We start from the raw sequence: 115343 nt of genomic DNA, 5'->3' as shown, positions 1-115343 counted from the left end.
CCCGATCATCAGCGAGATGCCGCACGGCGGTTACGGGGCGTCCGGCTTCGGCAAGGACATGTCCGCCTACTCCTTCGAGGAGTACACGCAGGTCAAGCACGTCATGTTCGACAACACGGCGGTGGTCCGCAAGGACTGGCACCGCACGGTCTTCGGGGACCGATAGCCGTCACGACAGGCCGCCGATCCCGGCCGCCGCCTCCCGGAAGGGCAACACGCGCATGGAGCAGTTCCAGCCAGACCGCCTCTCCCCGGCCCAAGTGGCCGCCATGCGGCGCAGTATCCGCGGCGGCCGGGCCGCCCTGACCCGCCGCTCCCTGCTGCGCTCCGGCGCGGGCGGCCTGCTCGCGGTCGGCGGACTCGGGGCGCTGGCCGCCTGCGGCATCCCGCCGGCCGGCATCGAGCAGGGCGGCGTGCCGGCCGAGGACCGCTCGGAAGAGGACCGCACGGTCAGCTTCTCCAACTGGACCGAGTACATGGACGTCGACGACGGCGGCGGCCGGCGCCATCCGACGCTGGAGGAGTTCACCCGGCGCACCGGCATCCGGGTCACCTACACCGAGGACATCAACGACAACAGCGAGTTCTTCGGCAAGATCCAGGCCCAGCTCGCCGCCGGCCAGGAGACCGGCCGGGACGTGATGGTCCTCACCGACTGGCTCGCCGCCCGGCTGATCCGGCTCGGCTGGGTGCAGAAGCTCGACCCGGCCAACCTGCCGCACGCCTTCACCAACCTGTCGCCGCAGTTCCGCGACCCCGACTGGGACCCGGGCCGCGCCTACTCCTACCCCTGGCAGGGCATCTCCACCGTCGTCGCCTACAACAAGAAGGCGCTCGACGGCATCGAGGTCCGTTCCGTCTCCGACCTGCTCGACAACAAGAGGCTCAAGGGCCGCGTCGGCTTCCTCACCGAGATGCGCGACACCATGGGCATGATGCTGCTCGACATGGGCAAGGACCCCGCCCGTTTCACCGACGACGACTACGACGCGGCCGTGGCCCGGCTCCAGAGGGGCGTCGACACCGGGCAGATACGCCGCTTCCACGGCAACGACTACACCTCCGACCTCACCAAGGGCGACCTCGCCGCCTGCCTCGCGTGGGCCGGGGACATCGTGCAGCTCAAGGCGGACAGCCCGGACGTCGGCTTCGTCATCCCGGAGAGCGGCTACATCACCTCCAGCGACAACCTGCTGATCCCCAACCGGGCCCGGCACAAGACCAACGCCGAACGGCTCATCGACTACTACTACGAGCCCGTGGCCGCCGCCCGGCTCGCCGCCTACATCAACTTCGTCTGCCCCGTCGAGGGCGTGAAGCGGGAACTGGCGAAGATCGACCGGTCCGCGGCGGAGAACCCGCTGATCATCCCGGACGGGGAGATGCGCGCCAAGTCCCACGCCTTCCGCTCGCTGAGCGCGACGGAAGAGACGGTCTACGAAGAGAAGTTCGCAAAGCTCACTGGGGCGTGACGATGAAGACGACCACGAACGCGACCGGCTCCGGCGGGGACGTCCGCCTCGCCGGGATCAGCAAGACCTACGGCTCCTTCACCGCCGTGCACCCGCTCGACCTCACCGTGCCCCAGGGCTCCTTCTTCGCCCTGCTCGGCGCCTCCGGCTGCGGCAAGACCACCACCCTGCGCATGATCGCCGGGCTGGAGGAGCCGAGCGCCGGCACCGTCCACCTCGGCGACCAGGACGTCACCGCGCTGCCCCCGTACAAACGGCCGGTCAACACGGTCTTCCAGTCCTACGCCCTCTTCCCGCACCTGGACATCTTCGAGAACGTCGCCTTCGGACTGCGCCGGCGCGGCATCAAGGGCGTGCGGAGACAGGTCGAGGAGATGCTCGACCTCGTCCAGCTCGGCGAACAGGCCCGCAAGAAGCCGCACCAGCTCTCCGGCGGCCAGCAGCAGCGCGTCGCCGTCGCCCGCGCCCTGATCAACCACCCCAGGGTGCTGCTCCTGGACGAACCCCTCGGCGCCCTCGACCTCAAGCTCCGCCGCCAGATGCAACTGGAGCTCAAACGCATCCAGACCGAGGTCGGCATCACCTTCGTGCACGTCACCCACGACCAGGAGGAGGCCATGACCATGGCCGACACGGTCGCCGTGATGAACGGGGGCCGGGTCGAGCAACTGGGCGCCCCCGCCGACCTGTACGAGAACCCGCGGACCACCTTCGTCGCCAACTTCCTCGGCACCTCCAACCTCATCGAGGCCGAGGTCGGCGCCCGCGACGGCGACGACCTCCTGGTGAAGGCGGCCGGCGACAAACTGCTGCTGCCCGCCGGACGCTGCTCGGCCCCGGCCCGCACCGGGGGCAAGGTCCTGGTCGGCGTCCGCCCGGAGAAGATCGGCATCGCCCACGCCGACGAGGCCGGCGCCGTCCCCGAGGGCCGCAACCGGCTCACCGGGACCATCGCCGCCACCAGCTTCATCGGCGTCTCCACGCAGTACGTGGTGGACTGCGCGGCCTGTCCCGGCGTCGAGGTGTACGTGCAGAACATCGACCGCGACCCGCGGCTGGTGCCGGGCGCCGACGTCGTCCTGCACTGGAACCCGGCCCACACCTTCGGCCTCGACGCCGCCCAGGACATCGACGCCGGACTCGCCGAGGAGGAGGCGGCCCGATGACGCTCACCGAGGCGCCGGCGCCGCCCGCCCCGGCGGCCCCGCCCCCCGCCGCGCGCCCGCGCCGGCGCGGGCGGCTCACCCCGTACTGGCTGCTGCTGCCCGGCATCCTGTGGCTGGTCGTCTTCTTCGCGCTGCCGATGGTCTACCAGGCGTCGACGTCCGTGCAGACCGGCTCGCTGGAGGAGGGCTACGAGGTCACCTGGCACGTTGGCGCCTACTGGGACGCGCTCTCCGGCTACTGGCCGCAGTTCCTGCGCTCGGTCGCCTACGCCGCCGCCGCGACCGCGCTCTGCCTGCTGCTGGGCTATCCGCTGGCCTACCTGATCGCCTTCCGCGCGGGCCGCTGGCGCAACCTGATCATGATCCTGGTGATCGCGCCGTTCTTCACCAGCTTCCTCATCCGCACCCTGGCCTGGAAGACGATCCTCGCCGACGGCGGACCGGTGGTAGGCGCGCTCCACGCGCTGCACGTCCTGGACGTCACCGGCTGGCTGGGCTGGACCGCCGGCGACCGTGTGCTGGCCACCCCGCTCGCGGTGGTCTGCGGTCTGACGTACAACTTCCTGCCGTTCATGATCCTGCCGCTCTACACCTCCCTGGAGCGGATCGACGGGCGGCTGCACGAGGCCGCCGGGGACCTGTACGCCCGGCCGGCCACCACCTTCCGCAAGGTGACCTTCCCGTTGTCGATGCCCGGGGTGGTCTCGGGCACGCTGCTGACCTTCATCCCGGCCACCGGCGACTACGTCAACGCCGACCTGCTCGGCTCGGCCGACACCCGCATGGTCGGCAACGTCATCCAGACGCAGTTCCTGCGGGTCCTCGACTATCCGACCGCCGCGGCGCTCTCCTTCATCCTGATGGCCGCGATCCTCGTCATGGTCACCTTCTACATCCGCAAGTCCGGCACGGAGGATCTGGTGTAAATGGCCTTCGTCAACTGGCTCAAGCGCAATCTGGTCGTCATCGCCGGGCTGCTGACGCTCGGGTACCTGCTGCTGCCGAACGTCGTCGTCACGGTCTTCTCCTTCAACAAGCCCAACGGCCGCTTCAACTACGCCTGGCAGCGGTTCTCCACCGACGCCTGGAAGGACCCGTGCGGGGTCGCCGGGATGTGCGACTCGCTCGGGCTCAGCCTCCAGATCGCCCTGTGGGCGACGCTGGGCGCCACCGCCCTCGGCACGATGATCGCCTTCGCGCTGGTCCGCTACCGCTTCCGGGCGCGCGGCGCGGTCAACTCGCTGATCTTCCTGCCGATGGCGATGCCCGAGGTCGTGATGGCCGCCTCGCTGCTCACCCTGTTCCTCAACATGGGCGCCCGGCTGGGCTTCTGGACGATCCTCATCGCCCACATCATGTTCTGCCTCAGCTTCGTGGTGATCGCGGTCAAGGCGCGGGTGATGTCCATGGACCCGCGGCTGGAACAGGCCGCGCAGGACCTGTACGCGGGGCCCTTCCAGACCTTCGTGCGGGTCACCCTGCCCATCGCCGCCCCCGGGATCGCGGCCGGCGCGCTGCTCGCCTTCGCGCTCTCCTTCGACGACTTCATCATCACCAACTTCAACGCGGGCTCGACCGTCACCTTCCCCATGTTCGTGTGGGGCTCGGCCCAGCGCGGAACGCCCGTCCAGATCAACGTCATCGGCACGGCGATGTTCGTCGTCGCCGTCCTGTTCGTGCTGGTCTCCATGGCCGTCGGCAACCGTCGCAAGCGCCGTACCGCCTGACCGGCACGCGTCCCGCAGGCATCCGTACGCGTGCCGTACACAGAGGGAGTTGAGACCATGGCCCGCACTTCCGCGCACCGCGGCGACGACGGGGCGAGGGCCCTGCGCGAGGCCCTGCCCGTCCCGTACTGGCTGGACGACCCCGCCCGGCCCCGGCCCGAGCCCGCCCTGACCGGCACCGAGAGCTGCGATCTGCTGGTCGTCGGCGGCGGCTACAGCGGGCTGTGGACCGCGCTGCTCGCCAAGGAGCGCGACCCCGGCCGGGACGTGGTGCTGCTGGAGGGACGCGAGACGGGCTGGGCGGCCTCCGGCCGCAACGGCGGCTTCTGCGCGGCCTCCCTCACCCACGGACTGCCCAACGGCCTCACCCGCTGGCCCGGGGAGATCGCCCGGCTGGAGGAACTGGGCCTGCGCAATCTCGACGAGATCGAGGAGTCCCTCGGGCGCCACGGCATCGACTGCGACTTCGAGCGCACCGGCGAGATCGACGTCGCCACCACGCCCCACCAGGCGCGGGAAATGGCTGACTGGTACGGGGAGATCCGGCGCCGGGGGCTGGCCGGGGGGATGGAGTGGCTGGACGCCGACGCGGTCCGCGCGGAGGTCGACTCGCCCACCTTCCTCGGCGGACTGTACGACCGGCGCGGGGTGGCGATGCTGAACCCGGCCCGGCTGGCCTGGGGACTCAAGCGGGCCTGCCTCGGCCTCGGCGTCCGCGTCCACGAGCACACCCCGGCGCTCGCCCTGCGCCCGCACGGCGCGGGCATGGCCGTGCGCACCCCGTACGGCGTCGTCCGGGCGCGTTCCGTCGCGCTCGGCACCAACGTCTTCCCGAGCCTGGTGCGCCGGGTGCGGCCGTACACGGTGCCCGTCTACGACTACGCGCTGATGACCGAGCCGCTCGACGAGGACCGGATGGCCGCCCTCGGCTGGCGGGGGCGCCAGGGGCTCGCGGACAGCGCCAACCGCTTCCACTACTTCCGGCTGACCCGGGACCGGCGTGTCCTGTGGGGAGGTTTCGACGCGGTCTACCCCTTCGGCGGCCGGGTGCGCGCCGAGTACGACCACCGGCCGGAGACCTACGCGCGGCTGGCCCGGCACTTCTTCAGCTGCTTCCCGCAACTGGAGGGCGTGCGCTTCACCCACGCCTGGGGCGGCGCCATCGACACCTGCACCCGTTTCTCGCCCTTCTTCGGCACCGCCCACCGCGGCCGGGTCGCCTACGCGGCCGGCTACACCGGGCTCGGGGTGGGGGCGACCCGGTTCGGCGCGCAGGTGATGCTCGACCTGCTGGCGGGGGAGCGGACCGAGCGCACGGAACTGGAGATGGTGCGCACCAAGCCGCTGCCCTTCCCACCCGAGCCGTTCGCCTGGGCCGGCATCGCGCTCACCCAGTGGTCGCTGGCGCGCGCCGACACCCACGGCGGGCGGCGCAACCTGTGGCTGCGGACGCTGGACCGGTGCGGACTCGGATTCGACAGCTGAGCCGCGCGGCGGGGGCCGGCGTGTGAGCCGGTTCACCCCAACGAGTGGGCCCAACCCGCGTAATGCCCGCTGGGTGACCTCCCTCTCCCCCGTGACGCACCGCGCGTCACGAGTGAAAGGGAGGTCACCTCATGCCTGGTGTCAAGACGGCGGTCGCATGGCTGGCATCCGTCGCACCGGACCCCGAGTCCTGCCGTGAGGAGTGGGAGCGCAACCCGCGGGGGGTCGCGCTGCTGCCCGCCGGCAGGGCCTGGGACGTGCTCATCCTGCCGAGCCGGCTCGGCTATCCGACCCTCGACGTCCTCAGCCGGGTGCTGGACCAGCCCGGCCCGGTCCTGGCCGACTTCGGCGACGCCCGCACGGGTTTCTTCGTCCCGGCCGGCACCGCCGCCCGCTGGCTGGGCACCGGCATCCGCACGGCCGGGCTCGGCACCTGGATCGTGGTGCCGTACCCCGGGCGGCCGCTCTCCGGCGGAATCCGCTGGCTGATCCCGCCGGACGGCACCGGAACCCTCACCGATCCGGCCCTGCTCGAACTGGCGATGCACGAGGCGGCGGCGTCCCTCGCGACGGGGGAGGAGGGGCGGTGAGCCGTCCGAGGGGTTGACAAGCGAATTGGTCTGGACCAAATTGAGCGCGCTCCACCCTCCCCATCTCCCCCATGTCCGGAGGCACTTGTGGAACGCACCAGACCATTCGTCCGTCGGCCCCTGATCGCCCTGCTGACCGCCGCGGCACTCGCCGTGCCCGGTCAGGCCGCGCTCTCGTCGGCCGCCCGTGCGGCCGACGCGGACCTCGTGGTCAACGGCGGCTTCGAATCCGGCCTCGACGGCTGGACCTGTACGGCGGGCACCACCACGTCCTCGCCGGTGCGCAGCGGTACCTCGGCGCTGACGGCCACCCCGTCCGGCGCGGACAACGCGCGCTGCCGCCAGACGGTGACCGTGCGGCCCGACTCCAGCTACACCCTGTCGGGTCACGTCCGCGGCGAGTACGTCCACCTCGGCGCGAGCGGCACCGGCACCACCGACGTCTCCACGTGGACCCAGTCCGCCCCCGACTGGCAGCGGCTGACGACCACCTTCCGCACCGGCCCCTCCACCACCCAGGTCACCCTCTACACCCACGGCTGGTACGGCACCGGCCCCTACCACGCCGACGACATCTCCCTGACCGGCCCGGCCGGCGAGCAGGGCGGTGTCCCGGCCGCCCCCTCGGGGCTGAAGGCCGGCACCGTCACCTCCTCCAGCGTCGCCCTGTCCTGGTCCGCCGTGGACGGCGCGACCGGCTACGGCGTCTACCGCGACGGCACCCGCGTCGCCACCGCCACCGGCACCTCCACCACCGTGACCGGCCTCGACCCGCAGACGGCGTACGCCTTCCAGGTGAGCGCCGTCGGCGCCGGCGGCGAGTCCGCGCGGTCCGCCGCCGTCACCGCCACCACCGCCGCCGCGCCCGGCGACGGCGGCGGGAACGAGGGCGGCTCCGGCGCCCTGCCCGAGCACGCCCTCGTCGGCTACCTGCACGCCTCCTTCGCCAACGGCTCCGGCTACACCCGGCTCGCCGACGTCCCCGAGAGCTGGGACGTGATCGACCTGGCCTTCGGCGAACCCACCTCGGTCACCTCCGGCGACATCCGCTTCGAACGCTGCCCGGTCACCGAGTGCCCGAACGTCGAGAGCGACGCCGAGTTCAAGGCGGCGATCAAGGCCAAGCAGGCGGCCGGCAAGAAGATCCTGATCTCCATCGGCGGGCAGAACGGGCAGGTGCGGCTCACCACGACCGCCGCCCGCGACGCCTTCGTCACCTCCGTCTCGAAGATCATCGACGAGTACGGACTCGACGGCCTGGACATCGACTTCGAGGGCCACTCCCTCTCGCTGGACGCCGACGACACCGACTTCAAGAACCCGAAGACCCCGGTCGTCGTCAACCTGATCTCGGCCCTGAAGACCCTCAAGGCCCGCTACGGCGACGACTTCGTGCTGACCATGGCGCCGGAGACCTTCTTCGTCCAGCTCGGCTACCAGTTCTACGGCACCGGCCCCTGGGGCGGGCAGGACCCGAGGGCGGGCGCCTACCTGCCGGTGATCCACGCCCTGCGCGACGACCTGACGCTGCTGCACGTCCAGGACTACAACTCGGGCCCCATCCTGGGCCTGGACGACCAGTACCACTCCATGGGCGGCGCCGACTTCCACATCGCCATGACCGACATGCTCCTCACCGGCTTCCCCGTCGCGGGCGACAAGGGCAACGTCTTCCCGCCGCTGCGCCCCGAGCAGGTCGCCATCGGCATGCCGGCGTCCACCAACGCGGGCAACGGCCACGTCTCCCCGGCCGAGGTCACCAAGGCGCTCGACTGCCTGACCAAGAAGGCCGGCTGCGGCTCGTACACCACGCACGGCACCTGGCCGGGGCTGCGCGGGCTGATGACCTGGTCGATCAACTGGGACCGGTACGCGAACTGGGAGTTCCAGCGGAACTTCGACTCCTACTTCCGCTGAGCACCGCAGAGACACCCCCGAGGAGCACCGCCCCCAGACACCAGGAGGCCGCCACGTCCAGCGGCCAGTGGTAGCCCCGGCGCACCAGACCGAAGGAGACGCCGAGGACCAGGGCGGCACAGAGCAGCACGAGGACGCGGCGGGCGGCCGGCGCGCGCAGCAGCGGAAGCAGCAGCAGCGTCGCCGTCCCGTACGCGACCAGGGCCGTGGCCGTGTGGCCGGAGGGGTAGTAGCCCACCGCCGGCGGCACGGCCGGGGTGCCGGGGCGGCTCGTCCACGCCTTGAGCGGCACGACCAGCACCGCCACCAGCGCCAGGGCCGCCGGCCCGACGGCGGGCGGCAGCCACCACCGGTCCAGACCACTGGCGCGTCCGCGCAGCGCGGCGTACGCGGCGACGCTCAGCAGGACGGGGACGGCGACCTGCACGTTGCCGAGGTCGGAGAGGAGTTCCGAGATCCGGTCCGGGTGGACGAGCACCCGGCTCAGCCACTCGTCCGCCCGCACCAGCGGGCCGTCGGCGACGACCTGCCAGGTGAGCAGCGCGAAGACGGCGGCCGACAGCACGGGAACGAGGACGCGGCGGGCGGGGGCGGCGGGCGCGGGCATGGCGCCCAGCTTGGCAAAGCACACCGAAGGGCCGGCGCAAGGGGGGGGGAGTGCGTCGGCCCTTCGGTGAACCGCCGTCCCGGATGCCCGGAACCGGCCGTCCTGACCGGAGCCGCGCGCCCCGGGGGGTTTGGGGCGGGCGACCGTCCGATCGGTGAGGAGACCCGGAGCCCGAGGGCCCCGGTGTGTGCGCGAGGCACGACCAGGTCGAAGCTGGGGAGGCCCCGGCCTGGGGTTCCGCCCGCAGTCCCCTGCGAGCGGGGTGTTCCTCTCATCTGCCCAAGAACCTACGACAGGGAAAGAGCGCTGGACAGGGCCCTCCGCGACCTGCCATCCACCTCGCACACCTTCTTCACACCCCCTGCGGTTCCGGGCACCGGACGCATCCGCTCCGGTGCCCGTGACCGGCGGCTCAGATCCGGGCGAGGCCCTGCTCGATGATGTCGAGGCCCTCGTTCAGCAGGTCCTCCCCGATCACCAGCGGGGGCAGGAAGCGGAGCACGTTGCCGTAGGTGCCACAGGTCAGGACCAGCAGGCCCTCGGCGTGGCACGCCTTGGCCAGCGCGGCGGTCGCCTCGGGGGCGGGCTCCTTGGTGGCGCGGTCCTTGACCAGCTCGACGGCGATCATGGCGCCGCGCCCCCGGACGTCGCCGATCACGTCGAACTTCTCCGCCATCGCGGTCAGCCGGGCCGTCATGATCTCGCCGATCCGCAGCGCCCTGGCGTTGAGGTCCTGCTCGCGCATCGTCTCGATCGCGCCCAGAGCGCCGGCGCAGGCCACCGGGTTGCCGCCGTAGGTGCCGCCGAGGCCGCCCGCGTGCGCGGCGTCCATGATCTCGGCGCGGCCGGTGACGGCGGCGAGCGGCAGACCGCCCGCGATGCCCTTGGCGGTGGTGATCAGGTCCGGGACGATGCCCTCGTCCTCGCAGGCGAACCACTGACCGGTGCGGCAGAAGCCGGACTGGATCTCGTCGGCGACGAAGACGATGCCGTGGTCGGCGGCGAACCGGCGGATCGCGGGCAGGAAGCCCTTGGCCGGCTCGATGAAACCGCCCTCGCCGAGCACCGGCTCGATGATGATCGCGGCCACGTTCTCCGCGCCGACCTGCTTGGTGATCTGGTCGACGGCCTGGGCGGCGGCCTCCGGCCCGGCGTTCTCGGGGCCGGTCGGCCAGCGGTAGCCGTAGGCGACCGGTACCCGGTACACCTCCGGCGCGAAGGGGCCGAAGCCCTGCTTGTACGGCATGTTCTTCGAGGTCAGCGCCATCGTCAGGTTGGTCCGGCCGTGGTAGCCGTGGTCGAAGACGACGACCGCCTGCCGCTTGGTGTACGCGCGGGCGATCTTGACGGCGTTCTCCACCGCCTCGGCGCCGCTGTTGAACAGGGCGGACTTCTTGGCGTGGTCGCCCGGGGTCAGCTCGGCCAGCGCCTCGGCGACGGCGACGTACCCCTCGTAGGGGGTGACCATGAAGCAGGTGTGGGTGAAGTCGGCGAGCTGGGCCGAGGCCCGGCGCACCACGGCCTCGGCGGAGGCGCCCACCGAGGTCACGGCGATGCCGGAGCCGAAGTCGATGAAGCGGTTCCCGTCGACGTCCTCGATGATGCCGCCACCCGCGCGGGTGGCGAAGACGGGCAGCGTCGAGCCCACGCCCTGGGCGACCACGGCGGTCCGGCGGGCCTGCAACTCCTGCGACTTGGGGCCGGGGACGGCGGTGACGACGCGGCGCTCCTGCGGCAGTGCGGTCATGTGGGGGCTCCTGGGTCTTTTCGGACGCGTGGCTTCTTTTCTCGCAGGCTAGGACCGGCGGCGCGGCCTCGGCATGCTCCATGTGGGCGTTGTCCGCGTCGCCGGTTGTCCGCCGTGGCCATGGCGCCGGGCGGACACGACGGCGCGGGCCCGGCCCGGTAAGCGGTGAACTCCCCGCCCGAGGGCGTTAGATTGGCTCGTTGACGGTGATCGGACCGGCTGGTCAGGGGGCGCGGCGATGGACAGCGACGGGAACCGGGACGCACGGGGCACGCACGCCGGTCCGGTGCCGCGCCCGGCGGGACCGCCGGAGCCGCCCTCCGTGCCGCCCCGCCCCGCGCGGGCCCCCGCGCCCGGCGACGCCCCCGTACCCGCCCCCGCCGAGGCGCTGCCGCCCGGGGCGCCGCCGCTGCCGGACGGATCGGCGTTCCTGGCCTGGCTGCGCACCCCCCGGCCCCCCGCGCCGCCCGGCGTGTGGCGGTTCGGGCACCGGCCCCGCCCGCAGGAGGAGCCTGAGCGGACGCCCGGCAGGCAGTTGCTGAGCGGAGCGCTCATCGCCTTCCTGGTGGGCTGGCTCGTCTGGTCCCTGCTGTGGAACGGGTACCTGGGCGGCTGGTGGCTGCTGCCGCTCTACGCGATGGTCCCCGATTCCTGGGCCGAGTCCTACAGCCTCGGCGCGGTCGTGGCCAGCTACGCCTACTACCTGCTGATCGGCGGGGCCCTGCTGGCCGGGGTCGCCAAGCTCGGCCGCTGGGGCGAGCTGTGGCACCGCTGGGGCCCGCCCGCCTGGGTGCGGTCCGCCGCCCCGCGCCCCACGCGCCCGCCCGTACCGGAGGAGGACCCCGCCGCCTGGCCCGCGCTGCGCGCCGCCGGGGCCGCCGACGCCGCCGACCGGCTCGCCGCGGACGCCCACGCGGGCCTCATGCGAGACGTCGACCACGCCCGCATCGCCCGCGCCTGGCAGGGCGTCGCCGGCGGCCGGCACAGCCTCGCCGCCTTCACCGGCGCCGTCCTCCGGCACGGTGCCGGCGCCTGCCCGCACCCCTCCGGCGTCCGCGACCTGGCCGCCCGCGCCGCCCGCCACGACCTGGTCACCGGGCAGGTGCGGCTCGGCGCCACCGCCGAGGACGAGCGCAACCCCTACGCCTACCGGGGCACCGGTCTCGCCCTCGGCCCCGAGTCGCTCGGCACCTCCCTGGTCGTCGTCGGACCGGCCGGTTCCGGCAAGACGGGCCGCGTCGTGCGGCCGCTGACCGAATCGCTGTGCCTGCACGCGCTCGCCGGGCGGGCCGCCGTCGTCGTGGTCGGCGCGGCGGGCTCCGGGGCGGGCCCGGCCGACGCCTTCGACGTCGTCGTCCGCGTCGGCAACCCCGACTCCGTGTACGACCTCGACCTCTACGGCGGCACCACCGACCCCGACGAGGCCGCCGCCGTCCTCGCCGAGGCCCTGGTCGGGGACCTCGCCGACCCGCACCCGGGCGGCGACAGCCGGCGCTCCACCACCGTCCTCGCCCAGCTCCTCGGCCCCTTCCAGGCCGTGCACGGCCGCTTCCCCGGCGTGCCGGAGCTGCGCCGGCTCCTCGACGGCGCCGCCGAGCCGCTGGCCGCGCTGCGCCGGGGCCTGCAGGAGACCGGCCAGGAGTCGCTGCTGCGCGAACTGGACGCCCGGGAACGGCAGATGACCCAGCCCGGGGACCTCGGCGGCACGCTCGCCGACCGGGTCGCGCTGCTCGACCGGCCCGCCTTCGCCTCCTTCTTCGACACCCGGGGACAGTCGCGCCCGTTCTCGCTCAAGGCGCTCGACCATCCGGTGCGGGTCCGTATCGACCTGCCCGCCCGCGGCCACGCGGACGCCTCCCGCATCCTGGCCCGGCTGGTCCTCGCCCAGTTCACGGCGAGCGTCGGCGCCCGCGAGGACCGCTCCCTCTTCGCCTGCCTCGTACTGGACGAGGCGAGCGGCGTGGTGACGCCGGAGGCCGTGCGGGGCGTGCAGCGGCTGCGCTCCGCGGGCGCCGGGGTGGTGCTCACCCTGCGCACCCTGGACGACGTGCCCCGGCCGCTGCGCGGGCCGCTCCTCGGCGCGATCGGCTGCCGGATGGCGCTCTCGGGGGTCACCCCCTGGGACGGGCAGGACTTCGCCGAGGTGTGGGGCAAGGAGTGGACCGAGGCCCGTGACGTCACCGACCGGCAGATCATCGCCGAGACCCCGGCGGGCAAGGCGGTGCACATGCTGCGCCGGGTGATCACCGGGAAGGCGCCCACGGCGCGGGCGGTCACCGTGCGGCAGGTCGAGCGGGAGCGCTGGTCGGCCTCCGAGCTGGCCCACGCGGTGCCGCCGGGCCACGCCGTGCTCTCCCTGACCACCGTCGCGGGCGAGCACGCGCCGCCGCTCCTGGTGGACCTGCGGGGGTGAGCGCCCCCGGCCCGGGGCGGTGGGACGTCCGGCGGTGGGAGACGCGGCGCCGGGCGGGCCGCTCTCCGGACCGGCCGGACCTGGGTGCGCGGGCGCGCGGACCGTACAGTGAGGCAGAATCGACACAGGTCGTTCATACAGCGCGGCCAAATGATCAGAGATGTCTCACCGAACTGACACAGACCTGAAGGCCCCATGCCCCCGACGCTCGCCTCGCTCGTCCACCACTCGGCGCTCAAACTCACCGTGCGCGCGGGTGCGGACCGCCTCCACGCGCCCGTGCGCTGGGCGCACGCCAGCGAGCTGGCCGACCCCGTGCCCTACATGGAGGGCGGGGAACTGCTCCTGATCACCGCGCTCACCCTGGACGCGGAGGACCCGGAGGCGATGCGCCGCTACGTCCGGCGGCTGGCCGGGGCCGGGGTGGTCGGGCTCGGCTTCGCCGTCGGCGTCCACTACGAGGAGATCCCCGAGGCCCTCCTCGACGCGGCCCGGCAGGAGGACCTGCCCCTGCTGGAGGTGCCCCGCCGCACCCCCTTCCTCGCCATCACCAAGGCCGTCTCCGCCGCCATCGCCGCCGACCAGTACCGGGCCGTCACCGCCGGCTTCGCCGCCCAGCGCGAACTGACCCGGCGGGCGCTGGCCGACGGACCGGAAGGGCTGCTGGCCGCGCTGGCCTCCCAGGTCGACGGCTGGGCCGCGCTCTACGACGCCTCCGGGGCCGTCGTCGCCGCCGCGCCGGAGTGGGCCGGCCGCCGCGCCGCCCGGCTCACCCCCGACGTGGAACGGCTGCGCGAACGCCCCGCCCCCGCCTCCGCCGTCGTCGCCGGCCCCCCGCACCCCGAGCACCCCGAGGGCCCGCCGGACGGCAGGAAGGCCGACGGTCCCGAGCACGCCGGCACCGGCGACCGCGTCGAACTGCACTCCCTGGGCACCTCCCGCCGGGCCCGCGGCGCACTCGCCGTCGGCACGGCCGCCCCCCTCGGCACCGCCGAGCGCTACGCCCTGCACTCCGCCATCGCCCTGCTCACGCTCACCACGGAGCGCTCCCGCTCGCTGCACGCCGCCGAACAGCGGCTCGGCGCGGCCGTCCTGCGCATGCTGCTGGCCGGGGAACCGGACCACGCCCGCGCCGTCGCAGGGGACCTCTACGGGGACCTCCTCGACGCGCCGTTCCGGGTGATCGTCGCCGAGCCCGCCCCGGCACCGGCCGCCCGCGCGCACACCGGGGCACGGACCCCGGCCGCCACCGGGCAGGCCGCCGGCTCCGAGGGCGACCCGCGCGACGCCCTCGCCGAGGTCGTGGAGGCCGCGGCGGCGCGGGCCGGGGAGGCGGTGCTCGTCGTGCCCGAGGGGGAGCGGCTGGTGGTGCTCGCCGCCGACGGGGGCGCCGCGGTCGCCGCCTGCGCCGCCCACGCGGCGGCGCTGGAGGCCGCCCGCCCCGCCCGGGAGCCCGGGAGCGCCGCCGACGCCGAGGGTCTGGTCGCCGGCCTGTCCGCGCCGGCCGGGCCCATCGCCGCCTCCGCCGCCTACAAGCAGGCCGAGCAGGCGCTGTCCGTGGCCCGCCGCCGGGGCCGGGTCTGCGTCGAGCACGAACAGCTCGCGGCCGGCTCCGTCCTGCCGCTGCTCGCCGACGACGCCGTGCGCGCCTTCGCCGACGGGCTGCTGCGGGCGCTGCGCGACCACGACGCCACCGGACGCGGCGACCTCGTCGCCTCCCTGCGCGCCTGGCTCTCCCGGCACGGCCAGTGGGACGCCGCGGCGGCCGACCTCGGCGTGCACCGGCACACCCTGCGCTACCGGATGCGGCGCGTGGAGGAGATCCTCGGCCGCTCCCTGGACGACCCGGACGTCCGCATGGAGCTGTGGATCGCCCTCAAGGCCACCTCCCCCGAGGGCTGACCGCCCCGGCCGTCCGGCGCGAGGCCCCCCGTAGGCCAATCCGTCGTACTGCCCGTGCCGACTGCTACGCGGCGGACAAGCGACCGGCCGCCGCGGCGCCCCTACCGTGGATCGCGCAAGCCATGCACACCCCCTACGCGGAAGGGCCCGGGACTCCACGATGACTTCCACCCACGCCTTCTGGCTCGCCGGCCGCCAGGCCACCGGCGAGACCACCTTCGACGTCACGTCCCCGTGGGACGGCGCCCTCGTCGGCACCGTGAGCGTGCCCACCGAGGCCCAGGTCGAGGAAGCCGTGGCCGCCGCGCACGCCGTGCGGGACGCGTTCGCCGCCACCCCCGCCCACGTGCGGGCCGCCGCGCTGGACCACGTGGCCCGGCGGCTCGCCGAGCGCACCGAGGAGATCGCCCGGCTGATCTCCGCCGAGAACGGCAAGCCGGTCAAGTGGGCCCGGGGCGAGGTCGGCCGCGCGGTCTCCGTCTTCCGGTTCGCCGCCGAGGAGGCCCGCCGCTTCAACGGCGGCGAGGCCCAGCGACTGGACACCGACGCCGGCGGCCAGGGCCGGCTCGCCCTCACCCGCCGCTTCCCCAAGGGCGCCGTCCTCGGTATCGCGCCGTTCAACTTCCCGCTCAACCTGTGCGCCCACAAGGTCGCCCCGGCCATCGCCGCCGGCGTGCCGATCCTGCTGAAGCCGGCCCCCGCGACCCCGCTGTCCGCCCTGCTCCTCGGCGAGCTGCTGGCCGAGACCGAGCTGCCGGCCGGCTCCTGGAGCGTCCTGCCGGTGCCCAACGACCGCATGCCCGCGCTGGTGCGCGACGAGCGGCTGCCGGTCGTCTCCTTCACCGGCTCCGAGAAGGTCGGCTACGCGATCATGGACTCCGTGCCGCGCAAGCACTGCACCCTCGAACTGGGCGGCAACGGCGCGGCCGTGGTCCTCGCCGACTGGGCGAGCGACGAGGACCTGGACCGGGCGGCGAGCCGCATCGCCACCTTCTCCAACTACCAGGGCGGCCAGTCCTGCATCTCCGTGCAGCGCGTCATCGTCGACGCCGCCGTGTACGACCGGCTGCTGCCGCGTATCGTCGCCGCCGTCGAGGCCCAGGTCACCGGCGACCCGAACGACGACAAGACGGACGTCGGCCCCCTCGTCGACGAGGCCGCCGCCCGCCGCGTCGAGTCCTGGGTCGACGAGGCCGTACGGGCCGGGGCCACGCTGCACACCGGCGGCGAGCGGGACGGCGCCACCTACGCGCCGACCGTCCTCACCGGCCTCCCCGCCGACACCACCCTCGCCCGCGAGGAGGTCTTCGGGCCCGTCCTCAGCGTACGGAAGGTGCACGGCGAGGCCGAGGCGTTCGCCGCCGTCAACGACTCCAAGTACGGCCTCCAGGCAGGCGTGTTCACCCACGACGTGCAGGCCGCCTTCCGCGCCCACCGCGCCCTGGAGGTCGGCGGCGTGGTCATCGGCGACGTCCCCTCCTACCGCGCCGACCAGATGCCGTACGGCGGCGCCAAGCAGTCCGGCGTGGGCCGCGAGGGCGTCCGGTTCGCCATGGACGACTACACCTACGAGCGCGTCCTGGTCCTCACCGACCTGGCCCTCTGACCCCTCCCCACCACCGGCCGGAGCCCCCACGCGGGGGCTCCGGCCTCCCCGTCCCCGCCGACAGAACCCGGTTGTACGCGCCCCTTCCGTGTCGCCGGCGCCCCGAGAGACGTTGGTCTCACAGGTGGTCACCGGACGGTTCGAGGTGGGGCGGACACGATGAACGAGACGGAACGGCAGCCGGACGAGGCACCGGAACCGGCCGCGGGCTCCGAGCCGACGGCGGGCATCCTGCGCGTCTTCGGACGACAGGTGAAGCGATTCCGGCTGCGCGCGGGCCTGGAACGGCCCGAGTTCGCCGCCCGCACCGGCTACGCCGTGTCGACCATCGCCGCGTACGAGCAGGGCAGGCGCGTACCGCCACCCCGCTTCATCGAGGTGGCGGACGACCTGCTGGACGCGGGCGGCGTCCTGCGGGAGATGAAGGAGGAGGTCGCGCGGGCCCAGTACCCGCCGTTCTTCCGCGACGCCGCGCGGCTGGAGGCCGAGGCCATCGAACTGCACGCCTACGACACCCATGTGGTCAAAGGGTTGTTGCAGACGGAGGACTACGCGCGAGCCGTCTTCGCGATGAGACGGCCCCTCCTGGACGAGGCGACCATCGAACAACGGGTGGCGGGCCGGATGCTCCGGCAGGAGATCTTCACCCGGTGGCCCGCTCCGCTCATGAGCTTCGTCATCGAGGAGGCCGTGCTGCGCCGCCCCATCGGCGGCGCCGCCGTCCAGCGCGGGCAACTGGAACAGCTCCTGCTCACCGGCCAGCACCGCAACGTCGAGATCCAGATCATGCCGCTCCAGCGGGGGGAACACGCGGGACTCGCGGGCTCGTTCACCCTGATCGAGACCACATCAGGGCGGCGGATCGCCTACGCGGAGGTCCAGAAGAGCAGCTCTCTCTCTACCGAGCGGCCACCAGTCCGGGAGCTCGAGGCGCAGTATGGGATCATCCGGGCCCAGGCTCTCACGCCACGGGAGTCGGTGGCTTCCATCGAGGAATTGCTGGGAGAGCTATGACGAGTGCAACGCGTGTGACGTGGGTCAAGAGCACGTACAGCAGTGGTGAAGGCGGGGATTGCGTGGAGGTGGCCCGTTCCGCTGCCATCGTCCGTGTCAGGGATTCGAAGGATGTGGCTCGTCCCGGGCTGGCGCTCGGCCGGGACGCCTGGGCGATATTCGTGGCGCACGCGGGCAACGGCCGGGTGGATTGAGCCATGTTCGGACGACCGTGCCCCGTCATGTGTGTGGAGCACGGGAGTTCACTGGGCCGCCCACCGCCAAGGATTTGCTGGGAGAGCTATGACGAGTGCAACGCGTGTGACGTGGGTCAAGAGCACGTACAGCAGTGGTGAGGGTGGCCAGTGCGTGGAGGTGGCCCGTTCCGCTGCCATCGTCCGTGTCAGGGATTCGAAGGATGTGGCTCGTCCCGGGCTGGCGCTCGGCCGGGACGCCTGGGCGATATTCGTGGCGCACGCGGGCAACGGCCGGGTGGGCTGAGCCGCGTGGGGACGACCGTGCCCTGCCGACCGGGCGGGGCACGGGAGTTCGCCGCTACGCCTCCTCGGAGCGTGCCTGCCGTACGCGGGCCGGCGCGGGCCCCGTGCTGGCCCGTACCGTCAGTTCGGGCGGGAGCAGGACGACCTCGTCCGCGCCGGTGCCGTCGATCAGGGCGACCACGTGCTCCACCGCCCGGCGGCCCAGCTCCCGCGCCGGGACCGCGACCGAGGTGAGCCGTACGGACGCCTGGACGGCGACCTGTTCCGGGCAGACGGCGACCACCGAGACGTCCTCCGGCACGGCCCGGCCCCCTCGGCGCAGCAGGGCGAGCAGCGGTTCGACCGCGGCCTCGTTCTGGACGACGAACCCCGTGGTGTCCGGGCGCTCGTCCAGGACGCGGGCCAGGGTGGCGGCGAGCGCGTCGTGGCCGCCCTCACAGGGCCGGTGCAGCAGCCGCACGTCCCGTTCGGCGGCCCGGGAGCGCAGCCCGGCGAGGGTGCGTGCGGCGAAGCCGGTGCCCCGCTCGTAGACCCCGGGGGCCTCGCCGATGAGGGCGATCTCCCGGTGGCCCAGTTCGGCCAGGTGATCGACGCACAGCGCCCCGGTCGCCGTGAAGTCGAGGTCCACGCAGGTCAGGCCGGCGGGGTCGGCGGGCAGCCCGATCAGCACCGACGGCCGGCCGCTCGCGCGCAGCGGGGGCAGCCGTTCGTCGTCGAGTTCCACGTCCATGAGGATCAGGGCGTCGGCGAGCCCGCTGCCGGTGACCCGGCGGACCGCGTCGGGGCCCTCCTCGCCGGTGAGCAGCAGGACGTCGTAGCCGTGGGCGCGCGCGGTGCCGGCGACCGCGACGGCGATCTCCATCATCACCGGCAGGTACAGGTCCGTCCGCAGCGGGACCATCAGGGCGATGATGTCCGACCGGCCGCCGGCGAGGGCGCGGGCTCCCGCGTTCGGGTGGTAACCGAGGACACGGACGCTCTCCTCGACGCGCCGCCGGGTGGCGTCGGAGAGGGACCGCTTGCCGCTGAGGACGTAACTCACCGTGCTCGCCGAGACTCCGGCGTGCCGGGCGACCTCGGCGAGGGTGACCATGCGGCCCTCCGGAGGGACGAGGCGCTTCGACTGCGGGGCCCGGCCGACGGACCGGCCGGCCCCGGCGGGGTGAGGCGACAGTAGCCGGGCGCGCAGGGGGTGTCCAGGCAGGGCGTCGAAGCGCTTCGACCCGCCCCGGCGGCGCCCCGGTGGGGGTGTTGGCCTACGGCCGTGGGGGGAGGGCGTGCCGGGCGGGCCGGCGGTCCCGCGGGTGCGGCTGCGGGACCGCCGGGGCATCCGCCGGGCCTCCGCCGAACGGCCGCACCAGGGGTGGTGGGCCCCCGGCCCGTCCGGTACACACGGACGCGTGGACCGACCCGTACCGTACGTCCGCGGCGCCGCCCGCGCCGGTCTCCGCGGCCGTACGTCCCCCCGACGCCGCCCGGCGAGGTGAGCCGTATGTCCGCGCCAGCCGCACCCTCCTCCCGACCCGCCGTCACCGAACGCGAGGCCCGGCGGGTGGCCGAGGCCGCCCGCGAACAGGACTGGCGCAAGCCCAGCTTCGCCAAGGAACTGTTCCTCGGCCGCCTCCGCCTCGACCTCCTCCACCCGCACCCCCTCCCCGACCCGGAGGACGTCCGGCGCGGGGAGGAGTTCCTCGCCCGCCTCCGCGAATTCTGCGAACGCCGCGTCGACGGCGCCGCCGTCGAACGTGACGCGCGCATCCCCGACGAGGTGATCACCGGTCTGCAGGAGATCGGCGCCTTCGGCATGAAGATCGACCGCGAGTACGGCGGCCTCGGGCTGACGCAGGTCTACTACAACAAGGCCCTCGCCCTGGTCGGCTCCGCCAGCCCCGCCGTCGGCGCGCTGCTCTCCGCCCATCAGTCCATCGGCGTGCCGCAGCCGCTGAAGCTGTTCGGCACCGAGGCGCAGAAGGACGCCTTCCTGCCGCGCTGCGCCCGCACCGACATCTCGGCGTTCCTGCTGACCGAGCCGGACGTCGGCTCCGACCCCGCCCGCCTGGCCACCACCGCCGTCCCGGACGGGGACGACTACGTCCTCGACGGAGTGAAGCTCTGGACGACCAACGGCGTCATCGCCGACCTGCTCGTCGTCATGGCCCGCGTGCCCGCCTCCGAGGGGCACGCGGGCGGCATCACGGCCTTCGTCGTCGAGGCGTCCTCGGCGGGCATCACGGTCGAGCACCGCAACGCCTTCATGGGGCTGCGCGGGCTGGAGAACGGCGTCACCCGCTTCCACCGGGTCCGCGTCCCGGCCACGCACCGCATCGGCCCCGAGGGCGCCGGTCTCAAGATCGCCCTCACCACCCTCAACACCGGCCGCCTCTCGCTGCCCGCGATGTGCGTGGGCGCCGGCAAGTGGTGCCTGAAGATCGCCCGCGAGTGGTCGGCGGCCCGGGAGCAGTGGGGCAAGCCGGTCGCGCTGCACGAGGCCGTCGGCTCCAAGATCGCGTTCATCGCGGCGACGACCTTCGCCCTGGAGGCCGTCCTCGACCTGTCGTCCCAGATGGCAGACGAGGAACGCAACGACATCCGTATCGAGGCCGCCCTCGCCAAGCTCTACGGCTCCGAGATGGCCTGCCTGATGGCCGACCACCTGGTGCAGATCCGCGGCGGCCGGGGCTTCGAGACGGCCGACTCCCTCGCCGCCCGGGGCGAACGCGCCGTGCCCGCCGAACAGGTGCTGCGTGACCTGCGCATCAACCGGATCTTCGAGGGCTCCACCGAGATCATGCACCTGCTGATCGCGCGTGAGGCCGTCGACGCCCATCTCGCCGTCGCGGGCGACCTCATCGACCCCGACGCCTCCCTCGGCGACAAGGCGAGGGCGGGCGCGCAGGCCGGTGCCTTCTACGCCAGGTGGCTCCCCAAGCTCGTCGCGGGACCCGGCCAACTCCCTGGTTCCTACGCCGAGTTCCATCCGGCCGGGTACCCCGACCTGTCGACGCACCTGCGCTACGCCGAACGCGCCGCCCGCAAACTGGCCCGCTCCACCTTCTACGCCATGTCCCGCTGGCAGGGCCGGATGGAGACCAAGCAGGGCTTCCTCGGGCGCATCGTCGACATCGGCGCCGAGCTGTTCGCGGTCAGCGCCGCCTGCGTCCGCGCCGAGCACCTGCGTGCCCGGGGCGAGAACGGCCGCGAGGCGTACCAGCTCGCCGACGCCTTCTGCCGCCAGGCCCGGCTGCGCGCCGACGAACTCTTCGCCCGCCTGTGGCACAACACCGACGACCTCGACCGCAAGGTCGTCAAGGGCGTCCTCGGCGGCGCGTACACCTGGCTCGAGGCCGGTGTCGTCGACCCGTCCCGCCCCGGTCCGTGGATCGCCGACACCACGCCGGGTCCCTCCACCCGTCCGGACACCCACCGCACCGTCGGCTGACCGCGGGGCGGACGGCTCGGCGGCGGGCCGGGGGAGTGGTGGTGACCGCAGCCGCCCGCCCCGCGGCCCCGGGGCGCGTGACGCACGCCACCGCGCCCCGGGACACCCCGCCACACCCGGCCCCGCCATCCCGTGCCCGACGGCGGAGGACACGCCGTACGTGGCGCGTCGGGCGCGGCGAGTGCGGGGGACGCGCCACGCCCGGCCGGCCGCGCCCCCGCACCCCGGCCGGCCGACACGCCGTACCGGCGTCCCCGTACCGGCGTCCCCGTACCGGCGTCCCCGTACCGGCGTTCCGCAACGGCGTCACCGGCGTCCGCCCGGCGCCCGGCTCCGCCGGAAGCCCGCGGTGGCCCCGGCGGATGTGGGGCGGCTCACCCCGCCCAGCCACCGCGCTCACGACGCGGAATCCGCGTGTCCCGGCACCCCGGCGGCCCCCGGCGGCCCCACGGGAGGCGGGATGTGACACCCGGGTAACCGACGCCCTGTCCTGCCGGACGGCGGATGCGGCAACAATGGGGGAATGAGCGACAGTCCAGCCCCCCTCGCCGACCCGCACCTCGTCCACGACCCCGTCGCCGGAGACGGCCCGAAGGACGTGGTGATCCTCGGCTCCACCGGCTCGATCGGCACCCAGGCCATCGACCTCGTGCTGCGCCACCCCGACCGCTTCCGGGTCACCGCCCTGTCCGCCAACGGCGGCCGGGTCGCCCTCCTCGCCGAGCAGGCGTACCGGCTGAAGGCCCGCACCGTCGCCGTGGCCCGCGAGGACGTCGCCCCCGCCCTGCGCGAGGCGCTCACCGCGCAGTACGGGGCGGGGGAGCCGATCCCGGAGATCCTGGCCGGGCCGGACGCCGCCACCCAGGTCGCCGCCTCCGACTGCCACACCGTGCTCAACGGCATCACCGGTTCCATCGGCCTCGCGCCGACCCTGGCCGCCCTGGAGGCGGGCCGCACCCTCGCGCTCGCCAACAAGGAGTCGCTCATCGTCGGCGGCCCCCTCGTCAAGGGCCTCGCCAAGCCCGGCCAGATCATCCCGGTCGACTCCGAGCACGCCGCCCTCTTCCAGGCGCTGGCCGCCGGTACCCGCGCCGATGTGCGCAGGCTCGTCGTCACCGCCTCCGGCGGTCCCTTCCGCGGGCGGACCCGGGAGCAACTGGCCGGGGTCACCGTCGAGGACGCCCTCGCCCACCCCACCTGGGCCATGGGACCGGTCATCACGATCAACTCCGCCACCCTCGTCAACAAGGGCCTGGAAGTGATCGAGGCGCACCTGCTCTACGACATTCCCTTCGACCGCATCGAGGTGGTCGTGCATCCGCAGTCGTATGTCCACTCGATGGTGGAGTTCACGGACGGATCGACGCTGGCCCAGGCGACGCCCCCCGACATGCGGGGGCCGATCGCCATCGGTCTCGGCTGGCCCGAGCGCGTCCCCGACGCGGCCCCGGCCTTCGACTGGGGCACGGCGTCCACGTGGGAATTCTTCCCGCTGGACGACGAGGCGTTCCCGTCGGTGGGCCTGGCCCGGCACGTCGGGCAGCTCGGCGGCACGGCCCCGGCGGTCTTCAACGCCGCCAACGAGGAGTGCGTGGAGGCGTTCCGCGCCGGCGCGCTGCCCTTCCTCGGGATCATGGAGACCGTGACCCGGGTGGTCGAGGAGCACGGCACCCCGGACACGGGAACCCCGCTCACCGTCGCGGACGTCCTCGAAGCGGAGACCTGGGCGCGCGACCGGGCCCGGGAGCTGGCGGCACAGACGGCGGAGGCCCGTGCATGACGACCCTGATGTTCATCCTCGGCATAGTCCTCTTCGCGTTCGGGCTGCTCTTCTCCATCGCCTGGCACGAACTGGGACACCTGTCGACGGCGAAGCTCTTCGGCATCCGCGTGCCGCAGTACATGGTCGGCTTCGGGCCGACCCTCTTCTCGCGGCGCCGGGGCGAGACCGAGTACGGCGTCAAGGCCATCCCGTTCGGCGGCTACATCCGCATGATCGGCATGTTCCCGCCCGGCGCCGACGGCCGGCTGGAGGCCCGCTCCACCTCGCCCTGGCGCGGCATGATCGAGGACGCCCGCTCGGCCGCCTTCGAGGAACTGCAGCCGGGTGACGAAAAGCGCCTGTTCTACACGCGCAAGCCGTGGAAACGGGTCATCGTCATGTTCGCCGGCCCGTTCATGAACCTCATCCTCGCGGTGGCGCTCTTCCTCACCGTCCTGATGGGCTTCGGCATCTCCCAGCAGACGACCACCGTCAGCACCGTCTCCCAGTGCGTCATCGCGCAGAGCGAGAAGCGCGACGACTGCACCGCCGCCGACGCCCCCTCCCCGGCCGCGGCGGCCGGACTGAAGGCCGGGGACAAGATCGTCTCCTTCGACGGCGTCCGCACCACCGACTGGGACCGGCTCTCCGACCTGATCCGCTCCCACCCCGGCGAGAGCGTGCCGCTCGTCGTCGAGCGCGACGGCCGCACCCTCACCCTGCACGCCGACATCGCCGTCAACCAGGTCGCCAAGAAGGACGCGCACGGCCGGATCGTCGAGGGCCAGTACGTCAGCGCCGGCTTCCTCGGCTTCAGCGCCGCCACCGGTGTGGTCAAGCAGGACTTCGGCGAGTCCGTGACCTGGATGGGCGACCGCATCGGCGACGCCGTCGACTCCCTCGCCGCCCTGCCCGGCAAGGTCCCCGCCCTGTGGGACGCGGCCTTCGGCGACGGGCCCCGCGAGGCCGACTCCCCGATGGGCGTGGTCGGCGCCGCCCGGGTCGGCGGCGAGATCGCCACCCTCGACATACCGCCCACCCAGCAGCTCGCCATGTTCGTCATGCTGGTCGCCGGCTTCAACCTCTCCCTGTTCCTGTTCAACATGCTCCCGCTGCTGCCGCTCGACGGCGGTCACATCGCGGGCGCCCTCTGGGAGTCGCTGCGCCGCAACACCGCCCGCCTGCTGCGCCGCCCCGACCCGGGCCCCTTCGACGTGGCCAAGCTCATGCCCGTCGCCTACGTGGTCGCTGGCGTCTTCATCTGCTTCACCCTGCTCGTCCTGGTGGCGGACGTCGTCAACCCGGTACGCATCACCTGACCGGTGCCGGACGCCAGGGCGTGTCACCCGATCCGGGGAGCATCTCCCCCGGAAGGGGTGTTCACGCCCGGCGCCCGGCAGGTCGACGCCATCGGGTGGACCGGCCGCGCACCATGTGCCCGGCGTTCACGTCCGTGCCGTAATCTCAAAGCCGGAGCCCGCCGCTGAACGGGACCGCACCTTGATCCACGACTTGGGGTTGCACAGCAGATGACTGCGATTTCTCTCGGCATGCCGTCCGTTCCGACCAAGCTCGCCGAGCGCCGCAAGAGCCGCCAGATCCAGGTCGGCTCCGTGGCAGTGGGCGGTGACGCCCCGGTGTCGGTGCAGTCGATGACGACGACGCGGACGTCGGACATCGGTGCGACGTTGCAGCAGATCGCGGAGTTGACGGCGTCGGGGTGCCAGATCGTGCGGGTGGCGTGCCCGACGCAGGACGACGCGGACGCGTTGTCGGTGATCGCGCGGAAGTCGCAGATCCCGGTGATCGCGGACATCCACTTCCAGCCGAAGTACGTGTTCGCCGCGATCGAGGCGGGCTGCGCGGCGGTGCGGGTGAACCCGGGGAACATCAAGAAGTTCGACGACCAGGTGCGGGAGATCTCCAAGGCGGCGCGGGACCACGGCACGCCGATCCGGATCGGCGTGAACGCGGGCTCGCTGGACCGGCGGCTGATGCGGAAGTACGGGAAGGCGACGCCGGAGGCGCTGGTGGAGTCGGCGCTGTGGGAGGCGTCGCTGTTCGAGGAGCACGACTTCCGCGACATCAAGATCTCGGTGAAGCACAACGACCCGGTCGTGATGGTCGAGGCGTACCGGCAGCTCGCCGGGCAGTGCGACTACCCGCTGCACCTGGGGGTCACGGAGGCGGGTCCGGCGTTCCAGGGCACGATCAAGTCCGCGGTGGCCTTCGGCGCGCTGCTCTCGCGCGGCATCGGGGACACGATCCGGGTGTCGCTGTCGGCGCCGCCGGTGGAGGAGATCAAGGTCGGTATCCAGATCCTGGAGTCGCTGAACCTGCGGCAGCGGGGGCTGGAGATCGTGTCGTGTCCGTCGTGCGGGCGGGCGCAGGTGGACGTGTACAAGCTGGCGGAGGAGGTCACCGCCGGTCTGACGGGGATGGACGTGCCGCTGCGGGTCGCGGTGATGGGCTGTGTCGTCAACGGTCCGGGCGAGGCCCGCGAGGCCGACCTGGGGGTGGCCTCGGGCAACGGCAAGGGGCAGATCTTCGTGAAGGGCGAGGTCATCAAGACCGTCCCCGAATCGAAGATCGTGGAGACCCTGATCGAAGAGGCCCTGAAGATCGCCGAGAAGATGGAGCAGGACGGCGTCGCCTCCGGCGAGCCCTCCGTCTCCGTGGCAGGCTGACGCCCGCGTCCGCACCGGTGCCCGCCGTCGGCCGGCGTCCGCGTACGCCGCCGCGCCGGGCACCGTCCGCCGCCGGCCGGGCACCTGTCCGGCACCGGCCGGCACAGCCGTGAATGCCGCGTCGTCCCCGGGGGCGGCGCGGCACAAATTCGGCAGGTACAGTGCGGGAACCAGCAGATCTCAGGTGAGGCCCCGCACGTGTTGACGCAGACCACCTCCCGCGTGCTCGAACCGGGCGATCTGGACGCCGCGCTGGCCGTCCTCGACCGCGAACCGGTCGCCAACGCCTTCGTCACGGCCCGCGTGCGGATCGCCGGCCTCGACCCCTGGCGCCTCGGCGGCGAGATGTGGGGCTGGTACGAGGACGGCATGCTGACCTCGCTCTGCTACGCGGGCGCCAACCTCGTCCCCATCTGCGCCGGCCCCCGCGCCGTCCGCGCCTTCGCCGACCGCGCCCGGCGGGCCGGCCGGCGCTGCTCCTCGATCGTCGGCCCCGCCGAACCGACCGCCCTGCTCTGGCGGCTCCTCGAACCGGGCTGGGGCCCCGCCCGCGACGTCCGCGCCCACCAGCCCCTCATGGTCACCGACCACCTCTCCCTCGACGTCACCCCCGACCCGTACGTCCGCCGCGTCCGCAAGGACGAGATGGAGCGGATCATGCCCGCCTGCGTGGCGATGTTCACCGAAGAGGTCGGGATCTCCCCGCTGGCCGGCGACGGCGGCCTCCTCTACCAGGCCCGCGTCGCCGAGCTCGTCGGCTCCGGCCGTGCCTTCGCCCGCTTCGACGCCGACGGCAAGGTCGTCTTCAAGGCCGAGATCGGCGCCGCCACCGACCGCGCCTGCCAGATCCAGGGCGTCTGGGTCGCCCCCGAGTACCGCGGGCAGGGCCTCGCCGCCCCCGGCATGGCCGCCGTCCTGCGGTACGCCCTCGCCGACGTCGCCCCCGTCGCCAGCCTCTACGTCAACGACTTCAACACCGCGGCCCGGCGGACCTACCTCCGGGTGGGCTTCCGCGAGGTCGGCGAGTTCATGAGCGTGCTGTTCTGAGACGCCCTCCGACGGCGGCGGGACTCCCGCGGGGCGGGCAGGCCCGCGGCGGACCCCGCGGGGCGGGTGCCCTGCGGTGGCGGACGCCTGCGGGGCGGACGCGCGGGTAGGCTCCCCGCCATGGACGTCGTCATCGGCCCGCTGGACCTCCCCGCCCACGTCGACGAGGCCCTGGCCGTGCAGGCGGCGGCCTTCGGGCTCGGCCCCGACGAGATCGCCGTCCGCCGCCAGATCGTCCTGCGGCACATGACCCACCCCGGGGCCAGGGCGCTCGGGGCCACCCTCGGCGGCACCCTCGTCGGCTTCGTCTACGGCATGCCCAACGACCGCGCCCACTGGTGGTCCACCGTCGTCGAGCCCTACCTCCGCGCCGAGGGCAACGACGGCTGGCTCGACGACTCCTTCGTCATCACCGAACTGCACGTCCACCCCGACCACCAGAACCGGGGCACCGGCCGCGCCCTCATCACCACCCTCACCGCCGGCGCCACCGAGCCCCGCTCGATCCTCTCCGCCATCGACACCGACAGCCCCGCCCGCGGCCTCTACCGCTCCCTCGGCTACCGCGACCTCGCCCGCCGGGTCCACTTCCCCAGCGCCCCCATGCCCTACGCCGTGATGGGCGCCCCGCTGCCCCTGCGCGGGCATTAACCGATTTCCGCCGGGATGGGCCGCCCGGCTAACCTCCTAGCCACCACCTCCCCCACCCTCGGCGTCCCCGAGCGGGGGCCCTCATCAGCAGGAGATACGAGAACCATGGCCAACGCACCGGTCCAGCGCATGTCCCAGTTGATGGCGAAGACGTTGCGCGACGACCCGGCGGACGCCGAGGTCCTCAGCCACAAGCTGCTGGTCCGCGCCGGATACGTGCGCCGCACCGCCGCGGGCATCTGGAGCTGGCTGCCCCTCGGCAAGAAGGTCCTCGCCAACGTCGAGCGGATCGTTCGCGAGGAGATGGACGCCATCGGCGCCCAGGAAGTGCTCCTCCCCGCCCTGCTGCCGCGCGAGCCCTACGACGCCACCGGCCGCTGGGTCGAGTACGGCCCCGAACTGTTCCGCCTCCAGGACCGCAAGGGCGGCGACTACCTGCTCGGCCCCACCCACGAGGAGATCTTCACCCTCCTCGTGAAGGACCAGGCGTCCTCCTACAAGGACCTGCCGGTCATCCTCTACCAGATCCAGTCCAAGTACCGGGACGAGGCCCGCCCCCGCGCCGGCATCCTGCGCGGACGCGAGTTCCTCATGAAGGACTCCTACTCCTTCGACGTCAGCGACGAGGGCCTCGGCGAGTCCTACGCCCTGCACCGCCGCGCCTACCAGCGGATCTTCGAGCGCCTCGGCCTCGACTACCGCATCTGCGCGGCGACGGCCGGTGCCATGGGCGGCTCCAGGTCCGAGGAGTTCCTCGCCCCCGCCGAGGCCGGCGAGGACACCTTCGCCGACTGCCCGAACTGCGACTTCGCCGCCAACACCGAGGCCGTCGGCTTCGCCCTGCGCCCCGTGGCGGCCGACGGCGTGCCGGCCGCCGAGGAGATCCCCACCCCGGACACCCCGACCATCGAGACCCTCGCCGCCTCCCTCGGCGTCCCGGCCTCCGCCACGCTGAAGAACCTGCTGGTCAAGGTGGACGGCGAGATCGTCGCCGTCGGCGTGCCCGGTGACCGCGAGGTCGACCTCGGCAAGGTCGAGGCCCACTTCGCCCCGGCCGCCGTCGACCTGGTCACCGCCGAGGACTTCACCGGCCGCCCCGACCTGGTCCGCGGCTACGTCGGCCCGCAGGGCCTGGAGAAGGTCCGCTACGTCGCCGACCCCCGCGTGGCCCCGGGCACCGCCTGGATCACGGGTGCCAACAAGGAGCACACGCACGCCAGGAACGTCGTGGCCGGCCGCGACTTCGAGGTCGACGAGTACGTCGACGTCGTCGTCGTCCAGGAAGGCGACCCGTGCCCCCGCTGCGGCACCGGCCTCGTCCTGGACCGCGCGATCGAGATCGGCCACATCTTCCAGCTCGGCCGCAAGTACACCGACGCGCTCAAGCTGGACGTGCTCGGCCAGAACGGCAAGCCGGTCCGGGTGACCATGGGCTCCTACGGCATCGGCGTCTCCCGCGCCGTCGCCGCCCTCGCCGAGCAGCACGCCGACGACAAGGGCCTCGTCTGGTCCAAGGAGGTCGCCCCCGCCGACGTCCACGTCGTCGCCGCCGGCAAGGCCCTCCAGACCGAGCTGGCCCTCGACGTCTCCGGCAAGCTGGCCGCCGCCGGGGTCCGCGTCCTCGTCGACGACCGCGCCGGCGTCTCCCCCGGCGTCAAGTTCACCGACGCCGAGCTGATCGGCGTGCCCCAGATCCTCGTCGCCGGCCGCCGCTCCGCCGAGGGCGTCGTCGAACTCAAGGACCGCCGCACCGGCGAGCGTGAGGAAGTCACCGTCGACGAGGCCATCGCCCGACTCACCGCCTGACCCCACGGGACACAGGCCCACCCACCCCGCCCGACACGCCCACCGCCGTAGCGGGGAGCGGCCGGGCGGGGTGTCTGCTGCCGCTCGGGCGAGTCGGGGGACACACCCGGGGGTGGCGGCGCCGGCCGTCGGGTGGGCGACACACCCGTGCGCGCGTGTCGCCCACCCGGTGGCCGTCCGCCGCGACGGCGGGGCGTGTCGGCACGAGGACGTGTCGGCTTTTCGTCGTGCGACACGCCGACCGGGTGTGTCGTCGGCAGGAGGGGGCGGTTCCCTCGGAGCGCCGGGCGTGTCGCGGCAGGTGGGTGTGCCGGTCCTTCGGCGTGTGACACACCGGCCGGGCGTGTCATCCGCACGCGGGCAACTCCTCCGCCCTCCCGGGCGTGTCGGTGCGCGCGCCTGTCGGCGCCCGTGCGCGCGGCGCACCGATTCGGCGTGTCGCACGCACGGTTGCGGCTCAGCAGGTGGCCGGGCGTGCCGGGGACATGCCCGTGTCGGCGCCCGTGCGCGCGACACGCCGACCGGGCGCGTCGCACGCGCTCCGGCCGCCCGCCCCTACAGCCACCCCGCGAACTCCAGCAACAGTTCCGCGTCCCGTCCGCGCCCGACGCGGTGGGCCCGCACGCCCGATTCGACGGCGCGGAAGAGCGTCCAGCCGCGCAGCCGGTCCTGGTCGACGTCCAAGGACTCCGCGAGCCGCTTCACCCGGCGGCGGGTCGTCGAGGCGCCCGACGGCTGGGCGATGAGGTCCTCGACCCGGTCCCGTACGAGCCGTGCCAGGTCGAAGGCGTGCTCGCCCACCACCGGGTCCGGCCCCACGGCGAGCCAGGGCATGCGGTCCCCGGCGAGGACCTTGCTCTGCCGGAACGTACCGTGCAGCAGGCGTCGTTCGGGCGGCGAGGCCAGCAGGTCCTCGCGGGCGGCGAGGGCCGCCTCGACGAGGGGCGCCGCCTCCGGGAGGTCCGCCGCGCCCGCGCGCATGGCCTCCGCCTGCCGGCCGGTGCGCCCCGCGACGCTCTCGAAACGATGGCCGTCCGGCGGCTCCACCCACAGCCGCCGCAGCGTGCCCGCGGCCTCCAGCAGCGCCTTCGCCTCCGCCAGCGACCGTACCGACACGTCGGGACGCAGCCGCTCCAGCAGCAGCACGCCCTCCTCGGGGGCGGGACCGGGGCCCTCCAGGAGCCTGACCGCGCCGAGCCCCTTCCAGTGGGCGAGCGCGGCCCGCTCGCTCTCCGGGCGCGCCCGGGGCGGGGCCAGCTTGAGCACGGCGGGCGTCCCGTCCGCCGTCCGCACCAGGACGACGAGGCTGCCGCGCCCGCCGGGCACCTGCACGCGTTCGACGGCCAGCCCGTGCCGCTCCACGGCCCGCCGCGCCGCGGCGGCCAGGCCGGCCAGCCAGTCGTCGCCCTGCGGAGCCGTCTCACCGAGCGCCCTCACCAGACGCCGCGGCGGTTCGAAAGCCATGCGCGAGCCGTTCCCTTCCCGTACGGGTCGCCCGTACGTGTCACTGCGTCGGAGTCGCCGACGGCGACGCCGGGGCGGACGGCGTACCGGCCCGTTCGGCGAGGCCAGGGAAGGCTACGCTGCCGCCGCGCCAGCGCACCGCCCGGACCGCCGCCTCGCGCAGCGCCCCGGCCGCCGCGGCCCGCCGCGCGCCGTCCGCGGCCCGCACCAGGTCCGAGTAGACCCCGGCCACCCGGTCCTCCAGCTCGGCCGCCAGCCGTACCGCGCTCGCCGCGTCCCGCACCGGGAAGGGCAGCGCGTACCCGGCCGCCGCGGCGACCGGCCGGCCGCCCAGGTCGCGGACCTCGCGGGCCAGCGCGTCCCGGCGCGCCCGGTGGGCGTCGTACGCCGCACGGGCCTCCGTGCGCCGGCCCTCCCCGATCCGGCCGCCGACGACCCCGTAGCCGTACACGGCCGCGTGCTCGGCGGCCAGTGCCGCCTGGAGGGCCTCCAGGCGCCCGTCCTCCGACTCGCTCACCGGACACCCTCCGTCAGCAGGTACACGTGGGCCGCCCCGGCGGCGGCCACCGAGGACAGCAACCGGGCCAGTTCACCCGGCACGTCCAGGAGCGCCGCGGTCCGCCGCTCGGCGAGCTGCCGTTCGGCGGTGACCAGCGTGGTGAGGGCACCCTCCTCGTCCGCGGGGACGGCCGGGGAGGCGTCCTCCGGCGGACCGGCGGCCCGCGCCGACACCGACGGGGAGGCCGGCGCGGAGGCGGCCGGCCGCGAGGCCGTGGGCGACGCCGTCCCGGGGCCCGCGAACGCCGCCGCGTGCCGCACCGTCTCCTCCCGCAGCGGCCCCAGCCGCCCGGCGAGCCCCGGGTGCGCGGCGATCACCGCGTCGTACCGGGCGGCCAGCGCCTCGCTGTCGGCCGCCGCCCGCGCACGCGCCCGCGCGGCGGCCGACGGGCCCGCGGAGGCGGAGTCCGGGGAGCCGGAGCAGCCGGCGAGCAGCGCGACCCCGGCCGCCGAGGCGAGCAGGCTCCTTCTGCGCGGCCCCGAGGGCACGCGCGGCGATGAGGGGAACGGCACGGCAGACGTCCTCGGCAGGCTCGTACGGAAGCGGCGGATGAGCGACGGGCGGGCGACGGGAAGCGACCGGTGACGGGACGCGCGGCCCACTCGTGATCACGGTACCCGGGCCCGTGCCCGGTGCCCCTCATCGGCACCGCCGCTCCCGGGTGGACGGCAACACCCTCCGGGACCGGATACCCTTTGACCAGACACGCGACCCGCCCCACAACAGCAGACGCTGCCGAGGAGTCACCCGGATGAGCACCACCCAGAGCGAGAGGCTGCGAGCACTTCTGGAGCCGCTCGTCGGCTCCCAGGGACTGGACCTCGAAGAGATCGCGGTGGACTCCGTCGGACGCAAGCGTGTGCTGCGTGTCGTCGTCGACTCCGACACCGGAGCGGACCTGGACCGGATCGCCGATGTGAGCCGCGCGCTCTCGGCGAAGCTCGACGAGACCAACGCGATGGGCGAGGGCGAGTACACCCTGGAGGTCGGCACCCCCGGCGCGGAGCGTGCCCTGACCGAGCACCGCCACTACGTCCGGGCCACCGGCCGGCTGGTGCGCTTCCGCACGCAGGACGACGGCGAACTGGTCGCCCGCGTCCTCGCCGTGGACGAGGACGGGCTCGACCTGGAGGTCCCCGGGGTGAAGGGCCGCAAGGCCACCACGCGCAGACTCGCCTTCGGCGACATCGCCACGGCACGCGTCCAGGTCGAGTTCAACCGCAGGACCACCGAGAACGACACCGCCGGCGACGGCGACGACATGACGGAAGAGGAGGCGTAGCCGTGGACATCGACATGAGTGCCCTGCGGGGCCTGGTGCGGGAGAAGGAGATCTCCTTCGACCTGCTGGTCGAGGCGATCGAGTCGGCCCTCCTCATCGCCTACCACCGTACCGAGGGAAGCCGGCGGCAGGCGCGCGTGCGGCTCGACCGCGAGAGCGGACACGTGACCGTGTGGGCGAAGGAGGACCCCGAGGACCTCGAAGAGGGCCAGGAGGCACGGGAGTTCGACGACACGCCGTCCGACTTCGGGCGGATCGCCGCCACCACCGCCAAGCAGGTCATCCTGCAGAGGCTGCGCGACGCCGAGGACGACGCGACGCTCGGCGAGTACGCCGGCCGCGAGGGCGACATCGTCACGGGCGTGGTCCAGCAGGGCCGCGACCCGAAGAACGTGCTCGTCGACATCGGCAGGCTGGAGGCCATCCTGCCGGTGCAGGAGCAGGTGCCCGGCGAGACCTACCCTCACGGCATGCGGCTGCGCAGCTACGTGGTCCGCGTCGCCAAGGGCGTGCGCGGCCCCTCGGTGACCCTCTCGCGCACCCACCCGAACCTCGTGAAGAAGCTCTTCGCGCTGGAGGTGCCGGAGATCGCCGACGGGTCCGTCGAGATCGCCGCGATCGCCCGCGAGGCGGGTCACCGCACGAAGATCGCCGTACGGTCCACCCGCTCCGGGCTGAACGCCAAGGGCGCCTGCATCGGCCCCATGGGCGGCCGGGTGCGGAACGTGATGGGCGAGCTGAACGGCGAGAAGATCGACATCGTCGACTGGTCCGACGACCCGGCCGAGATGGTGGCCAACGCCCTCTCCCCGGCGCGGGTCTCCCGGGTCGACGTGGTGGACCTGGCGGCCCGTTCCGCCCGGGTCACCGTGCCCGACTACCAGCTCTCGCTGGCGATCGGCAAGGAGGGGCAGAACGCCCGCCTGGCGGCCCGGCTGACCGGCTGGCGCATCGACATCCGGCCGGACACGGAGCAGTCCGCCGAGTAGCGCGCACCGGACATTCCGGGCGCACGGGAATAGTTCCAAGCCGCGTGTGGCTGAGATCACGACAGGTTCGCACGCGGCAACTGTTCGATTCTTGCCCCATAAGGGTGAGGTCGGTTCGGGGAGGTAGACTGAACTGTGTCTGGCCGGACACGCGCCCGAGCCTGCCCTGAGCGCACCTGTGTGGGATGCCGGGAGCGAGCGGCCAAGAACGAGTTGCTGCGCACCGTGGCGGTCGAGGGCGCCTGCGTCCCCGATCCACGCGGTACGCTGCCCGGTCGGGGTGCGTACGTGCATCCCGTCCCGTTCTGCCTCGACCAGGCACTGCGCCGCAGGGCGTTTCCGAGGGCGCTGCGCGCCCCGGGCCCGCTCGACGTAAAGGCGTTGCGTCACTACGTCGAGCAGGCGCAAGGTTGCTGAGAGCGACATGGTAAGGAAGACGTGCCGCGCGGAAGCCTCCGCACGGCTCTGGTACCTCGCGAGTCGAAAGCAGGTCGAGATTGCGATGAGCACTCGATGAGTACGCGATGAGTACGCCCATGAACTAGCGACGGTCCGGACGCAACCCGGACCTCAGAGGAGCGAAGTGGCTAAGGTCCGGGTCTACGAACTCGCCAAGGAGTTCGGCGTGGAGAGCAAGGTCGTCATGGCCAAGCTCCAGGAACTCGGTGAATTCGTCCGTTCGGCGTCTTCGACGATCGAAGCGCCCGTAGTACGCAAGCTGACAGACGCCTTCCAGGGCGGCGGCAACGGCAGGTCCGCCAAGCCCGCCCCGCGCAAGGCAGCCCCCAAGCCCGGTGCGCCCGCCCCGGCGCCCGCGCGCCCGGCGAAGGCCGCCGCGCCGCGTCCGGCCGCGCCCAAGCCGCCGGCCGCCCAGCAGCCCGCGGCCCCGTCCGCGCCGGCCCCCGGCCCGCGTCCGACGCCGGGTCCGCGTCCGGCACCCCGTCCGGCTCCGGCCGCGCCGGAGTTCACCGCGCCGCCGGCGGCTCCGTCCGCCCCGGCCGCGTCCGGCCCCAAGCCCGGCGCGCGTCCCGGCGCCCCCAAGCCCGGTGCCCGTCCCTCCGCGCCCGGTCAGGGACAGCAGGGCGGCCAGGGCCGTCCCGGCGGCGGGCAGCGCCCCGGCGCCACGGCGCCGCGTCCCGGCGGCCGTTCCTCCGGCCCCCGTCCGGGCAACAACCCCTTCACCTCCGGCGGCAACGCCGGCATGGCCCGTCCGCAGGCCCCGCGCCCGCAGGGCGGTCCGCGTCCCGGCCCCGGTGCCCCCGGCGCCGGTCCGCGTCCGCAGGCCCCCGGCGGTCAGGGCGGTCCTCGTCCCCAGGCTCCGGGCGGCTCCCGTCCGACGCCGGGCTCGATGCCGCGTCCGCAGGCCGGTCCGGGCGGTCCCCGTCCCGGCGGCCCGCGCCCGAACCCGGGCATGATGCCGCAGCGTCCCGCTGCCGGCCCGCGTCCCGGCCCCGGCGGCCGCGGTCCGGCCGGTGCCGGTCGCCCCGGCGGCGGTCGTCCCGGTGGCGGCGGCGGTTTCGCCGGCCGTCCCGGTGGCGGTGGCGGTGCCGGTCGTCCCGGTGGCGGCGGCGGTTTCGCCGGCCGTCCCGGCGGCGGTGGCTTCGCCGGCGGCGGTGGCCGTCCCGGCTTCGGCGGCCGTCCCGGTGGTCCCGGTGGCCGCGGTGGCACGCAGGGCGCCTTCGGCCGTCCCGGCGGTCCCGCGCGTCGCGGTCGCAAGTCGAAGCGGCAGAGGCGCCAGGAGTACGAGGCCATGCAGGCCCCGTCGGTCGGCGGCGTGATGCTGCCTCGCGGCAACGGCGAAGCCATTCGCCTGTCGCGCGGTGCGTCGCTCACCGACTTCGCGGAGAAGATCAACGCCAACCCGGCGTCGCTCGTCGCGGTCATGATGAACCTGGGCGAGATGGTCACGGCCACCCAGTCCGTCTCCGACGAGACGCTGGAGCTGCTGGCCGGCGAGATGAACTACACGGTTCAGATCGTCAGCCCGGAGGAGGAGGACCGCGAGCTCCTGGAGTCCTTCGACCTCGAATTCGGCGAGGACGAGGGCTCCGAGGAGGACCTGGTCGTCCGTCCGCCGGTGGTCACCGTCATGGGCCACGTCGACCACGGAAAGACCCGGCTGCTCGACGCGATCCGCAAGACCAACGTCGCGTCCGGCGAGGCCGGTGGCATCACCCAGCACATCGGTGCCTACCAGGTCACGACCGAGGTCAACGACGAGGACCGCAAGATCACCTTCATCGACACCCCGGGTCACGAGGCGTTCACCGCCATGCGTGCCCGCGGTGCGAAGTCGACGGACATCGCGATCCTGGTCGTCGCGGCCAACGACGGCGTCATGCCGCAGACGGTCGAGGCGCTCAACCACGCCAAGGCGGCCGACGTCCCGATCGTCGTCGCGGTCAACAAGATCGACGTCGAGGGCGCCGACCCGACCAAGGTGCGCGGCCAGCTCACCGAGTACGGGCTGGTGGCCGAGGAGTACGGCGGCGAGACCATGTTCGTCGACATCTCCGCCAAGCAGGGCCTGCACATCGACTCCCTGCTGGAGGCCGTGGTCCTCACCGCGGACGCCTCGCTCGACCTGCGGGCCAACCCGGCCCAGGACGCGCAGGGCATCTCGATCGAGTCCCGTCTCGACCGCGGCCGCGGTGCCGTGGCGACGGTCCTCGTCCAGCGGGGCACCCTGCGGGTCGGCGACACGATGGTGGTGGGCGACGCCTACGGCCGCGTGCGCGCCATGCTCGACGACAACGGCAACAACGTCGCCGAGGCGGGTCCGTCCACGCCGGTCCAGGTGCTGGGTCTGACCAACGTCCCGGGTGCCGGTGACAACTTCATCGTGGTCGACGAGGACCGTACGGCCCGTCAGATCGCGGAGAAGCGCGCCGCCCGTGAGCGCAACGCCGCGTTCGCCAAGCGCACGCGCCGCGTGTCGCTGGAGGACCTGGACAAGGTGCTCAAGGCCGGCGAGGTCCAGCAGCTCAACCTCATCATCAAGGGCGACGCGTCCGGATCGGTCGAGGCCCTGGAGTCCTCGCTGCTCCAGCTCGACGTCGGCGAAGAGGTCGACATCCGCGTCCTGCACCGCGGCGTCGGTGCGGTCACGGAGTCCGACATCGACCTGGCGATGGGCTCCGACGCCATCGTGATCGGCTTCAACGTGCGCGCCGCCGGGCGGGCACAGCAGATGGCCGAGCGCGAGGGTGTGGACGTCCGGTACTACTCGGTCATCTACCAGGCGATCGAGGAGATCGAGGCGGCCCTCAAGGGCATGCTCAAGCCCGAGTACGAAGAGGTCGAGCTGGGCACCGCGGAGATCCGCGAGGTCTTCCGCTCCTCCAAGCTGGGCAACATCGCGGGTGTCCTCATCCGCTCCGGCGAGGTGCGGCGGAACACCAAGGCCCGCCTGCTGCGCGACGGCAAGGTCATCGCGGAGAACCTCTCCATCGACGGGCTGCGCCGCTTCAAGGACGACGTCACCGAGATCCGCGAAGGCTTCGAGGGCGGTATCAACCTCGGCAACTTCAACGACATCAAGGTCGACGACGTCATCGCGACGTACGAGATGCGCGAGAAGCCGCGGGTGTGACACACCCCGGCTCCGGCCGGCCGACGGGCCCCGTCCCGTCGGCCGGCCGGCCGCTGTCCGGGACCGGTCCGCCGGTGCCCGCACGGCACGGAAACCCCGTCGAGCGGGCGCCCCGTTCGGGGTACCGTTCGTGATGTCCCTGCCCGCACCGACGGCAGGGCCGTCGATCCCGTACCGGCGGGTCATCCGGCACACACATGTACGTGGGGACGCTGTCCTTCGACCTGCTCCTCGGCGACGTGCGGTCGCTGAAGGAGAAGCGCTCCGTCGTCCGCCCGATCGTCGCCGAGCTCCAGCGGAAGTACGCCGTGAGCGCGGCCGAGGTCGACAACATGGACCTGTACCGGCGGGCCGGCATCGGACTGGCCGTGGTCTCGGCGGACGCGCGGCACCTGACCGACGTGCTCGACCGGTGCGAACGGCTGGTCGCCGGCCGCCCCGAGGTGGAACTGCTGTCGGTACGACGGCGTTTCCACGGCGACGACGACTGAACAAGACCGACAGGAAAGAACGGGAGACGGACCAGTGGCCGACAACGCGCGGGCGAAAAGGCTGGCGGACCTCATCCGGGAGGTGGTGGCCCAGAAGCTGCAGCGCGGGATCAAGGACCCGCGGCTCGGCACGCACATCACCATCACGGACACCCGGGTCACGGGCGACCTGCGGGAGGCGACCGTCTTCTACACGGTGTACGGCGACGACGAGGAGCGGACGGCCGCCGCGGCCGGGCTGGAGAGCGCCAAGGGCATCCTGCGCTCCGAGGTCGGCAAGGCGGCGGGCGTGAAGTTCACGCCGACTCTCACCTTCGTGATGGACGCCCTGCCGGACAACGCGCGCACCATCGAGGACCTCCTCGACCGGGCGCGGGAGTCCGACGCCAAGGTGCGCGAGGCGTCCGCGGGCGCCACGTACGCCGGCGGCGCGGACCCGTACCGCAAGCCGGGCACCGAGGACGACGAGACGGACGACACCGCCGAATGAGCGAGAAGCACACCACGCCCGACGGCCTCGTCATCGTCGACAAGCCGTCGGGCTTCACCTCGCACGACGTCGTCGCCAAGATGCGGGGCATCGCCCGCACGCGGCGCGTCGGGCACGCCGGCACGCTCGACCCGATGGCGACGGGCGTCCTGGTCCTCGGCGTGGAGCGGGCGACCAAGCTCCTCGGTCACCTCGCCCTCACCGAGAAGGAGTACGTGGGCACCGTCCGGCTCGGACAGAACACGCTCACCGACGACGCCGAGGGCGAGATCACCTCGTCCACGGACGCCTCGCGGGTGGACCGGGGCGCCCTGGACACGGCCGTCGCCAAGCTGACCGGCGACATCATGCAGGTGCCCTCCAAGGTCAGCGCCATCAAGATCAACGGTGTGCGGTCCTACAAGCGGGCCCGTGAGGGCGAGGAGTTCGAGATCCCCGCCCGTCCGGTGACGGTCTCCTCCTTCGCCGTGCACGACGTCCGCGAGGCCACCGCCGACGACGGCACGCCGGTGCTCGACCTCGTGGTGTCGGTGGTCTGCTCCTCCGGCACGTACATCAGGGCCCTCGCCCGCGACCTCGGCGCCGACCTCGGCGTCGGCGGCCACCTCACCGCGCTGCGCCGTACCCGGGTCGGCCCGTACAAGCTGGACGCGGCCCGGACCCTCGACCAGCTCCAGCAGGAGCTGACCGTCATGCCGGTCGCGGAGGCCGCGGCAGCCGCCTTCCCCCGCTGGGACATCGACGCCAGGCGGGCCCGGCTGCTCGCCAACGGCGTCCGCCTGGAGATGCCCGAGACGTACGCCGGGGCCGGCGCCGTCGGCGTCTACGCGCCCGACGGCCACTTCCTCGCGCTCGTCGAGGAGCACAAGGGCAAGGCGAAGAGCCTGGCCGTCTTCGGCTGAACGGGCGCCGCACCACGGGCCCACGGGGTGGCACGGGCCGCCCCGTGGAGCGGCGGTCACGGGGACCGCTCGCCGCCGCTCCACGGGTCCCCCTCGGTTCCCCCACCTCATAGGTGTATCCATCCGCCCCCTCCGGTTCACCCGACCGGGCAGGCGCTCGGAGTGAACAGGGGAGCGGAAGGGGGCGCGTTCGCCGCGGGACCTTTTGCCGCTGATCATCACCGTCCTACCGTCGGACCCGGAGCACGGGTGCATGGCGGGGAGGGCCGACGATGGCGTCGCGGAACGGATCACGGGAGGCGGACGACGACGCGGGGCGGGGCTCCCGGGAGACGGGCCGGCGCGCCGGGCCGCGAGCCTGCGGACCGGACCATGGGGTGGAGCCGGACCGGGGCGCCGCGCGGGAGGCTTGCGGGCCGGACCCCGGCGACCGCCCGGGGCGGCGGGAGGCCGCTGCGGCGGTCCCGGAGGCGCGACGCCCGCCCGAGGACCGCCTGGTCCGCCTCCACGACCTCGCCGGGCGCCCGCGCGGCACCGGGTTCGCCGCCGACCACCACGGCACCGTCGTCACCAGCCACGAGGCCGTCGACGGCCTGACCCGGCTCGTGCTGCGCACCGCCGACGACCGCCGGCGGGTCGTGACGGCCGCCGAGGTGACCCCGCTGCCCGCCCTCGGCCTCGCCCTGGTCCGCGCCGACGGCCTCAGCCTCACCCCATTGCCCATCACCGTCCGGGACCGCGCCGAACCCGGCGCCTACGTGCGCATCGCCGCCGGCGGCTGGCGCGAGGCCCGCCTCCTCGGCACCGCCGACGTCACCTACACCGCCACCGACCGCTTCCACCAGCTCGGCGCCCTCGAACTGGCGGTCGGCACCTCCGGACTGGACGCCCTGCGCCTGGGCGGCGGCGCCGCGGGCGGCCCCGTGCTCGACGCCGCCACCGGTGCCGTCCTCGGCGTCCTCGGCACCGCCCTCAGCTCCGGCCACCGCGACGCCGGTTTCGCCGTGCCGCTGCGCCCCGCCCGCGGCCCCCTCACCGGCCTCCTCGCCACCAACGCGGCCACCGTCCCCGCCTACGGCCCCGACCTCAACCTGGCCGGCGTCCTCCAGCTCACCGCCACCTCCGTCGGCCAGGACGGCCCGGCGACCGGCGCCCACGCTCACCCCGGCCCGGTGGAGCCGGTCGAACGGAGCGCGCATGCCCGCGAGTTCGCCGCCTTCACCGACGGCACGGCGCCGGTACTCGGCCTCGTCGGCGCCCCCGGCACCGGGCGCACCACGGAACTGGCCGCCCTCGCCGCCCGCCGCTCACGAGGCGCGGAACCGGCGCCCACCCTCTGGCTGCGCGGCGCCGACCTGCGCGACGACGACACCTCCGTGGCCGACGCCGCCGCCCGCGCGCTGGCACGGGCCGCCCGTATCGTCGCCGCCTCGGACCGAGCCCGCCCCGGCGGCCTCGGCGACGTGAGCCCCGACCGGCTCGCCCGCCTGGCCCGGGACGGCGGGCGCCCCCTGCTGCTTCTGCTCGACAGCCCCGAGGAGATGCCGTCGCTGCTGGCCCACCGCCTGCCCGAGTGGACCGAGGGCACGGCCGCGTGGCTCCGCGCGACGGGCGCCCGGCTGGTAGTGGCGTGCCGCGCCGAGTACTGGGAGCACGCGGGCGCCGAGTTCCCCCGCGAGCTGCTGCACGCGCCGGCGACGGGCGGACCGGCGCCGCTGCCGGAGGCCGGGGCGGACCCGGCCGACGGGCACGCCTGGCCGGAGGAACAGGCGGGGGAGGCCCCGGGGCCGGTCGACGGAGAGGACCGGCCGGCCTGCGCCGAGGGCCGCGAGGGAACGGAGGGGCAGGGAGAGCGGACGCCGGCCCGGGAGGGGGGCCCGTGTGGTGGCGCGACCGGGTCCGACGGACCGGAGGCGCCGGGGGCCCCGGACACGGCGGCGGAGGAGCCGGCCGACGGGCTCGTTCCCGGCCTGGTCCGCCGCGATCCCTGGGCGGAGGAGGACCTGGGCGGCCACGCCCACGGAACACCGTGCGCCCTCGCGGCCGGGCAGGGAGCGGGCGACGCCCGCCCCTGGGCGGCGGCGGTACGGGACCCGTGGGCAGAGGAGGAGCCGGACCGCGCCCACCCGGGGGACGGCGATGCCCACCCTGAGGACGGCGACGCTTCCCTCGCGGCCGAGAACGGCTCCCGTGCGGCCGGTGCGGAGAGGGGCGACACCGCGGGCACGCCGCGGGACCGTATCGGCGGGACGTGCGCCGTCCCCCCGCCACCGGCCGACGCCGGACCCGACCGGGGCCGGACGCCGGAGCGGGACCGCAGCCAGGACCGGGCCGGTACGTCCGGCCGGGGCGGGACCCGGGAGGGGCTCTCGGACCGTGCCGGTGACCGGGCTGGTGCGTCTGGCTGGGGTGGGGCTCGGGACGGGTTTTCGGACGGCGCCGGTGGCCGGGCTGGTGCGTCTGGCTGGGCGGGTGTGGAGGATGTGCCGTGGCGGGGGCGTACGGCTGCTGCCCCGGGGCCGTCCGCCGGGCCTTCCGCTCCCGCCTGGTCCGGTGCCGGGCCTTCCGCTCCCGCTCCCGCCTGGTCCGGTGCCGGGCCTTCCGCTCCCGCTCCCGCCTGGTCCGGTGCCGGGCCTTCCGCTCCCGCTCCCGCCTGGTCCGGTGCCGGGCCTTCCGCTCCCGCTCCCGCCTGGTCCGGTGCTGGGCCTTCCGCTCCCGCTCCCGCCTGGTCCGGTGCCGAGCCCGGCTCCGGCGCGCTGCCGCCCTGCGTCCGGATCGGTGACCTCGGCGAGGACGAGGCCCGGCAGGCGCGCGCACGCCACCGCGTCCCGGACGGCGCCCTCTCCGACGCCGACGGCCGCCACCCGCTCACCCTGCGCCTGCTCTCCGAGGTCCTGGCGGCGCTCCCCGGCCCCGCCCCGACCGCTCCCGTCGACCGGGACACCGTCTTCGCCGCCTGGCTCGACCTGGCCTGCCTGCGCGTCGCCACCCGCATCGCCGCGCAGAACGGGCAGCGCGGCACCGCCGTACGCCGGCTCGCCGCCAGGGTCGCCGGACAGGTGCACGAGGCCGCCCGGCGCAGCCTCGGCCCCGGGCAGGGCGAGCTGGACCGGGAGGCGTTCGAGGCGGTGTTCCCCTGGGGCCCGGCCCCGGCACGGCTCGGCGGCGGCACGGGCTGGGCCTCCGCCGTCCTCGCCGAGGGCGTCCTCGTCCCCGCCGGCGGCGGCTACCGCTTCGCCCACGAGGAACTGGCCGACTGGCTCCAGGGCACGCACCTCGACCTGGACGAGGCCCTGCGCGTCCTCGTCCACGACCGCCGCACCCCGCCCGACGCCCGCACCCTGCCCGTCCCGCACCACCGCATCGGCCCCGTCGCGGAGGCCCTGCTGCTCCGGGGGCGCCAGCACGGCGTCCCCCAGCTCGCCCTGACACTGGAAGAGCTGGTGCACGCGCTGGACGCCGAACCGCACTCCTGGTGGGCCGCCCGGCTGCTCGCCCGGACGCTGGTCCGGCTGCCCGACGCCACCCCGTACACGGAGGTGCTGCGGCTGCTCGCGGACGGCATCGCGGAGCGCGGCGGCGCGGGGCGCGCGGTGCCGGGACCCTTCGGGCCGGGGTTCTGGACCGCCCTGCGCCTGCCCCAGAGCACCCGCCTCGACCTGCTGCGCCGCCTCGTCCTCGCCGACGGCCCCCCGCACGCCCCCGGACCCCGGCACCTGGACACCGTCGCCCGGCTGCTCGCCCACGCCCCGGCCGTCGTGCAGCCCCTGCTCGTGCGCTGGTTCGACGACACCCGGCCGCTGCCCGCCACGCCCCACGCCACCGTGGCCACCGCCGCGCAGGCCCTCCTGCACACCCACCGTCACCGTCGCCTGGACGGCCTCGTCGAGGTGCTGGCCGACAGCCCGCACCCGCGCGCCGACGAACTGCTCGCCGTCCTCGCCGAGGAGGAGCCCGCCGCACTCTGCCGGGCCGTCGACCGCTGGGCGCGCGGCACCCGCCCCGACCGGCACGCGGCGGCCCTCGTCCACGGCCTGCGCGCCGCCCCGCACGCCCGCACCGCCGGGGACCGCGCCCTGTTGCGCCACGCCGCCCTGCTCCTGCTCGCCCACCCCGCCGGCGGCCCCCTGCACGGTGGCGCCCTCGCCCTGCTGATCCAGGACCCCGGCAGCCGCGACCGCCATCTGCCGCGGGCCCTCGGCCGCTTCGCCACCGGCGACCCGCACCTGCCGCCGCGTGCGGTGGCCGCCGCCCTGGCGACCCACCCCGAGCCCGTCCTCGACGCCTTCCGCAGCCGGCTGCGCGGCCCCGGCGCCGCGGAGGCCCTGTGCCACCTGCTCGACGCCACCACACCCGCCCTGGCCCGCCGGGTCGCCAGGACCGTCGCCGAGGCGGCGGCGGAGTGGCCCGGGACCGCGCTGACCGTCGCCGGACACGTCGACCGCGGCCTCGGCCGGGGACCGGCCGCCCGCGCCGTGCTCCTCCCGCTGGTCACCGGCCTGCTGGACGGCGGCCCCGGGCCCGTGCGGTCCGCCCTCGCCGCCGTCCTCGCCGCGGACGGCGGGGCCGCGCCGGGCTTCCTCCGCCGCGAGCTGCGCGAGCACCTCCTCGCCCACGAGAACGACCCCGCCGTCCTGGAGGCACTGCTGCACGCCGCCGTCCGGGGCGACGGACCGGACCTGCGCGCCCTCGTCCACCGCACCGGCATGCTGCTGGTCCGCACCCCCGAGGGCGCCGCCCGCTTCGACCGCGCCCTGGTCGACCTGGCCCGCCGCCGGCCCGCCTTCGGCACCCGGCTGACCGGCTGGCTCGGCGAGGCCCCCGAGGACTGGGCGGTCCTCGTCGGGCCCAGCACCCGCCGCACCCTGGAGCACCTCGAAGGCTCCCGCGTCCCCGTCTGACCGGCCGGAGGCGTCCGGCCCGCGCGTGCACCCCGTCACAGCATCCATGCCGATGCGGGCGGGAGCCGGTGGGCATGGCACCCTTAGTCCTGCGAAAAAGGCAACCTGGGCAACCGCGGACATGGTTCGACTCGACGAGTTTGCGACAAGGAGCAGACACTGTGCAGCGCTGGCGTGGCTTGGAGGACATCCCAGAGGACTGGGGGCGCAGCGTCGTCACCATCGGGTCGTACGACGGGGTCCACCGCGGGCACCAGCTCATCATCCAGCACACCGTGGACCGCGCCCGCGAGCTGGGCGTCCCCGCCGTCGTGGTCACCTTCGACCCGCACCCCAGCGAGGTCGTCCGCCCCGGCAGCCACCCGCCGCTGCTCGCCCCGCACCACCGCCGTGCCGAACTGATGGCCGGCCTGGGCGTGGACGCGGTGCTGATCCTGCCCTTCACGACCGAGTTCTCGAAGCTGTCGGCGTCCGACTTCGTGGTCAAGGTCCTCGTCGACCGGCTGCACGCCAAGGCGGTCGTCGAGGGCCCCAACTTCCGCTTCGGGCACAAGGCCGCCGGGAACGTGGAGTTCCTCGCCGAGCAGGGCCGGGTCTACGACTTCGACGTCGAGATCGTCGACCTGTACGTCAGCGGCGAGGCGGGCGGCGGCGAACCGTTCTCCTCGACCCTGACCCGCCGTCTGGTCGCCGAGGGCGACGTCGGGGGCGCCGCGGAGATCCTGGGCCGCCCGCACCGCGTGGAGGGCGTCGTCGTCCGCGGCGCGCAGCGCGGCCGGGAGATGGGCTTCCCCACGGCCAACCTCGAAACCCTGCCGCACACCGCGATCCCTTCCGACGGCGTCTACGCCGGCTGGCTGCACGCCCAGGGCGAGGTGATGCCGGCCGCGATCTCCGTCGGGACGAACCCGCAGTTCGAGGGCACCGAGCGCACGGTCGAGGCGTACGCCATCGACCGCGTCGGCCTCGACCTGTACGGGCTGCACGTGGCCGTGGACTTCCTCGCCTTCGTCCGGGGGCAGGCGACGTTCGACACGCTCGACGCGCTCCTGGAGCAGATGGCGCGGGACGTCCAGCGCTGCCGCGAGCTGATCGGCGCGGCGCGGGCGCCGTCGGCGTAGCCCCGCCGGGTTCCGTCCGGGACCCCCTGCGACGCCGAAGGGCGGCCGGTGCCGAGGAGCACCGGCCGCCCTTCGGCGTTCGGGGAACGCCGGGTCACTGCCGCGGCGGGGGAGGGGGCTGCCCCTCCGGCCGGTCGCCCGGCCCCGCCTGGGGGTAACCGTAGCCGGGCGGGTACGCCTGCGGATGGGGCTGACCGGGCTGCGGCGCGGCCGGTGCGCCGGGGTGCCCCGGCTGGTGGGGCGTCTGCGGCTGGTGCGCGGGCGAAGGAGCCTGGGGTGCCTGAGGCGCCTGCGCTGCCTGGGGGTGCGAGGGGGGCTGGGGCGTTTGGTGCTGAGGTGGGTTGTGGGGTGCCTGGGGGGCGTACGGACCCGGCGCCCCGCCGTACGGACCCGGCGCCCCGCCGTACGGTCCCGGCTGACCCGGTCCGTACGGGCCGGGGGCGCCCGGCACGGGCTGTCCCGGAACCGGCTGTCCCGGAACCGGCCGTCCGGGAATCTGCTGCCCGGGGACGGGCCGGCCCGGGAGGGGCGGGGCGGCGACCGGCGGCGGGTTGCCGTCGGACGTCCACAGGCCGTGCGACTGCTGGTGGCGGACGAAGTCCTCGGCGACCAGGGACGCGAGCTGGAAGTACGCCTCCCGCACCTTCGGCCGCATCATGTCGAGGTTGACCTCGGCACCCGCGGCCAGGTGCTCGTCGAACGGCACCACCACGACGCCCCGGCAGCGGGTGCGGAAGTGACCGACGATGTCGTCGACCTTGATCATCTTGCCGGTCTCGCGGACCCCGGAGATCACCGTGAGGGACCGGGCGACGAGGTCGGAGTACCCGTGCGCCGACAGCCAGTCCAGCGTCGTACTGGCGCTGCTCGCCCCGTCCACCGACGGCGTCGAGATGATGATGAGCTGGTCGGCGAGGTCGAGCACCCCGCGCATGGCGCTGTAGAGCAGACCCGTGCCCGAGTCGGTCAGGATGATCGGGTACTGCTTGCCCAGCACGTCGATCGCGCGCCGGTAGTCCTCGTCGTTGAAGGTCGTGGAGACCGCCGGGTCCACGTCGTTGGCGATGATCTCCAGCCCGGACGGCGCCTGCGAGGTGAACCGCCGGATGTCCATGTACGAGTTGAGGTACGGGATCGCCTGGACGAGGTCGCGGATGGTGGCCCCGGTCTCGCGGCGCACGCGGCGGCCGAGCGTACCGGCGTCCGGGTTGGCGTCGATGGCGAGGATCTTGTCCTGGCGTTCGGTGGCCAGCGTGGAGCCGAGCGCGGTGGTCGTGGTCGTCTTGCCGACACCGCCCTTGAGGCTGATCACGGCGATGCGGTAGCAGGAGAGGACCGGGGTGCGGATCAGCTCCAGCTTCCGCTGACGCTCGGCCTCCTCCTTCTTGCCGCCCAGCTTGAACCGCGAACCGCCCGGCGCCGGGCGGCTGCTCTTCGCCTTCTGCCGCTTGGTGTTGAGCAGCCGGTCCGAGGACAGTTCGACGGCGGCCGTGTAACCGAGCGGGGCCGCCGCGGGGTTGGTCGGCTGGCGCTGGTCGTGCTGCACGGACTGCGGCCAGGCCCCACCGAGCCGCGGGTCCACGGGCGGTTGCTGGTGGGGGTGTTGGGGGGCCTGAGGAGGCTGAGGAACGTGCTGCTGGGGGAACGGACCGGGGTGGGGGCCGGGCTGCGGGTGGCTCTGGGGCGTCTGGCCGGCCGGGGACGCCTGCGGGGCGGTCGGGCCCGGCTGTGCCTCGTGACCCGGCTGACCGCCCTGGGCGGGCGGTCCCGTCTGCGCGGGGTGGCCGGGCTGTTCCGGCTGGTGCTGCTGGGGGACCTGGGGTGCCTGCGGGACCTGTGGCGGGAAGCCGTATCCGGTCGGCTGGGCGGGGGGCTGCGGCTGGGCGGCGGGAACGCCGGGCTGGGGAAAGCCGTACCCGGTCGGCTGCGCGGGGGCCTGGGGCTGCGGGGCCGGGACCCCGGGGTGCGGGAAGCCGTACCCGGCGGCCTCGGGCACCGGCACGCCCGGCTGCGGGGGCGCGGGAGGCGTCGGACCGGCGGGCGGGAAGCCGTACCCGGCCTGCGCCGGCGGCTGGTGCGGCGGCACGGGCGCGGCGGGCTGCGGATGCCACGCGGCGGGGGCCGGCTGCGGGGCCTGCGGCTGGAACGGAGGCTGCTGTACGGGCGCGGCCTGCTGTTCCGGGGCCGTCGGCGGCGCGGGCTGCGGAGCCGTGGGGGGCCACTGTCCGGCGGCCGGGGGCGCCGTGGCCGGGAACGACGGCGGCAGCGGCGGCACGGCGTCCGGGGCGGCGGGCCCCTCGTCCCCCGCGGGGGCGGCCTCCCGCTCCGGCGTACCGGCGTCGGCGTGGGTGCCTGTACCTGTGTCTGTGTCTGAGTCTGGGTCTGTGTCTGTGTTTGTGTTTGTGCCGTCGGAGGTGGCCTCCGGCGGGTCGGTGGACTCCGCGAGGTCCGCGGGGACATCGGACCGGGCGTCGGCGCCGGCGCTCTCGGTCGCGTCCGTGTCGGCGCCGTGGTCCGGGTCCGGCGTGTCGTCGTCGGCGGGAGGGGCCCCGGCGTCGCCGTCGGCCGGATCGGTTCCGTCGGCCCCGTCGTCCTCGGCGCCGGTGGGGCCCTTCGCCTCTCCGTCACCCGAGCCGGACCCGTCGGCCGCCTCCGGCGCCTCGTCGTCCGCGTCGGCGCGGCCGGCCACGTCCCAGGGGTCCGTCCGGTCCGCCGCGTCAAGCGGTTCCGACCCGTGGGCCGGTTCCGTCCCGTCCGCCTCGTCGGCCCCGGGGGCCGAACCCGTGGCGACCGCCTCCGCTTCCTTCGCCGCGTCGAGGCGTGCGAACTCCTGCTTCAGCGCGCGGGCGGAGAACCGCATCGTCGCGCCACTCTCCAGGTCGCCGTTCCCCGTCTCGGCCACTGGCCCCTCATCGGAGCCGGAGCCAGAGCCAGAACCGGAGTCGGAGCCGAAACCGGAGCCGGTCCCGGCCCCCGGGGCGGAATCGGCGGCGGGCACGGGGGGAGTGAGGGGAGTCAGGGGCGCCGGCGGCTGGAGAGGGAAGCCCCCCGCGGTCTGGCCCGCCGCCGTGTCGTCACCCTCCGGCACCCGCGGGTCGGCCTGTGCCGCCTGCTGGGGTTCGAAGCCGCTGCCCACCGGGAGCCGGGGCACGCCGACCGGCGGCGGGGGCGGCGTGAAGGGCGCCCCGACCGGCGGCGCGGGCGCGGCGTACGGCGTACCGGGCCCGGAGGCGGAGGACGCACCCCCCGCCCCGGTCGCGTGCGGCGGCGTCGGCCCCGGCGGCGACGGCACCGGACCCCCGGCAGTGGACGCGGCGGAGGAGGAACCGCCCCCGGACCCCGAGAAGCCCGTGCCCTGCCCGGAGTCGGCGGACGCGTTCTGCGTGTACCAGGCGGGCGGCGCGTAGTCGATGGTGAACTCGCCCGTCGTCTCGATGGACTCCGCGTCGGGCTGGTCATCGCCGGGCGTCGCCCAGCCCCCGCGGTCCCCGTCCCGATCGCTGCTCACAGTTCCTCCTGGTGTGGTCGAGCACCCTCAAGCCGTGCTGGGGCGACCGTTTCCGTACGACGATGTTCGAGATTGACGAAGGTGAACGAGGTCGTCCGGTGCCCGGCCCTCCCCGCGGGACGCCGACGCCCGGTCCACGGGTTCTCGCGTCGCGTCCGACACCAGCCTAATCACGAGTGACCCGGCCCCGTCAGGCCCCGTCCCCCCGCCCACCCCCGCGCGCGACGGTACAAAACACGCAAGTACGAAGGACTTTCACGCCATACCGGTCACCTTTCGGGTAATCCGGTCGGCGGGAGGCGTCAATCCATGCGCCGCGGCATACCCAGAAGGCCGACCTCCGCGTCGGTCGGCTGCGTCATCACGTACTGCCGGTCGCGGTCGGCGCACCACAGCGTGAGCCCGTCCGGAAGGGTCGGCAGCGCCTCCACCTCACCGGCGGGCAGTGCCATCACCCGGCCCAGTTCCCCGGCCTCGTCCGGCGAGATCCGCTGCACCCCGACCAGCCGCGCCTGCCGGATCAGCCGGGGCGCGACCGGACTGAGGTACGGCAGCAGCGTCAGCACCGACCTCCAGGGGCCGGAGACGACCCGCCCCCGGGGCGGGCGCATCCCGCAGTCCCGCACCACCAGGACCGGCGTGCCGGCCGAGGCGCCCAACGGCGGTACCCGGCCCACCTCGTAGACCGCGAGCCCGTTCTGGCCGCCGCCCATCGCGTGCACCATCTGCGTCCACGCCTGGGGCCGCCCGGTCTCCACCGCCACCCGCGCGCCGGTCGCCGCGGCGCGCAGCGCGCACACCTGGGCGGTCCACAGCCCGCCGATGAGCACGATCTCGTACGGCGTGGGCCGGTTGAGCCCCAGCACCGCCGACTGTCCCTCGGCGTCCACGCCGATGACGACGCCGTCGTCCCCGATGGGCAGCGACAGCGTGTCCAGATCGGCCGCGGACAGGGTGTGGCGGCCGTGGCGCGGGCCGAGCAGGCCGAAGCCGACCCGTGGACGGCCGCGTCCGGGGCCCGGCGCGGGGCCGTCGGCGCCGGACGGGTCCGGAACGTCGGCGGCGTGCGTGGTCACGGCGGTCACCGGACACCTCCGAGGGGCAGAGTGGTGAGGACACCGGGCAGTTGCTCGCGGTCCAGGCGGGTCAGCGCCGCCCCCGCCTCCCGGGCGGCGGCCTCCAACGCCCGCCGCGCCTCCGTCAGTTCGTCGGCGCTGCGCCCGGTGACCCGCAGGTGGCCGCGGAGCGACATCTCCTGCCGGTCGGCGTGCGCGAGGGTGAGGCTGACGGTGGTGGCGAGCGCCGGCACCGCCGTGACCCGGGCGACGAACTGAGGCAGCGTCAGCCCGTCGGACCCGCCGAGCGGGGGCCACCGGCGGACCCAGTACGTGGTGTGCCGGCGGTTGTCGCAGCGCCAGCTCCGGCCGGACTCCTCGGTGCGCCGCTCGTGCCGGCCGGCCCGGCCCGCCTCGGCGGTCACCAGCGGGTTCGCGCAGGCCGAGGTGGCGAGGGCCGAGGTCAGCTCCTCCTCGTCCAGGACCGTGGCCCGGAACCCGGCACCGGTGAGCCGGCTGGCGAGGTGGTCGGCGGCGCGCACCACGCACCTCTGCGCGCCGGTCAGGCCGCCGCCCCGGGCCGCCACCGCCTCCGGGCACAGCTCCGGGTCGACCTTGAGCGCGATCCAGGTGATCCGCACCGCCGGGGCGCCGGTCTGCTCCTGGAGCGGCGCGTAGTTGCTGACGGCGACCGACTGGCGCGGCAGGTGCATCGCGGGCGCCGGCTGCGTGTGCAGCACGACCTGAGCCGACTCCAGCCGGATGCCGTCCACGTCGAGCGCGTCCCGCACCAGGGCCAGCGGCAGCGGTCGCCGTCCCCGCTCGGCGCGCAGGGCCGTCGCGTCGGCCTCCACCCGCACCACGGCGGTGACGAAGGTCCCGTCGCCGACGATGCCCACCGGCCGCCGCTCCCGGCCGCCGTACGCGTAGGTGCGCAGGCTCGGGTCGCACTCCACGGCCGGGGCGAGCCCCGGCTCGGTGCCCGGCGGGACCACCAGCGAGGCGGCCCGCCTGCGCCGGGCGCGCAGCGAACGCGCCGTGGCCACCCACTCCGGCAGGGAGCGGCCCCGGCGGCGCACGAAGGCGACCAGGACCAGGGCGACGGCGACGACCGCCGCGGGCACCAGCGCCAGCGGGCCCAGGGCCCAGCCGACCAGGAGGACGGCGGCGGCCAGTTCCACCAGGACGATCCGTTGCAGCCGGAAGGAGCCCGGCCGGCCCGAGCGCACCGTCAGGTGCGGACCGCCCCGCGGGGCCGCCTGCCCGCCGCCGGCCCGCGACCCGGCGGCGGCACCCCGCGCCCGGCCCCGGCCCGCGTTCCGGTCCCGGCCCGACGTCCGGTCGTGACCCCGCGTCCGCGTCCCGGAAGCCATCACTCCATCCCCCCAATTCGCTCACGACTCACGGCGATCGGCGCACCGCACCGGCCCTCGGAGAGCCCACGCACCCTACCCGTTCACCGCACCAGGCATAGTAGGGGCCGCGTCCGACGTCGGCGGGCGGGGGACGGACGTCCTCCGGGCCGCCCGGACGCCCAACGGGCCGGACACGTGCGGGACACGGGGAGAGACACGCACCAATGGCATCTCGGCGGGATCAGCTCAACGCCTACACCTTCGCGAAGCGCCGACTGCTCGCGGCATTCGTCCAGTCGTCCCCGCACGGCTCGGAGGAGGGAGCGCCGCGCCCCCTGCGCGGCGTCGTGCCCGGACTCGTCATCGGCGTGATCGTGATGGCCGTCTTCGGCGCCTGGGGCATGTTCAAACCCACGGCGCCCAAGGGCTGGGACACCCCCAACGAGAAAGTGATCATCGCCAGCAAGTCGACGACCCGGTACGTCGTCCTCAAGACCGGCGACGAGGTCCAGTTGCACCCGGTGCTCAACATGGCCTCCGCCAAGCTCCTGCTCGACCCCGGCAAGGGCGACGTCGTCACCGTCGGCGAATCGCTCCTCGACAGCGGCAGGATCCGGCACGGCGTCACCATCGGCATCCCCTACGCCCCCGACCGCCTGCCCAGCGCGCAGGAGGCAGGCTCCGCCAAACGCTGGGTGGTCTGCGAACGCCCCAGCGCGGGCGGGCGTTCCGTGCAGAAGGCCGCCCTGGTCCTCGCCGACCGCGAACGCGGGCTGACCGAGGGCAAGGACAAGCTGACCGGCGGCGAACTGCTCTACGTCGCCGACCCCGACGGCAAGCGCCACATCGTCGACGCGGGCGGCACCGCCTACCAGGTCGACAAGGCCGACAGCGGCGACGACCTCGAACTGCTGCTGCGCACCGTGGTCGGCTCCGGACGCGAGCCCCAGCGCGTCTCCCGCGAGTGGCTGGCCACCCTCCACCGGGGCGACCCCATCACCTTCCCCGTCATCGAGGGCGCCCCCGGCGCACCGGCCGGCGCCCCGGGCGGGCTCGACGAGTCCGCCGACCGGATCGGCACCGTCCTCAAGGCGTTCGACAACAACCGGGAGCAGTACTACGTCGTCCTGCGGGGCCGGGTGGCGCCGGTCTCCGCGTTCGTCGCCCAGCTCCTCCTGTTCAGCAAGGACCTGGCCCAGGTCGGCCAGGCCGGCCAGGCACTGGAGACCAGCCCCGGCGCGATCGTCCCGGGCAAGCCCTTCGGCACCGAGCACGACTGGCCCGAGGGCACCCCCGAGGCCGTCAACGAGGCGTCGGCCGCCAAGGGCAGCCGCAACACCGTCTGCAACGTCCTGCGCGGCGTCGGCGGCAAGGGCGCCACCACCCTCAGCACCTGGGCCGGCACCGACTTCCCCGCCGACCTGCCCGCCGGTTCCTCCAGCGCCTACGTCACGCCCGGCTCCGGCCAGCTCTACCGCCAGTTCCAGGGCACCGAGACCAGCGCCGGCCCGGTCTTCCTCGTCACCGACACCGGGCTGCGCTACGTCCTCCAGTCCAACGCCGACAGCGCCACCGACGACGCCGGCATCGGCATGTCCGAGGAGGAGCGCAAGAACCTGGAGCAGGAGGCCCAGCAGGCGCAGACCCGCCTCGGCTACGCCGACGTGCGGCCCGCGCCGGTCCCCGCCGCCTGGTCCGCGTTCCTCCCCACCGGCCCCCGACTGTCCACCGCCGCGGCCCGCCAGCCGCAGGGCTCCTGACGGAGGGCACCGCCATGCCGCACCCGCGCCTCCGCGCCCTCCCGGCGGCAGCCGCCGCGACCCTGCTGACGGCGGCGGCCACCGTCGCCCTCGCGCCCCCGGCCGCCGCCGCCGACGACTTCACCGACCAGTGCGAGTACCCCAACGCCGTCTACCCCGGCCGCCCCTGGGCCCTCCAGCGGGTCCAGCTCGACGCCCTGTGGAGCCAGTCCAAGGGCAAGGGGGTCCGCATCGCCGTCATCGACACCGGCGTCGACGTGAAACACCCGCAGCTCAAGAAGGCCGTCGACGTCAAGAGCGGCCGCAACCTCCTGCCCAAGGACCTCAAGGACGACGACGGCGACCCCGTCGAACGGGGCAACGAGAGCGGCACCACCGACACCGTCGGCCACGGCACCAAGGTCGCCGGCATCATCGCCGCCCGGCCCGACGCCAAGACCGGCTTCGTCGGCCTCGCCCCGGAGGCGACCATCATCCCCATCCAGCAGAACGACGCGGACGGCAACGGGGACACCAGCACCCTCGCCGCCGCCATCGACTACGCGGTCGAGGCCGGGGCCCAGGTCATCAACATCTCCCAGGACACCGCGGACGCCACCACGCCCGAACCCCGCCTGGAGACCGCCGTCAGGGACGCCCTGGCCAAGAACGTCGTCGTCGTCGCCTCCGCGGGCAACGACGGCCTCGGCGGCAACGTCAAGAAGACCTATCCCGCCTCCTTCGACGGCGTCCTCGCCGTCGCCGCCTCGGACCGCAACAACGAACGCGCCTCCTTCTCCCAGTCCGGCGACTTCGTCGACGTCGCCGCGCCGGGCGTCGACATGATCTCCACCGTGCCCCGGGGCGGCCACTGCTCCGACAACGGCACCAGCTTCTCCGCGCCCTACGCCGCCGGGGTCGCCGCCCTCCTCAAGGCCAAGCACCCCGACTGGACCGCCCGCCAGATCGTCACCCAGATCCAGCAGACCGCGGAGCGCACGTTCGCCGGGCACGACCGTCTCGTCGGCTGGGGCGTCGTCGACCCGGTCCGCGCCCTCACCGAGGACGAACGGCCGCTCGACTCGCCCCGGCCCGAGGAGGGCCTCGCCGACGCGGAGGCACCCACCGCCGCCCGGCTGCCGCTCGGCGAGACCGCCGACGAGCGCAACACCCGCCTCGCCACCTACGTGACCGTCGGCGCGGCCGTCCTGGTCGCCGGCCTCGGCGGCACCGCCGTCGCGGTCCGCGACGCGCGCCGACGCCGCCGCGTGGCCGACGCGCCGCCGGCCGACCCGAAGGTGTGAGAAACACCGCTCCGTCATCGACGGGGCACCAGGAGTCCCCGGGGTAAACCGCACCGACCGGGCGAAGACGGGAGGAACGTCCACCACAACGCGCCATGATGGGCGCTCAAGTCGCTTGGGGCGAACGGTGGTCCCTTACTAGGCTGGTACTTCGGCGGTTCTCCGTCGCCGGGCCGTCGAGGACGGCCGGTGCGGCGAGCGGGACCGGCCGTCAACGGGGACATCGGGGAAACGGGGAGGAAAGCGTAGTGCTTCCTGCAGAGATGGGGGGCCGCGCCGCGGACGTACGACGCGGCATGATGGCACTGTCGACCTTCAAGAAGCGCGTGGACGACCTGCTGACGACGTTCGAGGACTCGGCGGGCGGCGCGTCCAAGGTCGGGACCCACCGCCTTGCGGAGTCCGCCTTCGGCAGCGGCGCCTTTCCGGAGGGCAAGATGCTCCACCTGGAGTACGAGCGCGTCCACGAGCGCATCACGGCGCTCTCCAAGTCGCTCGGCCTCCAACTGGAGGCCATGCAGATCGCCGTCCACGGCGTCGACGTGACCTTCGACAACCTGGAATTGGAGCAGCGCGACCGCTTCCACCGGATCCGGGCCGAGGTCAACCAGGCACGTGACGTGATGCTCGGTCTCGTCGAGGAGCGACGCAACAAGGCCGACCAGACCGATGCGGGGTACTGATGAGCGAGGAGAACGGCACGCCGGACCCGTACCAGGAGCAGCGGCAGCAGGCACTGTCGCAGAACGGCGTCCTGGACGCCGCGATGACGGTGACCAAGATCATCGGTCCCTTCACGCCCCTGCGCGGCATCCACTTCGGCTCCACGAGCTTCGAGGGGTACGACCTCAACGCCATGGTCGACATCGTGGAGTCCGCCAACCCCGAACTCCTGGAATCGGCCGGCAAGGCGCTGGTGGACGCCAAGGAGGCCATCGACGAGGCCGCCGAGGAACTGCGGCGGAACCTCGGTGACATCGACTGGAAGGGCGAGGCCCACACCGCGTTCCGTACGTGGGGCGACAGCCTCGTCGAGACGGCCAAGCAGGTCGCCGGCTACGCGGAGACCATCGGCACCCAGGTCATAGCGGCCGGTTCGGGCCTGGCGTCCGTCCGCAAGTCGATGCCCCCGCGCGACAACCGGTCCGACCCGAAGAAGGTCTCCGACATCCCGGAGGCCAAGCAGGTCGAGACCAACGACGAGTACACGGCGGCGGTGAAGGCGGAGGGCCACCGGCAGGAGGCCATCAACCAGATGTACCGCCTGGCGTCCTTCTACACCGTCTCGGCCGGCACGATGCGGGGCACGGAGGAGCCGGTCTTCCCGAAGATGCCGGATGTGGGGGTGCCGCCGGGGTCGCTGCCTTCTGTCGGCCCGTACAAGCCCCCGATGGGCGGGGCATCGGCCGCGCCAATGGGTGAATCGACCAGCACCACTGACCAGAGAGTTCACGCGGCGGGTGCTGCCGGGACGATGGGGGAGACACCGCCCCAGCCTTTGGCAGCACACAAGAACGTCGATCTTCCCGCCTCGCGCCCGGTCGGCATGGAGATCGACAGTGTCGGTACCCTTCCGCCTCAGGAAGCGGCGCGGCCGAACACCAGCACGCCGCTCTCGCCCGGCCCCGTCGCGTCGGCGGGCCCTGTGCCGCCCATGGCCCCCGGCATGGTTCCGCCGGCCCTGCGCGGGGCCGGCCGGCGAGCCGGCGGGCCGGGCGGGACGTCCGCTCTGAGGGTGCCCCCGTCCGCTCAGGGGCGCTCCGGCGGCCCCCTCGGCAACGGCCCGGTCGGACGCGGCGGGTCCGGCCCGGTGGGTCAGGTTCCCCGGGGTGCCACCCCTGGGACGGCAGGAGGACGGGTCGGGGGCCCCGTGAGTCCTGTAGGGAACCGCGGAACGGGACCGGTCGGCCCCGTGGGGCGTATGGCCAGGCCCAGCCAGACGGGTGCGGGCCCCATGGGGCGCGGCATCGTCGGCGGGGTACCGAAGCCCGCGGCACCAGCCGGAGGTTCGCTCGGAGGGGCGACGCGTGGCCCGGTCGGCCCCATGGGCGCATCGCCCTCCGGTCGTGCCGGTGCCGGCTCGGGACGAGCTCCCCAGGGCGTCGTCGGAGGCCGTCCCGTCACCGGTACGGCGGCTGCCGGTGGTGGCTCCAAGCTGCCCCGGGGCACGGTCATCGGCGGCGGAAGTGCCCCGGCAGCCAGCTCGACCGGACAGAGGCCCGCCCAGCGCGGGGTGATCGGAGCACCGGCACCCTCGGACGGCAAACAGTCGTCTCGGCGTGCCGTACCCGGCTCCGACGGGGTGATCGGGGCGCCGAACGGGAGGACACCCGGAAGTACCCGCGGTGCGGCGAGCAAGAAGAAGAAGGGTTCCGACAGGCGGCGTTCGCGCCGAGACGAACAGCGCGGCGATGCGTCGGCGACCGACTGACCCGACAGAAGTGAGAGCAGAGGCAAGCATGTCAGGTTCCAGCCGACGCGTCAGGTGGGCCGTGCCCTCTCCGGGACACGTGAAGAGACGGGCTGCACGCGTCTGTTCCGTGCTCGGCGTCGTGGCCGTCCTGTCGGCAGGTCTGGCCCCCGGCGCGGTGGCCGCGGACACGCAGTCCCAGCAGTGGTACCTGTCGGCGATGAAGGCCGAAGAGATGTGGAAGGTGAGCACGGGCAAGGGCGTAAAGGTCGCCGTTGTCGATTCGGGCGTCAATCACACCACGGAGTCCCTGAAGGGGCAGGTGCTCACCGAAGAGGTACCGAAGGCCCTCAACTACAAGGCCACTGAGGACTTCCTCGGACACGGTACCGCCATGGCGGAACTGATCGCGGGGACGGGTGCCGGGGGCACGGTGAAGGGGCTCGCCCCCGATGCCAAGATCGTTCCGTACCGGATCTCCATGACGGGGCTCGACAAGGCGGAGGCCAAGAGAGCGCCGGCTTTTTCGGCGGTCATCAGGGCCATTGCCGATAGTGACGTCAAGATCATCAACATGTCCTTCGGGACCGGCCTCAACTATGACGACTTCCGTGAGGCGATTCAATATGCCCACGAAAAGGGCAAGTTGATGTTCGCCGCTACAGGAAATGACGCGGAAGAGTACAACTACATCGGTTTCCCGGCTGCCTACCCGTACGTCGTCGGTGTCGCGGCCTCGGACAAGAACGGCAAGGTCGGGAAGTTCTCGGAGTACGGCAACTACGTGGACCTTGCGGCGCCCGGACTCGACGTGCCGACCTGGTGTGACCAGACCTTCCGCGACTACTGTCCGAGTGAGGGTACGAGTGTGGCCACCGCGGTGGCCTCCGCCTCCGCCGCCCTGGTCTGGTCGGCTCATCCCGACTGGACGGCGTACCAGGTGCTCGGCAGCCTCATCGACACCGCCGGGCGTGACTGGGCGCGGGACGATCCCAGCACGTACCTCGGGTACGGGCTGATCCGGCCCCGCAAGGTGCTGGAGAAGGCCGACTACGACCCGGGGCCGGCGGACACCGACCCGCTGGCCAGGGAGAACAAGGCCGGTGTCCTGACCGCCGAGTCCGGCACCCCCGCCACGCCCTCCCCGGCGCCCTCTGCCGTCGAGTCGTCCAAGGGCTCGCCGGGTGGCGAGGCGGTCGCGGCGGAGACCGAAGCCTCCGACGGCACGACGCTCTGGATCGTCCTCGGTGCCGCGGCCGGGGTCCTGGTGATCGGCGGCGGTGCCTTCGCGGTGGTCCGCTCCCGGCGCAGCACGTAGCGAGTCCCCGGCGAAACCGGAACCAGGGGCGGAAACAGAACCGGAACCAGGACCGAAACGGGAACCGGACCCCAACCGGGAACCGATCCCCACCACCACGCGGTGACACAAGGCGGCACCGCACTCACGAAAGGGATGGCCGACATGGCGACTGATGGGCGCAAGCTCTATGAGGCCCAAGTACAGAAGCTCCAGACGAACGTCATCGACCGGTACGACTCGATCCGGGAATCGCTGGCCCGTCTCCAGGCCACCATCGACATGATCGAGAAGAGCTGGACCGGTCAGGGCGCCATCGCCTTCGACAAGAAGCAGACGGAGATCAACCGTCACATGGCGTCGATCGGCAAGATGCTCGACGACTTCCTCGAGGGCATCCAGCTCAACAAGGCCGACAAGCAGAAGCTGGAAGACCAGATCGAGGCGGACGTCAAGAAGATCACCGTCGAGGACCTGGGCGGCAAGACGTCGGCGCTCAACAGCTACTGACCGGGCTCCGCGCGCACGCCACCGAAGACCGTCTGCCGTACGGCAGGGAAACGAGGAAGACGACATGGCTCAGCCGCACTACGACGAACTGGCCGTCACCTACGGCACGATGGATGCCCTCGCCACCGAACTCGGCGACCAGGCCAAGAAGCTGGAAGAGGACCTGGAGGAGCTGAAGAAGGCCGTGCTCGACGCCGCCGCGGGCTGGGGCGGTGAAGCGTACGAGGAGTTCACGAAGAAGACCAAGGAGTGGGACAGCCACGCCACCGGCATCCACCAGGCCCTGGTCAGCATCGGCCAGCGCGTCGGTCTCGCCGGCGGTGACTACCGCGGTGGCGACCTGAAGGGCGCCAGCTACTTCCTGTAGCCCGGCGCACCGCCACGCCGCCCCACCCCAGGCAGGCGGCACACGCGGAGACGCGCGGCGACGCGGACACGCGGACAAGCCGACACGCGGACAAGCCGACACGCACACCGGCAGAGATACAGAACAGAAAAGAACGGAACAGGGTGGACACGCACGGGAGGTGTCCACCCTGTTCCTGTGTGCGGCCGTGCCGGGTTGCCGCTACCCCACCTGCCGCGCCAGCGCCTCCGTGAGGTCGCCGAGCGTGTCGCGGTCCAGCGAGGTGCGCCCCGCCTCCCCCGCGCCGACCAGGAGGGCTGCGTGGCCCTCGCCCTCGGGTTCGAGGCGGACGGCGGCCACGTTGCCGCTGTCGGTGACGAGGACCTCGCCGGGATCGGACGCCGCGACCTCGTCGAGGTAGCCGAGCTGGTCGTCGACGGACGACGCGGTCAAGGACACGATCACCGGCGCCAGCGGGGCGACGCCGCTCGGGTCGCGGGTGGCGAGGGTGTGCACCCGGACGTCCTCGTCGCCGAGGTGGAAGACGCAGCTCACCAGGGCGCCCGGGTTCTCGGCCAGCGTCTCGCCGGGCTTGGCGCGCTTGCCGCCCTCTCCGGTGGCGGCCGGTTCGTCCTTGTCCCGTGCGGACCCGGGGCCGGCCGCGGCGTCGACGCCGGCCTCCTTGGCCGCCGCGGCCAGGTCGTAGGGCAGCGGGCAGGAGTCCGCGCCGCCGTCGGGGATCCCGTCGGCGGTCTCGGTCAGCCCCTTCAGGCTCAGCGGTGCCGTGCCGCCCCCGCCCTGGCAGCCGGTCAGCAGCACGGCCGCGGTCAGTACGGCGGCGGCCGGCGTCAGCCGGCGTCGTGGGTGTCTCACGTGTCGGGTCCTCGGTGCTCGGGGGATCAGGACGTGGTGCAGCCGAAGCGTTCACCGGCGAGCCTGACGAAGTCGGTACGCAGGTCCCCGCTCTTCGGCGTGCCGGGCTTCCCGAAGGCTGTCGTGTAGCCCGGGTGGGTCTCCAGGGAGAAGTAGGTGGGCGTGCCCCCGCACTCCGCGACGACGTGGTTGGCGTCGAAGCCGGACACCTTCAGACCGGCCACGTCCGGCTGCTCGCGGTACCCCGGTGAGGCGAGGATGCCGGCGAGGAGGCGGGGTTCCTGTGTCACGGCGAAGGTGGCCTGGCCGGTGACCTCGCAGGCCCACAGGGGACCGTCGGTGTCCTGGACGGTCTCCTCCGCGGTGCGGGCCTGGTCCGGTGTCCCGGGGAAGGGCAGGCCGTCCAGGCCGCACACGGAGCCCTCGCGGACCGGGCGCGGCCCCGGGGCGGCGTCGAGGGTGCCGGGGGCGGCCGGGGGCGTCTTCCCGGCGCAGCCCGCCCGTTCGGCGGCCTTGGCGGCGACCTCGGTCAGGAGCCGGGCGAACGGCGCCGCGTCCGCGTCCTTCGGGGCGTGGGCCTCGGCGACGGCCGGGCCGTCGGCCGTGGTGCACTCCTCGGGCAGCAGCACCCAGCCGTGGCCGTCCCGGACCGCGCCGGTGGCGCCGCCGGAGAAGAAGGAGACGGAGGCCGGGCCCGACGGGCTTCCGGAGGTGAGGGGGAAGTCGCCGCGCTCGCGGCCGACCGAGATCCGCAGGTGCCCGTCCTTCGCCCAGGGGAGCAGGGACGAGGACTCCACGACGCAGGTGAAGGCGGCCTCGTCGTCCGGTGAGCCGTCCAGCCCGCGGTCGGAGAGCCGTCCGGAGCCGGGCAGGGCCGCCCCGGCCGCGTCGGCGGGGACCAGCCCCCCGCACAGCTCGTCGTCGCCGAAGAGGTTGGTGTCCGCCCACAGGTGCACGCCCACGGCCAGCACGGCGACCGCCAGGGCAGGGGCGATGATCTTCCGTCCGAGGCCGGCCCGGCGAGGTCCGTTCGTCATCTCACTTCCTCGTGCGCAGGGCCGAGTACGCGTCCTCGCGCCCGGTGACGAAGCTCTGCTCCGCCTCGCCCCTGGCGTGCTCGTGCGCCTCGGTCCCGTCGATGCCGTGCGTCGTGCCCCAGGCGTTGACGAGGGACTTGGTGCCGCCGATGCCGGCCGTCGTCGACTTGCTGTCCTCGGAGCGGGCCACGTCCTCGGCGGCGGCCGTCACGTCCTTGGAGTACTCGTAGGTCGCCGCGTCGATCATGCGCTGGACCGGGTCGCCGACCACGGGTATCTGGGTGAAGAGGCCGCCGACACCGTGGTAGGTGTAGCGCATCGTGTCGTTGAGGTTGCCGATCTTGGTGTCCCGGTCGTCGAGGATCATGTCGGAGCCGATGGCGGTCATGGCGCCGTTCACCAGGCCGACGTGGCGGGCCTTGTTGTCCCAGTCGCCGACGACGTTGGCCCGCTGCTCGGCCGGTGCGTCCCGGGCGCTGTCCAGGTACTGCGCCGAGTACAGCTTCTCGTTCTCGTACAGCATGTCGTAGACGAGGACGGGTTCGCCGTCGGGTGTGGTCCCGTAGGCGGCGTCGGAGACGCCGCGCATGACCCGCAGGAGGCTGTGCTTGCCGTTGGTGATGCTGGACTCGTCGCCGTCGGCGTTGATGGTGGAGAGCCCCTCGGGACTGCTCGGCTCGGTGCCGCTGAGGATGGCGTGGGTGTCGGCGGTGTAGTCGGCGAGGGCGCGGCCGAGCGGCACCTTCATGTTCTGCGGGATGGAGTCGCCCTTGTCGTCCTTGTCGAGCTGGGTGATCGTCTCCTGCATCACCCGGGTCTGGGCCTCGCTGTGGTGGCCGAAGGAGGCGCCCTCGGAGTTCGGTTCCCGGCCGGTGGTCGCCGCTTCCAGCGCGGCGCCCAGCCCGGCCTTGCCGAGGGGGTCGTCCATGGTGATGACGGTGGGACCGGCGACCGTGCTGTGCTGGGGCCATTCCCGCTCGTGGAGCAGGTACTCGAGGTGGTTGTTGTCGACGTGGTCGGCGCCGGAGCCGTTGCCCGCGGGGTCGAAGAAGGCGGTGGCCGCGTCGGGGTTCCTGCTCATCACGGAGAGCAGTCCGTCGAGGGCGTCCGCCCGGACGCCCTCGTGGCCGGCGCCCCACTCGGTGAAGATGCTGGGCTGCTTCTTCTCGGCGGCTATGAGGTCGTCGGCGAGCTGGTAGAGGAACTGGTCGTCGAACTTGGCGTCGGCGTGCTGCATCAGCGCGACGAAGGACTGGTAGCCGTACATCGGCTGGGTGTTGGAGCCGTAGTTCTTTGTGCCGTAGGTGTCGAGGCTGTCGGTCCACTCGCGGTAGAACCTGCCGTCCTCGCTGGCGACCCAGTCCTTGAACTTCTGTGATCCTGGGGGCGCGTCGGCGACCGAGCCGGGCACCCGGGTGGCCCTGGCGACGGTGTCGGCGAGCCCGCTCTGCAACGCCTGGTAGCGGTCCTTGTCCTTGCCGTCGAGGGCGAGTTCGTTGAGTTCGTTGCCGAGCTTGATGGTGCCGTCCGGGCCGAGGCCCTGCAGCAGGGTCCGGCTGAACACCTTGTCGTCGGAGTTGTCCCTGAAGGCGCGTTCCAGCTCGGCGAGTTCGGCGGCCGAGACCTTCTTGCCGTCGGCGAGCCGGGTGGCGATGTCCCGGGCGTTCTCGGCCTCGTACTTCTCGATGTCGCCGTAGGCGTGGCCGTTGAAGCCGTTGAGGGTGCCGTCGGTGGCGTCGGTGTCGACGACGACCGCGGTGAAGGCGATGTCGACGCCCTTGTCGGCGTCCGTCACGTCTTTGACCAGTTGGTCTATGCGGTTCTGCCAGGAGGTGACGCTCTTGCGCACGCTGTCCTGGTAGTCGGGGTCGTGGTGGTAGGCGGTGCGGGCGCCTTCGGAGAGCCGCGCGGTGTCGAACGCGACGATCCCCTGGTCGGAGACCTTCATGCCGGCCTCGATGGCGTCCTGGCGGGCGCTGGTGAGCTTGCCGCGCAGGTCGACGAACTGGGTGTGGGCGTCGCGGAGCAGCGAGGCGATGGCCTTCGCCTCGGTCTGGGCGCTCTGGTACTCCTTGAGGGTGATGTCGAAGCGGCGGTTGGCGACGTCCGCGCTGAGCCCCAGCCAGAGCGGTCCCATCGTGATGCCGTGCACGTCCCGCTTGTAGGCCTTCTCCTGCTTCTGGAACTCCTTGGCCATGTCGTCCCAGCCCTCGGCGGCCGTGGTGAGCGTGGCCAGGTCCGTCGTCATGATCTCGTGGTACGTCGGCATGGTTCCCCGTGGTGCGTGCGCGTGGACGTGGACGAAGCGGTGCTGTGCCGGGGGGACGCCCCGGCGGGTGGCGCGGTACGGGTGTCTCAGTAGCCGTCGAGGCTGGAGGACTGGCGCACACCCTGACCGACGCCGAAGTCGGTGTTCTGGAACAGGATGTTGGTGCTCCGCAGGGCTTCCTTCTCGCCGCCGAGCCGGTTCATCAGGTTCTGCACCTGCTCGCCCCAGGTCTTGTGCGCCTTCTTCAGCGCCGAGGAGGTGACCCAGCCCTCGCCGTCCTTCGGGGCGAACGCCTTGACCGCGGCGCCGGTCGACTCGTCCGCCGTCTCGCCGGCCTTGCGGGTGTCCGGTTCGAGGTGCTCCTCGATGGCCTTCGCCGCGGCCTTCTTCTGCGCGGGGCTGGAGGCGAGGTCCGCCGTGCCGCCGCCCAGGGGAACCGGCGGGCCGCCGGGCTCCGCGGGGTACTGATTCAGCCTCGTCCCGACCGGCTGCCCGGCCCCTTCGCCGTGCTGTTCCGCGACCGGCTCCGCCATGATCCGTCTCCCCGTTCCCCTCGATTGGCGTGCACCCGCCACAGTAACAACTCGGCCATGCGCGGACGACGCCCCGAACGACCGCGTACGACCGGACCGTCCGGCACCGGGTCGCCGGCGTCGGTGACCCGGTGGCTCCGTGACGGTGAGGGTCAGCCCGCGCCGACCTGGGCGCGGAACTCGTCCATGGTCATGACCCGGTCGCCCCGCGGCACGGTGATGTCGGCCGCCTTGCCGAAGTCGGTGTACGTCGTCTTGCTCGCGCGTCCGTCGCGCGTCGACTCCATCCTCAGCAGCCGCGCCGGGTCCTCCTCGCTGAGGTAGTACACGTCCGAGATCCCTCCCGCCGACGCCACCACGGCTCGGGCGGCCACGCCCTCGACGTCGGTGTCGCGCTCGGGGGCGTACGAGCCGGGCGGCACGGTGAAGTACGCCTCGCAGCCCTGGCCGGTCTCGGTGCTGACGTAGGTGTCCTTCAGCCGGTCGGGGACGGTGATGTCCACGCCCTTGGTCTTCAGGCTCTCCGCCAGCAGGCCCGAGGCGGTGTAGGTCACGCCGTCCTCGCAGTACATGTCGCCGGTGGTGCCGATGAGGTCGATGTGCAGGCCCTGGGCGGGGTTCCACCGCAGGTGCTGGAGGCCCGCGTCGAAGGCCGTGGTCGTGCCGATGGCGCTGAAGGGCGTCTCGCTCATGGTGGCGTTCACCTGCGCGATGCGGGCCGTGGCGGACGAGTCGCCGCCCGTAGGCCCGTCCGCCGACGCGCCGGGTGCCGCCGCCGAGGGGGCCGCGGCGCCCTCGGACCCGTCACCGCCGGAGCCGGAGCAGCCGAGCGCGGTCGCGGCGAGCAGGACGGTGACGGCGAGCGCGCGCCCCGTCCCGTGGGCGCGGTGCGCCGCCGGGCGGGTGCGGGGCGTCGGAGTGGCGTGCATCGTACGGGTCACGTCCTTCGGTCGGTGGGGGAGGGCCCCGAGGGCCCCGTCGGCGTCCTGGGAGGCGGTTCCGGTGGTTCCGGCGGGCCCGGCCGCGGCCCCGCGCCTCACCGGGCCCCCCGGCCGGTGGGGGAGCGCCCCGAGGGCCTCGCCGGCCTGCTGCGACGAGTCACCGGCGTCACCGGCGTCAGCGTCGGCTCCGACGCCACCCCCGTCACGGCCGGCCCCGGCGGGCTTCGCCGCCCCGCGCCTCACAGCGTGTCCTCCGGCATGAGCGCCGTCTGCACCAGCGGACGGCCCCGCCGGCGGGAGACGAACACGCCCCGCCCCGGGGGCATCGGCCGCGGACGCACCCCGCCGAGCACGTCGCCCTCGCCCCGGTCGCCCGCCAGGACGACGCCCTGGGCGCCCAGTTCCTTGATGCGCTGCATGAACGCCTCGTACGAGGCCCGGCTCGCGCCCGCGGAGGAGCGGGCGATGATGAAGCGCACGCCCACGTCCCGGGCGAACGGCAGCAGTTCCGTCAGCCCGCTGAGCGGATTGCCGCTCGACGTGGAGACGAGGTCGAAGTCGTCGATGACCACGAACACCGTCGGACCCCGCCACCAGCTCCGCTCCCGGAGCTGCCGCGCCGTCACGTCGGCCGTCGGCGTGCGGCGCTTCATCAGGTCGGCCAGGGCCACCATGTGGTGCTCCATGGCGTTCGACATGGGGATGTACTCGGCGAGGTGGGTGTCGGGGGTGACGCCCAGCAGGGAACGCCGGTTGTCGACGACGAAGAGCTTGCACTCGTCGCCCGAGTACCGCGTCGTCAACTGGGTGATGAGCAGCCGCAGCAGGTTCGACTTGCCGGACTCGCTCTCGCCGAAGACCAGGAAGAACGGGTCCTGGTCGAAGTCGACGAAGACCGGCTCCAGGTTGTCCTCGTCGAGGGCGAAGGCGACGCCCTGCTTCGGGAACCGGTCCCCCGGCGGCAACTGCTCCGCCGGGAACTCGCGCGGCAGCAGCCGCACCGCGGGCGCACCCGGCGCCTGCCAGTGCCGGGTCACCTCGGCCGCGAGCGAGGCCGTGGCGTCCGCGAGGTCGGTGTCGGAGGTGAGGCCGTCGATGCGCGGCACGGCCGCCATGAAGTGCAGCTTCTGCGGGGCCAGGCCGCGTCCGGGCACCCCGGGCGGGACGTTGGCGGCCACCTTGCGGTCCAGCTCGGAGTCCATCGTGTCGCCGAGCCGCAGCTCCAGCCGGTTCAGCAGGCTGTCCTTCAGCGCCGAACGCACCTCCATGGAACGGGACGCCGACAGGATCAGGTGGACGCCGTAACCGAGGCCCCGGGCGGCGATGTCGTGCACCACCTGGTCCAGGCCCTCGTACTCGGTACGGAAGTTGGCCCAGCCGTCGATGACGAGGAAGACGTCGCCCCAGGGCTGGTCGGTGACCGAGATGTCGCCCCGGGCCCGCCGGGTGCGGAACTCGGCGATGGAGGAGATGCCCGACGACCGGAAGTACTCCTCGCGCCGGGTCAGCACGCCGTAGACCTCGGCGACGGTGCGCCGCACCTTCTCCGGGTCCAGCCGCGAGGCGATGCCGCCGACATGCGGCAGCCCGGCCACCGCGGCCATGCCGCCGCCGCCGAAGTCCAGGCCGTAGAACTGCACTTCGTGCGGGGTGTGGGTGAGCGCGAAGGAACAGATCAGCGAGCGCAGCAGCGTCGACTTGCCGGACTGCGGGCCGCCCAGGAGCTGCATGTGCCCGGCGGCGCCGGAGAAGTCCACCCACAGCGGGTCGCGGCGCTGCTCGTACGGCTTGTCGACGATGCCGACCGGCACCACCAGCCGGCCCGCGCCCTCGTACCCGGGCTGCGTCAGCCCCCTGCCCTCCACGGCGGTCAGCCCCGGCAGCAGGCCGTCCAGCGACGGCGGGCTGTCCAGCGGCGGCAGCCACACCTGGTGGGCCGCCGGGCCCTGGGCCTCCAGCCGGCGCACCACGACGTCCAGCACGGTGTCGGCCAGCGCGTCGTCGACCTCGTCGGCATCCGTCTCGCGCCGCGGCACCGGCACGTACCGCACCGGCACCTCCGCCGCCGTGAACGGCACCGGCCGCCGGTCCAGCGGCATCGGGCCGTCCGCCGCGCCGGAGCGCCGCGTGCCCGAGCGGTAGACACCGGAGACGTACGCCGCCTTGAAGCGGACCATCTCCCCGGTGCCGAACTTCAGGAACCCGGACCCGGGCACGTTCGGCAGCTCGTAGGCGTCCGGCACACCCAGCGCCGCCCGCGACTCGGCCGCCGAGAAGGTGCGCAGGCCGACGCGGTACGAGAGGTAGGTCTCCAGGCCGCGCAGCCGGCCCTCCTCCAGCCGCTGCGAGGCGAGCAGCAGGTGCACGCCCAGCGAGCGGCCGATGCGGCCGATCTGCACGAACATGTCGATGAAGTCCGGCTTGGCCGTGAGGAGTTCGCTGAACTCGTCGATGACCAGCAGCAGCGACGGGATCGGCTGGAGCGGGGCGCCGGCCGCGCGGGCCTTCTCGTAGTCGTGGATGTTGGCGTAGTTGCCCGCGTCGCGGAGCATCTCCTGGCGGCGGTTCAGCTCGCCCCGGATGGAGTCGCCCATGCGGTCGACGAGGGTCAGGTCGTCCGCCAGGTTGGTGATCACGGCCGCCACGTGCGGCATCTGCGCCATGCCCGCGAAGGTGGCGCCGCCCTTGAAGTCCGCCAGGACGAAGTTCAGCGTCTCGGAGGAGTGGGTGACCGCCAGACCGAGCACCAGCGTCCGCAGCAGCTCCGACTTGCCGGAACCGGTGGCGCCCACGCACAGCCCGTGCGGGCCCATGCCCTCCTGGGCCGCCTCCTTGATGTCGAGCATCACCGGCCGCCCGTCCTCACCGACGCCGATCGGCACCCGCAGCCGCTCCGCCTGCGAACGCGTCCGCCAGGTGCGCCGGGTGTCGACCGAGGCCGCGTCGCCCAGGTTGAGCAGGTCGGTGAACTCCAGGTTGGCCAGCAACGGTTCGTCGTCGTCGCCGCCCGAGGCCATGCGCAGCGGCGCCAGTTGCCGGGCCAAAGCCTCCGCCGACTCGTACGACAGCACGTCCGGCGTGCCCTCGTAGCCGAAGCCGTCGGCCGACTCCAGGTGCAGCGACCGGGGGTGCACGAGGACGGACAGGTCGCCGCGGGCGCCGGCCGGCTCCCCCTCGGCCAGTTCGACCAGGGTGACGCCCTGGAGGCCCTCGGGCGTCGCCAGCAGCGAGTCCGGGGCGAGCGAGACGCCGTCGAGGACGACGACCAGGTGCGGGGTGTCCGGCAGGGGAGCGGCGTTGGGGTGGAAACGGGGCCGCCCGGTCAGCCGCGCGGACAGCAGGTCCTCCAGCTCACGCGGGTCGGCGGCGATCAGCCGGCGCGCCCCGGCACCGTCCGCGACGCCCGGGAGCTGCACGTGCGGCAGCCACTTGGCCCACTCCCAGTGCGGGGCCGCGTCCCGGCCCACGGCCACCGCGACGATCAGGTCCTCGGGGGAGTGCAGCGCGGCCAGCGAGCCGGTCAGGGCGCGGGCGCAGGAACGCACGGATTCCGGGTCGCCGCCGATCGTGACGTGCGAGAAGGCGCGCAGCGAGACGGCCATCGGCAGGTCGTCCAGCGTGCCGTGGACGGCGACGAAGCGCTGCATCGCGCCCGCCGTCAGCGGCTCGAGCTGGTCCACCGGACCCGTCTCCGGGGCGATGAGCGGCGTCGCCAGGTCCTGGGGGCCCAGGCCGATGCGGACCTGGGCGAAGTCCTCGTCGCCCGGCCGCCGTTCCCACACCCGCGAGCCCTCGGCGACCAGCGCCCACAACTGCTCGGGCGAGGGGTGCAGGTAGTACTGCGCGTCCCGCTGCGCCCGCGCCGTCTCCAGCGTGGTGCGGCGGGTCTGCGTGAGATAACCCAGGTAGTCCCGGCGCAGATCGGCGATCTGGCCCTGGGAACCGCGGCGGAAGCGGACCACCATGGCGATCGACATGGCGATCGTCGACGCGATCATCACCATGCCCATCACCCGCATGAACGGCTGTCCGCTGGTGAAGAAGAAGACGACCGAGCCGCCCATGCCGAGCGTCGGCAGGAGCTGCATCAGCACGCTCTCCTGACGCCCCTTCGGCAGCTCGGGCGGCGGCTGGACGACGACCTCTCCCGAGGGAACGTCCCGTGGCAGCGCCCTGGGCGGACGCTTCACGACGATCTGGCTCACTGCTCACCAATCCCCATGCGGACCCGTGGGGTTATCCGTCCGCCACCCCGTGTCAGGCGGACGAGGCCCGCCGCGTGATCCTACTGACCTCACCGGCGGCCGGCGGGCGGTAGGGTGCCGGAGGTCCGCGTGAGCACACGCGGACTCCGCGGACCGAGGACAGGCGTGAGGTGCGGCGCGGCACGACGGCGCCGTGCCCGGCCGGGCCGTCCCGCGCCGGCCCGCAGGCACCGTGCCGCCGGGCACCGGGAAACAGGCGCAGGACCCTCACACCGCGGACACAGCACCAGCACCGAGGGGGAGCAGCAGGTGAGCACGACGGCCTCCACGGCGGCCACCGCCGCGGGCGGACCCGGCCGGGCCGCCCCGTCCGGCGCCATGACGGGGCTCGGCTTCTGCCGGGTCACCATCGTCGCGCCGGACAGCCGGATCGACGTGGCACTGCCCGACGACGTACCGGTCGCCGACGTCCAACCCGAGATCCTCCGGCTCGCCCGGCAGACCGCCGCCGAGGGCGCCCCGGTCGGCTACCACCTGGTCCGCCGGGACGGCACCGTCCTCGACAGCGCCCGCTCCTTCGCGGCGCAGCGCATCCTCGACGGCGAACTCCTCACGCTGCGCCCGTTCTCCGAGTCGCTGCCGCCGGCCGTCTTCGACGACGTCTCCGACGCGGTCGCGTCCGCGGTGAGCCGGGACCGCTCCCTGTGGCGCGGCGACCTCACCCGCGCCGCGGGGCTGACCGCCGGCGGCGTCCTCTCCGCGCTGCTCGCCTTCGTCGCCTGGACGGCCGACCCGCGCCACGACATGCACGGGCTGCCCGGCATCCTCGCCGGCGTCGCCGGTGTGCTGCTGGTCGTCCTCGGCTGCGTGCGCGCCCGCGTCTACGACGACCGCGCCGCGGCCGTCGCGCTCGGCCTCGGCGCGCTGCCCAACGTGGGGGTGGCCGGCTCGGGGCTGCTGTCGCTGTCCGAGGGGCAGGGGGTGGGCAGGCTCCAGTTCCTGCTGGCCTGCGCGGCCGTGCTGGTGGCCTCGGTCGTCCTCGCCCTGTGCTCACCGCGGGCCGACGGCCCGTTCGTCGCCTTCGTGGCCGCCTCGGGCGTCGGCCTGGTCGCCACGTTCGTGGCGCTCCTGGGCGACTGGAGCCCCGCCGAGATCGCCGCGCTGTGCGCGCCCGTCGCGGTCGGCGCCCTCGCCTTCCTGCCGGGGCTGTCCCTGCGCTTCGCACGGCTGCCGATCGGCTTCGAGGCGCCGACCGGCGGCACCCGGGGCGCGTACGGCGCCGACCCCGAGCCCCACGAGCCGGTGGACGCCCAGCGCGTGGAGGCCCAGGCCCGCCGCGGCCACGAACTCCTCGTCGGCCTGGTCGGCGGCTGCTCGCTGCTCGCGGTGGGCTCCGCGCTGGTGCTCGGGTTCTCCGACGGGCCCTGGACGCGCCTGCTGGCCCTGGCCACCGGCATCGCCCTGCTGATGCGCGCGCAGCTCTTCCGCTACACCGCGCAGGTCGCCACCGTGCTGGCGGCGGGGCTCGGCTCCCTGGTCGCGCTCGGCCTCGGCCTGGCGATCCACACGCCGGACGGCCTGCTGAAGCAGGCGCTGGCGGGCGACCGGACCGACCTCGACATCCGCACGGTGTGGCTGCTGGCGGCCATCGCCGCGGCGGCGGCCCTGGTCACCGCGATCGGCCTGATGGCCTCGCGTAGCGGGCTGACGCCGTTCTGGGGCCGCTTCCTGGAGATCGCCGAGGGCTTCGTGCTGCTCACCCTGGTCCCGCTGGCCCTCGCCGTCTTCGACGTGTACACATCCGTACGCTCCATGACGAGCTGAGGGGCCGGCCCGGCCGGCGGGCGACACGGGGCCGCCCGGGACGAGGTGTCCCGGGCGGCCGTGTCTCATCCGGCGGCGGTGTCCCCCGGGCCGGGCGCCGGCTCCAGGTCGAACTCGCCGTCCCGGGCACCGAGCACGAACGCCCGCCACTCCGCCTCCGTGTACCGCAGCACGGTCTCCGGATCGAGCGAGGACCGCATGGCGACCGCGCCGGCCGGCAGGTACGCGATCTCGACGCGCTCCTCCTCCTGCTCGGTGCCCGGCGCGCAGTGCCACTCGACCCCCGAGATGTCCAGGGCGTACAACTCGTCGCGCTCCCGGTCCTTGCGCGCCTTCAGGTCCTGGTCCGGCACATCAGCCATGGAGGCGGGGTCCTTTCGCCCGGTACAAACGGTCGGCGCTCACAGTACCGGCCCGCCCCGCCCCCGGACCGGGAGAAAGGGGGAACGCCCCCGCGTTCACCTGCGACGGTGATCCGCGCGACCTTCCCGGCGGAGGGACCCCTCCGGGCTGGTACTGTGTGTGACGGCCGTTTGTGTACGCACCCCCGGAGTCTCGTCCCGAGCCACCGGAGGCCGCGCCCGGCGAGCCCCGCCTTCCGAGTCACGGAAGATCCCCCGAGACGCAGACCGGGGGCACTCGAAGGCCCTTTCCCAGACCCGAGGAGTACACGTGTCGCTCGACGCCGCAGTGAAGAAGCAGATCATCACCGAGTTCGGTACCAAGGAGGGCGACACCGGCTCCCCCGAGGTCCAGGTCGCGCTGCTGTCCCGTCGGATCTCCGACCTGACGGAGCACCTCAAGACCCACAAGCACGACCACCACTCCCGCCGCGGTCTGCTCATCCTGGTCGGCCAGCGCCGCCGGCTGCTGCAGTACCTCGCCAAGAAGGACATCCAGCGCTTCCGCGCGCTGGTCGACCGCCTCGGCATCCGCCGCGGTGCGGCGGGCGCCCGCTAGCACGTCGTGAAGGGAGCGGTTCCCATTCGTTCGGGGGCCGCTCCCTTTGCCGTACGTGCGCGGTGTCACCGCGGCTTTGTAGTGTGGTAGCACACGACGTACGACACGGCGTGGGCCGTACCGCCCGGACCGGGCGGAAGACCCGCGCACCCGAACGAGACGAGGAGAAGCGCGCCTAGCCGCCGCCGGTCCTCGGTAGTGGCCCCCGGGACACACCCCGGGTGCTTCGATCGAAGACCGGCCCGCACCGCACGGAGCGCTTCTCCGCCACCGTCCCCCCGCCACACGGGCGCGGGGACGAAGACGAGGAGAAGACACTAGTGGAGAACGAGACCCACTACACCGAGGCCGTCATCGACAACGGCGCCTTCGGCACCCGCACGATCCGCTTCGAGACGGGCCGCCTGGCCCGGCAGGCCGCCGGCTCCGCCGTGGCCTACCTGGACGACGACACCATGGTGCTGTCGGCCACCACCGCCTCCAAGAACCCCAAGGACCAGCTCGACTTCTTCCCCCTCACGGTGGACGTCGAGGAGCGGATGTACGCCGCCGGCAAGATCCCCGGCAGCTTCTTCCGCCGCGAGGGCCGCCCCTCCGAGGACGCGATCCTCACCTGCCGCCTGATCGACCGCCCGCTGCGCCCCTCCTTCAAGAAGGGCCTGCGCAACGAGATCCAGGTCGTCGCCACGATCATGGCGCTCAACCCCGACCACCTGTACGACGTCGTGGCGATCAACGCCGCGTCCGCGTCCACGCAGCTCGCCGGCCTGCCCTTCTCCGGCCCGATCGGCGGCGTCCGCGTCGCGCTGATCAGCGGCCAGTGGGTGGCGTTCCCGACCCACACCGAGCTCGAGGACGCCGCCTTCGACATGGTGGTCGCGGGCCGCACCCTGGAGGACGGCGACGTCGCGATCATGATGGTCGAGGCCGAGGCCACCGAGAAGACCATCAAGCTGGTCGAGGGCGGCGCCGACGCCCCCACCGAGGAGGTCGTCGCCGCCGGTCTGGACGCCGCGAAGCCCTTCATCAAGGTGCTCTGCCGGGCCCAGGCCGACCTCGCCGCGAAGGCCGCCAAGCCGACCGGCGAGTTCCCGGTCTTCCTCGACTACCAGGACGACGTCCTGGAGGCGCTGACCGGCGCCGTCCGCCCTGAGCTGGCCCAGGCGCTCACCATCGCCGGCAAGCAGGAGCGCGAGAGCGAGCTGGACCGCGTCAAGGCGCTGGCCGCCGAGAAGCTCCTGCCGGAGTTCGAGGGCCGCGAGAAGGAGATCTCCGCCGCGTACCGCGCGCTGACCAAGAGCCTGGTCCGCGAGCGCGTCATCAAGGAGAAGAAGCGCATCGACGGCCGCGGTGTCACCGACATCCGCACCCTGGCCGCCGAGGTCGAGGCCATCCCGCGGGTGCACGGTTCCGCCCTCTTCGAGCGCGGCGAGACGCAGATCCTGGGCGTCACCACCCTCAACATGCTCCGCATGGAGCAGCAGCTGGACACCCTCTCCCCGGTGACCCGCAAGCGCTACATGCACAACTACAACTTCCCGCCGTACTCCACCGGCGAGACCGGCCGCGTCGGCTCCCCCAAGCGCCGCGAGATCGGCCACGGCGCCCTCGCCGAGCGCGCCCTGATCCCGGTCCTGCCGACCCGCGAGGAGTTCCCCTACGCGATCCGCCAGGTCTCCGAGGCGCTCAGCTCCAACGGCTCGACCTCCATGGGCTCGGTCTGCGCCTCCACCATGTCGCTGCTGAACGCCGGTGTGCCCCTCAAGGCCCCGGTCGCCGGCATCGCCATGGGCCTGATCTCCCAGGAGATCGACGGGGAGACGCACTACGTCACGCTGACCGACATCCTCGGTGCCGAGGACGCCTTCGGCGACATGGACTTCAAGGTCGCCGGCACCAAGGAGTTCGTCACCGCGCTCCAGCTCGACACCAAGCTGGACGGCATCCCCGCCTCCGTCCTGGCCGCCGCCCTCAAGCAGGCCCGTGACGCCCGCCTCCACATCCTCGACGTGATGATGGAAGCGATCGACACGCCGGACGAGATGTCCCCCAACGCGCCGCGGATCATCACCGTGAAGATCCCGGTCGACAAGATCGGCGAGGTCATCGGCCCCAAGGGCAAGATGATCAACCAGATCCAGGAGGACACCGGCGCCGAGATCACCATCGAGGACGACGGCACGATCTACATCGGCGCCGCCGACGGCCCCGCCGCCGAGGCCGCCCGCACCACGATCAACGGCATCGCCAACCCGACGATGCCCGAGGTCGGCGAGCGGTACCTGGGCACGGTCGTCAAGACCACGACCTTCGGTGCCTTCGTCTCCCTGCTGCCCGGCAAGGACGGTCTGCTGCACATCTCGCAGATCCGCAAGCTGGCCGGCGGCAAGCGCGTGGAGAACGTCGAGGACGTGCTCGGCGTGGGCCACAAGGTCCAGGTCGAGATCGCCGAGATCGACTCCCGCGGCAAGCTCTCCCTGATCCCGGTGATCGAGGGCGAGGACGACTCCGCCGAGGACAAGAAGGACGACGCCGACAAGTGACGTCCCGTAGCGCCAGGACGACGGCCCGCACCTCCTCGGAGGCGCGGGCCGTCGCCCGTACCCAAACCCTGATCAAGGGAGAGAACGGCATCGGCACCGTCCGCAAGACCACCCTCCCCGGCGGACTGCGCATCGTCACCGAGACCCTGCCCTCCGTCCGCTCGGCGACCTTCGGCATCTGGGCGCACGTCGGCTCCCGAGACGAGACACCGGCCCTCAACGGGGCCACCCACTACCTGGAGCACCTGCTCTTCAAGGGCACCTCGCGCCGGTCGGCCCTGGACATCTCCGCCGCCCTCGACGCCGTCGGCGGGGAGATCAACGCGTTCACGGCCAAGGAGTACACGTGCTACTACGCGCGCGTCCTCGACACCGACCTGCCGCTCGCCATCGACGTGGTCTGCGACATGCTGACCGGCTCCCTCATCCGGGAGGAGGACGTCGACGTCGAGCGGGGTGCCATCCTCGAAGAGATCGCCATGACCGAGGACGACCCGGGCGACTGCGTGCACGACCTGTTCGCGCACACGATGTTCGGCGACAGCGCCCTCGGCCGCCCCGTCCTCGGCACCGTCGACACGGTCAACGCGCTCACCGCCGACCGCATCCGCCGTTTCTACCGCAAGCACTACGACCCGACCCACCTGGTCGTCGCCTGCGCCGGGAACGTCGACCACGCCAAGGTGGTCCGCCAGGTCCGCGCCGCCTTCGAGAAGGCCGGCGCCTTCAGGGACCCGGTGGCCCGGCCGATCGCCCCGCGCGCCGGCCGGCGCGGCGTCCGCGCCGCGGGCCGCGTCGAGCTGATCGGCCGCAAGACCGAGCAGGCCCACGTCATCCTGGGCATGCCCGGCCTCGCCCGCACCGACGAGCGCCGCTGGGCGCTCGGCGTCCTCAACGCCGCCCTCGGCGGCGGCATGTCCTCCCGCCTCTTCCAGGAGGTCCGGGAGAAGCGCGGCCTCGCCTACAGCGTCTACTCCTACACCTCGGGCTTCGCCGACTGCGGACTCTTCGGCGTCTACGCGGGCTGCCGGCCCTCCCAGGTGCACGACGTGCTCAAGATCTGCCGGGACGAACTGGACCGGGTCGCCGAGCACGGGCTGCCCGACGAGGAGATCGACCGGGCCGTCGGCCAGCTCCGCGGCTCCACCGTCCTCGGCCTGGAGGACACCGGCGCGCTGATGAACCGCATCGGCAAGAGCGAACTGTGCTGGGGCGAGCAGATGTCCGTCGACGACATGCTGGCCCGGATAGCCTCGGTCACGCCGGACGACGTCCGGGCCGTCGCCCGGGAGGTCCTGGGACAGCGGCCCTCGCTGTCGGTCATCGGCCCGCTCAAGGACAAGCAGGCGTCCCGGCTGCACGACGCCGTCGCCTGACCACCCTCCGGTAAGGAACCAAGAAGATGAGCAAGCTGCGCGTGGCGGTCCTCGGCGCCCAGGGCCGTATCGGCTCCGAGGCGGTACGGGCCGTGGAGGCCGCCGAGGACATGGAACTGGTCGCTGCCCTCGGACGCGGCGACCGGCTGGAGGCGCTGGCCGAGACCGGGGCCCAGGTCGCCGTCGAGCTCACCACCCCGGCCTCGGTCATGGGAAACCTCGACTTCTGCGTGCGCCACGGCATCCACGCCGTCGTCGGCACCACCGGCTGGACCGACGAACGCCTCGCGCAGCTCCGCGGCTGGCTCGCCCAGTCCCCGGAGACCGGCGTCCTCATCGCGCCGAACTTCTCCATCGGCGCCGTGCTGACCATGAAGTTCGCGCAGATCGCCGCGCCCTGGTTCGAGTCCGTCGAGGTCGTCGAACTGCACCACCCCCACAAGGTCGACGCCCCCAGCGGCACCGCCACGCGCACCGCGCAGCTCATCGCCGAGGCCCGCCGCCGGGCAGGCAGCGCCCCGGCCCCCGACGCCACGGTCACCGCCCTGGAAGGCGCCCGCGGCGCGGACGTCGACGGCGTCCCGGTGCACGCCGTGCGGCTGCGCGGGCTCCTCGCCCACCAGGAGGTCCTGCTCGGCGGGGAGGGCGAGACCCTCACCGTCCGCCACGACTCCCTGCACCACAGCAGCTTCATGCCGGGCATCCTGCTGGGCGCCCGCCGGGTGCCCTCCGCCCCGGGCCTCACCATCGGCCTGGAGCACTTCCTGGACCTGGACGCATGACCTGCCCCGCCCGGACCACCGAGACGAGTCGCTGACCCCATGCGCGCGAAGATCACCTACGCCGTCACGGCCGCCGTCCTCGTCTTCTACTTCGTCCTGGTCGGCAGCCGCGGCCTGCTGCTCCTCAGCACCGGCACACCGCTGACCGTGGCCTTCGGCGTCGCGGTGCTGATCCTGCCCGGGATCGGCCTGTGGTTCCTGTGGAAGAACACCCAGTTCGTCCGCCGGGCCAACCAGCTCGCCGCCGAACTCGACGCCGAGGGCGGGCTCCCCGTCGACGAGCTGCGACGCACCCCGAGCGGCCGCATCGACCGGGACTCGGCCGACGAGGTCTTCGCCCGGCGCAAGGCCGAGACGGAGGACGCCCCCGACGACTGGCGGAGCTGGTTCCGGCTCGCCGTCGCCTACCAGGACGCCCGCGACACCCCGCGCGCCCGCAAGGCGATGCAGCGTGCCATCGCCCTGCACCGGGGACGCCAGGCCGAGACGGCCTGACCGGAGCCCGGAACGCCGGTGGCCCGGCCCCGCCTGCGCGGGACCGGGCCACCGGCGTTCCGTCCGCTCAGCCCCTCCGGTACTCCGCCGCCCACGCCTCCACGGCGTCGGCGGCCCGGTCGAAGGCGTCCTCCCGCTGGAGGAAGTCGGCGTTGTGGGTGGTCAGCAGCGGCTGCTCCGGGTCCGCCGACCGGCCCTGCCTCACCAGCAGCAGGGCCTGGCCCTGCACCGTCCGCGGCAGCCCCAGCCAGCGCACGGGCTGCTGCACCGTGCGCACGCTGGCGACCTGCTGCCAGCCGAAGGTGCGGGTGGTGAGGAAGGCGACCTGGCGCACCCCGTTGGCGCTCACCCAGGCGCCCATGCGCAGCAGCCGCAGCGCGGCGGCGATCATCACGGCCGCCAGGCCGAAGACGGCCCCGGCGGAGGAGAGGGTGCCCGTCGCCGCGATGATGACGGCCGCGAACAGCACGAACGAGGCGAGCAGCAGGATCAGGGCCGCCGCGCCGACCCGCCAGGGACCCGGCCGGTAGGGCCGCCGCCAGTGGTCGCGGTCGTCGTACGGCAGCGCGACGTCGTCGGCCGCGTCGAAGGCGCGATCGGCCGTCAGGAAGGGCAGGGGCACGGCTGGTCCTCACTCGTTCCATGGCGTGGGCTGTGCCCGGTGAGGTTATCGACCTGCGTACCGGGTCACCACCCGGGGACCCGGATGGAGTGAGGACCGGCCGGCCGCCGGATCAGCGGCCGTCCGTCGCCTGTGTCTGCTGGTGCTGCGGGGAGGGCTGGTCGGCGGAGAGCGCGGGCATCCCGATCACCAGGGACCCCACGAGTCCGGCCACGACGGTCAGGCCCAGCAGCCAGCGCCCGGCCAGCTGGCCGGCGGACGGCCGCTCGCGCGGCGGGGGAGTGACATTGCTGCGGAACCTGTCGGCTTCGGCCACGAAGGCGAAGGGAACCGGTTCGCGCCGGCGGATCATCGGTGCGTCTCCCTTCCGGGAATCGAGCGAATCACTGTCACTCACACAAACGAACGAGCGCCGGGGAAAGTGCCCGGTTTCACCGGCTTCATCGCCCCACGCGAGTGATCGCCCGTTTCCGGGGGCCCGTAGAGTGGCAGTCCCAAGCGACGAGATGGGAAGGCCCCGCACCCGTGACCGACACGCCCCCCGACGATTTCAACTTCGACCTGCGCAGCGACGTCACCGTCGAGCTGGTCAAGCACAGCGCGACCGACTCCGACGTGCTGTTCGCCGCCCGTGTCTCGACCCTCGGAGAGCAGTCCCTGGCCGAGCTGGAGAAGGACCCCGAGCGCTCCAAGGGCCTGATCAACTACCTCATGCGGGACCGGCACGGCAGCCCCTTCGAGCACAACTCGATGACCTTCCTCGTCAGCGCCCCGATCTTCGTCTTCCGCGAGTTCATGCGGCACCGCGTCGGCTGGTCCTACAACGAGGAGTCCGGCCGCTACCGCGAGCTGCAGCCGGTCTTCTACGTGCCGGACGCCTCCCGCAAGCTGGTCCAGCAGGGCCGTCCGGGCAAGTACGTCTTCGTCGAGGGCACCGCCGAGCAGCACGAGCTGGTGAGCCGGTCGATGGAGGAGTCGTACCGCGAGGCGTACCGGACCTACCGGACGATGCTCGCCGCCGGCGTCGCCCGCGAGGTCGCCCGCTCGGTGCTCCCGGTCGGCCTGTACTCCTCGATGTACGCCACCTGCAACGCCCGCTCGCTGATGCACTTCCTCGGCCTGCGCACCCAGCACGAGCTGGCCAGGGTCCCCTCGTTCCCGCAGCGCGAGATCGAGATGGTCGGCGAGCGCATGGAGGCCGAGTGGGCCCGGCTGATGCCGCTCACCCACGCGGCGTTCAACGCCAACGGGCGGATCGCGCCGTGACCTCCGCCCTCGCCGGCCGGGCACACCTGTGCGTATCGGCCGTGCGAGGTGTCCGTATTGCGGCATTTGGAGAAGTTCATCTAGCCTGATCAAAGGGACCCGGCACTGCTTGAACCCCCGAGCAGGCAGTGCCGGGCTCCACCCTGAGACCAACCCGCCGCATCCCCCGAGGGCAGACCTCGCCCTGAGCAACGAGTAGCGTGTAACCCATGGCTCCGACCTCCACTCCGCAGACCCCCTTCGGGCGGGTCCTCACCGCCATGGTCACGCCCTTCACGGCGGACGGCGCACTCGACCTCGACGGCGCGCAGCGGCTCGCCGCCCACCTGGTCGACGCAGGCAACGACGGCCTGATCGTCAACGGCACCACCGGCGAGTCCCCGACCACCAGCGACGCGGAGAAGGCCGACCTCGTACGGGCCGTCGTGGAGGCCGTGGGCGACCGGGCGCACGTCGTCGCCGGAGTCGGCACGAACAACACCCAGCACAGCGTCGAACTGGCCCGCGCCGCCGAGCAGGCCGGCGCGCACGGCCTGCTGGTCGTCACCCCGTACTACAACAAGCCCCCGCAAGAGGGCCTGTACCTGCACTTCACGGCGATCGCCGACTCCGCCGGCCTGCCCGTGATGCTCTACGACATCCCCGGCCGCAGCGGCGTCCCCATCAACACCGAGACGCTGGTCCGGCTGGCCGAGCACCCGCGCATCGTCGCCAACAAGGACGCCAAGGGCGACCTCGGCCGCGCGAGCTGGGCCATCGCCCGCTCCGGCCTCGCCTGGTACTCCGGCGACGACATGCTGAACCTCCCCCTGCTCTCCGTGGGCGCCATCGGTTTCGTCTCCGTCGTCGGCCACGTCGTCACCCCGGAACTGCGCGCCATGGTGGACGCGCACGTCGCCGGTGACGTACAGAAGGCACTGGAGATCCACCAGAAGCTGCTGCCGGTCTTCACCGGCATGTTCCGCACGCAGGGCGTCATGACCACCAAGGCCGCGCTCGCCCTGCAGGGGCTGCCCGCCGGCCCGCTGCGCGCGCCGATGATCGGGCTCACGGCGGAGGAGACCGAGCAGCTCAAGATCGATCTTGTCGCCGGCGGGGTACAGCTCTGACCACAGACTTCGCTCCATCCGCACGACCGGCCGGCGCTCCGGCCCCACAACTGAACAGGCAGGTCACCGGTACCTGCGTCCCATCGGACCCCTGCATCTGCACGAACGTCACGCGCGCCACGTGCCCCACCGGTACGTGGCGTGTGTGGTGAGGAGAGTCTTTTGAGTCATCCGCATCCCGAACTGGGCCCGCCCCCGCCGCTCACCGAGGGCGGCCTGCGGGTCACGCCACTCGGCGGTCTCGGCGAGATCGGCCGCAACATGACGGTGTTCGAATACGGCGGCCGTCTGCTGATCGTCGACTGCGGAGTGCTCTTCCCCGAGGAGGAGCAGCCCGGAATCGACCTGATCCTGCCGGACTTCACGTCCATCCGTGACCGCCTCGACGACATCGAGGGCATCGTCCTCACCCATGGTCACGAGGACCACATCGGCGGTGTCCCCTATCTCCTGCGCGAGAAGCCGGACATCCCGCTGATCGGCTCGAAGCTGACCCTCGCGCTCATCGAGGCGAAGCTCCAGGAGCACCGCATCCGCCCGTACACCCTGGAGGTGGCGGAGGGGAACCGCGAACGCGTCGGCCCCTTCGACTGCGAGTTCATCGCGGTCAACCACTCCATCCCGGACGCGCTGGCCGTCGCCATCCGCACCCCGGCGGGCATGGTCGTGCACACCGGCGACTTCAAGATGGACCAGCTCCCGCTGGACCACCGCCTCACCGACCTGCACGCGTTCGCGCGGCTGAGCGAGGAGGGCATCGACCTCCTGCTCAGCGACTCCACGAACGCCGAGGTCCCCGGCTTCACGCCGCACGAGCGGGACATCTCCGACGTGCTGCGCCAGGTCTTCGCCGGCGCGAGCAAGCGCATCATCGTGGCCAGCTTCGCCAGCCACGTCCACCGCATCCAGCAGATCCTGGACGCCGCCTACGAGTACGGCCGCCGGGTCGCCTTCGTCGGCCGCTCGATGGTCCGCAACATGGGCATCGCCCGGGACCTCGGGTACCTGAAGGTGCCGCCGGGCCTGGTCGTCGACGTCAAGACCCTCGACGACCTGCCGGACAGCGAGGTCGTCCTGGTCTGCACCGGCTCGCAGGGCGAACCGATGGCCGCGCTCTCCCGCATGGCCAACCGGGACCACCAGATCCGCATCGTCGACGGCGACACGGTCATCCTGGCCTCGTCCCTCATCCCGGGCAACGAGAACGCGGTCTACCGCGTGATCAACGGCCTGACCCGCTGGGGCGCCAACGTCGTCCACAAGGGCAACGCCAAGGTCCACGTCTCGGGCCACGCCTCCGCCGGCGAACTGCTGTACTTCTACAACATCTGCCGGCCGAAGAACCTGATGCCGGTCCACGGCGAATGGCGCCACCTGCGGGCCAACGCCGAACTGGGCGCGATGACCGGTGTCCCGCACGACCGCATCGTCATCGCCGAGGACGGCGTCGTCGTCGACCTCGTCGAGGGCAAGGCCAAGATCACGGGCAAGGTCCAGGCGGGATACGTCTACGTCGACGGGCTCTCCGTCGGTGACGTGGGCGAACCGGCTCTCAAGGACCGCAAGATCCTCGGCGACGAGGGCATCATCTCGGTCTTCGTCGTCATCGACTCCTCCACCGGGAAGATCACGGGCGGCCCGCACGTCCACGCCCGCGGTTCCGGGATCGACGACTCGGCCTTCGCCGACGTGCTCCCCAAGATCACGGAAGTGCTGGAGCGCTCGGCCCAGGACGGTGTCGTCGAACCGCACCAGCTCCAGCAGCTCGTGCGCCGCACGCTGGGCAAGTGGGTCTCCGACCGCTACCGGCGCCGGCCGATGATCCTCCCCGTGGTCGTGGAGGTCTGACGCCCCGTCGGGCCCCGGCCCGACGCGAACCCGGAGCGGGTCGCCTCGATTTGCATCGGGGCGACCCGCTCCAGTACGTTTACAGCTCCGCTCCGACGGACACCCGGCCACCGCGTGGCTCGGATCCGTGTCAGAGGGGCGGGAAATCCCGGCGCAGAATCTCTGCTAAAGTCGGGTCCGCCGGAAAGGGAAACGCGAAAGCGGGAACCTGGAAAGCGCCGAGGAAATCGGATCGGAAAAGGTCTGATAGAGTCGGAAACGCAAGACCGAAGGGAAAGCGCCCGGAGGAAAGCCGGAGACAGTGTCTCGGGTGAGTACAAAGGAAGCGTCCGTTCCTTGAGAACTCAACAGCGTGCCAAAAGTCAACGCCAGATATGTTGATACCCCGACATCGGGACTCTGTTCCTGATGTTGTGGTTCCTTTGAAATACACAGCGAGGACGCTGTGAACGGTCGGACTATTCCTCCGACTGTTCCGCTCCTGTGAAAAGCATTCACGGAGAGTTTGATCCTGGCTCAGGACGAACGCTGGCGGCGTGCTTAACACATGCAAGTCGAACGATGAACCACTTCGGTGGGGATTAGTGGCGAACGGGTGAGTAACACGTGGGCAATCTGCCCTGCACTCTGGGACAAGCCCTGGAAACGGGGTCTAATACCGGATACTGATCCTTCTGGGCATCCAGAGGGTTCGAAAGCTCCGGCGGTGCAGGATGAGCCCGCGGCCTATCAGCTTGTTGGTGAGGTAATGGCTCACCAAGGCGACGACGGGTAGCCGGCCTGAGAGGGCGACCGGCCACACTGGGACTGAGACACGGCCCAGACTCCTACGGGAGGCAGCAGTGGGGAATATTGCACAATGGGCGCAAGCCTGATGCAGCGACGCCGCGTGAGGGATGACGGCCTTCGGGTTGTAAACCTCTTTCAGCAGGGAAGAAGCGAGAGTGACGGTACCTGCAGAAGAAGCGCCGGCTAACTACGTGCCAGCAGCCGCGGTAATACGTAGGGCGCAAGCGTTGTCCGGAATTATTGGGCGTAAAGAGCTCGTAGGCGGCTTGTCGCGTCGGTTGTGAAAGCCCGGGGCTTAACCCCGGGTCTGCAGTCGATACGGGCAGGCTAGAGTTCGGTAGGGGAGATCGGAATTCCTGGTGTAGCGGTGAAATGCGCAGATATCAGGAGGAACACCGGTGGCGAAGGCGGATCTCTGGGCCGATACTGACGCTGAGGAGCGAAAGCGTGGGGAGCGAACAGGATTAGATACCCTGGTAGTCCACGCCGTAAACGGTGGGCACTAGGTGTGGGCAACATTCCACGTTGTCCGTGCCGCAGCTAACGCATTAAGTGCCCCGCCTGGGGAGTACGGCCGCAAGGCTAAAACTCAAAGGAATTGACGGGGGCCCGCACAAGCGGCGGAGCATGTGGCTTAATTCGACGCAACGCGAAGAACCTTACCAAGGCTTGACATACACCGGAAAGCATTAGAGATAGTGCCCCCCTTGTGGTCGGTGTACAGGTGGTGCATGGCTGTCGTCAGCTCGTGTCGTGAGATGTTGGGTTAAGTCCCGCAACGAGCGCAACCCTTGTCCCGTGTTGCCAGCAGGCCCTTGTGGTGCTGGGGACTCACGGGAGACCGCCGGGGTCAACTCGGAGGAAGGTGGGGACGACGTCAAGTCATCATGCCCCTTATGTCTTGGGCTGCACACGTGCTACAATGGCCGGTACAATGAGCTGCGATACCGTGAGGTGGAGCGAATCTCAAAAAGCCGGTCTCAGTTCGGATTGGGGTCTGCAACTCGACCCCATGAAGTCGGAGTCGCTAGTAATCGCAGATCAGCATTGCTGCGGTGAATACGTTCCCGGGCCTTGTACACACCGCCCGTCACGTCACGAAAGTCGGTAACACCCGAAGCCGGTGGCCCAACCCCTCGGGGAGGGAGCTGTCGAAGGTGGGACTGGCGATTGGGACGAAGTCGTAACAAGGTAGCCGTACCGGAAGGTGCGGCTGGATCACCTCCTTTCTAAGGAGCACTTCTTACTCGGACTTGTCCGGGTCAGAGGCCAGTACATCGGCGAATGTCCGGTGCTGGTTGCTCATGGGTGGAACGTTGACTACTCGGCATTCTTGGTCGTCTTCTCCTTCTAGTACTGCCCTTTGCGGGGCGTGGAACGGTGAGGGAAGCGGTGGGGGTGTCGGGCACGCTGTTGGGTGTCTGAGGGTGCGGCCGTGATGGCCGTGTCTTCGGTTGCCGGCCCCGGTGCACTCGGACTCTTGGTTCGGGGTGATGGGTGGCTGGTCGTTGTTTGAGAACTGCACAGTGGACGCGAGCATCTGTGGCCAAGTTTTTAAGGGCGCACGGTGGATGCCTTGGCACCAGGAACCGATGAAGGACGTGGGAGGCCACGATAGGCCCCGGGGAGTCGTCAACCAGGCTTTGATCCGGGGGTGTCCGAATGGGGAAACCCGGCAGTCGTCATGGGCTGTCACCCGCTGCTGAACACATAGGCAGTGTGGAGGGAACGCGGGGAAGTGAAACATCTCAGTACCCGCAGGAAGAGAAAACAACCGTGATTCCGGGAGTAGTGGCGAGCGAAACCGGATGAGGCCAAACCTACGACGTGTGAGACCCGGCAGGGGTTGCGTCGTGGGGGTTGTGGGATCTCTTGTTCACAGTCTGCCGGCTGTGAGGCGAGTCAGAAACCGTTGATGTAGGCGAAGGACATGCGAAAGGTCCGGCGTAGAGGGTAAGACCCCCGTAGTCGAAACGTCAGCGGCTCGTTTGAGAGACACCCAAGTAGCACGGGGCCCGAGAAATCCCGTGTGAATCTGGCGGGACCACCCGCTAAGCCTAAATATTCCCTGGTGACCGATAGCGGATAGTACCGTGAGGGAATGGTGAAAAGTACCGCGGGAGCGGAGTGAAATAGTACCTGAAACCGTGTGCCTACAAGCCGTGGGAGCGTCGGAGCAAGGCTTGCCTTGCTCTCGTGACTGCGTGCCTTTTGAAGAATGAGCCTGCGAGTTTGCGGTGTGTTGCGAGGTTAACCCGAGTGGGGAAGCCGTAGCGAAAGCGAGTCCTAATAGGGCGGTGGAGTAGCACGCTCAAGACCCGAAGCGGAGTGATCTAGCCATGGGCAGGTTGAAGCGGAGGTAAGACTTCGTGGAGGACCGAACCCACCAGGGTTGAAAACCTGGGGGATGACCTGTGGTTAGGGGTGAAAGGCCAATCAAACTCCGTGATAGCTGGTTCTCCCCGAAATGCATTTAGGTGCAGCGTCGTGTGTTTCTTACCGGAGGTAGAGCACTGGATAGGCGATGGGCCCTACCGGGTTACTGACCTTAGCCAAACTCCGAATGCCGGTAAGTGAGAGCGCGGCAGTGAGACTGTGGGGGATAAGCTCCATGGTCGAGAGGGAAACAGCCCAGAGCATCGACTAAGGCCCCTAAGCGTACGCTAAGTGGGAAAGGATGTGGAGTCGCAGAGACAACCAGGAGGTTGGCTTAGAAGCAGCCATCCTTGAAAGAGTGCGTAATAGCTCACTGGTCTAGTGATTCTGCGCCGACAATGTAGCGGGGCTCAAGCGTACCGCCGAAGTCGTGTCATTGCGATATGTACCTCTAACGGGGATCGTGATGGGTAGGGGAGCGTCGTCTGCCGGGTGAAGCAGCACCGGAAGGTAGTTGTGGACGGTTGACGAGTGAGAATGCAGGCATGAGTAGCGATACAAACGTGAGAAACGTTTGCGCCGATTGACTAAGGGTTCCTGGGTCAAGTTGATCTGCCCAGGGTAAGTCGGGACCTAAGGCGAGGCCGACAGGCGTAGTCGATGGATAACCGGTTGATATTCCGGTACCCGCTGTGGAGCGTCAAACATCGAGCATCGTGATGCTAAGGCCGTGAAGCCGTCCTGGATCCTTCGGGTGAAGGGGAGTGGTGGAGCCGCTGAACCAAGCGGTTAGTAGGTGAGTGATGGGGTGACGCAGGAAGGTAGTCCATCCCGGGCGGTGGTTGTCCCGGGGTAAGGGTGTAGGCCGTGAGGTAGGTAAATCCGCCTCGCAATAGGCTGAGACCTGATGCCGAGCCGATTGTGGTGAAGTGGATGATCCTATGCTGTCGAGAAAAGCCTCTAGCGAGTTTCATGGCGGCCCGTACCCTAAACCGACTCAGGTAGTCAGGTAGAGAATACCGAGGCGTTCGGGTGAACTATGGTTAAGGAACTCGGCAAAATGCCCCCGTAACTTCGGGAGAAGGGGGGCCATTCCTGGTGATGATCTTTTCGGTCTGAGCTGGGGGTGGCCGCAGAGACCAGCGAGAAGCGACTGTTTACTAAAAACACAGGTCCGTGCGAAGCCGTAAGGCGATGTATACGGACTGACGCCTGCCCGGTGCTGGAACGTTAAGGGGACCGGTTAGCTTGGATTCGTCCAGGCGAAGCTGAGAACTTAAGCGCCAGTAAACGGCGGTGGTAACTATAACCATCCTAAGGTAGCGAAATTCCTTGTCGGGTAAGTTCCGACCTGCACGAATGGCGTAACGACTTCTCGGCTGTCTCAACCATAGGCCCGGTGAAATTGCACTACGAGTAAAGATGCTCGTTTCGCGCAGCAGGACGGAAAGACCCCGGGACCTTTACTACAGTTTGATATTGGTGTTCGGTTCGGCTTGTGTAGGATAGCTGGGAGACTTTGATGCATGCACGCCAGTGTGTGTGGAGTCGTCGTTGAAATACCAGTCTGGTCGTGCTGGATGTCTAACCTGGGTCCGTGATCCGGATCAGGGACAGTGTCTGATGGGTAGTTTAACTGGGGCGGTTGCCTCCTAAAGGGTAACGGAGGCGCCCAAAGGTTCCCTCAGCCTGGTTGGTAATCAGGTGTTGAGTGTAAGTGCACAAGGGAGCTTGACTGTGAGACCGACGGGTCGAGCAGGGACGAAAGTCGGGACTAGTGATCCGGCGGTGGCTTGTGGAAGCGCCGTCGCTCAACGGATAAAAGGTACCCCGGGGATAACAGGCTGATCTTCCCCAAGAGTCCATATCGACGGGATGGTTTGGCACCTCGATGTCGGCTCGTCGCATCCTGGGGCTGGAGTCGGTCCCAAGGGTTGGGCTGTTCGCCCATTAAAGCGGTACGCGAGCTGGGTTTAGAACGTCGTGAGACAGTTCGGTCCCTATCCGCTGTGCGCGTAGGAGTCTTGAGAAGGGCTGTCCCTAGTACGAGAGGACCGGGACGGACGAACCTCTGGTGTGCCAGTTGTTCTGCCAAGGGCATGGCTGGTTGGCTACGTTCGGGAGGGATAACCGCTGAAAGCATCTAAGCGGGAAGCCTGCTTCGAGATGAGGGCTCCCACCCACTTGATGGGGTAAGGCTCCCAGTAGACGACTGGGTTGATAGGCCAGATATGGAAGCACTGTAAAGTGTGGAGTTGACTGGTACTAATAGGCCGAGGGCTTGTCCTCAGTTGCTCGCGTCCACTGTGTTGGTTCTGAAACCACGAACAGTCTTTGTTGGCTGGGTTTTATAGTGTTTCGGTGGTTATAGCGTAGGGGAAACGCCCGGTTACATTCCGAACCCGGAAGCTAAGCTCTACTGCGCCGATGGTACTGCAGGGGGGACCCTGTGGGAGAGTAGGACGCCGCCGAACAATCATTGAAAAGGGTTGGACCCCGAACTTCGGTTCCGGGTCCAACCCTTTTTCTTTTCACGTCACTTGACGTTCACATCGTGCGGACACCCTCCCAGCATGGGTACCGCTGCACTCCTCAGGGCCGCCGGCATAGGCACCGGCGACGAGGTCGTCGTCCCCGCCTTCGGCAACATCGAGATGGCCACCGCCGTACACGACACCGGCGCACGGCCCGTGTTCGCCGACATAGACCCCCACACGTACTGCATAGACGGCCCCTCCGTGGCGGCCGTACTGACGGAGCGGACCGCGGCGGTCATCACCGTGCACCGCTTCGGACGGCCCGCCGACACGGCCCCGCTGCACGCCCTGGGCCGACGGCACGGCCTTCTGATCCTGGAACGTGCCGAACCCGCCGCGCCGCCCCATGACGAAGTCGCCCAGCGCCGGCAGCGGGCCGCCTACCTCGACGGCAAGTTGAAGGGCGTCCGCACCCCCGACGGCGCCGGCGGGCACACCTACCAGCAGTACGTGGTGCGGGTCCCCGGCAACGGGCGGCCCGACCGCGACGCCTTCGCACGAGCCGTACGCGACCGGGGCGTCGCCTGCCACGTCCCCGTCACCACACCCGTGCACCGCACACCCGGCTTCCGCCGCCACGTCCACCTGCCCGAGACCGAGCGCGCCGCGGACGAGACACTGGCGCTGCCCGTGGACGCCTGGCTGACCAAGCGGGACATGCAGCGGATCGTCTCCGCGTGCAACGCCCTCGGCGGACTCCTCCAGCCCGCCCACTGACACCCGTGGTTGGGACCACCCGCCGGTTCGGGGTATGATCTATTCCGTTGCCACGGGGGAAACCCCCCAGGTGACAGGCCCCTATAGCTCAGTCGGCAGAGCGTCTCCATGGTAAGGAGAAGGTCAACGGTTCGATTCCGTTTGGGGGCTCCGTGACAAAGGCCCCACCCGATCGGGTGGGGCCTTTCGCATGCCATGACGCGAGGCGTCAGTCCGCGTGCGGCTCCGGCACCCGCATCGCCAGGATCGCCATGTCGTCCGACGGGGCGTCCGACGCGAAGCGCTCCACCGCGCGCATGATCCGCGCCGCCACCGCGCCCGCCGTCAGACCCGTGCACGTGGTCAGGACGTCCGCCAGACCGTCGTCGCCCAACATCCGTGTGCCCTCACGGCGTTCGGTGACGCCGTCCGTGACGCACAGCAGCACGTCCCCCGGGTCCAGCATGACCGTCTGCTCGTACAGCTCCAGATCCTCCAGGACACCGAGCAGCGGCTGCGGTTCGGCGGCCGGCTCGACCGTGCCGTCCTGGCGCAGCCGCAGGGGCAGCGGATGGCCCGCGCAGACCACCTTCAACTCCGCGCCGCCGTCCTCCTGCGGACGCATCTCCCCGTAGAGCAGCGTCAGGAAGCGGCTGCGGGCGCCCTCGTCCAGGATGGCGGAGTTGAGGCGCTCCAGGACCGCCGGGCCGCTCAGCCCCTCCCGCGCCAGCAGGCGCAGCGCGTGCCGGGCCAGGCCGGTCACGGCCGCCGCGTTCGGGCCGGTGCCGCACACGTCGCCGATGGCGAAGCCGTACGCGCCGTCGCTGATCGGGAAGAGGTCGTAGAAGTCACCGCCGACCTCGTTGCCCTCACCGGCGGCGCGGTAGATCACCTCGACCTCTACCCCGTCGACGACGGGCAACTCGGGCGGCAGCAGGCTGCGCTGGAGCGACTGGCTGATGGCCGTGCGCTCCGAGTAGAGACGGGCGTTGTCCAGGGCCAGGGCGGCACGGCGGGACAGGTCCTCGGCCAGCTCCAGGATCTCCTGGCGGAAGTGCTCGTCGGCCGGCTTGCCCAGTGTCAGCATGCCGATGACGCGGTTGCGGGCCACCAGCGGGAGCACCACGGTCTCCCCGCCGACCGCGGACGCCGTGGCCAGCGTCGGGCCGATCCCGGAACTCACCCGCCGCGTCGGGCCGCCGCTCAGACCCAGCGAGCGCATGGAGGTGCGCAGCGCCGCCTGGTGGGCCATCTCGCCGGGCGCCGTCCACACCCGGGCTCCGGGCGTCGGCACGGGATCGGGCGGGGCCACCTTCGACAGCAGCGACTTGATGCCGTCGATCAACTCCTCGTCCTCGTGCAGCACGTAGGACAGGTACGGCTCCGAAGCCTGGTCGGCGATCGTGTAGACGGCGCACCAGGTGGCCAGTGTCGGCACCGTCATCTGGGCCATCAGCGCCAGCGTCTGGTCGCGGTCGAGGGTGCCGGCGAGCAGGTCGGACGCCTCGACGAGGAAGCTGAGCGAGCCCCGGCGCAGGCGCTCCAGCTCTCCGAGGCGGGCGGACTCCACGGCGAGGGCGATGCGGTCCGCGGCGAACTGCAGGCGCAGCGCCTCCTCGTTGGAGTAGCGGCCCGGCCCCTCCGCGGCGACGCCGAGGGAGCCGGTGAGACGGCCCTCGACCTTGAGCGGGACCGTGACGACCGAGCGCATGCCGGTGGCGTCGAGCAGTGGGACGGCGCCCGGTGCGGAGGTCAGGTCGTCGTGGACGGCGGGCATACGGGCCGAGCCGTAGCGCCCCGGGCCGGCCTCGACGGGGACGCGGGCGAAGCGCTGGCGGGCCGAGGGCAGGCCGGTCGAGGCGCGCACCTCCAGCTCGGTCTCGTCGTCCGTGGCGAGCAGCAGGAAGGCGGCGTCGCCGTCGAGCATGTCGCGGGCCCGCTCGACGGTGCGTTGCAGGAGACCGTCGAGGTCGTCCGGGGCGGGGGAGCCGATGAAGACCTCGAACGGGTCCGCGCTCTGCCCCTCGGAGGCGGTGGAGGCGTCCGGGGCGGCGCCGCGCGGCGGGGTCTGCAGGACGGCCCGCTCGTGGTCGCGCACCAGCAGGCACACCGTGGACGGCTCGCCGCCGGTGTCGCGGACCCGCAGGTGGGAGGCGTAGACCGGGGTGACACGGCCGTCGGCGGCACGGATGCCGTAGCTGCCCTCCCAGCGGGAGAGCCGCAGGGCCTCGGCGATGCCGGTGGCGGTGCCCGGGGTGTGCGGCCAGGCGGCGAGGTCGGTGAGCGGCTTGCCGGTGACCTGGTCGGCCGGGTAGCCGAACAACTCCTCGGCGTCCTCGTTCCAGGACGTGATCGCGCCGGAGCGGTCGATCTGCACCACGGCGACGCGGACCCGGCCGTCGGCGAGGGGCAGCAGGTCGGTGGGGAGGCAGGGGCCGGCGGTGCGGGTGCCGACCGAGCGTTCGGGGAGGTCGAGCTGGAACCAGACGGTCTTGTGCGTGGGCGTGTACTCGACCCCCCAGCGGGTGGCGAGCGCGGCGCAGAGCTGGAGGCCGCGTCCGCCCTCGCGGTCCGGGCTGCCCATGGTGGCGAGCGAGCCCTGGACCGGGACCTCCCGTTCCGGATACCGGTCGGCCACCTCGATCCGCACGCCCTCGTCGCTGCGCAGGCACGTCACGTCGGCGGCGGTGCCCGCGTGGACGACGGCGTTGGTGACCAGTTCGCTGGTGAGCACCACCGCGTCGTCGACGATGTCGGCGTGCCCCCAGCCCTGGAGGGTGTCCCGCACGAAGGAACGGGCGCTCGCCACCGATCGTCCGACCGGCTCGAAGCCGGCGGCCGCGCGCGCGGTGATCACAGAATCCCTCGACCCTCTCTCCCCGTTGCCGGGCTCGTCGACGGCCGGCTCGCGCCGCTGCCGCGGCAGGCCGCTCGTGGGCCCGGGGTCCGGGGGCTGTTCCCCCGGGATCAGTCCGGTGGTCATCTCTCCGGCCGCCCCTCCGATGCCCGCTCGTCGTCCGTGTCGCCGCCCAGGCCGGACGGACCCCGGCACGGCTGGACAGCCCGATGCAAGGTTACTTACCTTCGCCGTCCGACCGGAGGCCGGTCCGCGGTGTTTCCGCTCCGAGGGTGTGCGGACGATGTGCGAAGCTGCCGAACTGTTATGGCCGGGTTCGGCCGGGGTGAAACACTGGGCAGGCTCCATGTGATGGTGGGGGGAGGCCGTACGGCCGCCGAGCGCCCCGGACAGCGGTCCGGGAGGCGCCCGGCGGGGACGGCCGGAGCACACGGAAAGTACACAGCACGTGGCGGAAACCGGTCCACCAGGCGGTGGTACCGGGTACAGCAGTGACGGTCGAACCCCTGCGGGAGGGACACAGTGGAGTCTGGCGCGGCGACGCGGACCACGAAGACGCGCGCGAAGGGCGGACAGTCCCCGAGCAAGCAGGGCAAGCCCCGAGGGGGCGGCACCACGACGGTGGACACCGCGGCGCTGAACCGGCTCCTGACGGCGCTGGTGTCGATGCGGGAGGGAAACTTCCGCAAGCGCCTCACGGTCTCCGGCGACGGTGTGATGGCGGAGATCGCGGCGGTCTTCAACGAGGTGGCCGACCGCAATCTGCACCTCACCGGCGAGTTGTCGCGGGTACGGCGGGTCGTCGGCCGGGAGGGCAAGCTCACGGAGCGGCTGGAGACGGGGGCCTGCGAGGGTTCCTGGGCCGCGGCGATCGACCACTCCAACGCGCTCGTCGACGATCTGGTGCGGCCGGTGTCCGAGGTCAGCCGGGTGCTGTCGGCGGTGGCGGACGGTGACCTGTCGCCCCGCATGGAGCTGCGGACGCAGCCTGCGGAGGGCACGGGGCACCCGCTGCGCGGGGAGTTCCTGAAGGTCGGGCGGACCGTGAACAACCTCGTCGACCAGTTGTCGACGTTCACGGACGAGGTCACGCGGGTGGCCAGCGAGGTCGGCACCGAGGGCAAGCTCGGCGGTCAGGCGCAGGTGCGCGGCATGTCCGGGTCCTGGAAGGACCTCACGGACTCCGTCAACACGATGGCGTACCGGCTGACGGCGCAGGTGCGGGACATCGCGCTGGTCACCACGGCCGTGGCCAAGGGCGATCTGTCCCGGAAGGTCACGGTGCACGTGGCCGGCGAGATGCTGGAGCTGAAGAACACCGTCAACACGATGGTCGACCAGCTCCTCGCCTTCTCCTCCGAGGTGACGCGCGTCGCCCGGGAGGTCGGCACCGAGGGCGAGCTGGGCGGACAGGCCCAGGTGTCCGGGGTGGCCGGCGTGTGGAAGGAGCTGACCGACTCCGTCAACACGATGGCGGGCAACCTCACCGCCCAGGTGCGCGGGATCTCCGAGGTGACCACGGCGGTCGCCAACGGCGACCTGTCCCGGAAGGTGACCGTCCCGGCCCGCGGCGAGGTCGCCCAGCTCGCCGAGACCGTCAACCAGATGACGGAGACGCTGCGGATCTTCGCGGACGAGGTCACGCGCGTGGCCAACGAGGTCGGTGGCGAGGGACAGCTCGGCGGGCAGGCGAACGTGCCGGGCGCGGCCGGCATCTGGAAGGACCTGACGGACTCGGTCAACACGGTCTTCCGGAACCTGACGACCCAGGTCAGGGACATCGCCGCGGTGACGACGGCGGTGGCCAACGGCGATCTGTCGCAGAAGGTCACGGTCGACGTGGCCGGGGAGATGCTGGAGCTGAAGAACACCGTCAACACCATGGTGGACCAGCTCTCCGCCTTCGGTGCCGAGGTCACGCGGGTGGCCCGGGAGGTCGGTGTCGAGGGCGAGCTGGGCGGGCAGGCGCAGGTGCCGGGCGCGGCGGGCACCTGGAAGGACCTGACGGACTCGGTCAACACGGCGTTCCGCAACCTCACCGGTCAGGTGCGCAACATCGCGCAGGTGACGACGGCGGTGGCCAACGGCGACCTGTCGCAGAAGGTCACCGTGGACGTGTCGGGCGAGATGCTCCAGCTCAAGAACACCGTGAACACGATGGTGGACCAGCTCTCCAGCTTCGCCGACCAGGTGACCCGGATGGCCCGGGACGTGGGCACGGAGGGCCGGCTCGGCGGGCAGGCGCGCGTGGACGGCGTGTCGGGCACCTGGAAGGAGCTGACCGACTCCGTCAACTTCATGGCCGGCAATCTCACCTCCCAGGTGCGTCAGATCGCCCAGGTGACGACGGCTGTGGCGCGCGGTGACCTGTCGCAGAAGATCGACGTGGACGCGCGCGGGGAGATCCTGGAGCTGAAGAACACCATCAACACGATGGTCGACCAGCTCTCCGCCTTCGCCGACCAGGTCACGCGGGTCGCCCGCGAGGTGGGTACGGAGGGCCGGCTGGGCGGGCAGGCGCAGGTGCCCGGGGTCGCCGGGGTGTGGCGGGACCTGACCGACTCGGTGAACGGCATGGCCGGGAACCTGACGGCGCAGGTGCGCAACATCGCGCAGGTCGCCACCGCGGTGGCGCGCGGTGACCTGTCCCAGAAGATCACCGTGGACGCGCGCGGGGAGATCCTGGAGCTCAAGAACACGCTGAACACGATGGTCGACCAGCTCTCGTCGTTCGCCCAGGAGGTCACGCGCGTGGCCCGTGAGGTGGGAACCGAGGGCATCCTCGGCGGCCAGGCGGAGGTGCAGGGCGTCTCCGGCACCTGGAAGGACCTCACGCAGTCCGTCAACGGCATGGCCAACAACCTGACCATGCAGGTCCGCAACATCGCCGAGGTCACGACCGCGGTGGCCAAGGGCGACCTGTCGAAGAAGATCACCGTCGACGCCAAGGGCGAGATCCTCGAACTGGTCACCACCGTCAACACCATGGTCGACCAGCTCTCCTCGTTCGCCGAGCAGGTCACGCGGGTGGCGCGCGAGGTGGGCACGGAGGGCATCCTGGGCGGTCAGGCGCACGTGCCCGGTGTGGTCGGCATCTGGAAGGACCTGAGCGACAACGTCAACCTGATGGCGAAGAACCTCACCGTCCAGGTGCGGAACATCTCCCAGGTCGCCGCGGCGGTGGCCAACGGCGACCTGACGCGGACGGTGACGATCGAGGCGCGCGGCGAGGTGGCGCAGCTCGCGGAGACGTTCAACACGATGGTCAAGACGCTCAGCTCGTTCGCCGAGCAGGTGACCAAGGTGGCCCGCGAGGTGGGCACCGACGGCATCCTGGGCGGGCAGGCGCACGTGCCGGGGGTGTCGGGCACCTGGAAGGACCTCACCGAGTCGGTGAACCAGATGGCGTCCAACCTGACGGGTCAGGTGCGCAACATCGCCATGGTCACGACGGCGATCGCCAAGGGCGACCTGACCAAGAAGATCGACATCGACGCGCGCGGCGAGATCCTGGAGCTGAAGACCACGATCAACACGATGGTCGACCAGCTCTCCTCGTTCGCGGAGGAGGTCACCCGGGTCGCCCGCGAGGTGGGCACGGAGGGCCAGCTCGGCGGTCAGGCCCGGGTACGGGACGTGGACGGCACCTGGCGCGACCTGACCGAGTCGGTGAACGAGATGGCCGGGAACCTGACCCGGCAGGTGCGCGCCATCGCGCGGGTGGCGACCGCGGTGACCCGCGGCGACCTGAACCTCAAGATCGACGTGGATGCCTCCGGTGAGATCCAGGAGCTGCAGGACTACATCAACAAGATGATCGCCAACCTGCGCGACACCACGATCGCCAACAAGGAGCAGGACTGGCTGAAGGGCAATCTGGCCCGGATCTCGGCGCTGATGCAGGGCCGCCGCGACCTCCAGGACGTCGCCTCGCTGATCATGAGCGAGCTGACGCCGGTGGTGGCCGCGCAGCACGGGGCGTTCTTCCTGGCCATGCCGCTGGCGGAGGGCCAGGAGCCGGCCGGTGAGGACGAGGACGCGTACGAGCTGCGGATGCTCGGATCGTACGGCTACTCGATGGGGTCGATGCCGACGTCCTTCCGGCCGGGGGAGGCGCTGGTGGGGACGGCCGCCCAGGAGAAGCGCACGATCCTGGTGGAGAACGCGCCGAGCGGCTACCTGAAGATCTCCTCGGGGCTGGGGGAGGCCCCGCCGGCCCAGGTGATCGTCCTCCCGGTGCTCTTCGAGGGGAAGGTGCTGGGCGTGATCGAGCTGGCCTCCTTCACGGAGTTCACGCAGATCCGCAAGGACTTCCTGAACCAGATCGCCGAGATGATCGCCACCAGCGTCAACACGATCTCCGTCAACACCAAGACGGAGGTGTTGCTGAAGCAGTCGCAGGAGCTGACCGAGCAACTGCGGGACCGGTCGGAGGAGCTGGAGCAGCGGCAGAAGGCGCTCCAGTCGTCCAACGCCGAACTGGAGGAGAAGGCCGAGCTGCTGGCGCAGCAGAACCGCGACATCGAGGTCAAGAACACCGAGATCGAGGAGGCGCGGCAGGTGCTGGAGGAGCGGGCCGAGCAGCTCGCGGTCTCCATGCGCTACAAGAGCGAGTTCCTCGCCAACATGTCGCACGAGCTGCGGACACCGCTCAACTCGCTGCTGATCCTGGCGAAGCTGCTCGCCGACAACGCGGACGCGAACCTCACCCCGAAGCAGGTCGAGTTCGCGGAGACGATCCACGGGGCCGGTTCGGACCTGCTCCAGCTCATCAACGACATCCTCGACCTGTCGAAGGTCGAGGCGGGCAAGATGGACGTGTCGCCGACGCGGATCGCGCTGGTCCAGCTCGTCGACTACGTGGAGGCCACCTTCCGCCCGCTGACCGCGGAGAAGGGGCTCGACCTGTCGGTGCGGGTCTCGCCGGAGCTGCCGGCCACGCTCCACACCGATGAGCAGCGGCTGCTCCAGGTGCTGCGCAACCTGCTGTCCAACGCGGTGAAGTTCACCGATTCGGGTGCGGTCGAACTGGTCATCCGCCCCGCGCGTGACGATGTGCCGCAGGCGATCCGGGAGCAGTTGCTGGAGGCCGGTTCGATGACCGACCCGGACGCCGAGCTGATCGCGTTCTCGGTGAGCGACACCGGCATCGGGATCGCGGCGAGCAAGATGCGGGTGATCTTCGAGGCGTTCAAGCAGGCCGACGGCACGACCAGCCGCAAGTACGGCGGTACGGGCCTCGGGCTCTCCATCTCGCGGGAGATCGCGCAGCTCCTGGGCGGTGAGATCCACGCGCAGAGCGAGCCGGGCCGGGGGTCGACGTTCACCCTGTACCTGCCGCTGCACCCCGGTGAGCTGCCGGCGCACGGTTACCAGCCGCCCATGCCGCCGCCGTCGACGGTGACGGGTGAGCTGGTGGCGTCCGCGGGCGCCGCGGCCGCGCTGCCGGAGGGGGAGGCCGAGCCGGGCACGCCGGTGGAGACGATGCCGTACCGGGACCCGCGGTCCGGGACGGCGCTGTTCCGGCACCGCCGGGCCCTGCCGGAGGAGGCCGGCGAGCGGCCGGCGGCGCCGGAGGCGCGTCCGGCCGGTGACCGGGAGGAGACGCGTGCGCGGCGGTCCATCCGGTTCGGCGGCGAGAAGGTGCTCATCGTCGACGACGACATCCGCAACGTGTTCGCGCTCACCAGCGTCCTGGAGCAGCACGGGCTGACCGTGCTCTACGCGGAGAACGGCCGCGAGGGCATCGAGGTGCTGGAGCAGTACGAGGACGTGGCCGTGGTGCTGATGGACATCATGATGCCGGAGATGGACGGGTACGCGACGACCACGGCGATCCGGCGGATGCCGCAGTTCGCCGGGCTGCCGATCGTGGCGCTGACGGCCAAGGCGATGAAGGGCGACCGGGAGAAGGCCCTGGAGTCGGGCGCCTCCGACTACGTGACCAAACCGGTCGACCCGGATCATCTGCTGACGGTGATGGCGCAGTGGATGCGCCAGGGCTGAGCCGGGGCGGACGGGCGGCGCGCGGGTGCCGCCCGTCCGCTCGTGGGAGGGTGTGCGACGGTGGAGGCGGGAGCGTGACGGGAACCGGCGGGACCTGTGCGGGTTGGCGTGCGGATGTGCGCGAAGCCGTGTGATGACACGGGTTCCGGGGAACCTTCTCGGCTTCGGCCGCGTTCTTGCTGTGTGCACGGTGACATCGCGGTGACAGGGTGTGGCGACAGGCGGGGTGCGGCTACGATGACCGGCACGAGGACGGGCGGCGCAAGGGAGTCGTCCCCCGGGGCGGCACCCGCCGGTGCTGCCCCAAGTCCTGCGGACTGGGGAGGCCCCACGCCGGGGCGAGGAGGGCGGGCCATGGTGCAGAAGGCCAAGATCCTCCTGGTCGATGACCGGCCGGAGAATCTGCTGGCGCTGGAGGCGATCCTCTCGGCGCTCGATCAGACGCTGGTCCGGGCATCGTCCGGGGAGGAAGCGCTCAAAGCACTGCTCACGGACGACTTCGCGGTGATTCTGCTGGATGTGCAGATGCCGGGCATGGACGGTTTCGAGACCGCCGCCCACATCAAGCGCCGGGAACGGACCCGGGACATCCCGATCATCTTCCTCACCGCGATCAACCACGGGCCCCACCACACCTTCCGCGGGTACGCGGCGGGCGCGGTGGACTACATCTCCAAGCCGTTCGACCCGTGGGTGCTGCGCGCGAAGGTGTCGGTCTTCGTCGAGCTGTACATGAAGAACTGCCAGCTCCGGGAGCAGGCGGCGCTGCTGCGCCTGCAGTTGGAGGGCAGCGGCAAGGCCGCGGGCGGCGGCGAGGCCAAGGAGCCGGCGGGTCTGATCGCCGAGCTGTCGGCGCGGCTGGCGGCCGTCGAGGAGCAGGCGGAGGCGCTGTCCAAGCAGCTCGGTGACGAGTCGACGGACGCGGCGGCGGTGGCGACGGCGGCCCATCTGGAGCGCAAGCTCACCGGTTTGCGGCGGGCCCTGGACGCCCTGGAGCCGGGCTCCTCCGGCGCCCGGAACGGGGCGAACTGACCCCGCCCCGCGAAGGCGCCGGACCCGCCCGGCGTGGCGGCCCGTGAGGCCCCGTCAACCCCCGTACCGGAGCTGTCACTTCCACAGCTCTGGCGGGACGACACGATCGGGTGAAGCGGTGGGCACACGTGTCGACCGGCGTCTCCCCCGGTAACCTCACACCCATGGCCTCACGTCCCTCCGCAGCCAAGAAGCAGCCCGCCAGGAAGGCGGCGGCTCCCTCGAAGGCTCCGGCGAGGAAGGCCGCCGCGAAGAAGGCGCCCGCCAAGAAGGCACCGGCCAAGCGGGCGCCCGCGAAGAAGGCCGCGCCCAAGCCGGCGCCCAGTCCGACCGGGGGCGTCTACCGGCTCGCGCGCGCCCTCTGGCTGGGGCTCGCGCACGCCGTCGGCGCCGTCTTCCGCGGCATAGGACAGGGCGCCCGGAACCTGGACCCCGCCCACCGCAAGGACGGCGTGGCGCTGCTGCTGCTCGGTCTCACCCTCATCGTCGCGGCCGGCACCTGGGCCGACCTCAGGGGCCCGGTCGGCGATCTCGTCGAGATCCTGGTGACCGGCGCCTTCGGCCGGCTCGACCTGCTGGTGCCGCTGCTGCTGGGCGGCATGGCCGTGCGCCTCATCCGCCACCCGGAACAGCCGGAGGCCAACGGCCGGATCGTGATCGGCCTGTCCGCGCTGGTCGTCGGCGTGCTCGGGCAGGTGCACATCGCCTGCGGCTCGCCGGCCCGCAGCGCCGGGATGCAGGCGATAAGGGACGCCGGCGGCCTCATCGGCTGGGGCGCGGCGACCCCGCTGTCGTTCATGATGACCGACGTCCTCGCGGTGCCGCTGCTCGTGCTGCTCACCGTCTTCGGCCTGCTGGTCGTCACCGCCACCCCGGTCAACGCCGTCCCGCAGCGACTGCGGGCGCTCGGTGTGCGCCTCGGCCTGCTGCACGACCCGCAGGCGGAGGCCGGCGCCTTCACCGACGACGACGAACGGTACGAGGAGCAGTGGCGCGAGGCGCTGCCCGAGCGTTCCCGCGGGCGGGGCCGGGGCGCCGACCCGCACGACCCCGACGCCGCCGAGCAGGAGGCCCTGGAACGGCGCCGCCGCGGGTCCCGCCGGTCCGCCGCGCCGCAGCCCGACCCGGGCCGGTCGCTGGACGCCGTGGACGTGGCCGCCGCCGCGGCCGCCGCGCTGGACGGCGCCGTGCTGCACGGGATGCCGCCCTCGCCGCTGGTCGCCGACCTCACCCAGGGCGTCACCCCCGGCGACCGCGAGCCGACCACGCCGACCCCGGTGCCGGCCGCCCGCCCCCAGCCGGGCAAGCTCCGCCAGGAGCCGCCCGCGGGGCAGTCGGGCCGGACCCCCGTCCCCGACCTCACCAAGGACCCGCGTCCGCAGGAACGGGAACTTCCGCCGCGCGCCGAGCAGCTCCAGCTCTCCGGCGACATCACCTACTCGCTGCCCTCCCTCGACCTGCTCACCCGCGGCGGGCCCGGCAAGGCGCGCAGCGCCGCCAACGACGCCGTGGTCGACTCGCTGACCACCGTCTTCACCGAGTTCAAGGTCGACGCCCGGGTCACCGGCTTCACCCGCGGCCCGACGGTCACGCGCTACGAGGTCGAACTCGGCCCCGCCGTGAAGGTCGAGCGGATCACCGCCCTGACCAAGAACATCGCGTACGCCGTCGCCAGCCCCGACGTGCGGATCATCAGTCCGATCCCCGGCAAGTCCGCGGTGGGCATCGAGATCCCCAACACCGACCGGGAGATGGTGAACCTCGGGGACGTGCTGCGGCTCGCCGAGTCCGCCGAGGACGACGATCCGATGCTGGTCGCCTTCGGCAAGGACGTCGAGGGCGGCTACGTCATGCACTCCCTGGCGAAGATGCCGCACATGCTGGTCGCCGGCGCCACCGGCTCCGGCAAGTCGTCCTGCATCAACTGCCTGATCACGTCGGTGATGATGCGGGCGACGCCCGAGGACGTACGGATGATCCTCGTCGACCCCAAGCGCGTCGAGCTGACCGCGTACGAGGGCATCCCGCACCTGATCACGCCGATCATCACCAACCCCAAGCGGGCCGCCGAGGCCCTCCAGTGGGTCGTGCGCGAGATGGACCTGCGCTACGACGACCTCGCCGCCTACGGCTACCGGCACATCGACGACTTCAACCGCGCCGTGCGCGAGGGCAAGGTCACCCCGCCCGAGGGCAGCGAACGCGAACTCCAGCCGTACCCGTACCTGCTGGTGATCGTGGACGAGCTGGCCGACCTGATGATGGTCGCCCCCCGGGACGTCGAGGACGCCATCGTCCGCATCACGCAGCTCGCGCGCGCCGCCGGCATCCACCTGGTGCTCGCCACCCAGCGGCCCTCCGTCGACGTCGTCACCGGCCTGATCAAGGCGAACGTGCCCTCCCGGCTCGCGTTCGCCACCTCCTCCCTCGCGGACTCGCGGGTCATCCTCGACCAGCCCGGCGCCGAGAAGCTGATCGGCAAGGGCGACGGACTGTTCCTGCCGATGGGCGCGAACAAGCCGACCCGCATGCAGGGCGCCTTCGTGACCGAGGAGGAGGTCGCGGCGGTGGTCCGGCACTGCAAGGACCAGATGACGCCCGTCTTCCGGGACGACGTGGTCGTCGGCACCCAGCAGAAGAAGGAGATCGACGAGGACATCGGCGACGACCTCGACCTGCTCTGCCAGGCCGCCGAGCTGGTCGTCTCCACCCAGTTCGGCTCGACCTCCATGCTCCAGCGCAAGCTGCGCGTCGGCTTCGCCAAGGCGGGCCGGCTCATGGACCTCATGGAGTCGCGGAGCATCGTGGGACCGAGCGAGGGGTCCAAGGCGCGTGACGTTCTCGTGAAGCCCGACGAACTGGAGGGCGTGCTCGCCGTGATCCGGGGGGAGTCTGAAGGGTAGGCACGGTACGTCGGGGTCCGCCGTCCGGCGGCCCCGGGCGGCCGTCCGGCCGATCGTGACTCACCCGTTAGCGATCATTGAGCAACCGTTTCCCCATGATCTACGTCAACGTGAGGGAAGCCACAAAGAGGTAGTCGACCATCGGGGTGCGGGGCCCATTCCGATGGCGTACGCAGCGCACCGCCCGGTTGCCCCACCCATTTGCACCCCCCCTAGACTGAATCCCCAGCACAGGCGGCTATACGCTCGAAAGGCGCCCCCGTGTCCAACGGCAACTCCCCTGAAAACGAGCGTCCCTTCGAAGACGTTTCCGGCGCAGACCGCCCCTCCGTCGGCAGTGCCCTGCGACGGGCGCGCGTCGACGCCGGGATGACCGTCGACGACGTCAGCACCGCCACCCGTGTCCGCATCGCGATCGTGCACGCCATCGAGGCCGACGACTTCACGCCCTGCGGCGGCGACGTGTACGCCCGCGGCCACATCAGGACGCTGGCCAAGGCGGTCGGGCTGGACCCGGCCGGCCTGGTGGCACGGTTCGACGCCGACCACGGCGGACGCCCGGCCCCGACCTCCGCCGCACCCCTGTTCGAGGCGGAACGCATCCGTCCCGAGCGGCGCGGCCCCAACTGGACCGCCGCCATGGTCGCCGCCATCGTCGCCGTGGTCGGGTTCGTCGGCTTCACGGTCGTCAAGGGCGGCGACGGCGGCGGCTCCGAGGCCAGCGTCGCCGAGGGCGCCCAGCCCAGCGCCGAGGCCACCGCGCCCTCGCCGTCGGCCACGCCCGCCGAACCCCGCCCGGAACCGAGCGACAGCGCCATCGCCGCGGCCCCCCGCGACAAGGTGACCGTCCAGGTCAGCGCCGCCGAGGGCCGGAGCTGGATCTCGGCCAAGGACCACAACGGCCGGCTGCTCTTCGACGGTCTGCTCCAGCAGGGCGACTCCAAGACCTTCCAGGACAGCGAGAAGGTCGACCTCGTCCTCGGCGACGCCGGCGCGATCCAGCTCTACGTCAACGGCAAGAAGATCGACGACGACTTCCAGCCCGGCGCCGTGGAGCGGCTGACCTACACCAAGGGCGACCCGCAGGTCGGCTGAGCCGCCTTCACCGCCCGGCCGGTGAGGCGGGACGGTACCCGGCACCGCCCTCCCCGGGCGTGCGCGGCGGGGCGGCTGCCACGGAGGGGGCACACGGGGGCGACGGGCGGGCCACGCCCCCGTCGACGTGGGGCGTCGGCCGGACGAAGTAGTCTTGAGCGCATGCCTGAAAGCCGTACCGTCGCACTCGTCACCCTTGGCTGCGCCCGTAACGAGGTGGACTCGGAGGAGCTGGCAGGCCGTCTGGAGGCGGACGGCTGGAAGCTCGTCGAGGACGCCGAGGAAGCGGACGTCGCCGTCGTGAACACGTGCGGCTTCGTCGAGGCCGCCAAGAAGGACTCCGTCGACGCCCTCCTGGAGGCCAACGACCTCAAGGGCCACGGCAGGACCCAGGCCGTGGTGGCCGTGGGCTGCATGGCCGAACGCTACGGCAAGGAACTGGCCGAGGCCCTCCCCGAGGCCGACGGCGTGCTCGGCTTCGACGACTACGCCGACATCTCCGACCGGCTGCGGACCATCCTGGGAGGCGGCATCCACGCCGCCCACACCCCCCGCGACCGACGCAAGCTGCTCCCCATCAGCCCCGCCGAACGCCAGGAGGCCGGCGCCGCCGTCGCGCTGCCCGGACACGCCCCCGCCGACCTCCCCGACGGCCTCGCCCCCGCCTCCGGCCCCCGCGCGCCCCTGCGCCGCCGGCTCGACGGCGCCCCGGTCGCCTCGGTGAAGCTCGCCTCCGGCTGCGACCGGCGCTGTTCCTTCTGCGCCATCCCCTCCTTCCGCGGCTCCTTCATCTCGCGCCGCCCCAGCGACGTGCTCAACGAGACCCGCTGGCTGGCCGGACAGGGCGTCCGGGAGATCATGCTGGTCTCCGAGAACAACACCTCCTACGGCAAGGACCTCGGCGACATCCGCCTGCTGGAGTCCCTGCTGCCCGAACTGGCCGAGGTCGACGGCATCGAACGAGTGCGCGTCAGCTACCTCCAGCCCGCGGAGATGCGCCCCGGCCTCATCGAGGTGCTGACCTCCACGCCGAAGGTCGCGCCCTACTTCGACCTGTCCTTCCAGCACTCCGCGCCCGGCGTGCTGCGGGCGATGCGCCGCTTCGGCGACACCGACCGCTTCCTCGAACTGCTCGACACCATCCGGAGCAAGGCCCCCGAGGCCGGCGTGCGCTCCAACTTCATCGTCGGCTTCCCCGGCGAGTCCGACGACGACCTCGCCGAACTGGAGCGGTTCCTCGACCACGCGCGGCTCGACGCCATCGGCGTCTTCGGCTACTCCGACGAGGAGGGCACGGAGGCGGCCACCTACGACGACAAGCTCGACGCCGACGTCGTCGCCGAACGCCTGGACCGGGTCTCCCGGCTGGCCGAGGAACTCGTCTCGCAGCGCGCCGAGGACCGCGTCGGGGAGACCGTCCGCGTGCTGGTGGAATCCGTCGACGAGGAGGAGGGCGTGCACGGCCGCGCCGCCCACCAGGCCCCCGAGACGGATGGCCAGGTGCTCCTCACGAGCGGCGAGGGCCTGCGGGTCGGCCGTATGGTCGACGCGAAGGTGGTCGGCACGGAGGGTGTCGACCTGGTGGCCGAGCCGCTGCACGGTTCATCCGGGCGGAGCGAGGAGGCGGGCAGATGACCGGAGTGCCGGCGTCCGCCGCGGGGGGCTCCCCCGGGGCGCGCGGGACCGGTCCGCGCGCGGTGGCGCGCGCGGCCGAGGGCACCGCCGCGGCGCACGCCCCCGGCGGCGGCCCCGGGCGCGGGTCGCCAGAGCGCGGGTCCGCGGACCGGGGGACCCCGCGGCGGAGGACCGCGGACCGTGGCTCACCGGACCGCGGCCCCCTGGGCCGGGCCGAGGACGGTGCCGCCGGGCCGGGCGTGTCCGAGGACGGCGGGGCCGGGCGGGGGACGGCCGAGGGCGGTGCCGCCGGACGCGGCGCGAAGATCACGGCCGCCGCGGTCAACCAGGCCAGCGTCTGGAACATCGCCAACTTCCTGACCATGCTCCGGCTGCTCCTCGTACCGGCCTTCGTCGCGCTCATGCTCGGCAACGGCGGCTTCGACCCGGCCTGGCGCTCGTTCGCCTGGGCGGCCTTCGCCGTCGCCATGATCACCGACCTGTTCGACGGGCACCTGGCACGCACCTACAACCTCGTCACCGACTTCGGGAAGATCGCCGACCCCATCGCCGACAAGGCGATCATGGGCGCGGCACTGATCTGCCTCTCCGCCCTCGGCGATCTGCCGTGGTGGGTGACGGCGGTCATCCTCGGCCGGGAACTCGGGATCACCCTCCTGCGTTTCCTCGTCATCCGGTACGGCGTCATCCCGGCGAGCCGGGGCGGCAAGCTGAAGACCCTCACCCAGGGCGTGGCCGTCGGCATGTACGTGCTGGCGCTCACGGGACCCCTGGCCACCCTGAGGTTCTGGGTGATGGCCGCCGCCGTGGTGCTCACGGTGGCCACCGGACTGGACTACGTACGGCAGGCGGTCCTGCTGCGCCGGCGGGGAATCGCCGAGCGCGCGGCGGCGTTGAAGGAGACGGACGGGTGAGTTCACCGGCCGCGGAAGTGGTGCGGCTGCTCACGGCGCAGGGCCGGACCCTCGCGGTCGCGGAGTCGCTCACGGGCGGCCTGGTGGCGGCGGGGATCACGGACGTGCCGGGCGCCTCCCGGGTCTTCCGGGGCGCGGTCACCCCCTACGCGACGGAGCTGAAGCGGGACCTGCTCGGCGTCGACGCCGAACTGCTCGCCCAGCGGGGAGCGGTGGACCCGCAGGTCGCCGCCCAGATGGCGGCAGGCGTACGGCGGCTGCTCGGTGCCGACTGGGGCCTGGCCACGACGGGCGTCGCCGGCCCGGACCCCCAGGACGGACAGCCGGTCGGCACGGTCTACGTGGCCGTCGAGGGGCCGGCCGGCGGATCATTCGGGACGAATGAGGGTTCCGCCTCTGGCGGAAAAGTGGAGGAGCTGCGGTTGAACGGCAACCGCGCGGAAATTCGTATGGAGAGCGTACGGAGCGTGCTCGCCCTTCTCCTCACGGAGCTGGCGGGCGAACAGACCGGGAACGAGCGGGCACAGGATACGGAACGGAACGGGGGGTTTTGATGTTTACAGCCCAGAGAGAACACGACATCGCTCCCCGCACGGCCGCTGCGCGAGGCGGTACGGTGGGGCGAGAAGGATGCGGTTACGCGGCCCGAGGAGGGAGCCACCGATGATTCTGCTCCGTCGCCTGCTGGGTGACGTGCTGCGTCGGCAGCGCCAGCGTCAGGGCCGTACCCTGCGTGAAGTCTCCTCGTCCGCCCGTGTCTCGCTCGGCTACCTCTCCGAGGTGGAGCGGGGGCAGAAGGAGGCTTCCTCCGAACTGCTCTCCGCCATCTGCGACGCGCTGGACGTGCGGATGTCCGAGCTGATGCGCGAGGTCAGCGACGAACTCGCCCTCGCCGAGCTGGCCCAGTCCGCCGCCGCCACGCCCAGTGAGACCGTGCCCGCCCCGGTGCGTCCGATGCTGGGCCCCGTGTCGGTGACCGGTGTGCCGCCGGAGCGGGTGACCATCAAGGCGCCCGCCGAGGCCGTGGACGTCGTCGCCGCCTGATCGTCGAGCGCGTGCGCGCGGGACGGCCCGCCGTCCGTCCGGCACGTGTGAGGCCCCGGCCGGGGTTCTCCGGGAGAACCGGAGAGGTGCGGTCGGGGTTTTTGCGTGCCCGCGCCCTCCCCGCGCCGCGGGTGCCGGTTGCCGGTCCCCTGCGCTGCGGTCATCGTGGAGGGACACAGTGGCGGGGGGCGAACCGGCGGAGGTGTGCCCATGTACGTCGTGAAGAGCCCGTTGTCCGACGCGAACCTGAAGACCGTGTCCGAGGCCCTGCAAGGGGCCCTCGTCGACCTGGTGGACCTGTCCCTGGTGGCGAAGCAGATCCACTGGAACGTGGTCGGGCAGCGGTTCCGATCCGTGCACCTGCAACTCGACGAGGTCGTCGCCACCGCGCGCGCCCACTCCGACACCGTCGCGGAGCGCGCCTCCGCCCTCGGCGTCTCGCCCGACGGCCGGGCCGCCACCGTGGCCGTCGGCAGCGGCATCGGGGTCACCCCGGAGGGCTGGGTCGACGACACCGCCGCGGTCGGGACCATCGTGGAGGCGCTGGGCGCGGTCATCGACCGGATGCGGGAGCGGATCGCGGCGACCGGGGAGCCCGACCCGGTGAGCCAGGACATCTTCATCCAGGTCACGGCGGACCTCGAGAAGCAGCATTGGATGTTCCAGGCCGCGAACGGATGACCCCCGCGCGCGGCCTGCGCCGTGCCGCCGCGCTGACCGGCGGTGCCCTGTGGTGGTGGGCGGTGCTGCGTCTCGCGTTCGCTGCCGACGCCGGGGTGCTGGAAGGAGCGGTCGCGACCGGTGGGTGGGGGCTGAGCGTGCTGCCTGTCCACTGCGTGCCGAAGGCGCAGGCGGTGGGCGCGCTGGCCACGGGGCGGTGGCGGCGGGCCTGGCGGTCGGGCGCGGCACCGGGGGCCCGGCCGGGGCTGTGCTCGCGCGCCGAGGGTGGTGGCGCGGGACCACGGCCGGGCTCGGGCGGTGGCGGCGGGGCGGTGCCGGGGAGTGGTGCGGTGCCCGAGGACGGCGGGGCGCAGGGCTGAGGCCGCCGGGGTCAGGTGCCTCGTGCGGTGCCGGGGCCACGGGGGCGGCGGGTCCGGGGCCGTGGGGCGGGGCCCCGCTGGCAGACCGGGCACCAGTACGTGGGGCGCTCGCGCGAGCCGTCGCCCTGGTCGGCCACCCGGACGGACGTGCCGCAGCGCGCGCAGGGCCGCGGGGCGCGGCCGTAGACGAAGAGGTCCTGGCCGCGCAGGGGAGTGGTGCGACGCACCGGGCGGTCGCGGTTGGCCTCCAGCAGCCGGTGCGCGAGGAGCGGGACACTCTCGGCGAGCCCGGCGGGCAGCTCACCGACGGGCAGCCAGGGCGTGACGCCGAGCAGGAAGCACAGCTCGCTCTTGTAGACATTGCCGACGCCCGCCAGGTTGCGCTGGTCGAGCAGGGCCTCCCCGAGGGGGCGGGACGGATCGGCGCGCAGGTTGGCGAGGGCCTGCGCGGGGTCCCAGTCGGGGCCGAGCAGATCGGGGCCGAGGTGGCCGACGGCCCGGTCCTCGTCGGCGGTGCGCAGCAGTTCCAGCACGGGCAGGCGGTAGCCGACGGCGGTGCGGTCGGGAGTGCCGAGGATCGCGCGGATCCGGTGTGCCGGTCCGCCGCTCCAGCGTCGTCCGGGGGCGTACACCTTCCAGGCACCGTCCATCCCGAGGTGCGAGTGCAGGGTCAGCCCGCCCTCGATCCGGGTGAGCAGGTGCTTGCCGCGCGCGGTGACGTCCAGGACCCGGCGCCCGGTGAGGTCGGCCGTGGCGTACCGGGGCACGCGCAGGTCGCCGCGGATCAGCTCGCCGCCCGCCAGTGCCTCGTGCAGACGGCGGGCGGCCTGCCGGACCGTGTCTCCTTCGGGCATGCTCCCAGGGTGGCAGGCTCACGCCCGGATGCGCAGGCCGCGCGGGGTGGCGATGAAGCCGGCCTCCTCCAGCAGGGTGCCGAAGGGCGAGGTCAGGGCGGCGGAACCGTTGATCCGCTCGACGGTGACCGTGCCGAGGGAGCCCGCACGGGCGGCCTCGGACAGGGCCTTCGTGGCCGCGCGCAGCCGGGGGTCACCCGTCGGCGGGGCCTCCGGGCCGGTGGGCCAGAGCAGCACGGTCTTGCCGCCGCGCTCCATGTACAGGGCCAGTTCGCCGTCGACGAGCACCACCAGTGAGCCCGCCTTGCGGCCCGGCTTGTGCGTGGCGCCGGGCGGGGGATCGGGCCAGGTCAGGGCGGCGCCGTAGGCGTTGGCGGGATCGGCGGCGGCCAGGACGACGGCACGGGGCCCGGCGCCGGGACGGGCCCGGCCGCGGAAGCCGTCGCCCTGGCCCGGGTCGTACCCGGTGCCGTATCCGCCGGTGTCGCCGTAGCCGCCGCGGGGACCGCCCGCGCCCGGTTCGGCGTACCCGTGGGCGGAGGCGGGGTCACCGGGCGGGAACTCGTCGAGGGACCAGTCGCCGGTGCCGGTGCCGGTGCCGTCGGGGCCGGCCGGCGGCGCGGGGGGCGGGCCGTCGCCCCGCTCGCGGGCGTTGGCCACCGCGCGCAGCCGGTCCACGGCGCCCTCCATGGCGAACTGGGCCGCTCCCAGCCCCTCCACCACGTAGCCCCGCCGGGCCTGGCCGCTCTCCTCGAAGACGGCCAGCACCCGGTACACCGCCGAGAAGCCGCCCTCGACGCCCTCCGCGCCGACCGCGCCGCGCGTCACCACCCCGTGCCGGTCCAGCAGCGTGCGGGCCAGGGCGTGGGCGCGCACGGTCGTGTCGCCCTCCCGCTCCGGCAGCAGCGACCAGCGGCCCGCCACCGTGGGCGGCCCGGTGCGGGAGGCGCCGCGGGCGGCGGCCGTCAGCGTGCCGTACCGCCCGCGGGGCACCGCGCGCCGGGCCCGGTGGGCGGTGGAGCCGGCGGTGCGGCCCGAGCCCAGCAGGGCGCGCAGCGGTGCCAGGGTGTCGTTCGTCAGCCGTCCGGACCAGGCCAGGTCCCACAGGGCGTCGGCGAGCTGCGGATCGGTGGAGTCCGGGTGGGTGGTGGCACGGACCTGGTCGGCGATCTGCCGGAAGAAGAGCCCGTAGCCGCCGGAGAGGGCGTCCAGGACGGATTGGTGCAGGGCGGTCTGCTCCAGGGGCTGCGGGGGCGGCAGCAACAGCGGCGCCGCGTCCGCCAGGTAGAGCGAGACCCAGCCGTCCTTGCCGGGAAGGGAGCCCGCCCCGGCCCACACCACCTCGCCGGAGGCGGTCAGCTCGTCCAGCATCGCCGGGGTGTACCCGCCCACCCGGGACGGCAGCACCAGCTTCTCCAGGGCCGAGGCGGGCACGGAGGCGCCCTGCAACTGTTCGATGGCCCGCACCAGCCCGTCCACGCCGCGCAGGGTGTGCCCCCGCCCGATGTGCTGCCACTGGGGCAGGAACTGGCCCAGCGCGGCGGGCGGGGCTGGTTCCAGCTCCTGGCGGAGCGCCGCCAGCGACCGCCGGCGCAGCCTGCGCAGCACCGTGGCGTCGCACCACTCCTGGCCGATGCCCGCCGGATGGAACTCGCCCTGCACCACCCGGCCGGCCGCCCCCAGCCGCTGCAGGGCACCCTCGGTGACCGCGACGCCCAGGCCGAAACGCTCCGCCGCCGTCACCGAGGTGAACGGGCCGTGCGTGCGGGCGTGGCGGGCGAGGAGGTCCCCCAGGGGGTCCTTCACCGGCTCGGTGAACGCCTCGGGCACGCCCACCGGCAACGCCGTGCCCAGCGCGTCGCGCAGCCGGCCGGCGTCCTCGATCGCCGCCCAGCGGTCCTCGCCCGCGACGCGTACCGGGATCACCCGCCGGGCGGCGGCCAGCTCCCGCACCCATCCCGGCTCGGCACCCCGCCGGGCCAGCTCGTCGTCGGCGAGCGGGCCGAGCAGCCGCAGCACGTCCGCGACGCCCTCCGGGTCCTTGATCCGGCGGTCCTCGGTGAGCCACTGCAACTCGCGTTCCAGCTCGGTGAGCACGTCCGCGTCCAGCAGCTCGCGCAGCTCCGCCTGGCCCAGCAGCTCGGCCAGCAGCCGCGAGTCCAGGGAGAGCGCCGCCGCACGGCGCTCGGCGAGCGGCGAGTCCCCCTCGTAGAGGAACTGGGCGACGTACCCGAACAGGAGCGAGCGGGCGAAGGGCGACGCCTCCGGGGTGGTGACCTCGACCAGGCGCACCCGGCGGGACTCCAGGTCGCCCATCAGCTCGGCGAGCCCCGGCACGTCGAAGACGTCCTGGAGGCATTCGCGGACCGCCTCCAGCACGATCGGGAACGAGCCGTACTCGCTCGCCACCTCCAGCAACTGGGCGGCGCGCTGGCGCTGCTGCCACAGCGGGGTGCGCCGCCCCGGGCTGCGGCGCGGCAGCAGCAGGGCGCGGGCCGCGCACTCGCGGAACCGGGAGGCGAACAGGGCCGAGCCGCCCACCTGGTCGGTGACGACCCGGTCGACCTCGCCCTTGTCGAAGACGACGTCGGCCGCGCCGACCGGCGCCTGCTCCGCGTCGTACTCCGTGCCGGGCCGCGCCGGGGCCTGGTCGAGCAGGTCCAGGCCCATCAGGTCGGCGTCCGGCAGGCGCAGCACGATGCCGTCGTCGGCGTGCATGACCTGCGCGTCCATGCCGTACCGCTCGGAGAGGCGGGCGCCGAGCGCGAGCGCCCAGGGGGCGTGCACCTGGGCGCCGAAGGGGGAGTGGACCACGACCCGCCAGTCGCCCAGTTCGTCCCGGAAGCGCTCCACGACGATCGTGCGGTCGTCGGGGACGTGCCCGCACGCCTCGCGCTGTTCGTCGAGGTAGGCCAGCACGTTGTCGGCGGCCCACGCGTCGAGTCCGGCGGTGAGCAGGCGCAGCCGGGCGTCCTCCCGGCCGAGGGAGCCGACCTCGCGCAGGAAGGCGCCGAGCGCGCGGCCCAGCTCCAGGGGGCGGCCCAGTTGGTCGCCCTTCCAGAAGGGCAGCCTGCCCGGCACGCCCGGGGCGGGGGAGACCAGCACGCGGTCGCGGGTGATGTCCTCGATGCGCCAGGAACTGGTGCCGAGCGTGAAGACGTCCCCGACCCGCGACTCGTAGACCATCTCCTCGTCCAGCTCGCCGACCCGGCCGCCGCCCTTCTTCGGGTCGGCGCCGGCGAGGAAGACCCCGAAGAGGCCCCGGTCCGGGATGGTGCCGCCGGAGGTGACGGCGAGCCGCTGGGCGCCGGGCCGGCCCGTGACCGTGCCGGCGACCCGGTCCCAGACCACGCGCGGGCGCAGCTCGGCGAAGGCGTCGGAAGGGTAGCGGCCCGCGAGCATGTCCAGGACGGCGGTGAACGCCGACTCCGGGAGCGAGGCGAAGGGGGCGGCCCGGCGGACCACGGTGAGCAGGTCGTCGGCCTGCCAGGTGTCCAGCGCGGTCATCGCGACGAGCTGCTGGGCGAGGACGTCCAGCGGGTTCGCCGGGATGCGCAGGGACTCGATGGCGCCGGTGCGCATCCGCTCGGTGACCACCGCGGCCTGCACGAGGTCGCCGCGGTACTTCGGGAAGACCACGCCCGTGGAGACGGCGCCGACCTGGTGCCCGGCCCGCCCGACGCGCTGGAGACCGGAGGCGACGGACGGCGGGGACTCGACCTGGACGACCAGGTCGACGGCGCCCATGTCGATGCCCAGCTCCAGGCTGGAGGTGGCCACCACCGCGGGCAGGCGGCCCGCTTTCAGGTCCTCCTCGACGAGGGAGCGCTGCTCCTTGGAGACCGAGCCGTGGTGGGCGCGGGCGAGCACGGGCGGGGCGCCCTGGGCGGCGCCCGAGCCGCCCATCAGCTCGGCCGGGGAATGGTGCTCGGCCGGAGGCTCGCCGGTGGCCCGTTCGTACGCGATCTCGTTGAGCCGGTTGCACAGGCGCTCGGCGAGGCGCCGGGAGTTGGCGAAGACGATCGTGGAGCGGTGTGCCTGCACGAGGTCGGCGATGCGCTCCTCGACGTGGGGCCAGATCGACGGCCGCTCGGCGTTCGCGTCCGCGTCGGCCGCCGGGGAGCCGCCCAGCTCTCCCATGTCCTCGACCGGGACGACGACGGAGAGGTCGAACTCCTTGCCCGAGTCGGGCTGCACGATCTCGACCTTGCGCCGCGGCGACAGGAACCGGGCCACCTCGTCCACCGGGCGGACCGTCGCCGACAGGCCGATGCGCCGGGCCGGCCTCGGCAGCAGCTCGTCGAGGCGCTCCAGGGAGAGCGCGAGGTGGGCGCCGCGCTTGGTGCCCGCCACCGCGTGCACCTCGTCGAGGATCACGGTCTCCACACCGGTCAGCGCGTCCCGCGTGGCCGAGGTGAGCATGAGGAACAGGGACTCCGGGGTGGTGATCAGGATGTCCGGCGGGCGGGTGGACAGCGCGCGGCGCTCGGCGGCCGGGGTGTCGCCGGAGCGGATGCCGACCTTGATCTCCGGCTCGGGAAGGCCGCGCCGTACCGACTCCTGCCGGATGCCGGTCAGCGGACTGCGCAGATTGCGCTCGACGTCGACCGCGAGGGCCTTGAGCGGGGAGATGTACAGCACGCGGCAGCGCTTCTTGGAGTCGGCGGGCGGCGGCACCGACGCCAGCCGGTCCAGCGCGGCGAGGAAGGCGGCCAGCGTCTTCCCCGAGCCGGTGGGGGCGACCACCAGCACGTCCGAGCCCCGGCCGATGGCCCGCCACGCGCCCGCCTGGGCGGCGGTGGGCGCGGAGAAGGCCCCCGTGAACCAGCCGCGGGTCGCGGGGGAGAAGCCGTCCAGGGCTCGGGGTGCGGAGCTGACCATGGCTCCATCCTGCACCCGGCCACCGACAGTCGTCCTGAGCGGGACGAACGCGGATGACGGGGGCGAGAGGAGGGTGCGGCGACGCCGGACGCGGCGGCGCGGCCCCGGCGCCGGGGCGGCTCGCGGACGGCCCGGCGCCCCGCGGCCGGCGCCCGGCGGCCCCCGTGGACCGACCTGGTGGTCCCTGCCGCGGCCTCCGTGGAGCGACCTGGAGGCCCCCGCCGCGGCCCCCGTGGACCCGGACCTGTGGTCCGCCGTGGCACCCGTGGACGGCCCGGCGGCCCCCGCGCCCCGTGGCGGAGAATGACGGCATGGCGGGAACGGACGAGCGGGCACGGCACTGGCGGTACGAGGAACTGCCCGGTGTCGACCTGCTCCGTGCCCGGTACGTACGCAAGAGCTTCGTCCGGCACACCCACGAGCACTTCGTCATCGCCGCCATCGCCGCCGGCGTCGAGATCTTCCACCACGGCGGCGGCGACCAGTACGCCGCCGCCGGCACGCTCGCCCTCGTCAACCCCGACACCCCGCACACCGGCCGCGCCGGCGTGCCCGAGGGATGGCGTTACGGCGCCGTGTACCCCTCGCCCGACGTGGTCGCCGCCATCGCCGCCGAGACCACCACGCTGCGCGGCACCCCCGGCTTCGTCCGGCCCGTCCTCGACGACCCCCACACCGTCGAACTCGTGCACAAGGTGCTGCGCGCCACCGACGAGGGCAACGCCCTGGCCGCCGACACCCTGCTCAGGGTCGCGGTGACCCGGCTGCTGCGCCTGAACGGCGGGCCGCTGCCCCGGCGGGACGTGCGCAGCGCGGGCGCCCGCACGGCCGCACGCGCGCGTGCCCTGCTGGAGGAGCGGCTGGCCGGACCGCCCAGCCTGGAGGAACTCGCCGGAGAACTCGGCAGCAGCCCCTTCGCCCTGCTGCGCGCCTTCCGGGACGCCTACGGCATGCCGCCCCACACCTGGCTGACCGACGCCCGGGTGCGCCGGGCGCGGCGCCTGCTGGACGCCGGGACCCCGCCCTCCGAGACGGCGGCCGCCGTCGGCTTCACCGACCAGCCCCACCTGAACCGCCACTTCACCCGGATCGTGGGCGTGCCTCCGGGCGCCTACCAGCGGGAGCGCAAGAACGTACAAGACACGGGCCGGGGTCTTCTCCTACCGTCTCGGGCGTGAGAGAACAGACAGCCGTCCCGGACACGGACGCCGGAGCGAAGCCGGACGCCGCCGTCGTACGGGACGCACTCGGGGTGGGGGTCGCCGTCGGCCTGTCCGGGTTCGCCTTCGGGGTGACCTCGGCGGGCAGCGGACTGACGCTCCTGCAGACCTGCGCGCTCAGCCTCCTGGTGTTCACCGGGGCCTCCCAGTTCGCGCTCGTCGGCGCGCTCGCGGCCGGCGGGAACCCGCTCACGGCCGCGGCGGGCGCCTTCTTCCTGGGCGTACGCAACGCCTTCTACGGGCTGCGGCTGTCGCAGTTGCTGGCCCTGCCGCGCGTGGTGCGGCCGTTCGCCGCCCAGTGGGTCATCGACGAGACGACCGCCGTGGCCCTCGCCCAGCCCACCCGGCGCGGCGTCCGGATCGGGTTCGCCGTCACCGGGGTCACGCTGTACGTGCTGTGGAACCTGACCACGCTGCTCGGCGCGCTGGGCGCGGAGGCGCTCGGCGACACCGACGCCTGGGGACTGGACGCGGCCGGTCCCGCGGTCTTCCTCGCGCTGCTCGCACCGATGCTGAAGACCACGACCGAGCGCGCGACCGCCGCCCTGGCCGTCGTGCTCGGGCTCGGACTGCTGCCCGTCCTGCCCGCCGGGGTGCCCGTCCTGGTGGCCGCGCTCGCCGCGCCGGCCGTCCTGTGGGCGCGGGGCCGCCGCTCCGGTGGCTCCGCCGGCACGCCGGGGGAGGAGCCGCGGTGAACATCTGGATCGCCATCGGTGTCACCGCCGTCGGCTGCTACGCCGTCAAGCTGCTCGGACTGCTCGTCCCGGCGGGCGCGCTGGAACGCCCCCTGGTCAAACGACTGGCCGCCCTGCTGCCCGTCGCCCTGCTCGCCGCGCTCACCGCCCAGCAGACCTTCGCCGACGGGCACGCCCTCGTCCTGGACGCGCGGGCCGCCGGAGTGGCCGCCGCCGCGGTGGCCCTGGTGCTGCGCGCCCCGTTCCTGGTCGTCGTCGCGGCGGCCGTGGTGGTGACCGCCGGGGTGCGGGCCCTGGGCGGCTGAGGCGGTCGTCGCTCAGCCGGGGAGGCGGCCGTGGGACCGCAGGGTGAGCAGCGCGTCGAGCGTCGCCCCCGGGCGGGCCTCCCGGTCGGCCGAGGCGCTCCCCAGGGGGTCGGTGACGGGCCAGCCGCCGTCCTCCTGCTGTGCCGCCACGAGGACGTCCAGGGAGCGGGCCATCTCGGTGTCCGTGAACCACGCGCGGGCCAGGGAACCCGGCGTGCGCGCGTAGTCGTGCGGGAAGCGGCGCCCGCCCGGGACCCGGCCCGGCAGGGCCCGGCGGGCGTGCCGGGCGTCCGGCTCCAGCACGGCGAGCCGCCGTACCCGCACCAGGCGGCCCAGCCGGTCCGCGGCGGCACGCGCGCGCGGGCGGTCGGGCACGGAGTCCAGGAAGGCCAGCGCGGCCTCCACCTCGCGGGGGTGCGTGGCCTCCGTCGACTCGACAGCGTCCCAGCAGAAGTCGGTGGCACGGAACAGCCAGGCGTGCCACACCTCGTTGCGGTGCAGCAGCCCGACGACCGGCGCGGTGGCGAGCAGGTCGCCGAGCGAGCCGGGCGCGACGCGCCCCGTGTGCTCGCCCGCCGGCAGCGCCCCGTCGGCGGTGGAGACGGAGGTGAGGTAGCGGCACACGCGCTCGACCCGCTGGCCGCCGCACCGCCCGATGGCGTCCAGCACGGCGAGGGCCCGCGCGGCGTGCCGAGGCCGGCTCGCCGGACCGCGCAGACCGGGCTCCAGCGCGTGGCCGTACCCGCCGTCCTCGTTGCGGTAGGCGTCCAGGGCGGTCTCCACCGGGTCGGCGCCCTGGCCGCGGAAGTGGTGGGCGAACAGGCGCTGCTCCAGCACCCGCGCGGTGAGCCAGACGAAGTGCTCCGCGCGCGTGAGCGGGGAGCGTGCCGGGGAGGCCGGGGGGAGGGGGGAAGCATCCGTAGCTGCCATGCGACAGACCGTAGGGCGC

The 115343-nt window shown here is 72.7% G+C and carries 82 protein-coding genes, 1 tRNA gene and 3 rRNA genes (1 of these 86 only partly in view); 64 read left to right on the top strand and 22 right to left on the bottom strand.

Going from position 1 to position 115343, the window contains the following annotated elements:
- The 8 genes from VM636_RS08300 to VM636_RS08265 all read left to right on the top strand — a co-directional run.
- On the top strand, positions 1 to 166 hold the 3' portion of the coding sequence (locus VM636_RS08300; protein ID WP_030422075.1) for a gamma-aminobutyraldehyde dehydrogenase. Its footprint begins 1370 nt before the window's first position; 166 of the gene's 1536 nt are visible here — the last part of the coding sequence; its start codon lies off the left edge, out of view; it ends in the stop codon at positions 164 to 166.
- Between the two features lie 55 nt (positions 167 to 221).
- Positions 222 to 1472, top strand: coding sequence for a spermidine/putrescine ABC transporter substrate-binding protein (locus VM636_RS08295; RefSeq protein ID WP_030422076.1), 1251 nt, complete (start codon positions 222 to 224; stop codon positions 1470 to 1472).
- 2 nt (positions 1473 to 1474) lie between these two features.
- Positions 1475 to 2638, top strand: a complete 1164-nt coding sequence (locus tag VM636_RS08290) for an ABC transporter ATP-binding protein (RefSeq protein WP_030422077.1) — start codon at positions 1475 to 1477, stop codon at positions 2636 to 2638.
- A complete protein-coding gene (locus VM636_RS08285; RefSeq protein ID WP_030422078.1) occupies positions 2635 to 3564 on the top strand; it encodes an ABC transporter permease in 930 nt (309 codons plus the stop codon). Before VM636_RS08290 ends, VM636_RS08285 begins: the two co-directional genes overlap by 4 nt.
- A complete protein-coding gene (locus VM636_RS08280; RefSeq protein WP_030422079.1) occupies positions 3565 to 4365 on the top strand; it encodes an ABC transporter permease in 801 nt (266 codons plus the stop codon). It abuts the gene before it with no gap.
- A gap of 57 nt (positions 4366 to 4422) precedes the next feature.
- A complete protein-coding gene (locus tag VM636_RS08275; protein WP_030422080.1) occupies positions 4423 to 5850 on the top strand; it encodes an FAD-dependent oxidoreductase in 1428 nt (475 codons plus the stop codon).
- A gap of 131 nt (positions 5851 to 5981) precedes the next feature.
- Positions 5982 to 6440, top strand: a complete 459-nt coding sequence (locus VM636_RS08270) for a hypothetical protein (protein WP_030422081.1) — start codon at positions 5982 to 5984, stop codon at positions 6438 to 6440.
- Between the two features lie 87 nt (positions 6441 to 6527).
- Complete coding sequence (locus VM636_RS08265) at positions 6528 to 8357, top strand: glycosyl hydrolase family 18 protein (protein WP_053913695.1); 1830 nt, start codon at positions 6528 to 6530, stop codon at positions 8355 to 8357.
- Here VM636_RS08265 and VM636_RS08260 read toward each other — a convergent pair.
- Together VM636_RS08260 and gabT are read right to left on the bottom strand one after the other, a co-directional pair.
- Entirely contained in the window at positions 8296 to 8964 is a 669-nt protein-coding gene (locus VM636_RS08260; protein WP_053913696.1) for a phosphatase PAP2 family protein, read from the bottom strand. The genes VM636_RS08265 and VM636_RS08260 overlap by 62 nt on opposite strands.
- Positions 8965 to 9376: 412 nt before the next feature.
- Positions 9377 to 10711 (bottom strand): 4-aminobutyrate--2-oxoglutarate transaminase, encoded by a 1335-nt coding sequence (gene gabT / locus VM636_RS08255; RefSeq protein WP_030422084.1) that lies wholly within the window; start codon positions 10709 to 10711, stop codon positions 9377 to 9379.
- Between the two features lie 238 nt (positions 10712 to 10949).
- On the opposite strand from gabT, the gene VM636_RS08250 reads away from it, so the two are divergent.
- From VM636_RS08250 to VM636_RS08225, 6 genes are all read left to right on the top strand, one after another.
- Positions 10950 to 13124, top strand: a complete 2175-nt coding sequence (locus VM636_RS08250; RefSeq protein WP_338484213.1) for an ATP-binding protein — start codon at positions 10950 to 10952, stop codon at positions 13122 to 13124.
- A gap of 195 nt (positions 13125 to 13319) precedes the next feature.
- Positions 13320 to 15026 (top strand): PucR family transcriptional regulator, encoded by a 1707-nt coding sequence (locus tag VM636_RS08245; protein ID WP_030422086.1) that lies wholly within the window; start codon positions 13320 to 13322, stop codon positions 15024 to 15026.
- Positions 15027 to 15186: 160 nt separating this feature from the next.
- A complete protein-coding gene (locus VM636_RS08240; protein ID WP_053913700.1) occupies positions 15187 to 16632 on the top strand; it encodes an aldehyde dehydrogenase family protein in 1446 nt (481 codons plus the stop codon).
- A gap of 159 nt (positions 16633 to 16791) precedes the next feature.
- The gene (locus VM636_RS08235; protein WP_053913701.1) at positions 16792 to 17646 is read left to right on the top strand and encodes a helix-turn-helix transcriptional regulator; all 855 of its coding nucleotides are present in this window, start codon (positions 16792 to 16794) and stop codon (positions 17644 to 17646) included.
- On the top strand, positions 17643 to 17840 hold the full coding sequence (locus tag VM636_RS08230) for a DUF397 domain-containing protein (RefSeq protein WP_030422089.1): 198 nt from the start codon (positions 17643 to 17645) through the stop codon (positions 17838 to 17840). Before VM636_RS08235 ends, VM636_RS08230 begins: the two co-directional genes overlap by 4 nt.
- Positions 17841 to 17928: 88 nt before the next feature.
- Positions 17929 to 18126 (top strand): DUF397 domain-containing protein, encoded by a 198-nt coding sequence (locus tag VM636_RS08225; RefSeq protein WP_053913702.1) that lies wholly within the window; start codon positions 17929 to 17931, stop codon positions 18124 to 18126.
- Between the two features lie 54 nt (positions 18127 to 18180).
- Here VM636_RS08225 and VM636_RS08220 read toward each other — a convergent pair whose 3' ends face one another.
- Positions 18181 to 19218, bottom strand: coding sequence for a LacI family DNA-binding transcriptional regulator (locus tag VM636_RS08220; protein WP_053913703.1), 1038 nt, complete (start codon positions 19216 to 19218; stop codon positions 18181 to 18183).
- A gap of 399 nt (positions 19219 to 19617) precedes the next feature.
- Between VM636_RS08220 and VM636_RS08215 the strand changes: the two genes are divergently transcribed.
- From VM636_RS08215 to VM636_RS08185, 7 genes are all read left to right on the top strand, one after another.
- Positions 19618 to 21564: an acyl-CoA dehydrogenase family protein gene (locus tag VM636_RS08215; RefSeq protein ID WP_053913704.1), complete on the top strand. Its 1947-nt coding sequence runs from the start codon at positions 19618 to 19620 to the stop codon at positions 21562 to 21564.
- Between the two features lie 523 nt (positions 21565 to 22087).
- A complete protein-coding gene (gene dxr, locus VM636_RS08210; protein WP_030422093.1) occupies positions 22088 to 23344 on the top strand; it encodes a 1-deoxy-D-xylulose-5-phosphate reductoisomerase in 1257 nt (418 codons plus the stop codon).
- A gap of 8 nt (positions 23345 to 23352) precedes the next feature.
- Positions 23353 to 24645 (top strand): site-2 protease family protein, encoded by a 1293-nt coding sequence (locus tag VM636_RS08205; protein ID WP_078856141.1) that lies wholly within the window; start codon positions 23353 to 23355, stop codon positions 24643 to 24645.
- Between the two features lie 210 nt (positions 24646 to 24855).
- Positions 24856 to 26013, top strand: coding sequence for a flavodoxin-dependent (E)-4-hydroxy-3-methylbut-2-enyl-diphosphate synthase (gene ispG, locus VM636_RS08200; protein ID WP_338484207.1), 1158 nt, complete (start codon positions 24856 to 24858; stop codon positions 26011 to 26013).
- A gap of 198 nt (positions 26014 to 26211) precedes the next feature.
- The gene (locus VM636_RS08195) at positions 26212 to 27060 is read left to right on the top strand and encodes a GNAT family N-acetyltransferase (RefSeq protein WP_030422709.1); all 849 of its coding nucleotides are present in this window, start codon (positions 26212 to 26214) and stop codon (positions 27058 to 27060) included.
- Between the two features lie 120 nt (positions 27061 to 27180).
- Positions 27181 to 27711: a GNAT family N-acetyltransferase gene (locus tag VM636_RS08190; protein ID WP_030422708.1), complete on the top strand. Its 531-nt coding sequence runs from the start codon at positions 27181 to 27183 to the stop codon at positions 27709 to 27711.
- A gap of 105 nt (positions 27712 to 27816) precedes the next feature.
- A complete protein-coding gene (locus tag VM636_RS08185) occupies positions 27817 to 29517 on the top strand; it encodes a proline--tRNA ligase (RefSeq protein WP_030422707.1) in 1701 nt (566 codons plus the stop codon).
- A 555-nt stretch (positions 29518 to 30072) separates the two neighbouring features.
- On the opposite strand, the gene VM636_RS08180 is transcribed toward VM636_RS08185, so the two are convergent.
- Genes VM636_RS08180 through VM636_RS08170 form a run of 3 tightly spaced genes read right to left on the bottom strand, consistent with a single transcriptional unit; the run spans position 30073 to position 32052 of the window.
- Positions 30073 to 30981, bottom strand: a complete 909-nt coding sequence (locus VM636_RS08180) for an aminoglycoside phosphotransferase family protein (protein WP_030422706.1) — start codon at positions 30979 to 30981, stop codon at positions 30073 to 30075.
- Positions 30982 to 31021: 40 nt separating this feature from the next.
- Positions 31022 to 31498, bottom strand: coding sequence for a ferritin-like domain-containing protein (locus VM636_RS08175; RefSeq protein ID WP_030422705.1), 477 nt, complete (start codon positions 31496 to 31498; stop codon positions 31022 to 31024).
- A complete protein-coding gene (locus tag VM636_RS08170; protein WP_030422704.1) occupies positions 31495 to 32052 on the bottom strand; it encodes a hypothetical protein in 558 nt (185 codons plus the stop codon). Before VM636_RS08170 ends, VM636_RS08175 begins: the two co-directional genes overlap by 4 nt.
- Before the next feature lie 239 nt (positions 32053 to 32291).
- Between VM636_RS08170 and rimP the strand changes: the two genes are divergently transcribed.
- From rimP to VM636_RS08125, 9 genes are all read left to right on the top strand, one after another.
- Positions 32292 to 32822 carry a ribosome maturation factor RimP gene (rimP, locus tag VM636_RS08165; RefSeq protein WP_030422703.1) on the top strand — a complete coding sequence of 177 codons (531 nt, stop codon included), beginning with the start codon at positions 32292 to 32294 and terminating at the stop codon, positions 32820 to 32822.
- Positions 32823 to 32824: 2 nt separating this feature from the next.
- Complete coding sequence (nusA, locus tag VM636_RS08160; RefSeq protein WP_030422702.1) at positions 32825 to 33811, top strand: transcription termination factor NusA; 987 nt, start codon at positions 32825 to 32827, stop codon at positions 33809 to 33811.
- A 135-nt stretch (positions 33812 to 33946) separates the two neighbouring features.
- Positions 33947 to 34228 carry a YlxR family RNase P modulator gene (locus VM636_RS08155; RefSeq protein WP_078856221.1) on the top strand — a complete coding sequence of 94 codons (282 nt, stop codon included), beginning with the start codon at positions 33947 to 33949 and terminating at the stop codon, positions 34226 to 34228.
- Positions 34229 to 34394: 166 nt separating this feature from the next.
- A complete protein-coding gene (gene infB / locus VM636_RS08150; RefSeq protein ID WP_030422701.1) occupies positions 34395 to 37403 on the top strand; it encodes a translation initiation factor IF-2 in 3009 nt (1002 codons plus the stop codon).
- Between the two features lie 197 nt (positions 37404 to 37600).
- On the top strand, positions 37601 to 37894 hold the full coding sequence (locus VM636_RS08145) for a DUF503 domain-containing protein (protein WP_030422700.1): 294 nt from the start codon (positions 37601 to 37603) through the stop codon (positions 37892 to 37894).
- A 34-nt stretch (positions 37895 to 37928) separates the two neighbouring features.
- Positions 37929 to 38384, top strand: a complete 456-nt coding sequence (rbfA, locus tag VM636_RS08140; RefSeq protein ID WP_030422699.1) for a 30S ribosome-binding factor RbfA — start codon at positions 37929 to 37931, stop codon at positions 38382 to 38384.
- Complete coding sequence (gene truB, locus VM636_RS08135) at positions 38381 to 39286, top strand: tRNA pseudouridine(55) synthase TruB (protein WP_030422698.1); 906 nt, start codon at positions 38381 to 38383, stop codon at positions 39284 to 39286. The genes rbfA and truB overlap by 4 nt, the downstream gene beginning before the upstream one ends.
- A gap of 272 nt (positions 39287 to 39558) precedes the next feature.
- On the top strand, positions 39559 to 44187 hold the full coding sequence (locus VM636_RS08130) for a trypsin-like peptidase domain-containing protein (RefSeq protein ID WP_338484198.1): 4629 nt from the start codon (positions 39559 to 39561) through the stop codon (positions 44185 to 44187).
- Positions 44188 to 44348: 161 nt separating this feature from the next.
- A complete protein-coding gene (locus tag VM636_RS08125; RefSeq protein ID WP_030422696.1) occupies positions 44349 to 45308 on the top strand; it encodes a bifunctional riboflavin kinase/FAD synthetase in 960 nt (319 codons plus the stop codon).
- 94 nt (positions 45309 to 45402) lie between these two features.
- Here VM636_RS08125 and VM636_RS08120 read toward each other — a convergent pair whose 3' ends face one another.
- The 3 genes from VM636_RS08120 to eccE all read right to left on the bottom strand — a co-directional run bounded on the left by VM636_RS08120 (position 45403) and on the right by eccE (position 51244).
- Entirely contained in the window at positions 45403 to 48816 is a 3414-nt protein-coding gene (locus tag VM636_RS08120; RefSeq protein WP_338484196.1) for an SCO5717 family growth-regulating ATPase, read from the bottom strand.
- 302 nt (positions 48817 to 49118) lie between these two features.
- A complete protein-coding gene (locus tag VM636_RS08115; RefSeq protein ID WP_107091357.1) occupies positions 49119 to 49799 on the bottom strand; it encodes a hypothetical protein in 681 nt (226 codons plus the stop codon).
- A 98-nt stretch (positions 49800 to 49897) separates the two neighbouring features.
- The gene (eccE, locus tag VM636_RS08110; protein ID WP_338484193.1) at positions 49898 to 51244 is read right to left on the bottom strand and encodes a type VII secretion protein EccE; all 1347 of its coding nucleotides are present in this window, start codon (positions 51242 to 51244) and stop codon (positions 49898 to 49900) included.
- A gap of 206 nt (positions 51245 to 51450) precedes the next feature.
- Between eccE and eccB the strand changes: the two genes are divergently transcribed.
- The 7 genes from eccB to VM636_RS08075 all read left to right on the top strand — a co-directional run bounded on the left by eccB (position 51451) and on the right by VM636_RS08075 (position 58853).
- Positions 51451 to 52986, top strand: a complete 1536-nt coding sequence (gene eccB / locus VM636_RS08105) for a type VII secretion protein EccB (protein ID WP_030422692.1) — start codon at positions 51451 to 51453, stop codon at positions 52984 to 52986.
- A gap of 14 nt (positions 52987 to 53000) precedes the next feature.
- Positions 53001 to 54269 carry a type VII secretion-associated serine protease mycosin gene (gene mycP, locus VM636_RS08100; protein ID WP_338484191.1) on the top strand — a complete coding sequence of 423 codons (1269 nt, stop codon included), beginning with the start codon at positions 53001 to 53003 and terminating at the stop codon, positions 54267 to 54269.
- A gap of 248 nt (positions 54270 to 54517) precedes the next feature.
- Positions 54518 to 54952, top strand: coding sequence for a hypothetical protein (locus VM636_RS08095; protein ID WP_338484189.1), 435 nt, complete (start codon positions 54518 to 54520; stop codon positions 54950 to 54952).
- Entirely contained in the window at positions 54952 to 56700 is a 1749-nt protein-coding gene (locus tag VM636_RS08090) for a hypothetical protein (RefSeq protein ID WP_338484187.1), read from the top strand. The genes VM636_RS08095 and VM636_RS08090 overlap by 1 nt, the downstream gene beginning before the upstream one ends.
- A 109-nt stretch (positions 56701 to 56809) precedes the next feature.
- Positions 56810 to 57997: a S8 family serine peptidase gene (locus VM636_RS08085; protein WP_338484185.1), complete on the top strand. Its 1188-nt coding sequence runs from the start codon at positions 56810 to 56812 to the stop codon at positions 57995 to 57997.
- 144 nt (positions 57998 to 58141) lie between these two features.
- The gene (locus VM636_RS08080; RefSeq protein ID WP_030422688.1) at positions 58142 to 58486 is read left to right on the top strand and encodes a WXG100 family type VII secretion target; all 345 of its coding nucleotides are present in this window, start codon (positions 58142 to 58144) and stop codon (positions 58484 to 58486) included.
- A gap of 64 nt (positions 58487 to 58550) precedes the next feature.
- Entirely contained in the window at positions 58551 to 58853 is a 303-nt protein-coding gene (locus VM636_RS08075) for a WXG100 family type VII secretion target (RefSeq protein ID WP_030422687.1), read from the top strand.
- Between the two features lie 201 nt (positions 58854 to 59054).
- Here the strand turns inward: VM636_RS08075 and VM636_RS08070 are convergent, their stop codons facing one another.
- The 6 genes from VM636_RS08070 to eccCa form a co-directional block, all read right to left on the bottom strand.
- Positions 59055 to 59705 carry a hypothetical protein gene (locus VM636_RS08070; RefSeq protein ID WP_053913712.1) on the bottom strand — a complete coding sequence of 217 codons (651 nt, stop codon included), beginning with the start codon at positions 59703 to 59705 and terminating at the stop codon, positions 59055 to 59057.
- A gap of 26 nt (positions 59706 to 59731) precedes the next feature.
- Positions 59732 to 60742 carry a hypothetical protein gene (locus VM636_RS08065; protein ID WP_051821542.1) on the bottom strand — a complete coding sequence of 337 codons (1011 nt, stop codon included), beginning with the start codon at positions 60740 to 60742 and terminating at the stop codon, positions 59732 to 59734.
- A 1-nt stretch (position 60743) separates the two neighbouring features.
- A complete protein-coding gene (locus tag VM636_RS08060; protein ID WP_338484182.1) occupies positions 60744 to 63011 on the bottom strand; it encodes a hypothetical protein in 2268 nt (755 codons plus the stop codon).
- An 86-nt stretch (positions 63012 to 63097) separates the two neighbouring features.
- A complete protein-coding gene (locus tag VM636_RS08055; RefSeq protein ID WP_053913714.1) occupies positions 63098 to 63544 on the bottom strand; it encodes a hypothetical protein in 447 nt (148 codons plus the stop codon).
- A gap of 152 nt (positions 63545 to 63696) precedes the next feature.
- The gene (locus tag VM636_RS08050) at positions 63697 to 64473 is read right to left on the bottom strand and encodes a hypothetical protein (protein ID WP_338484179.1); all 777 of its coding nucleotides are present in this window, start codon (positions 64471 to 64473) and stop codon (positions 63697 to 63699) included.
- Positions 64474 to 64724: 251 nt separating this feature from the next.
- Positions 64725 to 68690: a type VII secretion protein EccCa gene (gene eccCa, locus VM636_RS08045; RefSeq protein WP_338484178.1), complete on the bottom strand. Its 3966-nt coding sequence runs from the start codon at positions 68688 to 68690 to the stop codon at positions 64725 to 64727.
- Between the two features lie 309 nt (positions 68691 to 68999).
- Between eccCa and eccD the strand changes: the two genes are divergently transcribed.
- Entirely contained in the window at positions 69000 to 70514 is a 1515-nt protein-coding gene (gene eccD / locus VM636_RS08040; RefSeq protein WP_030423124.1) for a type VII secretion integral membrane protein EccD, read from the top strand.
- A 65-nt stretch (positions 70515 to 70579) separates the two neighbouring features.
- On the opposite strand, the gene VM636_RS08035 is transcribed toward eccD, so the two are convergent.
- Positions 70580 to 70876 (bottom strand): DUF397 domain-containing protein, encoded by a 297-nt coding sequence (locus tag VM636_RS08035; protein ID WP_030423123.1) that lies wholly within the window; start codon positions 70874 to 70876, stop codon positions 70580 to 70582.
- A gap of 310 nt (positions 70877 to 71186) precedes the next feature.
- On the opposite strand from VM636_RS08035, the gene rpsO reads away from it, so the two are divergent.
- The 5 genes from rpsO to VM636_RS08010 all read left to right on the top strand — a co-directional run bounded on the left by rpsO (position 71187) and on the right by VM636_RS08010 (position 76670).
- Entirely contained in the window at positions 71187 to 71474 is a 288-nt protein-coding gene (gene rpsO, locus VM636_RS08030; protein ID WP_030423122.1) for a 30S ribosomal protein S15, read from the top strand.
- Between the two features lie 320 nt (positions 71475 to 71794).
- A complete protein-coding gene (locus VM636_RS08025) occupies positions 71795 to 74017 on the top strand; it encodes a polyribonucleotide nucleotidyltransferase (RefSeq protein ID WP_030423121.1) in 2223 nt (740 codons plus the stop codon).
- The gene (locus tag VM636_RS08020; RefSeq protein ID WP_030423120.1) at positions 74014 to 75393 is read left to right on the top strand and encodes a pitrilysin family protein; all 1380 of its coding nucleotides are present in this window, start codon (positions 74014 to 74016) and stop codon (positions 75391 to 75393) included. Before VM636_RS08025 ends, VM636_RS08020 begins: the two co-directional genes overlap by 4 nt.
- A gap of 26 nt (positions 75394 to 75419) precedes the next feature.
- Positions 75420 to 76175, top strand: coding sequence for a 4-hydroxy-tetrahydrodipicolinate reductase (gene dapB, locus VM636_RS08015; protein WP_030423119.1), 756 nt, complete (start codon positions 75420 to 75422; stop codon positions 76173 to 76175).
- Positions 76176 to 76214: 39 nt separating this feature from the next.
- On the top strand, positions 76215 to 76670 hold the full coding sequence (locus VM636_RS08010; protein ID WP_030423118.1) for a hypothetical protein: 456 nt from the start codon (positions 76215 to 76217) through the stop codon (positions 76668 to 76670).
- Positions 76671 to 76737: 67 nt separating this feature from the next.
- On the opposite strand, the gene VM636_RS08005 is transcribed toward VM636_RS08010, so the two are convergent.
- Together VM636_RS08005 and VM636_RS08000 are read right to left on the bottom strand one after the other, a co-directional pair.
- On the bottom strand, positions 76738 to 77292 hold the full coding sequence (locus VM636_RS08005) for a hypothetical protein (RefSeq protein WP_030423117.1): 555 nt from the start codon (positions 77290 to 77292) through the stop codon (positions 76738 to 76740).
- 112 nt (positions 77293 to 77404) lie between these two features.
- Positions 77405 to 77644, bottom strand: coding sequence for a membrane protein (locus VM636_RS08000; protein ID WP_030423116.1), 240 nt, complete (start codon positions 77642 to 77644; stop codon positions 77405 to 77407).
- A gap of 173 nt (positions 77645 to 77817) precedes the next feature.
- Here VM636_RS08000 and thyX point away from each other — a divergent pair, with 173 nt between their 5' ends.
- The 8 genes from thyX to VM636_RS07960 all read left to right on the top strand — a co-directional run bounded on the left by thyX (position 77818) and on the right by VM636_RS07960 (position 88084).
- Positions 77818 to 78558 carry an FAD-dependent thymidylate synthase gene (gene thyX / locus VM636_RS07995; protein ID WP_338484172.1) on the top strand — a complete coding sequence of 247 codons (741 nt, stop codon included), beginning with the start codon at positions 77818 to 77820 and terminating at the stop codon, positions 78556 to 78558.
- Positions 78559 to 78767: 209 nt separating this feature from the next.
- Positions 78768 to 79667: a 4-hydroxy-tetrahydrodipicolinate synthase gene (gene dapA, locus VM636_RS07990; RefSeq protein ID WP_030423114.1), complete on the top strand. Its 900-nt coding sequence runs from the start codon at positions 78768 to 78770 to the stop codon at positions 79665 to 79667.
- A gap of 162 nt (positions 79668 to 79829) precedes the next feature.
- Complete coding sequence (locus VM636_RS07985; protein WP_030423113.1) at positions 79830 to 81515, top strand: ribonuclease J; 1686 nt, start codon at positions 79830 to 79832, stop codon at positions 81513 to 81515.
- 493 nt (positions 81516 to 82008) lie between these two features.
- Positions 82009 to 83533 (top strand): 16S ribosomal RNA (locus tag VM636_RS07980).
- Between the two features lie 315 nt (positions 83534 to 83848).
- Positions 83849 to 86969, top strand: a 23S ribosomal RNA gene (locus tag VM636_RS07975).
- A gap of 68 nt (positions 86970 to 87037) precedes the next feature.
- A 5S ribosomal RNA gene (gene rrf, locus VM636_RS07970) occupies positions 87038 to 87154 on the top strand.
- Together the 16S, 23S and 5S rRNA genes form the textbook arrangement of a ribosomal RNA operon.
- 99 nt (positions 87155 to 87253) lie before the next feature.
- A complete protein-coding gene (locus VM636_RS07965) occupies positions 87254 to 87934 on the top strand; it encodes a DegT/DnrJ/EryC1/StrS family aminotransferase (RefSeq protein ID WP_338484169.1) in 681 nt (226 codons plus the stop codon).
- A 77-nt stretch (positions 87935 to 88011) separates the two neighbouring features.
- Positions 88012 to 88084 (top strand) — tRNA-Thr (locus VM636_RS07960).
- 58 nt (positions 88085 to 88142) lie between these two features.
- Here the strand turns inward: VM636_RS07960 and VM636_RS07955 are convergent.
- On the bottom strand, positions 88143 to 90896 hold the full coding sequence (locus tag VM636_RS07955) for a SpoIIE family protein phosphatase (protein WP_030421193.1): 2754 nt from the start codon (positions 90894 to 90896) through the stop codon (positions 88143 to 88145).
- A 396-nt stretch (positions 90897 to 91292) separates the two neighbouring features.
- Here VM636_RS07955 and VM636_RS07950 point away from each other — a divergent pair, with 396 nt between their 5' ends.
- The 10 genes from VM636_RS07950 (at position 91293) to VM636_RS07905 (ending at position 106439) form a co-directional block, all read left to right on the top strand.
- Positions 91293 to 96776, top strand: coding sequence for a HAMP domain-containing protein (locus tag VM636_RS07950; RefSeq protein WP_030421194.1), 5484 nt, complete (start codon positions 91293 to 91295; stop codon positions 96774 to 96776).
- A 354-nt stretch (positions 96777 to 97130) separates the two neighbouring features.
- The gene (locus VM636_RS07945) at positions 97131 to 97808 is read left to right on the top strand and encodes a response regulator (protein WP_030421195.1); all 678 of its coding nucleotides are present in this window, start codon (positions 97131 to 97133) and stop codon (positions 97806 to 97808) included.
- Between the two features lie 164 nt (positions 97809 to 97972).
- Positions 97973 to 100711, top strand: coding sequence for a DNA translocase FtsK (locus tag VM636_RS07940; protein ID WP_199825509.1), 2739 nt, complete (start codon positions 97973 to 97975; stop codon positions 100709 to 100711).
- Between the two features lie 261 nt (positions 100712 to 100972).
- Positions 100973 to 101806 carry a helix-turn-helix domain-containing protein gene (locus tag VM636_RS07935; RefSeq protein ID WP_030421197.1) on the top strand — a complete coding sequence of 278 codons (834 nt, stop codon included), beginning with the start codon at positions 100973 to 100975 and terminating at the stop codon, positions 101804 to 101806.
- Positions 101807 to 101968: 162 nt separating this feature from the next.
- Positions 101969 to 103441 carry a 30S ribosomal protein S12 methylthiotransferase RimO gene (gene rimO, locus VM636_RS07930; protein WP_053914387.1) on the top strand — a complete coding sequence of 491 codons (1473 nt, stop codon included), beginning with the start codon at positions 101969 to 101971 and terminating at the stop codon, positions 103439 to 103441.
- Complete coding sequence (gene pgsA / locus VM636_RS07925) at positions 103438 to 104355, top strand: CDP-diacylglycerol--glycerol-3-phosphate 3-phosphatidyltransferase (RefSeq protein WP_030421199.1); 918 nt, start codon at positions 103438 to 103440, stop codon at positions 104353 to 104355. The genes rimO and pgsA overlap by 4 nt, the downstream gene beginning before the upstream one ends.
- Positions 104352 to 104909, top strand: coding sequence for a CinA family protein (locus VM636_RS07920; protein WP_030421200.1), 558 nt, complete (start codon positions 104352 to 104354; stop codon positions 104907 to 104909). Before pgsA ends, VM636_RS07920 begins: the two co-directional genes overlap by 4 nt.
- A 109-nt stretch (positions 104910 to 105018) precedes the next feature.
- The gene (locus tag VM636_RS07915) at positions 105019 to 105399 is read left to right on the top strand and encodes a helix-turn-helix transcriptional regulator (protein ID WP_030421201.1); all 381 of its coding nucleotides are present in this window, start codon (positions 105019 to 105021) and stop codon (positions 105397 to 105399) included.
- A 210-nt stretch (positions 105400 to 105609) separates the two neighbouring features.
- Positions 105610 to 106080: a DNA starvation/stationary phase protection protein gene (locus VM636_RS07910; protein ID WP_030421202.1), complete on the top strand. Its 471-nt coding sequence runs from the start codon at positions 105610 to 105612 to the stop codon at positions 106078 to 106080.
- Positions 106077 to 106439: a hypothetical protein gene (locus VM636_RS07905; protein ID WP_338484162.1), complete on the top strand. Its 363-nt coding sequence runs from the start codon at positions 106077 to 106079 to the stop codon at positions 106437 to 106439. The genes VM636_RS07910 and VM636_RS07905 overlap by 4 nt, the downstream gene beginning before the upstream one ends.
- Positions 106440 to 106450: 11 nt before the next feature.
- On the opposite strand, the gene VM636_RS07900 is transcribed toward VM636_RS07905, so the two are convergent.
- Entirely contained in the window at positions 106451 to 107293 is an 843-nt protein-coding gene (locus VM636_RS07900; RefSeq protein ID WP_338484159.1) for a DNA-formamidopyrimidine glycosylase family protein, read from the bottom strand.
- A gap of 18 nt (positions 107294 to 107311) precedes the next feature.
- A complete protein-coding gene (locus VM636_RS07895; RefSeq protein WP_338484157.1) occupies positions 107312 to 112174 on the bottom strand; it encodes an ATP-dependent helicase in 4863 nt (1620 codons plus the stop codon).
- 311 nt (positions 112175 to 112485) lie between these two features.
- Here VM636_RS07895 and VM636_RS07890 point away from each other — a divergent pair, with 311 nt between their 5' ends.
- From VM636_RS07890 to VM636_RS07880, 3 genes are read left to right on the top strand one after another with little or no spacing between them, the layout of a single operon-like run.
- Entirely contained in the window at positions 112486 to 113352 is an 867-nt protein-coding gene (locus VM636_RS07890) for an AraC family transcriptional regulator (protein ID WP_030421205.1), read from the top strand.
- On the top strand, positions 113349 to 114089 hold the full coding sequence (locus VM636_RS07885; protein ID WP_037858568.1) for an AzlC family ABC transporter permease: 741 nt from the start codon (positions 113349 to 113351) through the stop codon (positions 114087 to 114089). The genes VM636_RS07890 and VM636_RS07885 overlap by 4 nt, the downstream gene beginning before the upstream one ends.
- Positions 114086 to 114394 carry an AzlD domain-containing protein gene (locus tag VM636_RS07880; protein WP_030421207.1) on the top strand — a complete coding sequence of 103 codons (309 nt, stop codon included), beginning with the start codon at positions 114086 to 114088 and terminating at the stop codon, positions 114392 to 114394. Before VM636_RS07885 ends, VM636_RS07880 begins: the two co-directional genes overlap by 4 nt.
- 12 nt (positions 114395 to 114406) lie before the next feature.
- On the opposite strand, the gene VM636_RS07875 is transcribed toward VM636_RS07880, so the two are convergent.
- The gene (locus tag VM636_RS07875) at positions 114407 to 115324 is read right to left on the bottom strand and encodes a hypothetical protein (protein WP_053914389.1); all 918 of its coding nucleotides are present in this window, start codon (positions 115322 to 115324) and stop codon (positions 114407 to 114409) included.
- Positions 115325 to 115343 lie beyond the last annotated feature (19 nt).

The organism is Streptomyces sp. SCSIO 75703 (assembly GCF_036607905.1).
Taxonomy (GTDB): Bacteria; Actinomycetota; Actinomycetes; order Streptomycetales; family Streptomycetaceae; genus Streptomyces.
Note: the sequence above shows the minus strand (reverse complement) of the source record. Positions and strands in the feature narration are given on the sequence as shown.

What these genes read in the sequence shown, in the direction of transcription:
- VM636_RS08225 (WP_053913702.1), top strand. Translation starts at nt 17,929, where the DNA reads ATGACGAGTGCAACGCGTGTGACGTGGGTCAAGAGCACGTACAGCAGT.
- VM636_RS08080 (WP_030422688.1), top strand. Translation starts at nt 58,142, where the DNA reads ATGGCGACTGATGGGCGCAAGCTCTATGAGGCCCAAGTACAGAAGCTC.
- VM636_RS08295 (WP_030422076.1), top strand. Translation starts at nt 222, where the DNA reads ATGGAGCAGTTCCAGCCAGACCGCCTCTCCCCGGCCCAAGTGGCCGCC.
- VM636_RS08270 (WP_030422081.1), top strand. Translation starts at nt 5,982, where the DNA reads ATGCCTGGTGTCAAGACGGCGGTCGCATGGCTGGCATCCGTCGCACCG.
- VM636_RS08260 (WP_053913696.1), bottom strand. Translation starts at nt 8,964, where the DNA reads ATGCCCGCGCCCGCCGCCCCCGCCCGCCGCGTCCTCGTTCCCGTGCTG.
- VM636_RS07915 (WP_030421201.1), top strand. Translation starts at nt 105,019, where the DNA reads ATGATTCTGCTCCGTCGCCTGCTGGGTGACGTGCTGCGTCGGCAGCGC.
- pgsA (WP_030421199.1), top strand. Translation starts at nt 103,438, where the DNA reads ATGACCGGAGTGCCGGCGTCCGCCGCGGGGGGCTCCCCCGGGGCGCGC.
- VM636_RS07875 (WP_053914389.1), bottom strand. Translation starts at nt 115,324, where the DNA reads ATGGCAGCTACGGATGCTTCCCCCCTCCCCCCGGCCTCCCCGGCACGC.
- VM636_RS08245 (WP_030422086.1), top strand. Translation starts at nt 13,320, where the DNA reads ATGCCCCCGACGCTCGCCTCGCTCGTCCACCACTCGGCGCTCAAACTC.
- mycP (WP_338484191.1), top strand. Translation starts at nt 53,001, where the DNA reads ATGCCGCACCCGCGCCTCCGCGCCCTCCCGGCGGCAGCCGCCGCGACC.
- VM636_RS08130 (WP_338484198.1), top strand. Translation starts at nt 39,559, where the DNA reads ATGGCGTCGCGGAACGGATCACGGGAGGCGGACGACGACGCGGGGCGG.
- VM636_RS08220 (WP_053913703.1), bottom strand. Translation starts at nt 19,218, where the DNA reads ATGGTCACCCTCGCCGAGGTCGCCCGGCACGCCGGAGTCTCGGCGAGC.
- VM636_RS08180 (WP_030422706.1), bottom strand. Translation starts at nt 30,981, where the DNA reads ATGGCTTTCGAACCGCCGCGGCGTCTGGTGAGGGCGCTCGGTGAGACG.
- ispG (WP_338484207.1), top strand. Translation starts at nt 24,856, where the DNA reads ATGACTGCGATTTCTCTCGGCATGCCGTCCGTTCCGACCAAGCTCGCC.
- VM636_RS08290 (WP_030422077.1), top strand. Translation starts at nt 1,475, where the DNA reads ATGAAGACGACCACGAACGCGACCGGCTCCGGCGGGGACGTCCGCCTC.
- VM636_RS08145 (WP_030422700.1), top strand. Translation starts at nt 37,601, where the DNA reads ATGTACGTGGGGACGCTGTCCTTCGACCTGCTCCTCGGCGACGTGCGG.
- eccB (WP_030422692.1), top strand. Translation starts at nt 51,451, where the DNA reads ATGGCATCTCGGCGGGATCAGCTCAACGCCTACACCTTCGCGAAGCGC.
- VM636_RS08215 (WP_053913704.1), top strand. Translation starts at nt 19,618, where the DNA reads ATGTCCGCGCCAGCCGCACCCTCCTCCCGACCCGCCGTCACCGAACGC.
- VM636_RS08000 (WP_030423116.1), bottom strand. Translation starts at nt 77,644, where the DNA reads ATGATCCGCCGGCGCGAACCGGTTCCCTTCGCCTTCGTGGCCGAAGCC.
- VM636_RS08275 (WP_030422080.1), top strand. Translation starts at nt 4,423, where the DNA reads ATGGCCCGCACTTCCGCGCACCGCGGCGACGACGGGGCGAGGGCCCTG.
- VM636_RS08250 (WP_338484213.1), top strand. Translation starts at nt 10,950, where the DNA reads ATGGACAGCGACGGGAACCGGGACGCACGGGGCACGCACGCCGGTCCG.
- VM636_RS08050 (WP_338484179.1), bottom strand. Translation starts at nt 64,473, where the DNA reads ATGCACGCCACTCCGACGCCCCGCACCCGCCCGGCGGCGCACCGCGCC.
- rimP (WP_030422703.1), top strand. Translation starts at nt 32,292, where the DNA reads ATGAGCACCACCCAGAGCGAGAGGCTGCGAGCACTTCTGGAGCCGCTC.
- VM636_RS08205 (WP_078856141.1), top strand. Translation starts at nt 23,353, where the DNA reads ATGTTCATCCTCGGCATAGTCCTCTTCGCGTTCGGGCTGCTCTTCTCC.
- VM636_RS08235 (WP_053913701.1), top strand. Translation starts at nt 16,792, where the DNA reads ATGAACGAGACGGAACGGCAGCCGGACGAGGCACCGGAACCGGCCGCG.
- VM636_RS08035 (WP_030423123.1), bottom strand. Translation starts at nt 70,876, where the DNA reads ATGGCTGATGTGCCGGACCAGGACCTGAAGGCGCGCAAGGACCGGGAG.
- VM636_RS07910 (WP_030421202.1), top strand. Translation starts at nt 105,610, where the DNA reads ATGTACGTCGTGAAGAGCCCGTTGTCCGACGCGAACCTGAAGACCGTG.
- dapB (WP_030423119.1), top strand. Translation starts at nt 75,420, where the DNA reads ATGAGCAAGCTGCGCGTGGCGGTCCTCGGCGCCCAGGGCCGTATCGGC.
- VM636_RS07890 (WP_030421205.1), top strand. Translation starts at nt 112,486, where the DNA reads ATGGCGGGAACGGACGAGCGGGCACGGCACTGGCGGTACGAGGAACTG.
- eccE (WP_338484193.1), bottom strand. Translation starts at nt 51,244, where the DNA reads ATGGCTTCCGGGACGCGGACGCGGGGTCACGACCGGACGTCGGGCCGG.
- VM636_RS08055 (WP_053913714.1), bottom strand. Translation starts at nt 63,544, where the DNA reads ATGGCGGAGCCGGTCGCGGAACAGCACGGCGAAGGGGCCGGGCAGCCG.
- gabT (WP_030422084.1), bottom strand. Translation starts at nt 10,711, where the DNA reads ATGACCGCACTGCCGCAGGAGCGCCGCGTCGTCACCGCCGTCCCCGGC.
- VM636_RS07895 (WP_338484157.1), bottom strand. Translation starts at nt 112,174, where the DNA reads ATGGTCAGCTCCGCACCCCGAGCCCTGGACGGCTTCTCCCCCGCGACC.
- VM636_RS07965 (WP_338484169.1), top strand. Translation starts at nt 87,254, where the DNA reads ATGGGTACCGCTGCACTCCTCAGGGCCGCCGGCATAGGCACCGGCGAC.
- VM636_RS08090 (WP_338484187.1), top strand. Translation starts at nt 54,952, where the DNA reads ATGAGCGAGGAGAACGGCACGCCGGACCCGTACCAGGAGCAGCGGCAG.
- VM636_RS08010 (WP_030423118.1), top strand. Translation starts at nt 76,215, where the DNA reads ATGCGCGCGAAGATCACCTACGCCGTCACGGCCGCCGTCCTCGTCTTC.
- VM636_RS07945 (WP_030421195.1), top strand. Translation starts at nt 97,131, where the DNA reads ATGGTGCAGAAGGCCAAGATCCTCCTGGTCGATGACCGGCCGGAGAAT.
- VM636_RS08185 (WP_030422707.1), top strand. Translation starts at nt 27,817, where the DNA reads ATGGCCAACGCACCGGTCCAGCGCATGTCCCAGTTGATGGCGAAGACG.
- VM636_RS07940 (WP_199825509.1), top strand. Translation starts at nt 97,973, where the DNA reads ATGGCCTCACGTCCCTCCGCAGCCAAGAAGCAGCCCGCCAGGAAGGCG.
- VM636_RS07955 (WP_030421193.1), bottom strand. Translation starts at nt 90,896, where the DNA reads ATGACCACCGGACTGATCCCGGGGGAACAGCCCCCGGACCCCGGGCCC.
- VM636_RS08065 (WP_051821542.1), bottom strand. Translation starts at nt 60,742, where the DNA reads ATGACGAACGGACCTCGCCGGGCCGGCCTCGGACGGAAGATCATCGCC.
- rimO (WP_053914387.1), top strand. Translation starts at nt 101,969, where the DNA reads ATGCCTGAAAGCCGTACCGTCGCACTCGTCACCCTTGGCTGCGCCCGT.
- VM636_RS08075 (WP_030422687.1), top strand. Translation starts at nt 58,551, where the DNA reads ATGGCTCAGCCGCACTACGACGAACTGGCCGTCACCTACGGCACGATG.
- VM636_RS07900 (WP_338484159.1), bottom strand. Translation starts at nt 107,293, where the DNA reads ATGCCCGAAGGAGACACGGTCCGGCAGGCCGCCCGCCGTCTGCACGAG.
- VM636_RS08285 (WP_030422078.1), top strand. Translation starts at nt 2,635, where the DNA reads ATGACGCTCACCGAGGCGCCGGCGCCGCCCGCCCCGGCGGCCCCGCCC.
- VM636_RS08230 (WP_030422089.1), top strand. Translation starts at nt 17,643, where the DNA reads ATGACGAGTGCAACGCGTGTGACGTGGGTCAAGAGCACGTACAGCAGT.
- VM636_RS07905 (WP_338484162.1), top strand. Translation starts at nt 106,077, where the DNA reads ATGACCCCCGCGCGCGGCCTGCGCCGTGCCGCCGCGCTGACCGGCGGT.
- dxr (WP_030422093.1), top strand. Translation starts at nt 22,088, where the DNA reads ATGAGCGACAGTCCAGCCCCCCTCGCCGACCCGCACCTCGTCCACGAC.
- VM636_RS08240 (WP_053913700.1), top strand. Translation starts at nt 15,187, where the DNA reads ATGACTTCCACCCACGCCTTCTGGCTCGCCGGCCGCCAGGCCACCGGC.
- VM636_RS08060 (WP_338484182.1), bottom strand. Translation starts at nt 63,011, where the DNA reads ATGCCGACGTACCACGAGATCATGACGACGGACCTGGCCACGCTCACC.
- VM636_RS08190 (WP_030422708.1), top strand. Translation starts at nt 27,181, where the DNA reads ATGGACGTCGTCATCGGCCCGCTGGACCTCCCCGCCCACGTCGACGAG.
- dapA (WP_030423114.1), top strand. Translation starts at nt 78,768, where the DNA reads ATGGCTCCGACCTCCACTCCGCAGACCCCCTTCGGGCGGGTCCTCACC.
- VM636_RS08280 (WP_030422079.1), top strand. Translation starts at nt 3,565, where the DNA reads ATGGCCTTCGTCAACTGGCTCAAGCGCAATCTGGTCGTCATCGCCGGG.
- truB (WP_030422698.1), top strand. Translation starts at nt 38,381, where the DNA reads ATGAGCGAGAAGCACACCACGCCCGACGGCCTCGTCATCGTCGACAAG.